We start from the raw sequence: 111,204 nt of genomic DNA on the forward strand, positions 1-111,204 counted from the left end.
TTTCACTGAGTGAATAAATCTGAAAAAAAAGTTCATCCAATGAAAAACCTGCTTGTCCGGCATCCTAGGTCGCCCTTACCTTCAGGTCCATAGGGCGATACTCACAATCACCGGACGCCGCCATTCGAGCGAGCGCCAACGTCCCAGATCCAGGCTGTCTTTCGCCCTGCCCACACCTTGCCCACCGTCCCCGTGGGCGCGACCGGAGGAGCATTGCGGCCATGGCTTTCCTGACTCTCGACAACCTCAGCAAGCGCTACGGCGACAGCTACGCGGTGGCCGGTTCGACCCTGGCCATCGAGCGCGGCGAATTCGTCTCCCTGCTCGGCCCCTCCGGCTGCGGCAAGACCACCACCCTGCAAATGATCGCCGGCTTCGTCGACGTCAGCAGCGGGCGCATCCTGCTCGACGGCCAGGACATCACCCAGGCCAAGCCGGCCAGTCGCGGCCTCGGGGTGGTCTTCCAGAGCTATGCGCTGTTTCCCCACATGACGGTGCGCGACAACGTCGCCTTCGGCCTGCGCATGCGCAAGGTCGCGGGCGCCGAACTGGCGCGCCGTGTCGAGGAGGCCCTCGGCCTGGTGCATCTGGGTCAGCATGCCGAGCGCTATCCCCGCGAACTTTCCGGTGGCCAGCGCCAGCGGGTGGCCCTGGCCCGAGCGCTGGTGATAGCACCCCCGGTGTTGCTGCTGGACGAGCCGCTGTCCAACCTGGACGCCCATCTGCGCGAGGAAATGCAGTTCGAGATCCGCCGCATCCAGCGCGAGGTGGGCATCACCACCCTGATGGTGACCCACGACCAGTCCGAGGCGCTGTCCATCAGCGACCGGGTGGTGGTGATGGAGGCCGGGCGCATCACCCAGGTGGATGCGCCCTATCGCCTCTACGAACATCCGCGCAACAGATTCATCTCCGATTTCGTCGGCAAGGCCAACTTGCTGCCCGGCAGCCTGGATGCCCAGGGTCGGCCGCAGATCGCCGCCGGCGGCGCCCTGGCGATCTCGCTGCGGCCGGAAAAGATCGGGTTGCGCCCCGCCGGTGAGGGACGTCTGCAAGGGCGGGTGCTGACCCGTTTCTTCCTCGGCAGCCAGTGGCTGTATCGGCTGGAGACGGCGCTGGGCGAGGTGTCGGTGCTGCGCAGCAACGATGGGCTGCCGCCGCTGGACGAGGGCCAGCGCGTCGGGCTGCACTGGGACGACGGTCTGCTGCGCCGACTGGAAGCCGCGGAGGCCGCCGCATGAGCACCCTGCTGCGCGGCACCGGTCGCGCCTATCTGCTCAGCGCCCCGGCCCTGATGCTGTTCGCCGGACTGCTGCTGGCGCCCCTGGCGCTGACCCTGGCGCTATCCTTCAACGTCTTCGACTACGAAACCGGGATCAAGGAAGGCAGCTACACCCTGGCCCACTACCTGAGCCTGCTGGGCGATCCCTACTTCTACGAGATCTTCCTGCGCACCTTCTGGATCAGCGCCCTGGTCACACTGCTCTGCGTGTTGATCGGGGTACCGGAGGCCATCGTCCTCAGTCGCATGGGCGCGCCCTGGCGCTCGATCTTCCTGATCCTGGTGCTGACGCCGCTGTTGATCTCGGTGGTGGTGCGCGCCTTTGGCTGGAGTCTGCTGCTGGGCGCCGATGGACTGGTCAACCAGGCCATCGTGGCCCTGGGCGGGCGGCCGCTGAAGCTGCTCTACACCCCCTTCGCGGTGATCGTCGGCCTGGTCCACGTGATGCTGCCGTTCATGATCATCCCGGTGTGGACCTCGCTGCAGAAACTCGATCCCGCCGCCGAACAGGCCGCGCTGTCGCTGGGCGCCAGTCACCTGACGGTGCTGCGGCGCATCGTGCTGCCTCAGGTGATGCCCGGGGTGTTGTCGGGAACGCTGATCGTCTTCGGCCTGGCCGCCAGCTCCTTCGCCATCCCCGGCCTGCTGGGCGGACGCCGGCTGAAGATGGTCGCCACCCTGATCTACGACCAGTACCTGGCCGAGCTGAACTGGCCGATGGGCGCCACCCTGGCGGTGGCCCTGCTGCTGCTCAACCTGCTGGTGATGCTGGGCTGGAATCGCCTGGTGGAACGCCGCTACAAACGTGCCCTGGGAGTCTGACCGCATGACCCGCAACGGCCCGCTCGGGCTCGCCTTCCATACCCTGGTGATGGTCTTCATGCTGGCGCCGCTGGTGGTGGTCTGCCTGGTGGCCTTCACCCCGGAGAACACCCTCAGCCTGCCCACCGCCGGCTTCTCGCTGCGCTGGTTCGCCGCCGTGTTCGAGCGGGCGGACTTCCTCACCGCCTTCTACAACAGCCTGCAGCTGGCGGCGCTGTCGGCCACCCTGGCGACGCTGATCGCGGTGCCGGCGGGGCTGGCCATCACCCGCTATCGCTTTCCTGGCCAGGGCTTTCTCAACGGCCTGTTCCTCTCGCCGATCATCATCCCGCACCTAGTGCTGGGCGTGGCCATGTTGCGGCTGTTCGCCCTGCTGGGAGTGAACGGCAGTTTCAGCTGGCTGGTGCTGGCCCATGTGGTGGTGATCACTCCCTATGTGCTGCGCCTGGTGATCGCCGCCGCCATCGGCATCGACCGCAGCGCCGAGCAGGCCGCCGAGAGCCTGGGCGCCAGTCGCACCACGCTGTTCTGCCGCATCACCCTGCCGATGATCCTGCCCGGGGTGGCCGGCGGCTGGCTGCTGGCCTTCATCAACAGCTTCGACGAGGTGACCCTGTCGATCTTCGTCACCTCTCCGGCGACCCAGACCCTGCCGGTGCGGATGTACGTCTACGCCACCGAATCCATCGACCCGATGATGGCGGCGGTGTCGGCCCTGGTGATCGCTCTCACCGCGGCCACCATGATACTGCTCGACCGCATCTACGGCCTGGATCGCGTGCTGGTGGGCAAACAATGAACAGCCGGGACCCGTCCATGGCACTGCTCAAGCGGGTGGCCGAAGGCGACCGCCCAACCCTGGCCTTCACCCTCGACGGCCAGCCGGCCGAGGGCCTGCAGGGCGACACCCTGCTCACCGCCATCCTCACCCAGAGCGATCACCTGCGCGGCAGCGATTTCGGCGGCGAACCCCGCGCCGGCTTCTGCCTGATGGGCGCCTGCCAGGACTGCTGGGTGCGCCTGGCCGACGGCCGCCGGGTACGCGCCTGCGCCACCTTTCTCGAAGCGGGCCAGCAGGTCAGCCGCGATCCAGGGCGGCCGCTGTGAGCGCCGTCGTGGTGGTGGGCGCCGGACCGGCGGGTATTCGCGCGGCCCAGACCCTGGTCGCCCATGGCCTGAGACCGGTGCTGCTGGATGAGAGCGCCCGCGGCGGTGGCCAGATCTATCGCCAGCAACCGGGCAATTTCCGGCGCCCGAGCAAGGCGCTCTATGGCTTCGAAGCGGGCAAGGCCCAGGCGCTGCACGGTGCTTTGACCGAGATGCAGAAGGCGCTGGACTATCGCCCCGACACCCTGGTGTGGAATGCCGAGCAAAGCGCCCTGGATACCCTGAGCCAGGGCCGCTACGTCGATCGCCTGGCCTTCGAGCAGGTCATCGTTGCCACCGGTGCCACCGACCGTATCCTGCCGGTGCCGGGTTGGACCCTGCCGGGCGTCTACAGCCTGGGCGCATCCCAGGTGGCGCTCAAGTTCCAGGGCTGCGCCATCGGCAGCCGACCGGTGCTGGCCGGTACCGGCCCGTTGCTCTATCTGGTTGCCTATCAATACGCCAAGGCCGGGGCCAAGCCGCTGGCGGTGCTGGACAGCGCGCCGTTCCGCGACCAGGCCGCGGCTACCCCGGCGCTGCTCGGTCAACCGGCCACCTTCGCCAAGGGCCTCTACTACCGCAGCTGGCTGGCGCTGCACGGCGTGCCCGTGCACCAGGGCGCTGAACTCCTTGCCGTCGAAGGCGAACGCCGTGTGGAGGCCGTTCGCTGGCGCGCTGCCGATGGCGAAGCGCATCGACTGGAATGTGATGCTCTCGGCTTCGGCCAGACACTGCGCAGCGAAACCCAGCTGGCCGATCTGCTGGGCTGCGAGTTCGCCTGGAATCCGCTCAATCGCGCCTGGCTGCCGGTGCGGGACAACGGCGGCCGCAGTAGCCAGGCCGGGGTCTACCTGGCCGGCGACGGCGCCGGTATCCAGGGCGCCGATGCCGCCGAACTGGCCGGGGAGCTGGCCGCCCTGAGCCTGCTGGCCGATCGCGGCCTGGCGGTGGACGCAACGCGGGTCGACGCCTTGCAAGCACGCCTGACCCGCTTCGAGGTCTTTCGCCAGGGCCTGGAGCGCGCCTTCCCCTTCCCCGCGGACTGGGCCGCCAAGGCGCCGGATGAGCTGATGGTGTGCCGCTGCGAGCAGGTCAGCGCCGGCGAGATCCGCGCTGCGGTGGATCAGGGGCACTGGGAGATCAACAGGGTCAAGGCCACCTGCCGGGTCGGCATGGGCCGCTGCCAGGGCCGCCTCTGTGGCGCGGCGGCGGCCGAGCTGATCGCCTGCGCCAGTGGCCGGCCGCTGGACCAGATCGGCCGGTTGCGCGCCCAGGCGCCAATCAAGCCGCTGCCCTTCGGCGTGGAGCTGGCGCCATGAGCCGGCTGGACGTGGATGTCCTGATCATCGGCGGCGGCATCGTCGGCAGCAGCGCGGCGCTGTTCCTGGCCCAGGGCGGCCAGCGCGTCGCCCTGCTGGAACGCAATTTCTGCGGCGCCCAGGCCAGTGGCGTCAACTATGGCGGGGTGCGCCGCCAGGGGCGGCCGCTGGTGCAGTTGCCGCTGTCCAGTCGCGCCCATGAGATCTGGGGTGGTCTGCAGGACCTGCTGGGCACCGATGGCGAATACCTGAGGTCCGGCCACCTCAAGCTGGCCCGCAGCGAGACCGACTTCGCCTCCCTGCAGGCCTATGCCCAGGCCAGCCAGGGCTTCGACCTCGATCTGCAACTGCTCGACCGCGGCGAATTGCGTCGCCGCTTTCCCTGGGTCGGCGACATCGCCGTGGGTGCATCCTTCTGCCCGGAGGACGGCCACGCCAATCCACGGCTGGTCTCCCCGGCCTTCGCCCAGGCGGCTGCCCGGGCGGGCGCCCGAATCCTCGAACGGACCGCCGTGACCGCGGTCGAGCACGACGGCCAGCGCTTCCAGCTCCGTACCGACAGCGGCCAGACCCTCACCGCGCCCTGGCTGCTGAATTGCGCGGGCGCCTGGGCAGCGGAGCTGGCCGCCCGCTTCGGCGAGCCGGTGCCCCTCACCGCGGCCCATCCGGCCATGCTGGTGACCGAACCGCTGCCGCCCTTCATGACCGCCAGCACCGGCGTGGAAGGCGGTGGCATCTATGCCCGCCAGGTAGCACGGGGCAATTGTGTGCTGGGCGGTGGGCGTGGCTTCGCCCTCGACGCCGATCGCGCCCGCCCCGGCCAGCTGGCCATCCTCGATATCCTGAGAAACGCCGCCGAACTCTATCCGGCGCTCACCGGTGCCCAGGCGATCCGCACCTGGAGCGGCGTCGAGGGTTATCTGCCGGATCACCAGCCGGTGCTCGGCCCCAGTCTCACCACCCCCGGCCTGCTGTACGGCTTCGGCTTTGCCGGCGCGGGCTTCCAGATCGGGCCGGCGGCTGGCGAAGCCCTGGCCGAGTGCATCCTGCAGGGCGCGCCCCGGCACAGCCTGCAGGCCTTTTCCATCGCCCGTTTCCCTTCCCAGCCCAGGAGTTCCCAATCATGCGCCTGACCCCTGCCCTGCTCGTGGCCCTCGCCGGCCTGCCCCTGGCCGCCCTGGCCGAACCGACGCTCTATCTCGGCATGAACGGCGGCACCATGGAGCGCCTCTATGCCGACAGCGTGCTGCCCGCCTTCGAGAAGGCGCACAACGTCAAGGTGGTGATCGTGCCCGGCACCTCGGCGGACATCCTCGCCAAGGTCCAGGCCAGTCCGCAGAAGCCGCCGATCCACGTGATGTTCCTCGACGACGGCATCATGTACCGCGCCATCGGCATGAATCTGTGCAGTCCGCTCAAGCCCAGCGCGAGCCTGGCGCAGATCCCCGACAAGGCCAAGATCAAGGACCAGGCGGCTGCCGTCAGCCTGGGCGTGACAGGGCTTGCCTACAACAGCCGGCTGTTCAAGGAAAAGGGCTGGGCGGCGCCGACCTCCTGGGCCGATCTGGCCGATCCCAAGTACAAGGGCAAGGTGGTGTTCCAATCGCTGTCCTCGTCCACCTTCGGCCTGCACGGCTTCCTGATGTTCAACCGTCTCAAGGGTGGCACCGAGCAGGACGTCGATCCCGGCTTCAAGGCCTGGCCCACCACCGTCGGCCCCAACGTGCTGGAGTACATCCCCAGCTCGGCCAAACTTTCGGAGATGGTGCAGACCGACGAGGCGGCGTTGTTCCCGCTGACGCCCACCCAGGTCACCGCGCTCAAGCTCAAGGGCATCCCGGTGGAATACGCGCCGCCCAAGGAAGGCGCCGTGGTGCTCAACGTCGCCGAATGCGTGACCGCCAACAACGACCAGCCGGAGCTGGCCCAGCAGCTGGCGGAATACCTGCTGACGCCCGAAGCCCAGGCCCCGGCGCTGGAACTGGGCGACCAGATCCCGTCCAACCCCAATACCCCCACCACCGACAAGACCCGTGGCCAGGTGGAGGCCATGCAGAACTACCTGAAGAGCGCCGTGACCATCGACTGGGACGAGGTCAACAAGGTAAGGCCGCAGTGGAACGCCCGCTGGAATCGGCAGGTGGAGCGCTAGTCGGCCGAATAGCGCAAATACGCTGGTCGGTGTCGACCCTGGACAACCCCGGTTCGGGGCGACCCCTCACCCTTGGCGGCTTCCATCACCAGGAGAGCCGCCATGGCCAACCCGCCCATCACCGTTCTGCGCGACACCCGACCCCTGCCCGTGGTCGATGCCTGCAAGTGGGAGCGCATCGAGGGTGAGCCCCATACCGTCAACCTCAATGCCTACACCTCCGATGACGGCAGCAAGATCATGGGCACCTGGATCTGCACCCCCGGCAAGTGGCGCGTCGACTACGTGAAATGGGAGTACTGCCACTTCCAGGAGGGCTACTGCATCATCACCCCCGATGGCCAGGAACCCATCCACCTCAAGGCCGGCGACATCTTCGTCGTCGAACCCGGCATGAAGGGCACCTGGGAAGTGGTCGAGACGGTGCGCAAGTATTTCGTCTTCGCCTGACGTGCGAGCGGCGCCTGCCGGCGCTGCCCGGCGGGCTGCTCAGGGCGTGGCATCACTGGCATAGCAGGCCCAGGCCGGTCGCGTGGCCAGGCGCGCGAGATAGGCCTCGATGGCTGGTGCCGCGATCCGCTCCATGGGGGTGCTGCGCCAGCGGTGCAGCGACAGCCCCAGGGCGATGTCGGCCAGGCTGAAGCGCTCGCCGGCCACATAGGGGCCGTGCTGCGCCAGGTGCGCTTCCAGAATGGCGATACGCCCGTTCCAGGTGGCGATGCCCTGCGCCAGGCGCTGCCGATCGGGCTGCGGCGGCTGTTGCTTCACCAGGGCCAGATAGGCGTAGCTCCAGGCCGGATTGAGTTCGCTGGCCTGCCAGTCCAGCCACTGATCGACCCGCGCCCGTGCCCGCGGTGCGGCGGGATACAACGCCTCGCCGCCCCGGGCGTTGGCCAGGTAGCGCAGGATGCTGTTGGATTCCCAGAGCACGAAGTCGCCGTCCAGCAAGACCGGGATCTGGCCATTGGGATTCCACTGCAGGTAGTCGGCGGACTGCGCCGAGCGAAAACCGGCGCCCCAGTCTTCACGCTCATAGCCCAGGCCCAGTTCGTCGAGGCACCAGAGCACCTTGCGCACGTTGATCGAAGAGACGCGGCCAAGGACCTTCAGCATGCGCAGGCGACCTCCAGGGGTTCATGGTCGAGATAGGGCTCGATGTTGCAGAGCGCACGCGCCACATAGTCCTCCTTCTCACCCACCGGGGCTACATAGTGCAGCGCCTCGGCAGCTGCCTCGCGGCCCAGCAGCCGGGCGATGACCCAGGCCGCCAGGTAGCTGGAGGCCAGGCAGCCACCGGCGGTGGCCAGATTGCCGCGAGCGAAGAAGGGCTGTGCCAGTACCTCGATGCCGGCCTCCTGCACCCAGGGCTTGGTGGTGAGATCGGTGCAGCCGGGTGCGCCGTCGAGCAGGCCGAGACGCGCCAGCAACAGGGTGCCGGAGCACTGGGCGCCGATCAGCTGACGCGCGGGATCGAGCACGGCAAGCTGCTCCAGCAGGTCAGCATCCCGGGCGAGTTCACGCGTCCGGCTGCCGCTGCCCACCAGTACGGCGGTGCAGTCGGCCAGTTCGTCGAAGCCGGCCTGCCGCTCCAGACGGACGCCATTCATGGAGGTCACCCAGGGCGTGGGCGCCAGCAGCGACACCCACCAGTCCGGACGCTTGATGCGATTGAGGATGCCCAGGGCGATCAGGGAGTCCAGTTCGTTGAAGCCGTCGAAGGTCAGGATGGCGAGGTGCATGGGGCTACCAGGTGCGCGGGGGGAGCCGAGAGTCTCGGTCTCATCCAGGCGAGTTGGCCAGATACAGTGCCGCGCCAGGCCAACCATACAGTCAGGCCATTCGCCGGAAACCCTTCTAAACCGCGCCATAGCACCGCCGAGCCACTGGAAGAGATAGCACTTAGCCATTACAGTGGCGCACCCCTTGGCCGAAACGCCTGCCGATTTGCCATCGCCCATCGGCCTTACCCCGTTCCGAGATGTCGATGGACGACGATATTCGTTATGAACAGCATGTCCGGCGAGTGTTGCGCACCCCCCTGCAGGTATTGCAGCCTCTGATGCTGGCGCTGTGGCCGCTGAGTCTGTGGAGCAATCCGCTGATCGGCAGCCCCTACAAGCCGCGCTACTTCGCCGTGATGCTGCTGTTGCTGGCGATCAGCGCCCTGCTCAGCGTTGCACGCAGCGCGCGCATGATGAGTCTTACCTTTACCGGCAACATCTGGGCGCTCGCCCTCGCCTTTCGCATCCAGATCCAGGATGGCGGCGCCGTGGGCCACTACTGGAATCTGCCCATCGCCGTGATCATCGTCCTGGGCACCTGCGGCATGACCTATCGTCTCTCCCACTACCTGATCACCCTCGCCGGCGCCGCCTTCATCCTGTTCATCGGTCAGACCCAGCTGGTTCCCACCGCCATGCCAATACACCTGGTCTGGTTGCTGGCCAGTGCCACCCTGGCCATCGGCATCGCCTACAACCACGCCAACAGCCAATGGATGCGACGGACCTTCATTCTCAAGGAGCGCTATCGGATCCTGGCGGAAACCGACGAACTGACCGGGATCGCCAATCGCCGCAAGCTCCTGCAGCAGCTGGACGAGGCTCGCGGCGAAAGCGGGCAGACGCCTGCGCATTTCGTCATGCTCGATATCGACAACTTCAAGGAGATCAACGACCGGCACGGTCATCAGGTTGGCGATCAGGTACTGGTCGCCACGGCGCGGGAAATCGATCACCTCGATCCGAGGCTGCAGGTCGGTCGCCTGGGTGGCGAGGAATTCGGCCTGCTGATCCGCGGCCTGGACGATGCGCGGGTGAGCCACCTGCTGGAAGTCCTGCGTAACCGCCTGGCCGCCGCCGCCCCCTTGGGCATCAGCTTCAGTGCCGGGGCGCTTCGGCTCGACCCGGAAGTTTCTCTCAACGAGCTGCTGCGGCGGGCGGACGAAGGTCTCTATCAGGCCAAACGCCAGGGCAAAGACCAGATGGTCTGGTCACACTGAGTGGTGTTAATCCAGCTTTTCCACCTTTACCGCGGTGGTGCCGTCGTCGACCATGTCCACCCGCCGCGCAGCGGCCCGTGAGAGGTCGATGATGCGACCCCGGATATAGGGTCCGCGGTCATTGATGCGTACCACCACGGCGCGATCGTTTTCCAGGTTGGTCACCTTGACCCGGGTGCCGAGCGGCAGGGTCTTGTGGGCGGCGACCAGCTCGTTGTTGTTGAAGGTCTCGCCACTGGCGGTTTCCCTGCCGTGGAACTTGCGCGCATAGAAGGACGCCTTGCCGCGCTGTTCGAAGCTGGCGTCCTTCTTGATCGGCGCCGCGACGGTCTTGGCGTCCTTTTCCTGGCAGGCGGTGCAGGCAAGCATCAGGAGCAGTACGAGGGATCTGGGACGGCTGAACACGTTTCACCTTCCTCTTCTTCTTCGTTTTGGGAAAGCAACGCACTGGGGAGTGGATTCAGCTATCTCTGAACCGATCCGCGACCCAAGGGTTCGCGAAGTATGGCCATAGGCCGCCATATCTGTGACGAACTCCTCAAGACCGCCCTAGGGCACCGGCAGCACATACCTGAGGATGGCGACGAAGTGCAGGGCGCTGCCGGCCATGACGAAGCCGTGCCAGATGCCATGCCAATGACGAAAGCGGTCGTCGAAGACGAAGAACAGGATGCCGACGGTGTAGAGCACCCCCCCGGCCACCAGCCAGGCGAAGCCTTCACCGCCCAGGCGATCCAGCAGCGGCCCCACCGCCACCAGCACGATCCAGCCCATGACGGCGTAGATCACCAGCGACAGGATGCGCGCTTCCGAACGCGGCTTGAGTTCCTGCGCCATGCCGATCAGCGCCAGGCCCCAGACGATGCCGAACAGCGTCCAGCCCCAGGGCCCGCGCAGGGTCACCAGGCAGAACGGCGTGTAGCTGCCGGCGATGAGCAGATAGATCGACAGGTGATCGAGCTTCTGCAGCAGGCGTTTCGCCCGCCCCTTCACGCTGTGGTAGAGGGTCGAGACGCTGTAGAGGATCACCAGCGCCACCCCATAGATGGCCACGCTGACGATGCGCCAGGGATCCCCCTGCAGGCTGGCCAGCACCACCAGGGTGACGGCACCGGCCAGGGCCAGCAGGGCGCCGACCAGATGGGTCCAGGCATTGAGACGTTCGCCGTGATACATGCGTCCTCCGGTATGGGTCGCAAACGGGCTCAGGGTCTCGCCGAGCCCTCGCGACGGGCAGTGAGGCGCTCGTAGCGGTCGAGCAGCGGCTGGATGGAAATCCCGTGGACCGCGATGCTCAAGGCCACCACCGACAGGGTCAGGTCGACGATGGTCCCGGCCCAGTCGGCCGTGACGTGATGCGTGAGCGCGTAGCACAGATAATACAGGCTACCGATACCGCGGATGCCGAACCAGCCGATCAGCGCCCCCTGCTGGCGATCGATGCGGGTGAAGGGCAGCATGGTCGCCACCCCCAGCGGGCGAATCACCACGAACAGCAAGGCGCCCAGCAGTAGCGCGCGGCTGTCCCAGTGGGTGATGAGCACCACGCCGAGCAGGGTCACCAGGAGCACCTCGAAGGAGCGTTCCACCAGGCTGCCGAAGGCCAGCATGTCGCCCATCATCACCCCGGCGGCCATGCGCGGCTCCTCGATGTCCTCCGCCTTGGCGACCGTGGCGTGCTCCGGTGCGCCGGTGAGATGCCCGATCACCGGCTGCGCCAGGTGCTCGGAAGGCGTTTCCGCATGCCCCGACGTCTGGACTTCCGCCTGGCGCAAGCCCAGGCCGGCGGCGAACACCGCGAGAAAGCCGAAGGCGCCGATCTCGTCGGCCAGCACATAGGACAGGGCGATCAGTGCCAGGGCGAGGAAGTCGTTGGGCGAGATGGTGCTGTCGCCATGCCGGGTGCGTAGATAGATCATCAGCCGACCCACGCCCTTGCCCATGAAGTAGCCCAGCAGCAGCCCAGCCGGTACACCCCAGACCACGCTCTTGAGAAACCACTCCAGGATCCAGTCCCATTGCAACTGACCATGTTGCAGTAACAACAGGCCGAGCAGGACGAAGGGAAAGGCGGTGCCGTCGTTGAGGCCTGCCTCGCCGGAGAGACCGAAGCGCACCCGGTCGAAATCCTGGGCGTGGTTGACCTGCACCAGCCCGGCCAGCACCGGATCGGTGGGCGCGAGGATGGCGCCGATCAGCAAGGCCACGCCCCAGGGCAGGCCGAGCAGGTAGTGAGCGACCAGGCAGACGCCGGCGATGCTGAGAATCATCACCGGCCCGGCCAGCAGATAGGCGCCGTGCCAGGAGGAACGATGGAAGGACAGCCGCAGCTTGAGGCCGCTGACGAACAGCGAAAAGAGCACCGCCACCTCGGTCAGGTGGCCGATCCAGGTCGCCGATTGCTGGAAGTTGACCTCGGCCAGCCCCAGGCCGATGGGACTGATGAGTATGCCAAAGGCCAGACAGACCACCGAGGTGGTGACCGGTAGCCAGCGCAAATAGGCGGAGGTCAGGGCGAGGATCATCAACAACGATCCCAATACCCCGACCCAGACGAGAAAAGTCATGTGGGTGGCGTGATCCAGAACAGGAGAGGAAGAGTGGGTGACGGACGCCACCCTCTTGATGGAGACTGCGCCAAGGCCTTGGCGGTGCCCCCTATCTGCCGAATGGCGCACCACGCGGTGACCCCGTGGCTCCGGCCAGGGTCCCATGTCCTAATAGTCCCCCTGGAAAGCCTCTTCTCGCATGAGCGATCACCGCCTCCGCAAGCAACGCCGCCTCGAACGCCTGCAACGCTTCCTCGACTGGGCCGGCCGCACCCATCCCGACTTCGTCGCCAGGCAACAGCATCAGGAACTCTGGTTCAAACCCTACTCGGGTTATCCCCTGCCGCACCTGGGCCGTATCGCCAAGGCCTTCTGGCTGGGTCTCGACGAGGCCGCGGCGGTGGCCGCCGGCAGTGCGCCCGATCCCGACCGTCTGCTGGGCCAGGCGCTGCTCAGTGCCAGCAAGACCTTTGCCCATCCGGTGGACGTCTTCGGCAGCGAAACGCTCTTCACCGGCGGCGCGGCGAGCGAGCTGCTCGAACCGCACTGGGCACTGAACCTGGCCGACAGTGACTCCGCCGAGACCTTTGCCGCGGCGGTCGGCCAGCGCCTGGGCGATGCCGTGCGCGAGCGGCTGAGCATCCTGGCGGCACCCTTCGCCGAGATGGCCGAGGAAGATCGTCAGCGCGTACTGGAGCGGGTACCCCAGGCGCTGATCCGCCTGGACGACTTCCTGCCGCGCGCGGTGGAGGTGCTCAACGAGACGCGCCACGAGTTGAGATTCAATGTGGTGCTGACCCACGAGGACATCCGCCTGGAGATCCCCCGACGGCTGGCGGCCAACCAGGGGCGTCTGCTTGGCGACGCCGATGTGGCCGCGCTCAAGGCCGCCGCGGAGGGGGAATTGCGCGAGCGTTTCGCCGTGCTGGTGGGCGAAGCCGATGCTCTGGACTTCGACCTGCACCAGCTCGGCACCCCGCGCCTGCAGGAGCTGATGCGCCTGGAGAGCGACAAGCTGCGTCGCGCCCTGCGCCACGCCGTGGGCCAGCAGCGCGAGAAGATGGCCTTCGCCGTGCTGCTGGAAAACAATCCGCGCTTCGGCCAGTACCACCAGAACTATCCGGCCCGGCGCCTGACCCGCACCTGGACCGCGCTGCTCGGCCCCACCAACAGCGGCAAGACCCACAGGTCCATCGAAGCCATGGCGGCGGTGACCCACGCCATCTACCTGTCACCGTTGCGGCTGATGGCGCTGGAGAACCAGGAGCGCCTGGAATCCCTCGGTGTGCCCTGCTCCCTGGTCACCGGCGAGGAAGAGATCATCCGCCCGGGTGCCACCCATTTCTGCTGCACCGTGGAGGAATTCGCCCGCTTCCGCCGCCAGCAGTGGGAGGTAGTGGTGGTCGACGAGGTGCAGATGCTGGCCGATCCGCAGCGCGGCTGGGCCTGGGTCGATGCCCTGGTCAGCGCCCACACCAAGCGCCTGCTGATGACCGGCCCGGCGCTGATCGAACCCTCGCTGCGCACCCTCTGCGAGCTGTGCGAGGACCGCCTGGAGATCAAGCCCACCAAACGCCTGTCGCCGGTCACGGTGGCGCGCCACGCCACCACCCTGGAGCGCCTGGAACCGGGTTCGCTGCTGGTGGCCTTCAGCCGCCGGGTGGTGCTGGAACTCAAGGGCCTGCTGGAGATGGCCGGCCGCCGGGTGTCGGTGGTCTATGGCGCCCTCTCGCCGGAAGTGCGGCGGGAACAGGCGCGGCGCTTCCGCGAAGGCGAGACCGAGATCATGGTCGCCACCGATGCCGTGGGCATGGGCCTCAACCTGCCGGCCCATACCCTGTGCTTCTACACCGACGAGAAGTTCGACGGGGTGCAGAATCGCCCGCTACGGGTGCAGGAGGTCAAGCAGATCGGCGGTCGCGCCGGACGGTTCGGTCATCATGCCGAAGGGGAAATCACCGCGCTGGAGCCCCATGTACTGCGCAACATCAAGCGGCTGTTCCACAGCCCGGACGATCCGGTGGACCTGCACCAGTTCCAGGTGCGGCCGAGCCTGGAGCACCTGCGCGCCCTGTCCGACTTCATGGAAGAGCCCAGCCTGCTGCGCACCTGGCTGACCTTCAACCGCAACATCAACTATGGCGATGCCTTCGTCTCGGTGCTGCCCGAGGAACTGGCCGAGTGGGTCAAGCTGATCGACCTGCCGGGCATCGATTTCCAGCTGCGCTGGATCTTCGCCTGCACGCCGATCCGCGGCGGCCTGGAAGGCCCGGCCAGCGGCCAGGCCCAGCGCTGGCTGCGCCTGGTGGCCCGGGGCGAGCCGGTGGACCTGCCGCGCATCCCCCTGGGAACCGATCTCGCCGGCCTGGAAAGCGCCCTGCACGTGGTGGAGACCTATCTGCACCTGGCGCGCAGCCTGCCCGAATTGTTTCCCGCTCTGGAACGCGGCCAGGAGCATCGTGACCTGCTCAACGACGCCATCACCCGCGAGTTGTCGCGCCGCCGTCGGCCGCGGGGCCAGGAGAAGGGTCAGGGCAAGGGCGGCCGGCGCCAGGGGCGTGGGGAGCGCCGGGGTGGGCGCTTCGGGCGTTAGTTTCGTAGGTTGGCGCTGAGCGCAGCGAAGCCCAACAACGTGGACACCCCTACCCGCGATCGCCTCTCCCCCTTTCCCGCCGGGAGAGGGGGCGGTTGGCCGCGGAGGGTGGATAACGGCGCGGCCTTCCACCGTCTTGCGTTGGGCTTGCCCGTGGAAAACGCTACGCGATTTTCACGCTACCGGCCGGCCGCTCTTACCGAGACGTCGCCACCGGCAGCCGCGCCTTGAAGCTCCAGGTGAAGAAGAATTCCGCCACCTGCTCGCCACTCTCGTCGGTGCCGACGCTGCGCAGTTGCAGCACCTGGGGCTCGCCCGTGTCCCGGGCCAGCCGCAGCACCTCGGCGATGGCCTCGCCCTGGTCGCAGCGAAAGACGAGGGTGCCCACGGCCTTCTTGGTGAAGCGGGCGCTCATGGCCACCACCAGCATGGCGTAACGGCTGCCGGAACGGCGAATGTGCCGGTCGGCGAGGATGCCGGTGGAAAATTCCGCCGCCATGCCCTCCACCGCCCAGAACATGCTCTTGAAGGGATTCTGGTTCAGCCAGCCATGGGTGACCTGTATCTGGCAGCCGGCATCGTCCAGCTGGCGCAGGCGCAGGCCGGCGATCTTGGCGATGGGCACCTTGGTCCAGACGAAGAGATTGAACAGCAGTCGATTCATGGCGAGCGCATCCGGCAGCCTGGCCAAGGCGCCAGGAGCCCGCAGCTTAGCGCTTCGTCCCGGGCCGCTCCACGACTGACGGGCGCGGCCCGGTAGACAGTTCGCGACCTCTGGGTCGCCTAGCCGGGGCGCCTCGTCGAGGAGGCGCCCGCAAGCCTTACAGCGGATTGGCGTTGAGTTGCTCGGCGTAGCGGCGGGTCATGAAGACCGCGAACAGCAAGCCGGCCACCGCCAGGCTGCCGCCGACCAGGCCGACGTAGGGCATGCCGACATGGGTCCCTACCACGCTGCCCAGCAGGGCGCCGCCGCCGATGCCGACGTTGTAGATCCCGGAGAACAGCGCCATGGCGACGTCCGTGGCGTCCTTGGCCAGGGCCAGCACCTTGGCTTGCAGCGCCAGGCCGAAACTCATGATGGCGATGCCCCAGACCACGCTCAGGCCCTCCAGCATGAAGCTCTTCCAGGCGAAGGGCAGCAGCAACAGCAGCGACAGGGCGATGCCGGCGATGGCCGCGACCAGAAAGCCATTGGGGAATCTCAGACTGTAGCGGCTGAACAGCAGCGAACCTATGACCCCGGAACCGCCGAACAGCAGCAGCAAGGCGGTGATCTGCATGCCGCCCATGCCCGCCACTTCCACGGCGAAGGGCTCGATATAGCTGTAGCCGGTGAAATGGGCGGTCACCACCAGGGTGGTGAGCAGGTAGATGCACAGCAGCGCGGGGCGCTTGAACAATACCGGCAGGCTGGCCAGGGAACCGGAATTCTCGCTGGGCAGCAGCGGCAGGTTGCGCGCCAGCCAGAGCACCGTGCCCACCGCCAGCGCCGCGATGGCGACGAAGGTGTAGCGCCAGCCCAACAATTCGCCCAGCACCCGGCCCAACGGGATGCCCAGCACCATGGCCAGGCAGGTACCGGTAGCCAGCAGGCCGAGCGCCTGGGTCTGCTTGCCGGCCGGGGCGATGCGCACCGCCAGCGAGGCGGTGATCGACCAGAACACCGCATGGGAGAAGGCGATGCCGATGCGACTGGCCACCAGCACCTCGAAGCTCCAGGCCACCCCGGAGAGGCCGTGGCAGGCGACGAACACCGCGAAGACGAACATCAGTAGCCGCCGTCGCTCGATGGAGCGCGTGGCGAGCATCATCGGCAGCGACATCAGGGCGACCACCCAGGCGTAGATGGTCAGCATCAGCCCGACCTGCGAGGGACGCATGTCGAAGCTGCGACCGATGTCGCTGAGCAGCGCCACCGGGACGAATTCCGTGGTGTTGAAGATGAAGGCGGCCAGGGCCAGGGCGATGACACCGGACCAGCTGGGCTTCCGGGCTTCGGCGGTAGCATCCATGGGGGGTCTTCTACTCCAGAGCGAAGGGGTGGATAGCGACTTCCGGTCAGAAAGCCGACGACGAAAACCCACGAGCAAAGGCTTGGCCCGCCTGCGACGCCAGGTCGCGAGCGAGAAGTCTGCTGTAGGTAGGGATTGGAATTGGATGTAGTAAAAATTCTACGCTGCTGCGTCGGACCATCACAACCTCTCGCAGTTGCGCCCAGTGATGGCGATCGCCTGGTCGAAGCGGCCAACTGCCTGATCGGCGTCGCTTTTTCGCCCAGGGTTCAGCGCGCCGACCGCCTGGCGCTGCGACAAAACATCGCGAAACCTTTTATCCAGCTCTGGCTACCAGCGAAACGCGCCGGATGATTTGACCTTACCCCAGGGGCAAGCTCTAGCCTCGGCGTCATCAGCCCAGTCAGGAGTCCGAACATGCGTATTGTCCTTTCCTCCACCCTGCTCGCCCTCACCCTGCTGGCGGGCGGCGTCGCCCAGGCCGCCGAAACCCAGCACCAGAACCACCAGGACATGCAGAAGAGCATGGAGGCAATGCACCAGGGCATGGAAGAAGGCCTCAAGGCCAAGGATCCGGATCTGGCCTTCGCCAAGGGCATGCTGGCCCACCACGAGGGCGCCGTCGACATGGCCCGCTACCAGCTCCAGCACGGCAAGGACCCGGAGATGCGCACGCTGGCCGAGGACATCATCCAGGCCCAGCAGAAGGAGATCGATCAGCTCAATCGCTGGATCAAGGCCCACGCCAAGTGATGGTGCGCCGCGCCCGGGACTGGCACAGTGAAAGACCAGTCCGGTCGCGGAGACCGCCATGCTGATCGATCATCTGGATCATCTGGTCCTGACCACCACGGACCTCGCCGCCTGCGAGGATTTCTACACCCGGGTGCTGGGCATGCGCCTGGAGGTATTCGGTGCGGGGCGCAAGGCGCTGCGCTATGGCAACCAGAAGATCAATCTGCATGAGCGGGGGCACGAATTCGAACCCAAGGCGCACCTGCCGGTGCCGGGCGCCCTCGACCTCTGCTTTATCGCCCACCAGTCGCTGGACGCCGTGATCGCCCATCTCCAACGCGAAGGCTGGCCGATCCTGGAAGGCCCAGTGGCACGCACCGGCGCCACCGGACCGATCCGCTCGGTCTATGTCCGCGATCCCGATCTCAACCTCATCGAGATCGCCGAGTACCCGACCTAGCGCGGCCGGCCGAACACCTGGGTCCAGTAGAGACTGTGGGTGCTGCGCGGATTCAAGGCGTAGGCCGCCCCCATCTCGGTGAACTCCGGATTCATCAGGTTGGCGCAATGCCCCGGGCTGGCCAACCAGCCCTGCATGGCCTGAGCGACCGAACCGGCACCGGCAGCGATGTTCTCGCCGATCCGAGTCCAGCCGTAGCCCTGCTTGGCCACCCGCTCGGCAACGGTGCCGCCGCCGGGCGCCGTGTGGGAGAAGTAGTCGCGGCCGGCCATGTCCTGACTGTGGGCCAGGGCGGCATTGGCCAGGGCCGGATTCCAGCGCAGCGGCGCGGTGGCGGCGAAGCGCCGGGTACCGCAGGTGCGGGCCTGGGCCCGGGCGCGATTGACCTCGGCCAGGACGGCCTTGCCGGCCGTCTGCCAGTCGCCCAGTCCGGCGCTCACCACCGGGCGCGCCAGCACCAGCTGCCAGCGCGGTCCCTGCTGACTCACCCCGATCTGGGCATAGTCGTTGCTGGCCAGCGGCCGGCAGTACTGCTGGCGCAGCCCGGCCATGGCCGCCTGGGCGGTGGGCGCGCCCGCCAGCATGATCACCTGCACCGCCGACGCCTGGTAGCCCGCGGCGCGCAGATCGCTCTGCAGGCGATCCCGGCCGCTCAGCCGGACGGCGGCCAGGCGACTGTCGGCGGCAAGGGGCGCGGCGGCGCGCACGCCGGGGCAGCCCTGGGGCGCGGCGCGATAGGCGTTGATCAGACTGACCAGCCGTGCCTCCTCGGGCGTCGCCGCCAGGGCGACATCGGCCAGCAGGCCTGTGGTCAGCAGCAGGGAAAAGGCAAGAAGGCGAGGCATGGGCGGGCCGATCCGGAAAACAGGGAAGCGCTATTTACCCGCCCTGCATCTGGGGCGCAACCCAAACGGCTCGCCAGCCGAGGAACGGATGGCAGTTTGCTTGCAGGGGTGATTGGAGTAGGCTCGCCCGCTCATTCAACAGGAGTTTCTCCCATGGCCAAAGCCTCTGCCCGCCACATCCTGGTTTCCAGCGAAGACAAGTGCAACGAACTCAAAGCCGCCATCGAAGGGGGCGCCGACTTCGCCCAGGTGGCCAAGGACAACTCCAGCTGCCCCTCCAGCCGTCAGGGCGGCGACCTGGGCACCTTCCGCCCGGGCCAGATGGTCAAGGAATTCGACACCGTGGTGTTCAGCGCCCCACTGCACCAGGTCCAGGGTCCGGTAAAGACCCAGTTCGGCTATCACCTGGTGGAAGTCACCAGCCGCGAGGATTGATCGCGCCGGTGCTCCTGCTCGCGGCGGGGGCACCTCCCTTCCCTGCGCCCAACCGGCTATCCTGCAGACTTCCTGCCTCCCGAGGATAGCGCCATGTCCCTTCCCCTCGAACGTCACGGCCAGTGCCTGTGCGGCGCCGTCCAGCTGGATTGCCGTCTCGACAACGCCCACGTATCCGCCTGCCATTGCCGGACCTGTCGTCGCTGGAGCGGTGGCCCGCTGCTGGCGGTGGAATGCACCCAGCCTCCCGTGATCGGCGGTAGCGACGCCCTGATGGTGCATGCCTCGTCCGACTGGGCGGAGCGTGGCTTTTGTAGCCACTGTGGCACCCATCTGTTCTATCGCCTCAAGGCCGAGCCGCACTACGCCATTCCGGTAGGCCTGCTCGAGGGCGAGGACTGGGTGCTGGACAGCGAGATCTTCATCGAGGAACAGCCAGCCTGGTACTGCTTCGGGCACTCGCGTCGTCGGCTGACCGGCGCCGAGGCCTTCGCCGAGCACGGCGAACAGGACTAGTCCAGCCGCGCTCCGTTCTCCGCGTCCGTCATGACCGCCGGTCGCCTGGGTCAGACTGTCCTCAAGGCGTCCGCCGCGATCCTTATCGCGCCAAGGCTCGTGCCAGAGCCTCGGCCTCCTTTCGCCCTCTGATGCCGTTGCCCGCTTGCCTGCGGCCTGGGCGCACACCCCTATCAAGCCGCCGCCAACGGCGCCGATGCCTGGGTGAGCTCCCTTTCCCAGCCTGCCCACAAGAGGAACAATCATGGGGTTTCTGCAACGCTTCGGCGCGCGCGCCCGCCTGGGCGGTAGTGGCGTGTTCAGCCTGACCTGCTCCGCCCGCGAACTAGGCGACCGCCTTGGCGGCGTCGCCCTCCAGCCCACCTTCATCACCGGCTTCGTCTCGCCGCACCTGGACCTGGACGTCATCGCCCGGCAACTGGTGGCCCGCTTTCCCGAAGCCTCCATCAGCCTGTGTACCACCTCCGGCGAACTCTGCGGCAGCGAACAGCGCCTGTACTGCGCCGCCGATGGCGCCTGGGACCGGCTGGTGCTGCAATTCTTCGACGCCTCGGTGATCGCCTCGGCCGAGGTGGTGCACGTGCCGCTCGACAGCGAGGACATCCGCCGTGGCGGACCGCGGCGCAGCATGAAGAAACGCCTCGCCCGCCTGACCGAGTCGCTCAAGCGCCTGCAGGTGCGCACGCCCATCGATCACCGCGATACCCTGGCCTTCGTGCTGTTCGATGGCCTGTCCGCCTCGGAATCCTTTTTCATGGAGGCGCTGTACGAGTCCGGCCGCTTCCCCTGCCTGTTCGTCGGCGGCTCCGCCGGCGGCAAGGGCGATTTCCGCCAGACGCTGCTGCACGATGGCCGCAAAGCCTATGAAAATCATGCCCAGCTGGTCTTTCTGAAGATGGCCAGGAACACCCGCTTCGGGGTGTTCAAGAGCCAGAATTTCAGCGCCACGCCGCTCAGCCTCAGTGTCCTCACCGCCTCCCTGGAAGAACGCTACATCAGCCAGGTGGTCGACAGCCGCGGCCAGATCAAGAGCATGGTGGCCGCCCTCTGCGAGGCCCTGAGTTGCCGCGCGGACCAGCTGGAACAGCGCCTGGCGGACTACTCCTTCGCCATCCGCGTCGGCGAGGAGCTGTTCGTTCGCTCCATCGCCCGCATCGACTACGAGCGCGAGCGCATCCACCTGTTCTGCGACGTGGCGCCCGGTGAGGAGCTGGTGATGGTCAAGCGCACCTCCCTGGTGGACACCACCCGCCAGGACTTCGCCCGCTTCCTGCAGGGCAAGAGCGGCACCCCGCTGGTGGGGGTGCTCAACGACTGCATCCTGCGCCGCGCCAACAACGGCGCCGAACTGCCGCGCATGGGCGAGGTGTTCGGCCAGACGCCGGTGGTGGGCTTTTCCACCTTTGGCGAGATCCTTGGCCTCAATCTCAACCAGACCCTCACCGCGGTGTTCTTTTTTCGCACCCCCGAAGGTGCGCCCTTCCGCGACGACTACGTCGACAACTTTGCCGCTCACTATGGCGAATTCAAGGCCTTCTTCCTGCGCCGACAGATCAAGAAGCTGGCGGGCCTGAGCCAGGTGGTGGTCAACCAGATCGACGAATTCAAGCGGCAGAACTTCACCGGCATCGTGGATGCCCAGGGCCTCGACGACTCCATCCAGGCGGTGTTCGGCGGCCTCGCCGATCTGGGCCAGGTCCTGCGCCAGGCGCACCAAAGTCGCCAGGAGATCGGTGAGCAGCTGCGGCACTACTCCGGCGAACTGCACAGCAGCATGGACGATCTGGCCGGCAACATCCTGCAGCAGGGCGAAGTCACCCGCCAGGCCGACGGCACCGTGCAGAACCTCACCGACCAGGCCGAGGAGGTGGTGCGCAGCGCCAACGAGCTGAGCCAGTCGAGCCTGCGCATCCAGTCCATCGTCCAGGTGATCCAGCAGATCGCCGGCCAGACCAACCTGCTGGCGCTCAACGCGGCCATCGAAGCGGCGCGCGCCGGCGAAAGCGGCCGGGGCTTCGCGGTGGTGGCCGACGAGGTACGCAACCTCGCGGCCATCACCCACAAGAACGCCGCCGAGATCGGAGCCGATATCGACCAGCTGTCCCGCGCCATCAGCGAGGTCGGCGCCCATATCGCCGGCCAGGCCAAGGACGTGGGCTCGCTGCAGGATCTGCTCGCCGCCCTGCGCGAGTCCGGCCGCCTCACGGCCCAGACCTCCCACCGCACCAAGGATATCGCCGACACCCTGACCGGCCTCACCGCCGCCACGGCACCTTGAGCCCAAGGGACTTACCGTTCGTCGGTACTGACCGGTAAGTCCCGCCGCCTTTGCCTGCCTCTGCCTCTCGCCAGAGGCAGATACCGGAACCCCTCGAATCACCTTCCGAGTGACCGCAAGGTCACGGCCAGTGCCGTGGCTTGCGGTCCTGTTTTGCTCAATCCGGCGACCAATGGGTCAGCAATAGACGCCCCAAACCCGCTCCTGGCCGCCTCTACGACTTTTGTAGTGCTTATACGAAAGCACTACAAAACACGATTGACGACGTGCCTATCTCCTGCAAATCTCTAGCTGCACCGGACGCGAACCCCCTATCCATGCGGGTCGCGCCTGGGCTCCGGGTGACCCTCGGGCCGTCCTGCGTAGTGATGCTCAAGAGGCACTACAAGAGAAGACGACTGAAATGCCGCGCTGCTCGAGGCAGCGTCGCCAGAGGTGACGTCCGGATCCATGCAGGTACGTACGGCGACATGACTCGACAGCTGGGCTGACCTTTCGCCTTCGCGACCGGTATCCGGGTGGCAACCGCCACCCCGCTGCCGGACGTTGGGAAAAGACTGGTACCCAAGCCAACCTCATCGAGAAGGATCGACTCATGTCCGCTTACGAGAACGACGTTCAGGCCATCGCCGCCCTCAAGACCACTGCCGGCAATCACTGGAGCGCCATCAACCCGGAATACGCCGCGCGGATGCGTCTGCAGAATCGCTTCAAGACCGGTCTCGACATCGCCCGCCACTGCGCGGCCATCATGCGCCGGGACATGGCCGCCTACGACGCCGACAGCAGCGCCTACACCCAGTCGCTGGGGTGCTGGCACGGCTTCATCGGGCAGCAGAAGCTGATCGCCATCAAGAAGCACCTGGGCAGCACGAAAGGCCGCTACCTCTATCTGTCGGGCTGGATGATCGCCGCGCTGCGCTCGGAATTCGGCCCGTTGCCCGATCAGTCCATGCACGAGAAAACCAGCGTGCCGGCGCTGATCGAAGAGCTCTACACCTTCCTGCGTCAGGCCGACGCCCGCGAGCTGGCCATGCTGTTCCGCGAGCTGGATGCCGCCCGCGCCGCCGACGAGAACGCCAAGGCCGCCGCCATCCAGGCCAAGATCGACAACTACGAGACCCACGTGGTGCCGATCATCGCCGACATCGACGCCGGTTTCGGCAATGCCGAGGCCACCTACCTGCTGGCCAAGAAGATGATCGAAGCCGGGGCCTGCTGCATCCAGCTGGAAAACCAGGTCTCCGACGAGAAACAGTGCGGCCACCAGGACGGCAAGGTCACGGTGCCCCACGAGGACTTCCTGGCCAAGATCAACGCGGTGCGCTACGCCTTCCTCGAACTGGGCGTGGACGAGGGCGTCATCGTCGCCCGCACCGACTCCCTGGGCGCCGGCCTGACCAAGCAGATCGCCGTGAGCAAGCAGCCGGGCGACCTGGGCGACCAGTACAACGGCTTCCTCGACTGCGACGAGGTGGACGCCAGCCAACTGGGCAACGGCGACGTCCTCATCAGCCGCGACGGCAAGCTGCTCAAGCCCAAGCGCCTGGCCAGCGGCCTGTTCCAGTTCCGTGCCGGCAGCGGCGTGGACCGGGTGGTGCTGGACTGCATCACCTCGCTGCAGAACGGCGCCGACCTGCTGTGGATCGAGACCGAGAAGCCCCACGTCGGCCAGATCAAGGCCATGGTCGACCGCATCCGCGAAGTCGTGCCCAACGCCAAGCTGGTCTACAACAACAGCCCCTCCTTCAACTGGACCCTGAGTTTCCGTCAGCAGGTGTTCGACGCCCTGCAGGCCGAAGGCAAGGACGTGTCCGCCTACGACCGCGCCAAGCTGATGAGCGTGGACTACGACGACACCGAACTGGGGCGTCTGGCCGATGCGCGGATCCAGAGCTTCCAGCGCGATGCAGCGCGGGAAGCGGGCATCTTCCACCACCTGATCACCCTGCCCACCTACCACACCGCGGCCCTGTCCACCGACAACCTGGCCAAGGGCTACTTCGCCGAGGAAGGCATGCTGGCCTACGTCAAGGGCGTGCAGCGCCAGGAGATCCGCCAGGGCATCGCCTGCGTCAAGCACCAGAACATGGCCGGCTCGGACATGGGCGACGACCACAAGGAATACTTTGCCGGGGAAGCCGCGCTCAAGGCGGCGGGCAAGGACAACACCATGAACCAATTCCATTGATCACGGCCACTGTGGAGGACACGCTCATGAACCTGAACGACAACCCCAGCCTGGACGATCTCAAGCAACTCTTCGCCGGGCTCAAGGACAAGAATCACAACCATATCCTCTGGGTCTGCGAGAGCGGCGCGGTGCATGTCGACCGCCTGCCCGGCGGCGAGACGCCCGAGCAGTTCGAGCAGCGCCATCCCAGCCTGCGCATCCGCTTCAAGACCTACAACAGAGGCGGCGGCTACGTCGGCAAATCGGCGGCAGCGGACGAGCACTTCATCAGGAGCGTCCACGCTGCCCTGCAGGAACACTGGCGCCTGGCCGGTCGGCAGCAACGCCCGGCCTATGTGGACCGTTACTACTAAAAGAAAAGGGCGCGACGGGTAGTTGACCACCCGCCATGCCCTGCCCCACCTTCGAGGCGACTCGCCTGATCCTGCATGGCCCTGCAGGCTCGATCGAGTCGCCTCCTCTATTCAAAGAACGAACAGATCCACGAAGCGGTGCACGGGGGTGGCTTCCAGTCCCGCCTGGTCCTTGCACAGCTCGAAGATCTGGGCGCAGCGAGCGGCCGTGAAGCGCGTCGCCAGGTTGCTCTGGAATTTGCGCTCCAGCAGCGGAATGCCCTCTTCACGACGACGGCGATGACCTACCGGGTACTCGATGGCGATCTTCTCGGTGCTGCTGCCATCGGTGAAGAACACCTGCAGGGCGTTGGCGATGGAACGCTTGTCGGCTTCCAGGTATTCGCGGCTGTAGCGCTCGTCCTCGACGATCTCCATCTTCTCGCGCAACTGGTCGATCCGTGGATGGGCCTGGTGGAAGGCGTCCTCATAGTGCTCGGCGACCAGATCGCCGAACAGCAGCGGCACGGCGATCATGTACTGCAGGCAGTGGTCACGGTCGGCGGCGTTGGCCATGGGGCCCTGCTTGGAGATGATGCGGATGGCCGATTCGTGGGTGGTCACCACGATCTTCTCGATCTGGTCCACCCGGTCGCGGACCTGGGGATGCAGGATCACCGCGGCCTCGGCGGCGGTCTGGGCGTGGAATTCCGCCGGGAAGCTGATCTTGAACAGCACGTTTTCCATCACGTAGCTGCCGAAGCCCTGGGGGAAGCGGAACTGGCGCTGGTCGACGGGCTTGGTGGCCAGGTCCTTGTTGGTGTGGCTGAACAGCACGTCATAGAAGCCCCACTGGGGCGCGCTGAGTACGCCAGGGATGCCCATCTCGCCACGCAGGGCGATGTCGGCCAGGCGCACACCGCGGCTGGAGGCGTCGCCGGCGGCCCAGGACTTGCGGCTGCCGGCGTTGGGCGCATGGCGGTAGGTGCGCAGCGCCTGGCCATCGACGAAGGCATGGGACAGGGCTGACAGCAGCTGCTCGCGGTTGGCCCCCATCAGCTTGGCGCTGACCGCGGTGGACGCCAGCTTGACCAGGAAGACGTGGTCCAAGCCGACGCGGTTGAAGGAGTTCTCCAGGGCGAACACCCCCTGGATCTCGTGGGCCATGATCATGGCCTCCAGCGCCTGGCGCATGGTCAGGGGCGCTTCGCCCTGGGCCACGCGGCGCTGGGAGAGGTGGTCGGCCACCGCCAGGATGGCGCCGAGGTTGTCGGAAGGGTGGCCCCATTCGGCCGCCAGCCAGGTGTCGTTGTAGTCCAGCCAGCGAATGATGCAGCCGATGTCCCAGGCCGCCTTGACCGGATCCAGGCGATAGCTGGTGCCCGGCACCCGCGCACCCTGGGGCACCACGGTGCCTTCCACCTGGGGGCCGAGCAGCTTGGTGCACTCGGGGAAGCGCAGGGATAGCAGGCCGCAGCCCAGAGTGTCCATCAGGCAGTTGCGGGCGGTGTCCAGGGCTTCCTGGGATTCCACCTGATAGTTCAGCACGTAGTCGGCCAGGTCCTGGATGACCTGGTCGTAGTCGGGCCGGTTGTTGAGATCGACGTTGGCGCTCATGGGGTTTTGGTTCCTTACATCGTGGTCATGGCGGTCCGCCGATGCGGCCGCTCCTACAAGTTTGGTCATGGAACGCTCCCGTAGGAGCGGCCCATGGCCGCGATCAGAGATGTTCAGCGATTGGCGATGGGCGTGAAGGCCCGCTGCTCGACACCGATGTAGTCCGCGCTGGGGCGGATGATGCGGTTGTCGGCGCGCTGCTCGAAGACATGGGCACACCAGCCGGCCGTGCGCGAGCAGACGAAGATCGGGGTGAATAGCGGCGTCGGGATGCCGAGGAAGTGATAGGCCGAGGCGTGATAAAAGTCGGCGTTGGGAAACAACCCCTTCTCTTCCTTCATGGTGCGGTCGATGGCTTCCGAGACCGGGAACAGCACCCTGTCGCCCACCTCCGCCGCCAGTTGCCGGGCGTAGTCCTTGATCACCTCGTTGCGCGGATCGCTGTCGCGGTAGATGGCGTGACCGAAGCCCATCACCTTTTCCTTGCGTTCGAGCATCTGCTTGAGGCCAGTGACCGCTTCCTCGGGCGAGGCGAAGCGCTCGATCAGCGCCATGGCTGCCTCGTTGGCCCCACCGTGCAGCGGCCCGCGCAGGGAGCCGATGGCACCGGTGACGCAGGAATAGAGGTCGGACAGCGTCGAGGCGCAGACCCGGGCGGTAAAGGTGGAAGCGTTGAATTCGTGCTCGGCATAGAGGATCAGCGAGACGTTCATCACCCGGGCATGCAGGTCGCTGGGTGCCTTGCCGTGCAACAGGGTGAGGAAGTGGCTGGCGATGTCCGGGGCGTCACTGATGCAGTCGATACGGGTGCCGCTCTGGCTGAAGTGATGCCAGTAGAGCAGGATCGCCGGGAAGGCGCCGAGCAGGCGGTCGGCGACCTGCTGCTGGTCGGAGAAGCTGTGCTCCGGCTCCAGGGTACCCAGCAGCGAGGCACCGGTGCGCATCACATCCATGGGGTGGGCACTGGCGGGAATGCGCTCCAGGCCTTCCTTGAGCGGCTGCGGCAGGTCGCGCAGAGCAGCCAGGCGCTGGCGATAGGCGTCCAGTTGCGCCTGGGTGGGCAGCTCGCCATAGAGCAACAGGTGAGCCACCTCCTCGAAGTCGGCCCCAGCAGCCAACTCACGGATGTCATAGCCCCGGTAGGTGAGTCCGGCGCCGGTCTTGCCGACGGTGCATAGCGCGGTGCGGCCGGCGACCTGGCCACGCAGGCCGGCGCCGCCGAGGGTTTTGCTGTCTGCCATCGTCTCGCTCCTCTTGGAGTTGTTGTGCGAAAAAGCGGGCGTTCAGGGTGGAGCGTCAGGATTTGCCTTGCTGGAACAGGCGATCCAGCTGGTCCTCATAACGGTGGTAATCGATGCGGTCGTAGAGTTCGGCGCGGGTCTGCATGGTGTCGACCACCGCCTGCTGGCTACCGTCGCGACGGATCGCGGTGTAGACGTTTTCGGCGGCGCGGTTGGCGGCACGAAAGGCCGACAGCGGATAGAGCACCAGGCCGACGTCGGCGCCGGCCAGCTCCTCGGTGGTGAACAGCGGCGTGGCGCCGAACTCGGTGATGTTGGCCAGGATCGGCACCCCTACCGCCTGGGCGAACTGGCGGTACATGGGCAGTTCGGTCATGGCCTCGGGAAAGATCATGTCGGCGCCGGCCTCGACACAGGCGCAGGCGCGGTCGATGGCGGCCTGCAGGCCTTCCACGGCCAGGGCATCGGTGCGCGCCATGATGACGAAGTCCGGGTCGGTGCGGGCATCCACCGCCGCCTTGATGCGATCGACCATCTCCTGCTGGCTGACGATTTCCTTGCCGGGTCGATGACCGCAGCGCTTGGCGCCCACCTGATCCTCGATATGCATGGCCGCCGCGCCCGCCTTGATCAAGGCGCGGGTGGTGCGGGCGACGTTGAAGGCCGAGGCACCAAAGCCGGTATCGACGTCCACCAGCAGCGGCAGGTCGCAGACATCGGTGATGCGACGCACGTCGATCAGCACATCTTCCAGGCCGCTGATGCCCAGGTCCGGCAACCCCAGGGAGCCGGCCGCGACCCCGCCGCCGGAGAGGTAGACGGCCTGGAAGCCGGCGCGCTTGGCCAGCAGCGCATGATTGGCGTTGAGGGTGCCGACCACCTGCAGCGGGCGTTCGGCGGCGACGGCGGCGCGGAATTTCTGGCCGGGACTGACGGCAGGCATGGCGTTACCTCGACTGATCGGTGACTAGGGGATGGTGCTGCAGGTTGCGCTTGGAGGCGGCGATGTGGCGGCGCATCAGCAGTTCGGCCAGTTCGCCATCGCCTTCGGCCAGGGCATCGAGGATGCGATGGTGCTCGGCGAAGGCCTGGCGCGGCCGATTGGGGGTGGCGGAGACCTTGAGCCGGTACATGCGCACCAGGTGATAGAGCTCGCCGCAGAGCAGCCGCACCAGCATGCCGTTGCCGCTGGCCTGAATGATGCGGTAGTGGAAGTCGTGGTCGCCTTCCTGCAGGTAGTAACCGGTGCCGGCCTGGAACGCCGGATCGCGCTCGTGGGTATCCAGCAGCTGGCGCAGTTCGTCGATGCCCTGGGGCGTGAGGCGTTCGGCCGCCAGGCGGCAGGCCATGCCTTCGAGGGATTCGCGGATCTCGTAGAGCTCGACCAGCTCAGCCAGACTCAGGGCGGCGACCCGCGCGCCGGCATGGGGCACCCGCACCACCAGGCGCTGGCCTTCCAGCCGGTGGATGGCCTCGCGCAGCGGCCCGCGGCTGATGCCGTAGGTGCGCGCCAACTCGGGCTCGGAAATCTTGCTGCCCGGCGCCACGTCGCCACGGACGATGGCCTCGCGGATCCGGCGGAAGACCTGCTCGGAGAGGGTCCCACTGTCGGTCTCGGGCGCTTCGACCTGGAGGGGGCTATCGATCATTGTCGACACCTTTTGTGTTTATGGGTCAGATAACTACGCCTGAACGCCATTACAGTCAATCTTTGTCGACAATCCAGCTGTGACACCCTGTATCTCGCTCTCGCCCCAGGCGGTTCGCTACACTAGCGCGCCGCCCACCCCAGCCGACCTCGCCATGCCCCTCTGCCAGTTGCATCCCCTGCCCTACCACGCCGATCCCACGGTGCGGTTCGCCCTGTTGCAGGGCGAGCCCGGCGCGGTGCTGCTGGACTCCGGGCGGCCGGTAGCCGAGCGCGGTCGCTACGACCTGATGGCGGCCTGGCCGCGCGAAGTGCTGCAACCCGACTTCGGCGAGTCGGGGCGAGCCTTTTTCGCCCGGACACGCACCGCCCTGGCCAGCCTGGGCCAAGCGGACCTGCCGGAGGGCGTGGACCTGCCCTTCGCCGGTGGCCTGCTGGGTTATCTCGGCTATGACTTCGGTCGCCGCCTGGAGCGCCTACCGGACGGCGCCCGCGCTGACCTGCAGCTGCCCGATGCCCGCCTGGGCCTCTATGCCTGGGCGCTGATCAGCGATCATCAGGCGCGGACCAGCCAACTGGTCTTTCATCCCAGGCTGGACGAGACGGAAAGGCAACGCCTGATCGCGCTGTTCGCTGCCGATGCACGCCCCGAAGCCGACGGCTTCCGCCTGACCGCGCCCTTCGCCGCCGACATCGACCGCGCCACCTATCGCCAGCGCATCGAGGCCATCCAGGCCTATATCGCCGCCGGCGACTGCTACCAGGTCAACTTCGCCCAGCGCTTCCGTGCGTCCTTCCAGGGTTCGCCCTGGCGCGCCTACCAGGCCCTACGCGCGGCCTGCCCGACGCCTTTCTCCGGCTACCTGGCACTGGACAGGGGCGCCCTGCTCAGCCATTCGCCCGAGCGCTTCCTCCGAGTGAGTCGCGGCCAGGTGGAGACCCGGCCGATCAAGGGCACCCGGCCACGCCGTACCGATCCCACCGCCGATGCCGCCGAAGCCCGCGCCCTGCTGGCCAGCCCCAAGGATCGCGCCGAGAATCTGATGATCGTCGACCTGCTGCGCAACGACCTGGGGCGCAGTTGCCGGATCGGCTCGGTACGGGTGCCCGAGCTGTTCGCCCTGGAGAGCTATCCCAACGTCCATCACCTGGTCAGCGCCGTCACCGGTGAACTGGCCGCTGGGCTGGACGCCCTAGACCTCTTGGCTGGCAGTTTCCCTGGTGGCTCCATCACCGGCGCGCCGAAGATCCGCGCCATGCAGATCATCGACGAGCTGGAAGAGACCCGCCGCGGCCCCTACTGCGGTTCGCTGCTCTATCTGGACGTGCGCGGCGAAAGCGACAGCTCCATCCTGATCCGCAGCCTGCTGGCAGAAGACGGGGTACTCAGCTGCTGGGGCGGCGGCGGCATCGTCATGGATTCCCACTGGGAAGACGAATACGCCGAATCCCTGGCCAAGGTGCGGGTGCTGCTGGAGACGCTGGAAGCCCACAGCTGATCCGGCTTTGCTACCATGGCGTCATCTCTTCCCCGGCTGGAGCCCGCCATGTCCCTCGATCTCGCCCGCCTCAACGCCGACCTCGGCCGCGATCCCGAAAAGCTCGTCGCCTGGGCCCTGGGCCTGGGTAAGAGCGCCATCGTCACCACCAACTTCCGCCCCTTCGAGGCGGTGATCCTGCATATGGTCAGCCAGGTCAAGCCGGACATCCCGGTGGTCTGGATGGACAGCGGCTACAACACCCCCGCCACCTACCGTTGCGCCGACGAGATCGTGCGCAAGCTGAACCTCAACCTGGTGACCTACCTGCCCAAGCGCTCCCGCGCCCACCGCGAGGCCATCGACGGCCCGGTGCCGGGGCTGGACGATCCGCGCCACGCCGCCTTCACCGAAGAGGTCAAGCTGGAGCCCTTCGCCCGCGCCCTGCGCGAGACGGCGCCCGAGGTCTGGTTCACCGCCCTGCGCGCCACCGACACCGCAGTGCGTGCCCAGATGGATCCGGTCAGCATGAATCCGGACGGCCTGATCAAGGTCGCCCCCCTGCTGCACTGGACCTCCAAGGACCTCTACCAGTACCTGACCGCCCACGACCTGCCCAACGAATTCGACTATTTCGACCCCACCAAGGGTGACGAAAACCGCGAGTGCGGCCTGCACCTCGCCCACTGAGTCGACACCTCCCGCGCGCTCGGTTCCGGGCGCGTGCCCTGTTCCTGCTGAAACATCGCCCATGACCGCTTCCCGCCCTATCCACTCCCGCAAGGGCGTTTTCGCCGTGGTGCTTGGCAACGCCGTGGAGTTTTTCGACTTCGGCGTCTACGCCACCTTCGCCGTGCTCATCGGCCAGGTGTTCTTTCCCTCGCAGAACGCCTTCGCCAGCCTGATGGCCAGCGTCATCACCTTTGGCGTCGGCTTCGTCGTCCGGCCACTGGGCGCCATCCTCATCGGCGCCTGGGCCGACCGCGTCGGGCGCAAACCGGCGATGCTGCTGACCATGGTGCTCATGGCCCTGGGCACCGGTGGCATCGCCGTGCTGCCCGGCTACGAGCAGATCGGCATCGCCGCGCCCATCCTGCTGGTGCTCACTCGGCTGTTGCAGGGCCTGGCCTGGGGTGGCGAAGCCGGCCCGGCCACCACCTACATCCTGGAAGCGGCGCCGCTGCATAAGAGGGGCACCTACGCCTGCTGGCAGGTAGTGGCCCAGGGGCTGGCCGCGGTGGCGGCCGGGCTGATCGGCTACGGCCTGACCCTCTGGCTGACGCCCGAACAACTGCTGGCCTGGGGCTGGCGTCTGCCTTTCCTGCTGGGCCTGGCGATCCTGCCCATCGGTCTCTATATCCGGCGCGGCCTGGTGGATACCCATGTAGGGGAAACACGAGGTACCGGGGCGGTGCTCGGCGAGGTACTGGCCACCCAGCGGCGACCGCTGCTGCTGGGCCTGCTGATCCTCTCCGGCAGTACTATCACCCAGTACTTCCTCAACTACATGACCACCTTCGCCCTGGTGGAACTGAAGCTGCCGGCCGGGATCGCCATGCTCGCCACCCTGGTGATGGGCGCGGCCATGGCGGTGTGCTCGATCCTGGGCGGCGTGCTCAGTGATCGCTATGGCCGGCGCATCGTGCTGATCCTGCCGCGATTACTGCTGCTGGTGCTGCTCTATCCGGCCCTGGAACTCATCACCCAGGCGCCTGGCTCCGGCACCTTCCTGTTGACCTTGGCGGTGCTCTCCGGCCTGCACGGCATGAGCGGCGCGGCGCTGATCGTGCTGCTCGTGGAAAGCTTTCCCCAGCGGGTGCGGGCCACCGGTTTCTCCCTGGTGTACGCGGTAGGCGTGGCGGCCTTCGGCGGTACGGCCCAGATCGTGGTGACCTGGCTGATCGGCGCCACGGGGGATCGCATGGCGCCAGCCGGCTACCTGCTGGTGGCCAATCTGGTCTGTCTCGGCGCCGCCTGGTTCGCCGCCGAGACCTGCCCGGGGCGTCAGCCGGCGGAACGCTCCGCGGCATAACCCTCTTCCCGACGGTTCTTGCGCTCCAGGCGGGTATAGACGATGCCGGTCAGCAGCAGGCCGAATACCAGCACCGCGGCCAGCAGATAGAGCCCCGAAGCCAAGGTACCGGTCGCGGCCTTGAGCGCGCCGATGCCATAGGGGCCGAGATAGCCGCCGAGGTTGCCCACCGAATTGATCAGGGCGATACCGGCGGCGGCGCTGGCCCCGGCGAAGAAGCGACCCGGCAGGGTCCAGAACAGCGCGGTGAGGGAAAACAGACAGAAGGCCACCACCGACAGCGCCGCCAGCTGCAGCACCGCGGTACCGAACCAGGCACTGCCGGCCATGGCCAGGGCGCCCACGGCATAGAGCACCGCCAGGTGCCCATAGCGATCGCCCAGACGATCGGAACTGCGCGGCACGATGAGCAGGCCGAGGATGCCGAAAGCATAGGGGATGGCGGAGATGAAGCCGGTGGTGAGATCGCTGCCACCGAACTGGTGGATCAGCGTCGGCAGCCACAATCCGAGACCGTAGATGCTCAGGGTCACCGGCAGGTAATACAGCGCTAGCAGCAGTACCCGACGATCCTTGAGCGCATGCAGGGGATTGCCATGGCGGGTCTGGTCGAAGAGGTGCAGGTCCTTTTCCAGCTCCGTGGCCAGCCAACGCTTTTCCTCGGCGTCCAGCCAGGTGACCTGCTGCGGGCCGTCCGGCAGCCGGGTCAGGGTCGGCCAGGCCAGCAGCACCGCCGGGGCGCCGATGCAGAGGAACAGCCACTGCCAACCGTGCAGACCAAGGGCGCCATCCAGCTGCAACAGCATGCCCGACAGCGGTCCCGTCACCAGCATGGCGATGGGCTGGGAGAGGATGAACAGCCCCATGATCTTGCCGCGGTGGCGCACCGGGAACCACTGGGTGAGGTAGTAGAGCACCCCGGGAAAGAAGCCGGCCTCGGCGACCCCTAGCAAGAAGCGCATGACATAGAAACTGTTGGGCCCCTGGACGAAGGCCATGCCCATGGTGATGGCACCCCAGGTGATCAGGATGCGGGCGAACCAACGACGCGCACCGAAGCGTTCCAGCAGGAGGTTGCTGGGCACCTCGAAGAGGAAGTAACCGATGAAGAACAGGCCGGCACCGAGGCCATAGGCGGCATCGCCGATGCCGACGTCGGCGCCCATGTGCAGCTTGGCGAAGCCCACGGCAGAGCGGTCGATGTAGGCGACCAGATAGAGCAATACGAGAAAGGGGATCAGCTTACGCGTGATCCGGCGGATGAGGACGGATTCGGGGTGCATGGCGTTCTCCGACTTGTTGTTGTTGTGCGGTTGAAGCGCAGATTGCTCAAAATTCTAACGTACTATCATTGAATCGTTAAACACCCAATTTAGGCCATTAATCGACTCTTAAGGTAATTTTGATAATACTAAAATATTGTTACGAAGTAGGAAATCTTACCTCTTGATTTCCGCTGATCCCCGTTACAGAGCCGCTTGGCCCGCGATAACATCGGTTATCGCGCTGATGGTGTTATAGTGATGGCACGACGACTTCGGATGCCTTTCGATGAATTACAAGACACCGCTGCCGCGCAAAAGCAGACACGCTCGCATCGTCCACGAACTCGGTACTCAGATCGTGTCTGGCCAGTTTTTGCCAGAACAACGCCTGCCTCCCGAGTCGCAACTGTGCGAAGACTACGAGGTGAGCCGGCCCGTCCTGCGGGAAGCCACCAGAGTGCTGGTCGCCAAGGGCTTGGTCAGATCCAAGCCCAAGGTCGGAACCGTTGTGAAGCCACGCAACGAGTGGCATCTGCTCGACCCCGACGTCCTGCATTGGCTGTTGCAGAGTGATTCCCGGCACTCCTTTTTTGAAACCCTGGTCAAGGTGCGTAACATCATCGAGCCGGAGGTCGCTGCCATGGCGGCGGCCAATGCCCAGCCCGAAGACCTGACGGCGATCGAAGAAGCCTATGAGCGCATGGAGCAGGCCGAGGATCTGACCGCCATGGCCGAGCCGGACATGGCCTTTCATCTGTCCATCGCCAATGCCACGCACAACGAGTTGCTCATTCACCTCTACAGCATCATGCTGATCCCGGTACGGGATTACCTGGAACGCTCTGCGGCGCTGTTCAAGGATGAAAGCCTCGGTCTGCTGGTACCGCGACACAAGGCCATCCTGACCGCCATTCAGCATCGCGATCCGATCTGCGCCCGCCATGCCGCCATCGCGCAGCTGGCCGGGGTCGATGACCTGGTCACCGAGACCTTCCGGACGGATCCCTTGTCTGCCAAGGAAGTTTCGTATGATCATTAAGGGCAATAACCCACTCGCGGTATGCCCTCATGTCCAGCAGCTACCACGCTTCCACCGTCGAACAGCTCGGCCAGCGTCTGGCGGCCGGGCAATTCCCACCCGGTAGCTCGCTCAAGGTAGAGGCGGACCTCTGCCAGGAACTCGGCGTCAGCCGTACCATCCTGCGCGAGGCGATCAAGACCCTGGCGGCCAAAGGCATGCTGGAAGTCGGCCCCAAGGTCGGTACCCGGGTCCTGCCGCTCAGCCGCTGGAACCTGTTCGACACCCAGGTGGTGGGCTGGCTGGCCACGGGCGGCCTGCCCGCGCATTTCGTCAAGGACCTGCTGGACCTGCGCCACGCCATCGAGCCGGCCGCAGTGCGCTGGGCCTGCGAAAGAGCCACCCCCGAGCAGGTCCAGGCGATTCAGGTCGCCTACCAGCATCTGGAAGCCTCCCTCGACGGTGGCGACTACAACACCGCCGACCAGCGCTTCCACGAATGTGTCCTGGCGGCCAGTCACAATCAGTTCATCGAGCAGATGGTGCCCGCGCTGGGCGCGCTGCTGGCAGCCTCCTTCACCCTGTCGTCGGCCGACCCTGACGAGCTGCGACGCACCCTCCCCCTGCACAAGACCCTTGCCGATGGCATCGCGTCCCGCGATGCCGCGCGCGCCGTCTGGGCCTGCATGATGCTGATCGACAGCGCAGCGGTGACCCTGGCCCGCTATACCGACTGATGTCCCGGTCGGCAACCTCGGCGTCTCTCCAGGTTCCTATGCTTGTATTTTCCGTCCTGCCACAACAAGAGAGGTGAACGATGGATTGGCAGCCGCTGCTTCCCCAGCGCTTCAAACTGGCCGAGGGCCCCTTCTGGGACCAGGAGACCCAGGCGCTCTACTGGGTGGACATCGCCGGCTTCAAGGCCTGCCGCCTGCGCGGCGAGCACTACCAGGAATGGCAATTGGATAGGCCCTGCTCCGCCTTCGTGCCTACAATCCGTGGCGACGCCCTGGTGACCTTGCCGGATGGCGTCTTCCGCCTGGATCTCGATTCCCCGCCAGAGCGTCCCGCCCTGGAGCTGTTCTGCGTCGCCGATCCCGATCCAGGCAATCGCGGCAACGAAGCGCGCTGCGATGCCCAGGGCCGGCTCTGGCTCGGCACCATGCAGAACAATCTCGATGCCCAGGGTGGCGATGTGGCCATCGATCGCCATTCGGGCGGGCTGTTCCGCATCGACCCTGATGGCAGCGTCAGTCGTCACGCCAGCGATCTCGGCATCGCCAATACCCTGGTGTGGAGCGCAGTCGACAACCACGTCATCAGTGCCGACACCCTGAAGGACACCCTCTATCGCTATCCACTGGATGCCAGCGGCAACCTGGGCGAACCCACCGTTTGGGCCGGTCCTCACGAGCGCGGCTCGCCGGATGGCTCGGCCATCGACAGCGAAGGCTGTGTGTGGAACGCGCGCTGGGACGGCAACTGCCTGCTGCGTTTCTCGCCCGAGGGCGAGTTGCTGGAGATCGTCGAGCTGCCGGTCCAGCGCCCCACCAGTTGCGTCTTCGGCGGAGCGGATCTGCGCACCCTCTACGTTACCAGCGCCGCCGCCGATGGCGCCCTCGACGGCGCCCTGCTCACGGCGACCGCGCCGGTAGCCGGCATGCCCTGCCACCGTTTCGCCGGCTGATTCATCCTACCGACCCTGGCGCCCTCTGCGGCGCCTTTCAGCGCCAGACCCTATGTAACAGCCTGGTGACAGAGGTGACGAAAAATCCCGTCACCTTTTCCTTGCGCCCGCATTCATCCAATCATACTATCAATAAAGAGCGGCGTCGTCTGACCTCCACGACGGCAGCCCGCCGCCTTGCATTGCCTGGCCACACCAATAAAAACAAGGAGTTCCAGCTATGTTCCGTGTTCCGGGAGTTCGTTCTCTGCTGCGTGCCGCCCTCGCCGCCGGTGCCGTCAGCCTGTCTCTCTCCGCCTTCGCCGCCGATCCGGTCAAGATCGGCTTCCTGGTCAAGCAACCCGAGGAACCCTGGTTCCAGACCGAGTGGGCCTTCGCCGAGAAAGCCGCCAAGGACAAGGGCTTCACCCTGCTCAAGATCGCCGTGCCGGATGGCGAGAAGACCCTCGCCGCCATCGACAGCCTGGCTGCCAACGGCGCCAAGGGCTTCGTGATCTGCCCGCCCGACGTCTCCCTCGGCCCGGCCATCGTGGCCAAGGCCAAGCTCAACGACCTCAAGGTGATGGCGGTGGACGACCGCTTCGTCGACGCCAAGGGCAAGTTCATGGAAGACGTGCCCTACCTGGGCATGGCCGCCTTCGAGGTCGGTCAGCAGCAGGGCGCGGCCATGGCCGCCGAAGCCGAGAAGCGTGGCTGGAAGTGGGATGACACCTATGCGGTGATCAACACCTACAACGAGCTGGATACCGGCAAGAAGCGCACCGACGGTTCGGTGGAAGCCCTGAAGAAGGCCGGCCTGCCCGCCGACCACATCATCTTCGCCCCGCAGAAGACCCTCGACGTGCCTGGCAGCATGGACTCCACCACCTCGGCCCTGGTCAAGCTGCCCTCGGGCGCCAAGCACCTGATCATCGGCGGTATGAACGACAACACCGTGCTGGGCGGCGTCCGCGCCACCGAAAGCGCCGGCTTCAAGGCCGAGCAGGTGATCGGCATCGGCATCAACGGCACCGACGCCATCGGCGAACTGAAGAAACCCAACAGCGGCTTCTTCGGCTCCATGCTGCCCAGCCCCCACGAAGAGGGCTACCAGACCGCCAGCATGATGTACGAGTGGGTCACTACCGGTAAGGAACCGCCCAAGTACACCGCGATGGACAAGGTCACCCTCATCACCCGCGCCAATTTCCAGCAAGAGCTGGAAAAGATCGGCCTCTGGAAGTGATGACCCCGGCGGCGCCGGTCCTGGCGCCGCCCCCTTTCATATTGGAGCCTTTATTACGATTTAGCGAGCTAGCGACAAACAAGGCGAAAAGGCTTTAGGAAACGCAGTTTACGATTAGTAAATGAGCATTCCGACGGGGCTGGCCCTCCAGAGGCTTTTCAACACAGTTTGGCCGACGCGCAGCAGATCGTAAAAAGGTTGTGACAGGAGTGCCTCATGGCAGCCTTGGAACACACCACCGCCCAGAGCGCCGACAGCCTCGGCTTCGTTGGCATCGGCAAGACCTTTCCCGGCGTCAAGGCGCTCGCCGACATCTCCTTCAGCGTGCGTCCCGGCTCGGTGCACGCCCTCATGGGCGAGAACGGCGCCGGCAAGTCGACCCTGCTGAAGATCCTCAGCGGCTACCACGCTCCCACCACCGGTCACCTCAACATCGACGGCCAGGAGCTGGTGTTCAAGAGCACCGCCGAAGCCATCCGCGCCGGCGTCGCGGTGATCCAGCAGGAACTGCAGCTGGTGCCGGAGATGACCGTCGCCGAGAACCTCTTTCTCGGTCACCTGCCGGCGCGCTACGGCATCGTCAATCGTGGCCACCTGCGCCGCCAGGCCTTGGACCTGCTCAAGGGCCTGGCCGAAGAGATCGACCCCAATACCAAGGTCGGGCGCCTGTCGCTCGGTCAGCGTCAGCTGGTGGAGATCGCCAAGGCGCTCTCCCGCGGCGCCCGCGTCATCGCCTTCGACGAACCCACCAGCTCGCTGTCCGCCCGCGAGACCGATCGGCTGATGACCATCATCGCCCGGCTGCGCGACGAAGGCCGGGTGGTGCTCTATGTCTCCCACCGCATGGAAGAGGTCTTCCGCATCTGCGACGCGGTGACGGTGTTCAAGGACGGTCGCCACGTGCGCACCATCGAGCGCTTGGCCGACATCACCCCCGACCAGCTCATCACCCTGATGGTCGGCCGGGATCTCGCCGACATCTACGACTACCGGCCGCGCGAGATCGGCGGCGGCTGCCTCAAGGTCGAGGGTCTGCTCGGCCAGGGCCTGCAGCAGCCGGTGGGCTTCGAGGTCTGCCAGGGCGAGATCCTCGGCCTGTTCGGCCTGGTCGGCGCCGGCCGCACCGAGCTGCTGCGCCTGCTGGCGGGCCTGGAAAAGCACAAGGCTGGCAGCCTGAGCCTCAAGGGCGCCCCGGTCAGCCTCAGGTCCCCACGCGACGCCATCGCCGCCGGCATCCTGCTGTGCCCGGAAGATCGCAAGAAGGAAGGCATCGTGCCCCTGGCCAGTGTGGCCGAGAACATCAACATCAGCGCCCGCGCCCATCACGCCAGCCTCGGCTGCCTGATCCAGGGCCGCTGGGAAAAGGCCAACGCCGAAAAGCAGATTCGCGCGCTCAACGTGAAGACGCCCCATGCCGGGCAGAAGATCAAGAATCTCTCCGGCGGCAACCAGCAGAAGGCCATTCTCGGTCGCTGGCTGTCGATGCCCATGCAGGTGCTGCTGCTCGACGAACCCACCCGCGGCATCGACGTGGGTGCCAAGTCGGAGATCTACGCCATCATCCATGACCTCGCCGCCCGCGGCATCGCCGTGGTGGTGGTCTCCAGCGACCTGATGGAGGTCATGGGCGTGGCCGACCGCATCCTGGTGATGAGCGAAGGCGCCATCACCGGCGAGGTGGCCCGCGCCGAGTTCAACGACGAGCGGCTGCTGCAGCTCGCCCTGCCCCGTACCCGCGCCTGAGGGCGCGCCTTGCTGGTCGAGATAACAATAAAGAGGTCCTATCCATGTCCGCCCAACCCCACAGCCTGACCCCGCCGCGCCGCGGCTTCGACATGCGTCGCTTCCTCGACGACTGGGCCATGATGCTAGCCGCGCTGGTCATCTTCGCCCTCTGCGCGCTGTTCGTGCAGAACTTCCTCTCGCCGCTGAACATGCGTGGCCTGGGCCTGGCGATTTCCACCGTGGGCATCGCTGCCTGCACCATGCTGTTCTGCCTGGCCTCCGGCCACTTCGACCTCTCGGTGGGCTCGGTCATCGCCTTTGCCGGCGTGGTCGCGGCGGTGGTGATGCGCGACTTCGACAGCGTCTTTCTCGGCGTCGCCGCCGCCCTGGCCATGGGCCTGGTGGTGGGCCTGATCAACGGGCTGGTGATCGCCAAGCTCAAGATCAACGCCTTGATCACGACCTTGGCGACCATGCAGATCGTGCGCGGCCTGGGCTACATCTTCTCCGACGGCAAGGCCGTGGGCGTCTCCCAGGAGCAAATCTTCGTGTTCGGCAACGGCCAGCTGTTCGGCTTGCCGGTGCCCATCGTCATCACCCTACTGTGCATCCTGTTCTTTGGCTGGCTGCTCAACTACACCACCTTCGGCCGCAACACCATGGCCATCGGTGGCAACGAGGAGGCCGCGCTGCTGGCCGGTGTCCACGTCGACCGCACCAAGATCATCATCTTCGCCATGCATGGGGTGATCGGCGCCCTGGCCGGCGTGGTACTGGCCTCGCGCATGACCTCGGGCCAGCCGATGATCGGCCAGGGCTTCGAACTCACGGTGATTTCCGCCTGCGTGCTGGGCGGGGTCTCCCTGGCCGGCGGCATCGGCATGATCCGCCACGTGATCGCCGGCGTGCTGATCCTGGCGATCATCGAGAACGCCATGAACCTGAAGAACATCGACACCTTCTACCAGTACGTCATCCGCGGAACCATCCTGCTGCTGGCGGTGGTGATCGACCGCTTCAAGCAGCGCTAAACCCAGACTCTGCCCTCCCCCGCGGCGCCAGGTGCGCCGTGCCGGGGACCGCTTTGCCCGTGAAATGCCCGAGGACAAGACAATGACCACGCCCAAACGCCCGCTCCGCTCCGCCCAGTGGTTCGGCAGCAACGACAAGAACGGCTTCATGTACCGCAGCTGGATGAAGAATCAGGGCATCCCGGACCATGAATTCCAGGGCAAGCCCGTCATCGGCATCTGCAACACCTGGTCCGAGCTGACCCCCTGCAACGCCCACTTCCGCAAGATCGCCGAACACGTCAAGCGCGGTATCTATGAAGCTGGCGGCTTTCCGGTGGAATTCCCGGTGTTCTCCAATGGCGAATCCAACCTCAGACCCACCGCCATGCTGACCCGCAACCTGGCCAGCATGGACGTGGAAGAAGCCATCCGCGGCAATCCGGTGGACGCCGTGGTGCTGCTCACCGGCTGCGACAAGACCACGCCGGCGCTGCTGATGGGCGCCGCCAGCTGTGACGTGCCGGCCATCGTCGTCACCGGTGGCCCCATGCTCAACGGCAAGCACCACGGTCGCGACATCGGCGCTGGCACCATCGTCTGGCAGATGCACGAGGCCTACAAGGCGGGCGCCATCGACCTCAACGAATTCCTCTCCGCCGAAGCCGGGATGTCACGCTCGGCCGGCACTTGCAACACCATGGGCACCGCCTCCACCATGGCCTGCATGGCCGAAGCCCTGGGTACCTCGCTGCCGCACAACGCCGCCATCCCGGCGGTGGATTCGCGTCGCTACGTACTGGCGCACCTGTCCGGCATGCGCATCGTCGAGATGGTGGAAGAAGACCTGCGGCTATCGAAGATCCTCACCAAGGAAGCCTTCGAGAACGCCATCCGCGTCAATGCCGCCATTGGCGGTTCCACCAACGCGGTGATCCACCTCAAGGCCATCGCCGGCCGCATCGGCGTGGACCTGGAGCTGGACGACTGGACCCGCGTCGGCCGCGGCACCCCCACCATCGTCGACCTGCAGCCCTCCGGCCGCTTCCTGATGGAGGAGTTCTACTATGCCGGCGGCCTGCCGGCAGTGATCCGCCGCATGGGCGAAGCCAAGCTGCTGCCCCACCCCGAGGCCCTGACCGCCAACGGCAAGAGCCTCTGGGCCAACTGCGCCGAGGCGCCCATCTACGGCAACGACGAGGTCATCCGCGCCCTGGACAACCCGCTACGCGCCGACGGCGGCATCTGCGTGCTGCGCGGCAACCTGGCACCCAAGGGCGCGGTGCTCAAGCCCTCGGCCGCGACCCCGGCGCTCATGCAGCATCGCGGTCGCGCCGTGGTGTTCGAGAACCTGGAAGACTACAAGGCGCGCATCGTCGACCCGGACCTGGATATCGACGAGACCTGCGTGATGGTGCTGAAGAACTGCGGACCCAAAGGGTATCCGGGCATGGCCGAGGTGGGCAACATGGGCCTGCCAGCCAAGCTCCTGGCCAAGGGCATCACCGACATGGTGCGCATCTCCGACGCCCGCATGAGCGGCACCGCCTACGGCACCGTGGTCCTGCACGTGGCGCCCGAGGCCTCGGCCGGCGGTCCGCTGGCGGTGGTGCGCGAAGGCGACATGATCGAGCTGGACTGCGCTTCCGGCCGCCTGCACCTGGACATTCCCGACGAAGAACTGGCTGCGCGCCTGGCCGACTGGCAACCGCCGGCGGATCAGCTGCTGGCCGGCGGCTACCGGCGCCTCTACGTCAACCACGTGCTGCAGGCCGACGAAGGCTGCGACTTCGACTTCCTGGTCGGCTGCCGCGGTTCCGAAGTGCCACGCCACTCCCATTGACCGGCTCTACCCCCTCTCCCACCGGGAGAGGGTCGGGGTGAGGGGCTGGCGCAGCCTCTCTTTCCGGAACTCGGGGCCCTCTGCCCCACTCTTGCACAACAACAAACCGAAAAGGTGGTCGAGATGAAACGCACGTTAGCCCTCACCGGACTTGGACTGTCACTCATGATCAGCACCCTTACCGCCCAGGCGGCCGGCCTCACCAGCCAGCAGTCGAGCTTTGGCAAGCTGCCCGATGGCACTCCCATCGAGAAGTTCGTCCTGACCAACAGCCACGGCATGCAGGCCACGGTCATCACCTACGGTGGCGTGCTGCAGGCGCTTAAGGTGCCCGACCGCAAGGGCCATGGCGAAGACGTGGTCCTGGGCTTCGATGACGTCCAGGGCTATCTCGACAACCCCAACGTATTCTTTGGCGCCACCATCGGCCGCTTCGGCAACCGCATCGCCGAGGGCCGCTTCAGTCTCGACGGCAAGAGCTACCAGATCCCCCAGAACGACAAGACCAACGCCCTGCACGGCGGCCCCCAAGGCTTCAACACCAAGGTGTGGAAGGCCGAGCCGGCCAAGGGCGACGGCTGGGTCGGCGTGACCCTGAGCTATGTCTCCCCCGATGGTGAGATGGGCTTTCCCGGCACCCTGACCACCCAGGTGACCTACCAGCTGGACGAGCACAACCAGCTAACCCTCAAGTACCGCGCCACCACCGACAAGCCGACGGTACTCAACCTGACCAACCACAGCTACTTCAACCTGGCGGGCGCTGGCAGTGGCACCGTGCTCAAGCAGGTGGCGATGCTCAATGCCGACAAATACACGCCAGTGACCGCCAAGCTGATCCCCACCGGCGAATTGCCACCGGTGGCCGGCACGCCCATGGACTTCCGCAAGCCGACCGCCATCGGCAAGCACATCGCCGACGACAACCAGCAGCTGAAGTACGCCGAACCCAAGCAGGGTGGCTATGACTTCAACTGGGTGCTCAACACCGCTGGCGATCTGCAGAAAGCCGCTGCCGTGGTGACCGACCCGGGCTCCGGCCGCACCCTGACCCTCTACACCACCGAACCAGGCGTGCAGTTCTATACCGGCAACTTCCTGGAGGGGAACATCAAGGGCAAGGCCGGCAAGACCTATGGCCACTGGGGTGCCTTCACCCTGGAAACCCAGCACTACCCGGATGCCCCCAACCAGCCCAACTTCCCCACCACCCGCCTGGATCCCGGCCAGACCTACACCCAGACGACCATCTTCAAGTTCGCCAGCAAGTAAGGCTGCTCCTGATGCAAGAAAGGCCGCTCTCAGGAGCGGCCTTTTCTGTTGGGCTCGTGCCGGGCGCTTCCCTCACCCCAACCCTCTCCCAGAGGGAGAGAGGGTTGCTCCGACGCGGCCCGTAGCCTGGTGCCTGGTAGCGTGGAAAGCAGCGAGCCTTTTCCACCACCCAATAAAAAACCCGGCGTCTCGCGACACCGGGTCTTACTTCACTCAAGACAGCGCGATCAGATCGCGGCCTTGGTGTTCTCGCCGTTCACCAGGCGCTGGATACCCAGCGGGTTGGCGTTCTGCAGGGCTTCCGGCAGGAAAGCATCCGGGTAGTTCTGGTAGCACACCGGGCGCAGGAAGCGATCGATGGCCAGAGTGCCGACCGAAGTGCCGCGGGCATCGGAGGTCGCCGGATAGGGACCGCCATGGACCATGGCATCGCAGACTTCCACGCCGGTGGGATAGCCGTTGAGCAGCAGGCGACCGGCTTTCTGCTCCAGCAGGCCGATGATGGCCTCGAAGCGCTGCAGATCGGCCGGTTCGGCCAGCAGGGTGGCGGTCAGCTGACCGTGCAGGCCTTGCAGCGCCTGCTGCAGCTGGGCTTCGTCGGCTACCTCGACCACCACCGTGGTGGGGCCGAAGACTTCTTCCTGCAGCAGCTCGTCGCTTTCCAGCAGCAGACTCACGTCAGCTTTGAACAGCTGCGGACGGGCCTGGTTGCCTTCCTGGTTGGCGCCGGCCAGGTGTTGTACACCCGAATGAGCCAGCAGCGCCGCGACGCCCTTCTCGTAGCTCTTCAGGGTGCCCGGATTGAGCATGGTCTGGGGTGCCTGCTCGTTCATGGCACCGGCCAGGCGCTCCAGGAAGCTGCTGAATTCTGGCGAACGCACGCCGATGACCAGGCCAGGATTGGTGCAGAACTGGCCACAGCCCAGCACCACGGAGGCCGCGAGTTCACCGCTGATGGCGTCGCCACGGGCCTTGAGCGCCTCGGGCAGCACGACTACCGGGTTGATGCTGGACATCTCGGCGAAGACCGGGATGGGTTGCGGACGAGCCGCGGCCATGTCGCACAGGGCACGACCACCACGCAGGGAGCCAGTGAAGCCCACGGCCTGGATGGCCGGATGCTTGACCAGTTGCTCGCCCACGCCACCGCCGTAGATCATGTTGAACACGCCCTTGGGCATGCCGGTCTTCTCGGCGGCGCGGATCACCGCGTCGGCCACGTATTCGGCGGTGACCATATGGCCACTGTGGGCCTTGAACACCACCGGGCAACCGGCGGCCAGGGCCGCGGCGGTATCGCCACCGGCGGTGGAAAAGGCCAGCGGGAAGTTGCTGGCGCCAAAGACGGCTACCGGACCCAGGCCGATGCGGTACTGACGCAGGTCAGGACGCGGCAGCGGCTTGCGATCGGGCAGCGCGGTGTCGATACGGGCACCGTGGAAGTCACCGCGGCGCAGCACCTTGGCGAACAGGCGCATCTGGCCGCTGGTACGGCCACGCTCGCCCTGAATACGGCCAGCCGGCAGCGCGGTTTCCTGGCAAACCAGCTGGACGAAATCATCGCCTAGGGCATCCAGTTCGTCGGCGATGGCATCAAGGAAGGCCGCGCGCTTTTCGGCGCTCAGCTTGCGGTACAGGGGCGCGGCCTGCTCGGCGGCACGGGCGGCGGCATCGACTTCGGCCGCGGACGCCTGGAAGAATTCGTAGGGCAGCTTTTCGCCGGTGCTGGCGTCGATGCTATAGACCCGCACCTCGCCCTCGCCGCTGCGAGCGCCACCGATGTAGTTCTTGCCTTGAATCTGCATTGTTCTCGACTCCTTATACCTAGGGGTTCAGGGAAGACCACCCGCCTCGGGGCGGTCTTCGAAAGGGTGGCACGCTCAGCGTCTGAGCGGCCGGACCAGCCTGTGCGATACCCACTCTAGCATTCGCATAGTCAGCAGTCATCATACAACTATCAGAGTTGGCGGACCTGCCCTGGCTGGAAGGCTGCCGTGCCGGTCTTGACGCCATTGCTCAGCGGCTCGCCGAATTCCGGCACCGCGATCTCGAATCTGTCGCCCGGCTCGACGCGGACGCCATCGGCGAAGGACAGGGTCGCCGTGCCGAAGAAATGCACATGGACATCGCCCGGCCGCAGGAACTGCGCATACTTGAAGTGGTGATATTCCAGGTTCTCCAGGCTGTGGCACATGTTGTCCTCGCCCGAAAGAAACTCCTTCTCCCAGACCACTTGCTCGCCGCGACGGATGCGGCTGGTACCCACCAGATGGCGTGGCAATTCCCCAGTACGCAACGCCGGACCAAAGCTGCAATAGCGTAGTTTGGAATGGGCCAGATAGAGATAGTTCTTGCGCTCCAGCACGTGGTCGGAGAATTCGTTGCCCACCGCATAACCCAGGCGATAGGGCTTGCCGTCGTCGCCGATCACATAGAGACCGGTCAACTCGGGCTCTTCCCCCGCGTCCTCGGCGAACTCCGGCAGCGGGATGTCGGCACCTGGGCGCACCAGGATGCCGCCGTCGCCCTTGTAGAACCATTCCGGTTGGGCACCGGCGGTGCCGGTCGCGGGCCGACCGCCCTCCACGCCCCATTTGAACATGCGCATGGAGTCGGTCAGCTTGGCCTCTTCCTGGCTGTTCTGCTGGTGCATCTTGTCGCGGGTAGCGGCGCTGCCCAGGTGGGTCAGGCCGGTTCCGGTGACCAGGCAGTGCGCCGGATCTTCATGGTCCAGCGGCGGCAGCAGACGGCCGCCGTCGAGCAGCTCGGCATAGGCTGGTCCGGGCTCCAGGCCCAGGGTCTGCACCTGAGACTCTAGCGAAACGCCGGCACGGATGGCCTGCAGCGCCAGGGTCCGGGTGCTGGTGGCACCGCGGACCTGCTGGACTTCGCCGCGCTCGACCACGCCGACGCGACGCTGGCCCTGTTGGTCTTCGAACTGAATCAGGTGCATGGCATTCTCCTTGTTGGTTATCGCCTGAGGAAGACTTTACTCGGCGCTACAGGGCCTGCCTAATGAGAACTCCCTATCCCGTGATAACCAACGGTTATTCCCATGCTGCCATCCCTGGGCTCCATCGCCTCTCGCCTACGCCTGCGTCAACTACGGTTGCTGATCGCCCTCGACGAAGAAGGCTCGCTGCACAAGGCCGCCGAACGCATCGCCATTTCCCAGCCCGGGGCCACCAAGGCCCTGCACGAAATCGAAAGCACCCTGGGCGCCACCCTCTTCCTGCGCACCCACCAGGGCCTACAGCCCAATGACCTGGGCCGCTGCGTGATCCGCTATGCACGACTGATCGAGAGCGACCTGGCCCATCTGCGCGAAGAGATGCTCGGCATCCTCCAGGGGGAAGGCGGCCGTCTGGCAGTGGGGGTGATCATGGGCGCCGTGCCGCGATTGATCGCCGCGGTGTCCCGCCTGGGCGCGGCGCAACCCCAGCTCGGCATCGAGATCATCGAGGACACCAGTGTGCGCCTGCTCGATTTGCTCGACGCCGGCCGCATCGAACTGGCCATCTGCCGCAGCAGCGTCAGCCGTCGTCCGGATGCCTATGACTGCCTGGAGGTGCGCGAAGAGCGGCTGGAGATCGTCTGCCATCCCCGCCATCCCCTGGCCGAGGCGCCAGCGCTGAGCCTGGCCGACCTGGTCGACAGTCGCTGGATCGTCTATCCGGCCAATCTGCCGATGCGCCTGACCCTGGAACGGGAATTCCGCGCGGCGGAGCTGGAGTTTCCTCGCTATCCGGTGGAAACCGCCTCCACCTTCACCCTGCTCGGCTTGCTGCAGGAAGACCCCAACCAGGTGGCCATGCTGCCCAGCGACATCGCCCAGTTCGGCGCAAGACACGGCCTGCTGCGTCGCCTGCCGGTCGTCCAGCGCACCCGCAACGAACCCTATTCGATCCTGGTGCGCCAGGGCGCGGGGTTGTCGGCCGCGGCGCAGCTGCTGCTGGAGCAGTGGCGGTTGGAGGGGTGAGGTAGGTGGGCAAACGCATCGCGGCCATGGGCCGCTCCTACATTAGCGTCCGTGCTTGTAGGAGCGGCCCATGGCCGCGATTGGTCTGACTTGCTGCAGCGGCCGCATCGGCGGACCGCCGTGGCCGCGATAACGCCGCTAAGAAGCCCTCTTAATACGTCGGCAGCGTCACCCCATGGAACAGCGTCTCCAGCTCCTGGCGGGTCGGCGTCTGCATGGCCTCGGTCAACACATCGCGGGTCAGGTGTGGCGCGAAGCGGCCGATGAAGTCGCACATGAAGCCGCGCAGGAAGGTGCCGCGGCGCAGGCCAATCTTGGTCACGCTGGCTTCGAAGAGGTGGCTGGCGTCCAGGCAGACCAGGTCGGCATCGGCTTTGTGATCCACCGCCATGTCGGCGACGATGCCCACGCCCAGGCCCAGGCGCACATAGGTCTTGATCACGTCGGCGTCCGCGGCGGTCAGCACCACGTTGGGTTCCAGCCCGTGACGGGCAAAGGCCTCGTCGAGCTTGGAGCGCCCGGTGAAGCCGAAGACGTAGGTCACCAGCGGCTGTTCCGCCAGTTGTTCCAGGGTCAGATTCTCGACCTTGGCCAACGGATGGTTCTGCGGAACGATGACGCAACGGTTCCAGCGATAGCAGGGCATCATCACCAGATCATTGAAGCGCTCAAGGCCTTCGGTAGCGATGGCGAAGTCGACGGTGCCGTCGGCGGCCATCTCGGCGATCTGGGTCGGCGAGCCCTGATGCATGTGCAGGGCCACGTCCGGATACTGCTTGATGAACTCGCTGATCACGTCCGGCAGCGCATAGCGCGCCTGGGTGTGGGTGGTGGCGATGGACAGGGTGCCCTTGCGCTCGTTGGAGAATTCCTGGGCGATCTGCTTGATGCTCTCGCACTTGCGCAGGATCTCGCCCGCGGTCTGGATGATGCGCTCGCCGGCCGGCGTTACCCGGGTCAGGTGCTTGCCGCTGCGGGCGAAGACCTCGACCCCCAGCTCGTCCTCGAGCAGGCGGATCTGCTTGCTGATGCCGGGCTGCGAGGTATAGAGGCTCTGGGCCGTGGCGGAGACGTTCAGATCGTGGTGGGCGACTTCCCAGATATATCGCAACTGTTGCAGCTTCATGCCGGCTCCTCGCTGACCCATGCGCAAGCATATAACAGTAAAGCAGGCCTCAAGCTTTTTCTAGACCGAAATCGAATTAAGTCGCTGGAGGACAAGGGCTGACGCTGGCGGATCACCCCTGGCGCAGTGGCACCAGGTACACAGGGATGCGCGCGGTCTGCAGCAGGCGGCTGGCGGTACGGCCCAACGGCGCGACCTGGGCATCGCCCTGGCTGCGACTGCCGATCACCAGCAAATCCGCGGCGAACTCCTGAGCCTGCTTGAGGATGACCGCTGGCGGATCGCCCTGCACCACCCGTACGGCCCTCACCAGGCCTACGGTGGCGGGGGTTTCCTGCAGGTCCTCGCGCAGGGACTCGAACACCTGCTGCTCGATGGTCTCCAGGACGAGGTCCAGACCGCCATTGCGCAGGCGATCCAGAGATTCGCCATCCAGATACTGCTGCAGCAGGGTGGAGGCCAGGAGGCCGAGCGGCTCCACCACATGGACGACATACAGCCGGGCCTGATGGATGCGAGCGAGATTCAAGGCGTGCTGAAAGACATAGGACGAACACAGGCCCAGGTCCGTGGCATAGAGCAGCGAGCGGATCACGATTCCTCCTGGCCAGATCAGCCGATCGGGCCGGTACGACGCGGGATAGCCTTCTCCAGCGTAGCAGGGGATTGCCGTTTGCGCTGCGAACCGCACGTTAGAGCCCTTTCAGGGCAGCTCCTCGGGCTCGCGCTCCGCGGCGGTCAGGATCGCCGCCACCAGCGCCGGCTCCCGCAGCGGCGCCTGCACCGGGCCGAGGAAATCGCCATCCCGGACCAGGAACAACGCCGGCAGATGAAAGACGCCATAGCGCTGCACCAGTCCCCCGCTGCGCTCGGCATCCACCCAGTACAGTCGCTCGACCGGCAACGTCGCCACAGGCAGCACCTGGCGTGCCAGGCGGCAGGTGGCGCAGCCAGCGCTGGTAAAGATCAGCAGCGAGCGCCCAGGCGCCGCCAGCAGGGCGGCATCCGCCGTGCCATCGTCCAATTCCATCGCTTCCTCGTCGCGATCATCGCCAAAGCCCGCCCTCGGGCGCGCCAATAGCGTCGTAACCATTGTGAGCAGGCGGGACACGCGTTAAGGTGCCCCACCCTCTCCACCGTATTTTGCCTGCACGGGCCCCGTCCTGTCGCAGCGCCGTGACCGACGAGTAGCACCATGGCCGCACAGCCCCGCCTTAACGACCTCAACATCGAAGCCAACGAGCCGCTCATCACGCCCGAGCAGCTCAAACAGGAGATCCCGCTGAGCGATCTCGCCGCCGACACCGTCGCCCAGGGCCGCCAGGTCATCCGCGACATCCTCGACGGCAAGGACCATCGCCTGTTCGTGGTGATCGGCCCCTGCTCGATCCATGACATCAAGGCCGCCCACGAATACGCCGAGCGGCTCAAGACCCTGGCCGCCCAGGTCAGCGACAGCCTCTATCTGGTCATGCGCGTCTACTTCGAGAAACCCCGGACCACGGTGGGCTGGAAGGGTCTGATCAACGATCCCTATCTGGACGACTCCTTCAAGATCCAGGACGGCCTGCACATCGGCCGCCAGCTGCTGCTGGACCTGGCGGAAAAGGGCCTGCCCACCGCCACCGAGGCCCTGGATCCCATCTCCCCCCAGTACCTGCAGGACCTGATCAGCTGGTCGGCGATCGGCGCCCGCACCACCGAATCCCAGACCCACCGGGAAATGGCCTCGGGCCTCTCCTCCGCGGTCGGATTCAAGAACGGCACCGACGGCAGCCTGACCGTGGCCATCAATGCCCTGCAGTCGGTCTCCAGCCCGCACCGCTTCCTGGGTATCGACCAGCGCGGCCAGGTCTCGGTGGTGATGACCAAGGGCAATCCCTACGGCCACGTGGTGCTGCGCGGCGGCAACGGCAAGCCCAACTACGATTCGGTCAGCGTCACCCTGTGCGAGCAGGCGCTGGTCAAGGCCAAGGTCAAGCCGAACATCATGGTCGACTGCAGCCACGCCAACTCCAATAAGGATGCGGCCCTGCAGCCGCTGGTGATGGACAACGTCGCCAACCAGATCGTCGAGGGCAACAATTCCATCGTCGGCCTGATGGTGGAAAGTCACCTGGGCTTCGGCAGCCAGCCGATTCCGGCGGATCTGTCGCAGCTGGAGTACGGCGTCTCGGTGACCGACGCCTGCATCGACTGGGCCATGACCGAGAAGAGCATTCTCGACATGCACCGCAAGCTCAAGGATGTGCTGCCGCGCCGCGCGCGCAGCTGATCCAGCAGCGGATACGAAAACGCCGGGCTCAGCCCGGCGTTTTTCATGGCGCGGCCATTCAGGCCAGCGGCGTCACCTGGCCACGCCGCTCCAGGTAGTGCTCCACATAGGAGCAGGAGGGAATGACGCTGTAGCCGCGACTCTCGGCGTAGTTCAGCGCATGCTCGGTCAGCCGCGCTGCCAGGCCGCGCCCACGCAGGGCATCGGGTACGAAGGTGCGATAGAAATCCATCGTCTGCTTGCCCAGATCCATATAGGCGAGATAGGCGCGCTGGCCGTCGACGGAAAGCTGGAACTGATGATTGGCTTCATCGTGTTCCACGTGCAGGGACTCGTTCATGACTACTCCTTGGCGGTTTGGCTCCGCCTTATCCATTGTTATCAGTGTACCCGAAGACGAGAACGCACCCTTCCTGTGCGGGACTGAGCCACAGCGCGTCAGACCCCTCCGGAAGAAGCAGGTTCTGACCAGCCGTCGCACCGAGAAATCACACTATATCAGGCGGCCTGCGCGGGAGCAGGCGCGGCTTTGAACTTGACAACTTCCGGTCATCCTCTAACGTTTTGTTTTGAAACGTTCGTGGCTTTCAGCCATCCAAGCAGTTGCTGATACCGGCTGCACGCATTCGGGGACGAACTCGGGGGAGCGAAGGAGGATTTCCGCAAAAAATCTTTCTTCAACGGGTTTAGCTCAGTTTACTTACGACCGGTAATGAGTAGTATGTAGCCGCAATTTTCCACCTGGAAAATTGATCTTAAAACAGGATGTCTACCTCAAGGGGTTTACGATGAACAATGCTCTGAAATTCGCCGCCCTGGCTCTGGCCGCTGCTCTGGCCACTGGTTGCAGCACCGCTAACAAGGAAAGCGAAGCTCGCCTGACCGCTACCGAAGACGCCGCTGCCCGCGCCCAGGCTCGTGCTGACGAAGCCTACCGTCACGCTGACGAGGCTCTGGCCGCCGCTCAGAAAGCTCAGCAGACCGCTGACGAAGCCAACGAGCGCGCCCTGCGTATGCTGGAAAAAGCCAGCCGCAAGTAAGCGCCTCGGCTGGAAAGGCGAGTGGCAACAGTCGCCTTTCCCGGAGCAAACAAAAAGCCCGCCATCTCAGATGGCGGGCTTTTTGTTTGCCTGGCCGGCTGAGCGCGCTCAGCCAGTCCAGCTCACAGCGACTTGGCGGGCGCCTTGGCCACCGTACCGGTAACCATGCCGGCAGGCAGGTCGGCGATTTCCACCGGCAGGCCGTCCTGGCCCTGGACCACGTCACGCACCGTGTTCCAATTCACCGCGCTGTTGGCCTGCAGCAGGTCGTCACGCTTGATCAACGCATTGACCACCGCGGCCTGACGGTCGATCTCGGTCGGATCGCCCTTCACCGTCACCGGCTGGTGAGCTTCCAGGTAGAGCTTGCCCTGGCTCACGCCGAACTTGTAGGGCTCATCGATGATGCGCACCGGGGTACCCACGGGCAGCATGCTGACCAGTTCGGTCACATTGAAGTTGTACATGCGGAAGCAGCCATGGCTGACCTGCATGCCGATGCCGAATTTCTTGTCCGAGCCGTGGATCAGATAGCCCGGCAGGGTCAGACGGATCTTGTAGGGACCCAGGGGATTGTCCGGACCAGGCGGCACCACCTTGGGCAGCGGATCGCCTTCGGCGGCATGCTCGGCACGCACCGACTCCGGCGGATACCAGGCCGGATCCTTGATCTTGTCCACCACCTTGGTCACGCCGATGGGCGAGCCCCAGCCTTCGCGGCCGATGCCCAGCGGATAGGTGAACACCGAGTGACCACCCTTGGGGTAGTAGTACATACGGTACTCGGCGATGTTGATGACGATGCCTTCGCGCGGGCCGGGCGGCAGGATGAAGCGCGTCGGCAGCACGATCTCGGTACCGGCGCCCGGCAGCCAGGCATCCACGCCCGGGTTGGCGGCCACCATCTCGGTGTAGCCCAGGTCGTACTTCTGGCCGAGGTCGGCAAAGGTGTCTTCGTAGGCGGCCTTGATGACCTGAACCTCGCCGACCACGTCTTCACCGGGCGGCGGCAGCGGCAACTCCAGTGCCTGCGCCGTACCCGCGCTCAACAGACCAAACAGCGAGAGGGAACCGACCAGGGTCGAAACGCGCGCGGGCATGGGATGAATCCTTGCAAGGAGCAAAAAGGTGACGGCGCGAATTGTACACGCCTCGATCCGCGTCCGGCAGGGCCTCAAAAAGCCTGTAACGGATTGGGCAGCCCCCGTTTGGCGCCTTGCAACCGCTGCAGGCAGGCCGGGCACAGGGTCTTGAGCGCCAGTCCGCGGCGATCCAGCGGGTGCAGCCGCGGCCGCGCCGGCAGCAGGGTGCCGCACAGGGTCCGGTCGGTAGGCGAGCCCAGCTCCAGCTGCCGGGCGACGATATGGACCCGACCCTCGCGGCAGGCGAACAGGTCGAGCTGGGCATCGGGCTGGATCAGCTGATAGCCGTGCATGGACCGGGAAAGGCGGGACATCGGGATACTCCAGGGGCGGTTCCGCCGGGCGGTCGATTGGCCGGACCGGCGGGGCGCGCAACCTTAGCGGAAAGCCCCGTCGGGGAAAAGTCCGACGTTCAGTCGCGCAGCAGCGGCTGCAGCTGCGGCCAGGCGTTGTCCAGCAGCCGTTGCTGGGCATTGGCTTGGGGATGAATGCCGTCCGGCTGCATGAAGGCGGGATTGCCCCCTACCCCTTCGAGCAGGAAGGGCACCAGGGCCACCTGCTGGGCCTTGGCCACGTCCGTGTAGACCTGGGCGAAGCCGTCGGTATAGCGCGACCCGTAGTTGGGTGGCAGGCGCATGCCCAGCAGCAGGACATGGGCACCCTGGGCCTTGGCCTGCGCCACCAGGGCGGTGAGGTTGCGCTCGATCTGGGCCAGGGGCTGACCGCGCAGGCCGTCGTTGCCGCCCAGCTCGATGGCCACCACCTCGGGCTGGTGATCGGCCAGCAGTCTGGGCAGTCGCGCCAGGCCACCGGTGGTGGTGTCGCCGCTGATGGAGGCATTCACCACCTGATAGTCGAGCTGTTGCTCCTGCAGGCGCCGCTCCAGCAGCCGCACCCAGCCCTGACCCTCGGCCAGGCCGTAGCCAGCGCTGATGCTGTCGCCCACCACCAGCAGGGTGCGCGCCATGGCCAGCGGTGTCAGGGTCAGACAGAGCAGGGCCAGCAGCCAGGCAATGCCTTGGCGCAAAGGTGCGCTGGACTTCGTCCGGCTTTTTGACTCTAACTCGCCACAGCCGCCCGCGTGCGGGCCTCTCGAATACGGCATCGGATACCTCATGAGCGAAGTCATTTTGCTGGCACGCGACCTTAGCAAGGTCGTCACGGGCGCGGAAGGCGCGCTGCCAATCCTCCAGGCGCTGGATCTGCAACTGGAAGCCGGCGACAGTTTGGCCATCGTCGGCAGCTCGGGTTCCGGCAAGTCCACCCTGCTGGGGCTGCTGGCCGGTCTCGACCTGCCCAGCAGCGGCGAGGTGCATCTCGCCGGCCAGCGCCTGGACACCCTCGACGAAGACGCCCGCGCCCGCCTGCGTGCGGAACGGGTGGGCTTCGTCTTCCAGTCCTTCCAGTTGCTGGACAGCCTCACCGCGCTGGAAAACGTCATGCTGCCGCTGGAGCTGGAGGGTGCGCGCCAGGCCCGCGAGCAGGCGGTGGCCCTGCTCGAACGGGTCGGCCTGGGCGAGCGACTGCGGCACTACCCGCGCCAGCTCTCCGGGGGCGAGCAGCAGCGGGTGGCCCTGGCCCGCGCCTTCGCCCCGCGCCCCAGTATCCTCTTCGCCGACGAGCCCACCGGCAATCTCGACAGCCGCACCGGCGCCCACATCAGCGATCTGCTGTTCGAGCTCAATCGCGAGCGGGGCACGACCCTGGTGCTGGTGACCCATGACGAGCGCCTGGCCGCGCGCTGCGCCCGCCAACTGCGCCTGGAAGGCGGCCGGCAGGTCGCGGCATGAGGCGCACCGGTCTACCGCTGAAGCGGCTGTTCGGACTGGCCTGGCGCCAGAGTCTGCGCGAGCTCCGCGCCGGCGAGATCCGCATGCTCTGCCTGGCGCTGGTGGTGGCGGTCGCCGCCAGCGTCGCCATCGGCTACTTCACCGCCCGCCTCGGCGCGGGCATGGAAAATCGCGCCAGCGAATTCCTCGCGGCCGACCTGGTGCTGCTGGGCAGCGAACCGGCGCGACCGGAGCAGGTGGACGCCGGTCTGCGGCTCGGCCTCGACCACAGCCGCTCGCTCAACTTCAGCACCATGGCGGCGGGTGCCGAGGCCCTGCAGCTGGCCAGCGTCAAGGCGGTCCAGGCCAACTTTCCGCTTCGCGGCGAGGTGCGCAGCGCCGTGGCGCTAGAGGCGCCCGACCAGCCGGGTGGCGCCCCGGCGCCCGGGGAGGCCTGGGTCGAGCCGCGCCTGCTGCTGGCCTTGGACGCCAAGGTCGGGGATCGCCTGGACATTGGGCGCAAGACCCTCACCATCACCCGGGTGCTCACCTATGAACCGGATCGCGCCGGTGACTTCTACAGCCTGACGCCGCGGGTGCTGATCAATCTCGACGACGTGGCCGCCACCGGGGTCATCCAGCCCGGCAGCCGGGTGCGCTATCGCGAACTCTGGCGCGGCGAAGCCCAGGCCCTGGCCGCCTATCGCCAGGCGCTCACGCCGGCTCTCGCCGCCAACCAGCGCTTCGAGGGACCGGGCGACGGCAATCGGCAGCTGGGTAACGCTCTGGAGCGCGCCCAGCGCTATCTCGGCCTGGCCAGTCTGGTGGCGGTGGTGCTGGCGGGCGTGGCCGTGGCGCTGTCAGCCAATCGCTTCGCCACGCGGCGCTTCGACGCCAGCGCCCTGCTGCGTTGCCTGGGCCTGACCCGCCGTGATGCCCTGCTGCTCTATGGCCTGCAACTGGGCCTGCTGGGGCTGGCGGCTAGTCTGCTCGGCGCCCTGCTCGGCTGGCTGGCACAGCTGGTGTTGTTCGAACTGCTGCACGGACTCCTGCCAGCGCGCCTGCCAGCGGCCGGAATCGGTCCGGCGCTGGCCGGCATGGGTACCGGGCTGGTGGCCCTGGTCGGCTTCGCCCTACCGCCCCTGGCCGCCCTGGGCCGGGTACCGCCGCTGCGGGTGTTGCGCAGCGATCTGCAACCCGTGCCCCTGCGGACCTGGCTGGTCTACGGCTGCGCCCTGCTCGCCCTGGGGCTGATCATGTGGCGACTGTCGCTGGATCTGCGCCTGACCCTGGCGCTGCTGGTGGGCGGCCTGGTCGCCGGCCTGCTGTTCGGCAGCCTGCTGTACCTGGCCCTGCGCGGCCTGCGTCGGGCCATGCAGGGTGCGCCCCTGGCCTGGCGGCTGGGTCTGGGCCAGTTGCTGCGTCATCCGCTGGCGGCGGTGGGCCAGACCCTGGCCTTCGGCCTGATCCTGCTGGCCATGAGCCTGGTGGTGCTGCTGCGGGGCGAGCTGTTGGAACGCTGGCAGGCGCAACTGCCGGCCGAAGCGCCCAATCACTTCGCCCTCAATGTGCTGCCGGACGAGCGCCAGGCCTTCGCCACGGCAGTGGCTGGCCTTTCACCCCACGCCAGCCCGCTCTATCCCATCGTCCAGGGCCGTCTGGTCAGCGTGAAGGGCCATCCAGCCCAGGAAGGCCTGGAGGACGACTCCCGCGGCGGTCGCGCCACTCGACGCGACCTCAACCTAACCTGGTCGGCTGGGTTGCCGGACGGCAACCGCCTGGAAGCCGGTCAATGGTGGGATGCGCTGCCCGCCGGCGATCTGCCCGGCGTCTCGCTGGAAAGCGAGCTGGCGCGCAGCCTCGGCGTTGGGCTGGGCGACACCCTGGGCTTCGTCATCGGCGACCGTCAGATCGAGGCGCGGGTCACCAGCCTGCGCCAGGTCGGCTGGGACAACTTCCAGCCCAACTTCTTCGTCATCTTCGCCCCGGGCGCCCTGGAGGACGTGCCTTTCACCTACCTGGGCAGCTTCTACCTGCCGCCGGGTCATGACCGCGAGTTGCTGGCCCTGGCCCGGCAATTCCCGGCGGTGACCCTGCTGCCCATCGACGCCCTGCTCGATCAGCTGCGCAGCATCCTGCGCCAGGTCAGCGTGGCGGTGGAATTCGTGCTCCTGTTCGTGCTGGCCGCCGGTATTGCCGTGCTGCTGGCCGGCTTGCAGGCGACCCTCGACGAGCGCATTCGCCAGGGTGCCCTCCTGCGTGCGCTGGGCGCCCGGCGCGAGTTGCTGCAACGAGCGCGGCGGACCGAATTCATCCTGCTCGGCGGCGCCAGCGGCTTGCTCGCGGCGCTCGGTTGCGAGATCGTCAGCGCCCTGCTCTACCGGCTGGCCTTCGACCTGGACTGGCAACCCCATCCCTGGCTGCTGCTCTTGCCGGTGCTGGGCGCCCTGCTGGTCGGCGCGGCCGGTCTGCTGGGCACGCGGCGGGCCATTACCGCCAGTCCGTTACTCATCCTGAGAGAAAGCTGATCCATGAGTCGTTATCGTCCGCCGCGCACCGCCGGCACGCCGCTGATCACCGCCGCCGGCGAAGCACGCCTGCGCGCCGAACTCCACGAGCTGTGGAACGTGCGCCGGCCCCAGGTCACCCAGGCGGTGAGCGAGGCGGCCGCCCTGGGCGATCGCTCGGAGAACGCCGAGTACATTTACGGCAAGAAGATGCTGCGCGAGATCGACAGCCGGGTACGCTTCCTGCGCAAACGCCTGGAAAATCTCAAGGTGATCGACGCGCGGCCCGCCGATCCGACTAAGGTCTACTTCGGCGCCTGGGTCACCTTGGAAGACGAAGCGGGCGCCGAAAAGCGCTACCGCATCGTCGGCCCGGACGAACTGGACCTCAGGCAGAATCTCATCAGCATCGACTCGCCCCTGGCGCGCGCCCTGGTGGGCAAGGCACTGGACGCGGAAGTCCGCCTGCAGACGCCGGCCGGCGAACAGTGCTGGTATATCGTCGAGATCGAGTACCTCGATAACTGATCGCTTCGGCAGGCGCTTCCGTCTGAAAAAATGTGATTCAAGTCACATAAATAGGGCAACATCTAGGGCGCAACCGGCGGAGGACCGCCACCTTCTCAAGCAAGGATTCGCTGCATGAGAGCGCCGACGCTTTACGCTTTGCCCAATCAACGCCTACTGCGCTGGCTCGTGACCAGCCGGGACCCGCTCGACGAAAATCTGCTGCGGCAGCTGCTGGCCGGCCCGTTTTCCTCGCGGGGCTCTATGTTCGTCGGGGCCCTGAACAGTCTGTTGATCAGTTGGACCTGCGCCCTCCTGCATCCCACGCCCTTGTTCATCGGCTGGATGATTCTCGATACCCTGATCTGGATCACCCGCCTGTTGCTGCTGCACTGCATCCAGCTGATGGAAGGGCTCGCGCCGCCGCGGCTCAGCGAAGTCTCCCTGCTACTCGGGCTGCTGTGGACGGCCACCCTGGGCCTGGGCACGGCCGCCTGCGTCCTCAGCGGCGATGTGGTGCTGCAGGTGCTGGGCTGTACCTCGGCGGTGGCCATGAACGGTGCCATCACCATGCGCAACCAGGGCATCCCGCGCTATGCCTTCTTGCAGATCCTGCTGACCGACATCCCGATGAAACTGGCCACCCTGTTCCAGCCCGAGCCCATGCTGCGACTGTTCCTGTTGCAGGCACCGCTCTATCTGACGGCCAACTGGATGCTGCTGGACAGGCTCAACCGCACCCTGGTGCGCGCCCTGACGGCCGAAGTCGATAGCCGTTGGCATGCCACTCACGACAGCCTGACCGGACTCTACAATCGCGCTGGCATTCTCGCGCTGCTCGAAGGCGCCCTGTACCGGCCTCGCTCGGAGTCCGGGCGCGTGGCGGTCTTCTATATCGATCTGGACGACTTCAAGGGCGTGAACGACTCCCAGGGCCATGCTGCCGGCGATCGTCTGCTGCAAGCCTGCGGCGAGGTGTTGACCCTGAGCGTGCGGCAGAGCGATTTCGCCGGACGCCTGGGCGGCGACGAGTTTCTGCTGGTGATGCAGGACGCCACCGAAGACGGGGCTCGGGACCTGGCCCGGCGTATCCTCGGACGCCTGGTGTCACAGGGCACGAGCGTGAGCATCGGCATCGCCCTGCAGCGGGCCATGGAGGACAACCCGACCCTGCTGGCGCGGGCGGACCAGGCGCTCTACACCACCAAGCTCGGCGGCAAGGGCGGCTTCAGGCTGGCGGATACCTGTGCTAGCGCCGTCGGGTAATCACGCCCTGGCGCGCCACCCGAGTCAATTCCCGCACCAGGGCTGCGAGACCGGCTTGGCCCGGCGACTGCACCACGGCGAAGTCGAAGCTGTCGTCGCCGAAGCCGCGCAACTGCTCGGCGCGGTCGGCGAAACGGATCTGCAGGGTACGGCTGTGGGGCCAGCGCTTGGGCCAGCCTTCGAGATAGCGCAGCAGGGTGGGCTGATCGGGACCGCCGAGCAGGATGGCCGGATGACAGGCGAGCTTGCCCTGGGTGAGCGGGGTAAGGCGTAGCGGGAGCGGTAGCATGGACGAAATTCCGCCTCGTGGATCCAGCTGGGCGGTAGTACGAGGCCTGTTCCGTCCAGCGCTTTAGCGGTATTTGGGAGCGCCCCGCAAGTTGCTGTTTAAATCGGCGCAGGATCATCCTAGGGAGGGCTCGACCGCCCTGTCAAGCGACCCTCAACCGTCTTCGTGCCTGGCACCTTTGGCGTTCGTCGTGGCCACTGCCGGCGCCTCGAGACGTGCTCGTTCGCGACTGAAGGCCACCCGATACTTGTTGACGCTGGCCACGTAGTTGACCACCCCGATGCCCACCTCCTCGGCGGCGATGCGTTCGACCTGGAAGAACCAGCGATCACCGTCCAGCCCCTGTTTGCGGGCCTTGGCCCTGAGCGCCTGGACACGCTCCGGGCCCAGGTTGTAGGCCGCCAGGGTAAAGGCACGGCGCTCGCGCTCGGTCAGGCGTGGGCTGGAAAAGAATTCACGGCGCAGGCGAGCCAGATAACGGGTGGCGGCCTTGACGTTGTCTTCGGCGGAATGCAGGTTGCGCACCCCGACACTGCGCGCCGCCCGGGGGGTGATCTGCAGCAATCCTGCGGCGCGTCCGGCGCCGCGGGCGTGGGGATCCAGGCCGGACTCCTTGTAGGCCATGGCGGCCAGGGTCAGCCAGTCGAAGTCGTAAGCCTTGGCGTAGCGTTGCAGCAGCGGTCGCACCTGGGCCAGGCGCTTGCGGTCGTGGGCTTGCAGCGGATCGCGCACCTGGTAGCGGCGCGCAGAGGCCTGGCGAAAGGCCTTGTCGTCGTCATGCGCCTGGGGTTGCCGGGCGAAGGCCCGTATCCGTTCGGCGAGCTGGTGCGCTGGGGCGCGCAGATACCAGAGCTGTGCCTGGTCATGGGCCACCACCACCCGATCGGCCACCCGCAGACGCGACAGCACCCGCGCCCAGCGATGGGCCAGCCCGGACTCGACGACGGTGAGCGGATAGATGCCGGCCTGGGTCAGTTCCAGGACGTCTTCCACCGCCAGGGTCGGATCGGCCCACTCGACCTGTACCGGCCGCAGCCGGCGCCTTTCCAACTGGGCGTTGAGCCGTGCCAGGGCCGGGCCGGCGGCGCTGCCCTGGGGCAGCACCACCCGGCGCCCGGCCAGTTGCTCCAGCTGACGCGGCAGGCGCTGGCCGCGCCCACCCACCACCACCAGGCTGGTGGGCGCCGCCACCGACGCGGCGATCAGCGCCGAATGCGGCGGTGGCAGCAGGGTTTCGCCCGGCGCCACCAGATCGCCCTCGCCTCTCTGCAGCGCCGCCAGCAGATCGTCCTTGGCCTTGGGGACAAGGACCAGGCGCAACGTCCGGCCCCCCGGTTGATGCCGCAGGTAGCGGGCGAAGGCCTCCAGGCGCCGATACTCGATGCCCAGGGCCTGACCGTTCCATTCGCCGGAGCTGTGACGACTCTGGTTGACCAGGACGCGCAATTCTCCGGCACGCTCGATGGCGACCAGGTCGCGGGCCGCGACATGGCGCGGCGCCTCGGGTGGCAGGGCGCCGAGCCGCGCCTGGGCGGAACCGGCGAGCAGGCAGCCGAGGATGGCAAGGGTGAATCGAAACGGCATCCAGGACTCCTGACCTGGCCGGGACAGCGCCGATAGCACCCGGACTACGGATAGAATGAGCGAACAAAGTCTGTAGAAGGTCCGCACCATGCAATTGATCGACATCGGCGTCAACCTCACCCACCCCAGTCTGCTCAAGGAAGTGGACGCGGTGATCGAGCGGGCCCAGGCCGCCGGTGTGATGCAACTGGTGCTGACCGGTACCACCCTGGAAGACAGTGAGAACGCCCTCAATCTCTGCCTGCGCCTGGACGCGGGCGAAGCGCTGTTCAGCACCGCCGGCGTCCATCCCCACGAAGCCTCGACCTGGAACGCGGCCGCTGCCAGGACCCTGCGTGACCTGGTCAGCCAACCCAAGGTGCGGGCCCTGGGCGAATGCGGCCTGGATTTCAATCGCGACTTCACCCCGCGACCGCAGCAGGAGCGCTGCTTCGAGGAACAGCTGGCGCTGGCCGCCGAACTACACCGCCCGGTGTTTCTCCATGAGCGCGACGCCAGCGAGCGAATGCTGGCGATCCTGCGCGACTATCGCGACCATCTGCCGGCGGCGGTGGTGCACTGTTTCACCGGCGAGCGCAAGGCGCTCTATGGCTATCTGGATCTCGACCTGCACCTGGGCATCACCGGCTGGATCTGCGACGAGCGCCGTGGCCTGCACCTGCACGAGCTGATCGGGCAGATCCCGGTCGGGCGGCTGATGCTGGAAACCGATGCCCCCTACCTGCTGCCACGCACCCTCAGACCCAAGCCGCGCCATGGCCACAACGAACCGGCCTTCCTCCCCGAGATCCTGCGCACCGTGGCGCGCCTGCGCGACGAAACACCCGAGCAGACCGCCCTGCACACCACCGCCACCGCCCGCGCCTTCTTTGCGTTGCCGGAGATCGCCGTGCCAGAGCGGGTCGAGGAATTCGACTAGGCGCAGGACGCCGCTGCGCTAAAGTCGAGGCCGCGCGGGCCGTTAAACTCAGGGCTTGTTCCACGGCGTTGCGCCCCTTTTCGCGGGACGTTGACGCCAGTCAAGATCCGGGGCGCGCCGGCCTGCCAGGCTGTGCGGCCCCGCCGACTGGAGGCCCCCTATGTTTGCCTGGCTGCGCGATATCTCTCTCAAGTACAAGTTCTGGGCGGTCAATGCCGTCGCCTTCGTCACCAGCCTGCTGCTGGTGCTGTTCGCCATGCAGCTGGAAGTCTCCGGTCGCGCCGAACAGCTCAAGGCGGTCAAGGCCGCCGTGGGCGACGCGGCGGCCAAGCTGAGCGCCCCGACCTTCGGCGACATCTTCCTGGCCCGAGCGCCGGAATACGCCCTGGCCGTGGGTGTGCTGATGCTGGTGCTGCTGGTGGCCTCGCAGCTCCTGATCCGCTTCATCCTTGGCAATCTGCAACGCCTCAAGGACACCATGCTGCGGGTGGAGCGCGACGGCGATCTCACCGCCAGGGTCGAGGTGCGCGGGCGTGACGAGGTCGGGCAGATGACCCAGGCCTTCAACGCCATGCAGGACAGCTACACCCGCGTCGTCGGTACCGTGGCTGCCAGCGCCTCGCGCCTGGACGAAGGCGCCGGGCGCCTGGCCAGCGGTATGCAGGGCGTCCGCGGCGGCATGCAGGATCAACAGCACGAGACCGATCAGGCCGCCACCGCCATCAACGAGATGAGCGCCACCGTGCAGCAGATCGCCGAGCACGCCGCCGGCACCCGCGACCAGTCCCAGGAAGCCGACCGCCTGGCCGGCGCCGGCCAGCAGGCGGTGGAGCGCGTCAGCCATTCCATCGCCGATCTCTCCCAGGGCGTGCAGCAGACCGCGGTGATGATCCAGGAGCTGGCCGAGAACAGCGAGCGCATCACCAGCGTGGTCAACGTCATCCACGGCATCGCCGAGCAGACCAACCTCCTGGCGCTCAACGCCGCCATCGAAGCCGCCCGCGCTGGCGAGGCCGGCCGTGGCTTCGCCGTGGTGGCCGACGAGGTGCGCAACCTGGCCAAGCGCGTCCAGGGTTCCACCGACGAGATCACCCGCATGGTCGACGGTCTCCAGGCGGGCACCCGCGATGCCGTGGAATTCATGCGCGAGAGTTCGCTCAAGGCCGACGACTGCGTGGTCCAGGCCGGCGCCGCCGGGCAGGCCCTGGCCGACATCACCGCCGCCGTGACCCTGATGCGCGACAGCAACACCCAGATCGCCGTGGCCGCGGAACAGCAAGCCCAGGTGGCGGAAGAGATGAGCAGGTCGGTTGTAGGCATCCGCAATGTCACGGAAAGGACCATGCTGCTGACGCAGGACTCGGCCAGCACCAGCACCGAACTGGCCGCCCTTGCAGGAACCCTGAATCAGGCGATTCGCCAGTTGCGCCTATAGCCTCCATAGCGAGAGCGCATTCGCGCGGTTGCCCGACAGGCGGCAAGATGCCCGCACGTTTTTCGGAGAACCGTCATGCGCTCGGTCACCACTCTCACTTCCGCCGTGCTGTTGCTGCTGGGCCTGGGCTGCATCGCCCAGGCGCTCGGCACCCCCCATCCGCAACCACTGATCCTGGCGGCCATCGTCTGCCTGGTGGCCTTCGCCCTGCAAGAGCCTGACGCCCTCCCCGTGCCTCAGTCGCTGCGCGCCTGACGGCCACGCAGCTGACGTTTCAATAGCTTCAGTGCCCTGGTCAAAGCCGCAGGATCCTGCGGCCGACCGGCATAGCGCTGCGCCTGGAATTCCTGGGAAAAGGCCGCAATCGCTGCGCGCGCCGCCGGCAGCTCGGCCATGGCGCGTCCGGCGAAGCTGCCCGCCGCCTCGCCGCTTCGACGCCTGACGCCTTGCCGCGCCAGCAGCCGCTCGAACTGGTCGAAACGCGTCAACAGGAGATCCCGCGTCCGCTGCCAGGGCTTGAGCACCAGCAGCGCCATCACCCCGAGCACGCCCAACACCACCAGCGCCAGCAGCAGCCCCAGGCGTTGCAGCGAACCCTCGCCGAGCAGCCGCTTGAAGAGTTCGCCCTGGGTATCCTCCTGGTAGTTGAGCACCCAGCGCTGCCAGCCGTAGTTGAGGCGGTCCCAGCCCAGACGCAGGTCATTGAGCCAGGCCAGGTTGCGATAGCGATTGGCGGCGAAGGGATTGTCGGCGAGGAATTCGTTGGCCGCGCCCTGGGCCGCCAGGGCCTCCTGCAGACCCCGCTCGATCCGCTCGGGCGCCACCTGGGCGGTAGGGTCGACGCTGACCCAGCCGCGCCCCGGCAACCAGTATTCCACCCAGGCATGGGCATCGAATTGCTGCACCAGCAGATAGCCGCCCGCGGCATTGAATTCACCGCCCTGGTAGCCCGCCACCACCCGCGCCGGAATGCCCGCCACCCGCAAGGCGAAGGTCATGGCGCCGGCATAGTGGGCGCAGAAGCCGCGGTGGTTGTCGAAGAGAAAGGCGTCGATGGCATCGACGCCTGCCGTGGGCGGTTGCAGGGTGTAGACGAAGGGTTGCTGGCGGAAATAGGCCAGGATCGCCTGGGCCAGGGCCTCGGGCGTTGGCGCGCGGGTCTTGAGCCCGGCTACCCAGGCACGGGTGCGGGGCTCGCCGCCACTGGGCAGCTGCAGCGCGCGACGCTGGCTGGAGGCGGATAGCCGCTCCGCCTCGCGGGTCGCCTGCGGCCAGCTGGATACCCGATAGAGCAGCGCCTGGTCCACGGGGCGGCGGCGCTGCAGATGGAAGTCGCTGGCCAGGCGCACGTCGCGCTGATCGCTGCGCGCCACGTCCAGGCCATAGAGCCAGGGCCGACCGCTCGGTTCCATGACCACCTGGTAGTCCAGTTGGGGTCCGCCAGGCGTCCAGGCCGGTTCCGGACTCCAGGCCGTGTCGGGATCCACCGACCAGCGCGCGCCATCGAAGCGCTCGTAGGTGGTGGCGCGCCAGTAGAGGTCGCGCTGCGCCGGCCGGTCACCGGCGAAGCTGACCCGGAACACCCGCTCGGCGGATTGCGAGAGCTGGGCGATCTCCCCGGGCGCCATGCTGTCGCCCAGTCCGGTGCGCGCCTGGTCGCCCGGTTGCGGCAGCGACCACAGCGGACCGATACGGGGAAACACCAGGAACAGCAGCAGCATCAGCGGCACCGCCTGCAGCAGCAGGGTACCGGCGACTTTCAGCGTCGCCAGCGGCCGACTGGCCAGGGCACTCTGCTGCAGACCGATCAGCGCCGCCACCAGGGCAGTTACCGGCAGCAGGCTGTAGAGCGCCGCGAGCAGGCCGTCCTCGAACAGATAGGCAATCACCACCGCGAAGAACCCCAGGTAGATCACCACCAGGGCATCGCGGCGACTGTGCATCTCGATCAGCTTGAGGGCGAAGGTCACCAGCAGCAGCACGGCACCGGCGTCCAGGCCGATGAAGGAGCCGCGCGACAACCAGATGCCGCCCATGGTCAGCAGCAGCAGGCCGCCCTTCTCGATCCGCGTCGGTGCCCGCACCCGCATGCGAAACAGCAGCACCCGCCAGCCGGCGCAAAAGGCCCAGAGCAGGCCGACCCAGGGCGGCAGATGGGTGAGGTGCGGCAGGATCACCAGGGCCTGGGCCACCAGCAGCCAGATCAGGGCGATGCGCGGAATGGCTTGCGGCACGGCGGTGCTCATGATGGCCGCCCGAACAGAGCCAGCGCCTGCAGCGCCGCGTCACGCTGGCTTTCGCCGCTGGCCGGCGCCAGCTCCACCCCGGGCACCCTGAGGCCGAAGCGCAGCTGGCGGGCGCTGCAATCCAGCACCGCCTGGCACAACCAGGACAGCCGCGTCTCGGTGTCGCCATCGAGCACGCTGAAATCCAGCCAGAGTTCGTTGCCGGCCAGGGCGGTGAAATCCTTGACCAGCAGGCCCTGCCCGCGGGAAAAGGCCTTCCAGTCCAGCCGCCGGCGCGAGTCGCCGGGCTGATAGGACCGCAACCCCTGGAAGTCGTCGGCGCCCTGCCCCGTCTGGCGCTGGCCTTCCTCGCTACCGGCATCCTCGCCGCTGCGCAGCGGCGTCGTGGTCGCCAGGGGCTGCGGATAGACCAGGGCGCGCACGTCCAGGTCCAGCCAGCTCCAGGCGACGAACAGGCCGAGGGGAAAACGGCTCTCCACCCGCAGTCGCCCGGGTCTGAGCCAGCCGCGACTCGGCGCCGGGTGGAAGATCTGCAGGGCGACGCTCTCCCCCGCCGGCACGTCGCTGAGCACCAGCGGCTCGTTGCGCCAGCCCAGGGCGATGCCCTGGTGCGCGCGACGCTCGCTCTCCAGGCGCAGGCGAAAGCCGGCGGCTTCGCCGGCGAACACCGGACTGGCGCCGCCGCCGACCAGTTGCAGACCGGCCAGGTTGCGATAGGTGTGCAGCATGGCCACCAGCGCCAGGGAAAACAGCAGGAAGGTCAGGCCATAGGCCAGACTGTTCTGGTAGTTGATGCCGGCCAGCAGCATCAGCAGCAGGGCGATGGCGAAGGCGCCGCCCTGGCGGGTGGGCAGGATGAAGATGCGCCGCTGATCGAGGGTGATGCGATTGGCCGGGGGAATCCGCCGCGCCAGCCAGCCGTCTCGATAGCGCTGCCAGGCGCCAACGGTCACAGCGCCGGGACTTCGCGTAGCAGCCATTGCACCAGGGCGCCGCCGCCATGCCCGGCGGGATCGGCGATGTCGCGCAGGCGATGCCCGGCCACCGCTGGCAGCACCGTCTGGACATCCTCGGGCAGTACATGGTCGCGCCCCGCCAGCAACGCCCAGGCTCGCGCCGCGGCCAGCAGCGCCAGGCTGCCGCGCGGCGACAGGCCGAGGGCGAAGGACGTCTGGGTGCGGGTGGCCTCCACCAGGCGCAGCACATAGTCCACCACCGCCTCGCTGGCATGGATGCGCGGCACCTCGGCCTGGATCAGCCGCAACTGGGCGTGATCCAGCAGGGGCTCGAGGCGCGGTAGTTGCTCGCGCCCGGAACCGCCGAGCAGCAGCGCCCGCTCGGCGGCGCGTCCGGGATAGCCGAGCGACAGGCGCATCAGGAAGCGGTCGAGTTGGGATTCCGGCAGGGCGAAGGTGCCGCCCTGGGAGATGGGATTCTGGGTGGCGATGACGAAGAAGGGATCGGGCAAGGGCCGGGTGGCGCCCTCAATGGTCACCTGTCCCTCTTCCATGGCTTCCAGCAGCGCGCTCTGGCTCTTGGGTGTGGCGCGATTGATCTCGTCGGCCAGCAGCAACTCGGCGAACACCGGCCCGGGATGGAAGACGAACTGGCCGCTGTCGCGATCGAACACCGAGGTGCCGAGGATATCGCCGGGCAAGAGATCCGAGGTGAACTGGATACGCTGGAAGGACAGCCCCAACACCTTGGCCAGGGCATGGCTGAGGGTGGTCTTGCCCATGCCGGGCAGGTCTTCGATCAGCAGGTGCCCCCGTGCCAGCAGGCAGGCCAGCGCCAGCCTGACCTGGGTTTCCTTGCCCAACAAAACGCCGTCTACCGCCTTGAGACAGGCGTTCAACCTATCGTGCATACCCTGAGGTCTCTCGCCTTGCGCCGACGCGAGAAGGCGTCGGCCTGCAGAACGAGAATAGCAGCACCTTTTGCTGGCGACCGCCGCCCTGGAGGTTTACCGCTTATTTCAGGGTGGCGAGGATGTCTTCAACGGCGCGCGCCGGATCGGCGGCACGGGCGATGGGTCGACCGATCACCAGGTAGTCGGAGCCGGCGTCCAGCGCCTCGCGTGGAGTCAGGATGCGGCGCTGGTCGTCCAGGGCGCTGCCGGCCGGGCGGATGCCGGGAGTGACCAGTTGCAGCGCCGGTTGCGCGGCCTTGAGCGCCGAGGCCTCCTGGGCCGAGCACACCAGGCCGTCCATTCCCGCGCGGGCGGCGAGGCCGGCCAGGCGCAAGACCTGCTCCTGGGGATCCACGTCCAGGCCGATGTCGGCCAGGTCCTCACGCTCCATGCTGGTCAGCACGGTGACACCGATCAGCAGCGGCTTGGGGCCCTGGAAGGCCTCCAGGGTCTCGCGACAGGCGGTCATCATGCGCAGGCCACCCGAGCAGTGGACATTGACCATCCAGACGCCCATTTCCGCCGCGGCCTTGACCGCCATGGCGGTGGTATTGGGGATGTCGTGGAATTTCAGGTCGAGGAAGACTTCGAAGCCGCGCGTGCGCAGCGCCTCCACCACCCCGGCGGCGCTGGCGGTGAACAGCTCCTTGCCGACCTTGACCCGGCAGCTGGCGGGGTCGAGGCGGTCGGCCAGCGCCAGGGCGGCGGACGACGAAGGGAAATCCAGGGCGACGATGATGGGAGACGGGCAGGCGGACATGGGAGCTCTCGGCAAAACGGCAAAGGCCGGCATTTTCGCAGAAAAGCGCCGCGCCGGCACTTGGCCGCTGTCTGCCTGCGCTCCCCTCCTTCAACTCGGCTTGAGCAATCGCTCGCGCAGCCAGTTGCCCGCCGGACCCAGCGGCCGCCGCCGCGACCAGACCACATCCACCGCCACCCGTTGCGGCCAGCCCGGCACGGCCAGCTCCACCAGGCGGCCCTGGCCGAAGGTCGTCACCAGCCACAGCGGCAACTCGGCCCAGCCGAAGCCCTGCACCGCCATGTCCAGTAGCAGCAGATAGTCCGGGGCCGACCAGCAGCGGCCACGGGTATCCGGCAGACGGCTGACCTGCTGGGAGGCCTCGGTCACGGTGCTCAGACGGAGCAACCGGTAGGGTGCCAGGTCAGCCGGTGTGACCCGCTCCAGCGCGGCCAGCGGATGATCGGCAGCGACATAGAGGCCAAAGGTCACCAGGCCATCCAGGGTCGCCGCTTCGATATCCGCCGGATAGGGTGGCTGACCCGCCAGCAGGCCCAGGTCCGCCCGCCCCTGTACCAGGTTGAGCACATCGGCGTCCTCGGCGATCAGGCATTCGAATTCGAGATCCGGATAGCGCTGGTCAAGCTCCGTCAGCAGCGCCTCATACCGGGTGGGCTGATAGGTATCAGAGATCACCAGGGTCAGGCGTGGCTCCACCCCGGCCGCCAGCTGGGTGGCGCGATTGGCCAGGCGATCGTGAGCCGATAGCACGGCGCGGGCCTGGTCGAGCAGTTGCTCGCCGGCCGCCGTGAGCAGGGGATAGCGGCCTTGGCGATCGAACAGCAGCACACCCAGTTCGTCTTCCAGCCGGGCAATGCTCTCGCTGATACTGGACTGGCGCTTGCCCAGCACCCGCGCTGCCGCACTGAAGGAGCCTGCTGCAGCGGCCTCGACGAAGGCCTCCAGGGCTTCGGCATTGGGATACATATCGGCTCAGCCTATGGATACCATTTTGATCTCCCTAGCTTAACCGATGAGACTGAAGACCTGTCCATCGTGGAGGCATCTCATGTCCAGCCCGCTCACCCAGCGTCCCGCCAGCGCCCGCATCCTGCACGCCCTGCTGTTCGAGGGAATCGCGGTACTGCTTGCCACCCCAACCCTGGCCTGGCTGCTGGATCGGTCTCTGGGGCACATGGGCCTGCTCACCGCAGCCTTTTCCGCCATCGCCATGCTTTGGAACCTGGTGTTCAATCTGGGCTTCGATCGGCTGCAACAGCGCCTGGGCTTCACCCGTGGCCTGGGTGTACGGCTGCTGCACGCCCTCGGCTTCGAAGGTGGCTTGATCCTGGTGCTGGTGCCACTGGCCGCCTGGTGGCTGTCCATCAGCCTGTGGCAGGCCCTGCTGCTGGACCTGGGACTGATCCTGTTCTTCCTGCCCTATACCTTGGCGTTCAACTGGCTCTACGACCTGGGTTATGCCGCCTGGCTGAAGCGTACGAACACGACTTGCCGGGCGCACTGATAAGCTCTCCCGTGGTCGAAGCCTTACAGCCACTCAAGGAGAAGAAAGATGCCCTGGTATGCCTGGTTGATCCTGCTGGTCGCCATCGGCTCGGTGGTCGGCAGCCTGCTCATGCTCAAGGACACGGCCCGCAAGGTGCCCTTGACCGACGAACAGAAATCCAAGATTCGGCAGCGCAATGCCGAGATGGACGCCAAGGAGGCCCAGGACCGCTAAGCGCACCCTGGCTCCCAGACAAGGCCCTGCCGCACCAGCGTGCCGCAGGGCCTTGCTTCGTCAGGACTCCAACGGCGCCTTGGTATTGACGTACTCTGGCACCTGCGCCAGCGGCAGGCTGCGTACCTGCTCACGGGTCGGTCCCTGGCGTTTGGGTAGCGGGTCCAGGCGTTGCGGCTGACTGCTTTCCAGGGCGCGCTCGATGGCCGCCAGCACGCGCACGTCGCGCCAGCCCTCCTCCCCATCCATTTCCGGCTGCCGATCCTGCAGGATGCAATCGGAGAAATAGGCCGTCTCGCCGCCGAAGTGATCCACCACCGGCGCCTTGTGCTCCTGGGTTTCGCCCTCCACGGTCAGGCGGTAGCCAATGGCGACGCCCTCCCCGAATCCAAAGCACGGCGAGGCCTCGATCTCGCCCTTGCGGCCCACCAGCTGGAAACGCTCGGTATTGGGACCACTGAAGCTGACGGTAAAGCTCGCCAGCCGCTCTTCGGGGAAGCGCAGGGTCACGGCCACGGCATCCCAGGTCGTGACATCGCGCCCGGGTGTTTGCACGCCCACCGCACTGACTTCGATGGGTTCGTCGGCAAAGAGCGCCCGCACGGCATTGAGCGGATAGGGCCCCATGTCGGTGACCGGGCCGGCCCAGAAGCCGCTCTGCGCGCGGTGGTTGGCCGTATCGACCGGCTGGGTGAAGGTCGCGGTGAACAGGCGCGGATCGCCGATCTCGCCCTTGCGCACGCGCTCGATCATCTCCACCGTGCCCGGCTCACAGTGCAGGCGGTAGGCGATCATCAGCTTGGCTCCGGAGCGTTCTGCCGCGGCATTGATCGCCTTGCATTCTTCCTCGCTGATCGCCATGGGCTTTTCCAGCAGGACGTGAATGCCGGCGTCCAGCGCCGGTACGGCGAATTCCAGATGGCGGAAATTGGGCGTGGCCAAGTAAATGGCATCGATCTCGCCGGATGACAGCAGCGCCGGGAATTCTTCGTAGCTGTAGCTCTTGAGGCCGTACTTGGCGGCCAGGTCCCGCGCCTTGATGGGATCGCCGGTGACCAGGGCGGTCATCTCGGAATTGCCGGTCTGGCCGACCCCAGGCATGAAGGCGCCCTGGGAAATCCAGCCACCGCCTACTACCGCATAACGAATCTTGCCTGTCGCACTGGGCATGGAACGCTCCCGAATCCAGGCGGACGTTGTGTCCGCCACCTGAACTGTCGGCAAGCGTCGTGGCGAGTAAGTTCCGGACCGCTGTTCAACAACGGCAGGCCGCCCTCATCGGATTAACGGCGAAAGCGCAACTCGACTTCCGCGCCTTCGAAATCGTCGCTGCGATCCCGGCTGATCACTCGACCGCCCAGTTCGAAACGACCAGGGTCGTCCTCCTTGCGAAACAGCTGCGGCAGCAGACCTGCTTCGGCCACGCTGTTTTCAACCCGCTTGGCAGCCCCGGGATGCGATCTCAAGGCCTGAGGCGTATCGGCCTCACTGGGTACGCTGAGGTCGAGCGGATGGGCCGGCGTCGGCGTGGCCTTGGGCACGGCAGGTTTCTTGAGTTGACTGTTCTTGGCCAGGTCCCGCTTTTTCGGCGGCGGCGCAGGCAGCACCAAGGCCTTGGCCGGGAGCGGATCCAGCCGATACGCGCGCAGATCGGCGGCAGTGGCGGGTGGCGCTTTGCTCACCGGCGACTGGGCCATCGGCGCAGGCGTTGGCGCGGAAGAGGTCTTGGCCGTCGTTGGCGGCGAATCATTGTCGCAACCCACCAGCAGCAGGGGCACTGCCAGCGCCATCATCGCCAGGTATTCACGCATGGGCCCACCACTCAAGGCATCGCGCCTGGACCGGAGCGGCAGACGCGACAGGAGTCAGTCACTACAACCGACCCTCCTGCCCGGCGGCGGGTTCCAAGGGCGCCGCTAGGCGGCCAGGGTTTCCTGGCAGAGCTGACGGGCGAGCAGGCCCAGGGTCATCAGCGCCCGCTGGGCATCACGCGCCCAGGGCAGCCCGCAATTGAGGCGGATGCAGTGGTTGAATTGGTCGGTGTTGCTGAAGATCATGCCCGGGGCGATGCTCACCCCCTGATCCAGCGCCCGCTGGTGCAGCAGGCGGGTATCCACCCGCATCGGCAGGCTGACCCAAAGGATGAAGCCACCCTTGGGCCGACTCATCTGGGTACCCTCCGGGAAGTGCTCCTGGATCGCCAGCTGGAAGGCGGTCATGTTGCGCCGGTATTCCTGGCGAATGGCGCGTAGGTGGCGATCATAGCCACCGTTCTCCAGATAGGCCGAGACGCCCATTTGGGTCACGCTGCAAGCTGAATGGGTGGTAAAGGTCTGCAGCCGGCAGATGTCTTCCTGATAGGGTCCGGCCACCACCCAACCGATGCGCACCCCGGGTGAGAGGGTCTTGGAAAAGCTCGAGCAGTAGATGACGCGCCCCTGCTTGTCGAGAGCCTTGAGCGCCTTGGAGCCGCTCTCATAGGTCAGTTCGCCGTAGATGTCGTCCTCGACGATGGCAATGTTGCGCTCGGCCGCCAGCCTGAGCAGCTGCTTCTGCCGTGCCTCGGGCATGCTGCCACCCAGGGGATTGCTCAGGCGCGCGGTGACTACCAGGGCCTTGACCGGCCATTGGCTGGCCGCCAGTTGCAGCGCCTCGACGCTGAGCCCGGTCTCGGGGTCGCAGGGGATCTCGATCACCTTGAGACCGAGCACCTCGGCCAGTTGCAACAGGCCATAGTAGGACGGTGACTCGGTGGCGATCAGATCGCCCGGCTTGGTCAGCACCCGCAGCGACATCTGCAGGGCATCCACGCAGCCATGGGTGATCACCACCTCCTCCGGCCCCACCACCACCCCGGCGTCGCGCAGACGGATCGCCACCTGACGGCGCAGGGGCTCGAAGCCCGGACTGTGCAGATAGGAGAAAGCCGCACGGGCCTGGAAGCGGGTGACCTTGGACAGTTGCTGGTGCAGCGCCCGCAGCGGCAGGTAATCGGTCTGGGGCACGGCCATGCCCAGGGGCACCACCCCTTCGCGCCGGGATTCGGCGAGGACCTGGCTGATGATGCCGGCGCGGGTCACCAGGCTCGGTCGCTCCACCGTGGCGATATCCGGCGTCGGCGCGGTCAGCGCCGGAGTCTGGTGCACATAGAATCCCGACTGCGGTCGGGCACGGATCAGGCCCTGGTCTTCCAGGGTGGCATAGGCCTGCAGGACACTGGCATGGCTCACGCCCAGCTGCTGACTCAGCTTGCGCACCGACGGCACCCGCTCGCCGGGCTTGTAGACCCCCGTGCGGATATCGTTCGCCAATTGCTGGGCGATGCGCTGATAGAGCAACAGGTTGGTCATGGCGTCTTCCTGGACGAGAGCGGAACAGTAGCAGGCTATTCTGGAGGTATACCGGTACAGCTAGCCTCGACCTTACCGCTTCCCTTCCCGGGGCGGCAATGTCCAAAAACGACAAGGAACCGGCGCACCCCTCTTTGACGCCAAGGGCTCTGCCGAGAGGCTTGCCGCGCCCATGAAAAAGCCCGCCAAAGGGCGGGCTCTTGGCTGGCGAAAAACCTTAGATGGCCTTTTCCAGCTCCGGGATCAGTTCGAACAGATCGCCTACCAGGCCATAGTCGGCCACCTGGAAGATCGGCGCCTCCTCGTCCTTGTTGATGGCGACGATCACCTTGGAATCCTTCATGCCCGCCAGGTGCTGGATGGCACCGGAGATGCCGACGGCGATGTACAGCTGGGGCGCGACGATCTTGCCGGTCTGGCCGACCTGCATGTCGTTGGGCACGAAGCCGGCGTCCACCGCGGCGCGCGAGGCACCTACCGCAGCGCCCAACTTGTCGGCCAGGGCGTAGAGGATCTTGAAGTTGTCGCCGTTCTGCAGCCCACGACCACCGGAGACCACCACCTTGGCGGCGCCCAGCTCGGGACGATCGGACTTGGCCAGCTCTTCGCCGACGAAGCTGGAAACCCCAGCGTCCTTGACCAGGCTCACGGCTTCGATGGCGGCGGAACCACCCTCGGCGGCGACCGGATCGAAACCGGTGGCGCGCACGGTGATCACCTTGACCGGCGCCGTGGAGCGCACGGTGGCGATGGCGTTGCCGGCATAGATCGGCCGCTTGAAGGTGTCGGCGGATTCGACGGCGATGATCTCGGAGATCTGGTCGACGTCCAGCAGCGCGGCCACGCGCGGCAGGAAGTTCTTGCCATTGGTGCTGGCGGCGGCCAGGACATGGCTGTAGTTGGCGGCCAGCTCGACCACCAGCGGCGCGACGTTTTCCGGCAACTGGTGGGCATAGGCGGCGTTGTCGGCCAGAAGCACCTTGCTGACGCCAGCGATCTTGGCGGCGGCCTCGGCGACCGGCTGGGCATTCTGGCCGGCGACCAGCACATGGATGTCGCCGCCGATGGCCTGGGCCGCGGCCACGGTATTCAGGGTGGCGCCAAAGAGGTTGGCGTTGTCATGGTCGGCAATGACGAGAATGGCCATCAGATCACCTTCGCTTCGTTCTTGAGTTTTTCGACCAGTTCGGCCACGGACTTGACCTTGATGCCCGCCTGACGGCCTGCCGGGGCTTCTACCTTGACCACCTCGTAGGAGGCGTTCACCGCCACGCCCAGGGCGTCCGGGGTCAGGGTTTCCAACGGCTTCTTCTTGGCCTTCATGATGTTGGGCAGCGAGGCGTAGCGCGGCTCATTGAGACGCAGGTCGGTGGTGACCACCGCCGGCAGCTTGAGCGATACCGTCTGCAGACCGCCATCGATCTCGCGGGTCACGTTGAGGCCGTCACCCGCCTGCTCCACCTTGGAGGCGAAGGTACCCTGGGCGAAGCCGGTCAGGGCGGCCAGCATCTGGCCGGTCTGGTTGTTGTCGCTGTCGATGGCCTGCTTGCCGAGGATCACCAGCTGCGGCTGTTCCTTGTCCACCACCGCCTTGAGTAGCTTGGCGGTGGTCAGCGACGACAGCTCGGCAGTGCCGGTGTCGATCAGCACGGCGCGATCGGCGCCCAGTGCCAGGGCGGTACGCAGTTGCTCCTGCGCCTGGGCCGGACCCGCGGTCACGACCACGATCTCGCTGGCGATACCCTTTTCCTTCAGACGCACCGCTTCTTCCACGGCGATCTCGCAGAAGGGGTTCATGGACATCTTGACGTTGGCCAGGTCGACACCGCTCTGGTCGGCCTTGACGCGGACCTTGACGTTGTAGTCCACCACGCGTTTGACAGCTACGAGAACCTTCATGAATCCCTCGATTTATTCTGGTGAATAAACAGGACGCCAAGGCGGCCTTGCGTTGGACACGACCCCTGCCGATCCAACCTTGTTGCAAATCTTTCCTATGTTGACCTCCACGGCAGCAGGGGTCAACGCGACAGTCCGTCAGGGGCCAGTAACTCCCGAGTCTAACAGGCTTGCAGAAAATTTAAACAAACGTTTGAATGGGTGCTAGGGAGCACGCCGGATATAATGAAGTCTTTTGTTGCACCCCTACATAAATAACCAGATCGTGAGTTTTGCCTGAGGAGAGTGAGCCGTGGAACGCGAATACATGGAATTCGACGTGGTGATCGTCGGGGCCGGCCCCGCGGGCCTGTCCGCGGCCTGTCGCCTCAAGCAGCAGGCCGCCGAAAACGGCCAGGAAATCAGTGTGTGCGTGGTCGAGAAAGGCTCCGAGGTCGGTGCCCACATTCTCTCCGGCGCCGTCTTCGAACCCCGCGCCCTGGACGAGCTCTTTCCCAACTGGAAGGAACTGGGTGCGCCGCTTAACACTCCGGTCAAGCGCGACGACATCTACCTGCTCAAGGACGATCGCCAGGCCACCAAGGTTCCCAACTTCTTCGTGCCCAAGCCCATGCACAACGAGGGCAACTACATCATCTCCCTGGGCAATTTCTGCCGCTGGCTGGGTCAGCAGGCCGAGGCCCTGGGCGTGGAGATCTATCCGGGCTTCGCCGCCCAGGAACCGCTGATCGATGATCAGGGTGTGGTGCGCGGCATCATCACCGGCGATCTGGGCGTGGATCGCGAAGGCCAGCCCAAGGACGGCGTCTACACCCCCGGCATGGAGCTGCGCGGCAAGTACACCCTGTTCGCCGAAGGCTGCCGTGGCCATCTGGGCAAGCAGCTCGGCCAGAGATTCAAACTTGGCGAAGGCGCCGATCCGCAGCACTACGGCATCGGCATCAAGGAGCTGTGGGAGATCGATCCGGCCAAGCACGAGCAGGGCCTGGTGATCCATACCTCCGGCTGGCCGCTGGACAAGGAGAATCCGGGTGGCTCCTTCCTCTATCACCTGGAAGACAACCAGGTAGTGGTAGGTCTGATCGTCGACCTGGCCTACAGCAACCCGCACCTCTCACCCTACGACGAATTCCAGCGCTACAAGCACCACCCGGTGGTGGCCCAGTACCTGGAAGGCGGCAAGCGCGTCTCCTATGGCGCCCGCGCCCTGGTCAAGGGCGGCCTGAATTCCCTGCCGAAGATGGTCTTCCCGGGCGGCGCCCTGATCGGCTGCGACCTTGGCACCCTGAACCCGGCCAAGATCAAGGGCAGCCATACCGCCATGAAGTCCGGCATGCTCGCTGCCGACGCCATCGTCGCCGCCCTGGCTGCCGGCCGTGAGGGTGACGAACTCCAGGGTTACGTGGATGGCTTCAAGGGCAGCTGGGTGCAAGAAGAACTCCATGCCAGCCGCAACTTTGGTCCGGCCATGCACAAGTTCGGCCCGCTGCTGGGCCCGGCCTTCGCCTTCGTCGAGCACAACCTGCTGGGCGGCGCCCTGCCCTTCACCCTGCACGACCGCCGCATGGACCATACCTGCCTGAAGAAGGCCGACGAGGCGCCGCGCATCAGCTATCCCAAGCCGGACGGCAAGCTGAGCTTCGACAAGCTGTCCTCGGTGTTCCTCTCCAACACCAACCACGAAGAAGACCAGCCGGTCCATTTGAAGCTCAAGGACCCGTCGATCCCCATCTCGCAGAACCTGCCGCTATATGACGAGCCGGCGCAGCGCTACTGCCCCGCCGGGGTCTACGAAGTGGTTCGCGATGGCGGCGAGCCGCGCTTCCAGATCAACGCCCAGAACTGCGTCCACTGCAAGACGTGCGACATCAAGGACCCCGCGCAGAACATCACCTGGGTGGCTCCGGAAGGCAGTGGCGGCCCCAACTACCCCAACATGTAAGCTATGCAAAAGGGCCCCTCGGGGCCCTTTTGCTATCTGGCAGCCGCAACGGGAAAGAACACCCCGCGGCTCCAGAGCCCAAGCCAGGCCTTACCCTCGTGGGTGCCCTCCTCGACCCTGTCCATCAGTCGGTAGAAGACCGCCCGATTGAGCCGTGCCTCCAGCCCGCCGCGCACCCGTACATAGGGTGCCGGCTGGTCATCCTGCTCGGCGAAGCACAGCGGATGCTCGGCGCCAGCGGCGACTCGATCCCCGACGTTGGTGAGGAAATCCAGGACCTGCTCCCGGCCGCTGCCGCTCCACTCGACATCCACGGCCAGAAAGGGCACATCCTCGACCTGGATGCCCACGCACTCCACCGGCGTGACCAGCACATAGCGTTCGGGATCGCGCCTCAGGATGGTGGAGAACAGGCGCACCATCGCTGGTCGGGTGATGGGCGTACCCTGGTGGTACCAGGTCCCATCGCGGGCGATGCGCATGTCGATATCGCCACAGAAGGGTGGATGCCAGAGGTCCACGGGCGGCAGCTTGCCGTCCTCGGCGACTGGCAGCTGCGCCAGCAGATTCCGCGTCACGTCAACCTGGGTCACGCCCTTCTCCTCTATCGGGAGCCCAAGCCAAGTAGACGTTGGGCATATTCATTGAGCGCCGGACCGAGCAGGTCTTCCGGACGCTCATCATAGAACGTCAAGAACCCGCCACGACTGCGGATCCGCGCCGTGTCCACCAGGCGGAAGGTAGCGGTCTCCACCAGCATCATCTGGACGACGCTGCGGTCGCGGCCTACTCGCCCGATATCATCCTGATCTTCCCATTCCTCCCAGGTACCGATGCGATCGTCTGCGCCGGCGAAGCGGGTATAGAGCACATAGTGGGCGCCCAGTTGCCGGGCCTTGGCCATGGCTTCATCGAAGCCCTCGGGCTTGTCCGCGCGCCTTACCCGCGGGAAAAACTCCACGAAGCCCTTGAAGGCCTCTTCGGCTACCACATTGGGTCGAGCATAAGGATGGCCGATGGGTACGAAGGCGCCCTGGGCTATGTAGATATAGGAGTCGGCCTGCAAGCGAAAGTTGTTCAGCCGCTGGGTCTTGCTGTAGTCGAGCAGCCCCGCGTCGCGCAGGTGGTACTCGACACCGGACGCCATGTCGCTGACGTTCATGCAGCCACCCAGGCAGGCCAGCAGCACGGAAATGAAGAGAAAACGCAGTTTGACCATGAAAAGCAGACCCCTGTCCGGCGCCAAGTTGTCGTCGATACAGGGGCCTTAGCAGCTTTCGCGCCAGCTCCAGGCGCAACGGGTGAATCAGCCGCCGATGATCTTCATGACGGTCACGCCGCCCGAGAAGGCCACATCCTGCTTGTCGCCCAAGGCCTTGACCAGCAACCGCTGCAACGCCGGCAGGGCCAGATGACGCGGCTTGTCCAGCAGATCGCCGACATAGTGGCGGTTGCTTGACGACAGGCAGCCATGCAGCCAGCCGGTGGACGACAGGCGCAGCCGCGAGCAGGTCCGGCAGAAGGGCACGCTTTCGTTGGCGATAACGCCGAAGTGGCCGCCCGACTCGACGCGATAGCGCAGCGCCGTGGAATCCACCGGGGCATCGGCCTGCACATAGGCATGGCGCGAACCTATGATCTCCAGCAATTCGGCCAGGGGTACCAGCTGGTTGTTGAAGGTCGCGGGATTCTTGGCCAGGTGCCCCATGCGCATCAGCTCGATGAATCTCAGCTCGAAACCCCGCTCCAGGCAGTAGTCCAGCAGCGGCAGCACCTGGTCGAGATTCTGGCCGCGCAGGGGCACCATGTTGAGCTTGATCTTGAGACCGGCGGCCCGCGCCGCTTCCAGTCCGGCCAGCACCGTGGCCAGGTCACCACCGCGCGCCAGACGAGGAAAGGCCTCGGCGTCGAGGGTATCGAGCGAGACGTTGAGGCGCCGGATGCCGTGATCGATGAGGAAATCCAGCTTGCGTGGCAGCAGCTGACCATTGGTGGTCAGGCTTATGTCCTTGAGACCGAGCTGGGAGACACGGGCGAGAAAGGGCTCCAGCCGCGGCGTGACCAGGGGTTCCCCCCCGGTGATGCGCAGCCGTTCGATGCCGGCGGCATCGATGAGGTATTCCACGCCCCGGGCCATGGTCTCGGCACTGAGTTCGTCCTGCGCCGCCACGAGCCGCTTGCCATTGGGCACGCAGTACGTACAGGCATAGTTGCAGGCCGCCGTGAGGCTGATCCGCAAGTTGCGAAACGCCCTACCCTGGCGGTCGACGATCATCTTGGGGGTACTCCACTAGAACAAGAGAAAAGGGATGACGCGGCATCCCTTGCCTCTATCGGACCCTAGGATCGGACAGGCGTTTCGACGTCGCGCTTGCGCCGGTTGCCCATGCGCACGCCGATCTCCATGAGGAACTGGAAGAAACCTTCCTGATCCTCCAGCACGTCGCGCCAGAACGGCGAATGGTAAAGGGCCACGGCCCCGTGCACCAGCGCCCAGGCGGCGCAGTAATGGAAATAGGGCGGGACGTCCTCGAGCTTGCCTTCGTCGATCCGACCTTCGATCAGGCTGGTCAGCCGCTGGAAATTGGAGGTGCGGATGCTGTGCAGCTGCTCGACCAGTTCGGGCACCTGACGCGTCTTGACCACCTTTTCCTCGAGTCGATCGAACAGGCGATAGCGCTGCGGATCGCTCATGCGGAATTCGAAATAGGCGCGGGAGAGCGCTTCGCGATCCCGGGCGACGTTGTCCGACTGGAACAGCTCGGCCAGGTCCCGCTCGTAATCCAGCATCAGGCGCAGATAGATCTCGGCCTTGGAATTGAAGTGCTTGTAGATGGTGCCTTTGCCGATACCGACCGCCTCGGCGATCATCTCGACGGTAACGCTGTCTTCTCCTTCGGAGAGAAACAATTGCAGAGCGGTATCGAGGATTTCCTGTTCGCGGCGACGGAACTCGCGGACTTTGCGGGATTCTTTCTGCATGGCAGCCCACTTGTTGTTTTGAAAAGGGATAGGGCCTTCGAATCGCCAGTTGCCCCTCGGCATACCGGCACTTCGTCACACCTTGGGCGAGCTCCACCGAAAGCATCGGTGAACCGCGCGGGCGCGCCCCTTATTATGCCCCATCACACCCAGATTGTACGGATCGAGTCAATGTCTTCCTGGAAGCACGAATTCCCTCAGGCCTACGCCATGAGATACCTCAACCACGCGGCCGTGGCCCCGTGGCCCAAGCGCGCCGCGCAGGCCGTCACCGAATTCGCCGCCGAGAACTGCCAGTATGGTGCGCGCAACTATCCGACCTGGCTGGTCCTGGAGCAGCGCCTGCGCGATCGCCTGACCCGCCTGCTCAATGCGCCGTCCACCAGCGACATCGCCCTGGTGAAGAACACCTCCGAGGCCCTCTCTTTCGTGGCCTTTGGCCTGGACTGGCAGAGTGGCGACCAGGTGGTGATCAGCGACGAGGAGTTCCCCTCCAATCGGGTGGTCTGGGAAGCCCTGGCGCGCTTTGGCGTCGAGGTGGTGGAAGTCAACCTGGGTGACACCCCCGAAGCCAATCTGCTGGCCGCCTGCGGTCCGCGCACCCGACTCATGGCCATCAGCGCCGTGCAGTACGCCAGCGGCCTGCGCCTGGACCTGCCCCAGCTGGGCCAGGGCTGCGAGGCCAAGGGCGTGCTGCTGTGCGTCGATGCCATCCAGCAACTGGGCGCCCTGCCCTTCGATGCCCAGGCCTGCAACTGCGCCTTCGCCATGGCCGACGGCCACAAGTGGATGCTCGGCCCGGAAGGCCTGGGGGTGTTCTACTGCCGCGCCGATCTGCGCGAGCAATTGAAACTGCACGAGTACGGCTGGCACATGCTGGACAACGCCGGCGACTACAGCCAGCGCGAATGGCAACCGGCCAAGACGGCGATGCGCTTCGAGTGCGGCAGCCCCAACATGCTGGGTGCCGTAGCCCTGGAGGCGAGTCTGTCACTGCTGGAAGATGCCGGCATGGAGCAGGTCGGCAAGGACTTGCTGGCGCGGATCGAGCTGCTCGACAGCCATATCCGTCGCCTGCCCGGCGCGATCCTGCATTCGCCGGTCAATGCCGAGCGCCGCTCAGGCATCCTCACCTTCTCGCTCGAAGGCTGGGACAACCGCCAACTGTTCGAACGCCTCAAGACCGCCGACGTGGTCTGCGCCCAGCGAGGTCCGGGCATTCGCCTATCGCCGCACTTCTATACCAGCGAGCACGTGCTGGAGCAGACCCTGGATCTGGTGGGGGCGCTGGCGCGCTTCTAATGGTCGAAAGGCACGGGATAGCCAGTGTTGGGGCAGCGCTATTCCAAAACTGTTTAAAAAACGTCAAATCCCGACTGGACCTTTCCCCGAGCTGGCCAATACTCAAGTGACTGGCCGCGTCGACCCCCGCGGCGCGGGCCAGGGAGGCGGTTCTCTGTCTTGGCGATCCGCTGGTCCGGCCCGGGTATCCCAGGATACCCGGGCCATTTTTTTGCCTAGAGGGCAGCGCGGGGAAACAGCCGGCGGAAGTTGGCGGTGGTCTGCTCGGCAAGGGTTGCCAAGCTCACCCCTCGCACGTCGGCCAAGCATTGGGCGACCTCGACCACGAATTGCGGCAGATTGGCCTTGCCGCGGTGGGGTACCGGGGCCAGATAGGGCGAATCGGTTTCCACCAGCAGGCGATCGGCCGGCACCTGGCGAGCGACGTCGCGCAGCTCGGCGGCATTGCGAAAGGTCAGGATGCCGGAAAAGGAGATGTAGAAGCCCAGGTCCAGAGCGGCCTTGGCCGTTGCCCAGTCCTCGGTGAAGCAGTGCAGCACCCCGGCGCCCGGCAGGTCGGCGGCGCCCAGCATCGCCAGGGTGTCGGCGCGCGCTTCCCGGGTATGGATCACCAGGGGCAGCGCCGTGCGCCGGGCCGCTTCGAGGTGCAGGGCGAAGGACTGCTGCTGGATCTCGGCGGTGTCGGGCTGGTAGTGATAGTCGAGGCCGGTCTCGCCGATGGCGGCGACGCGCGGATGGGCCAGCCGCTCCAGCAGCCAGTCGAGATCGATGGCGCTGCCCTGGGCGGCATCCAGCGGGTGAATGCCCACCGCGCAGTGGACATCGGCATAGCGTTCGGCCAGGGCCTGCACCGTGGGCGCGTTGCCGGCATCGACGCCGATGCAGAGGAACTGGCTGACGCCCCGAGCGCGCGCAGCATCCAGCGCTGCATCCAGGGAGCCGTCATGAAGGGAAAGATCGAGTCGATCCAGGTGACAGTGGGAGTCGACGAAGTGCACGAGAAATAGCCTTGAATCAGGAGAGGCCCCGCCCCGAGCGGGACGGCGACAGTCTCACATGGTATGGGTGGGACGGTCCGACTTCAGCGAGCCGGCCAGATAGGTTTCGATCTTGTTGCGCGCGGTATTGTCGCCTTCGTTGAACTGCACGCCGACTCCGGCGGCTCTATTGCCCTGGGCGCCCTTGGGGGTGATCCAAACCACCTTGCCGGCAACCGGAATCTTGTCCGGCTCGTCCATCAGGTTGAGCAGCATGAAGACCTCGTCGCCGAGCTTGTAGGTCTTGCCCGTGGGAATGAACAGGCCACCGTTGCGGATGAAGGGCATGTAGGCGGCATAGAGCACCGACTTGTCCTTGATGGTGAGGGACAGGATGCCATTACGGGGGCCCAGGTTCTGCGGCAAACTCATGAGATTCTCTCGAGACAGGCAAGACGAACGCGCGGATCGCTAGCGTCCGGGCACCAGGCCGGCCCAGCGGATCAACAGCGATTCCAGCAACAATACGCGGTTGAGGTTGGCTTTGCCCAGCACCTTCTGCCGCTCGGCATGCAGCCATTCCTGCAGGGCCAGCACCTCGTGCGGCACGCTCTTCTCAGCCAGGTAACCCAGCACCTTGGCCATGTCCGGCGCGGCTTCGGCATCGGCGCCACCCCACTGCTGACGCAGCACGCCATGGGTCCATTCGCAGAACCAGTCGAGCAGTAGCGGCAGGGGTACGGCGTTCCAGCTCTCGGCCAGTTGACTGGGCGCTGCCTGGCGCTTGAGCAGGCGCTTCACCCCTTCCACCACCAGGGCCCGGCGGGCGAGCACGTCCTCACCGTGCAGGCGCAGGGCCGCCAGCGGCGAGCCGCCGGCCAGCACCAGCAACTGGGTGCGGATTTCCGCGTCCAGGTCAGGCAAGCGTTCGCCCAGCCAGGTGAGACTCTCGGCGCGCGAGGGCACCGGACAGGCCTGCTGCACACAGCGGCTGCGCACGGTGGGCAGCAGACGACTCGGCTGGTGGCTCACCAGCAGCAGCACGGTAGCGCCCGAGGGCTCTTCCAGACTTTTGAGCAGGGCATTGGCGGCATTGAGGTTCATCGCCTCGACCGGCTCCAGCAGGATCAGCTTACGCCCACCTAGCTGGGCGGTCTGGGAGACGAAGTCCACCAGGCCGCGGATCTGATCGACACGGATAGGCTTCTCGGCCTCTTCCGGCTGGATCACACAATAATCGGGATGCGTACCTGCCCTCAGGAGCGAGCACGCCTTGCACTGGCCGCAGGCGGCATCGCCCTGGGGCGCCTGGCAGAGCAGTAACGCGGCCAGGCGCTCGGCCAGGTCGCGCTTGCCGATGCCACGGGGACCATGCAGCAGATAGGCATGAGCATGCTGCCGCCGGGACGATATCCGCGCCCAGAGCACCTGCTGCCAGGGATAAACGTCAGCCACCTGGCGTCGACTCCAGGGTGGCGACCAGGGCGCGCAGCTCCGCCTGTACCTCGGCCAGGCTGCGCGAAGCATCGATCAGGCGATAACGCGCCGGCACGGCCTGGGCGCGGTCCAGATAGGTCTGGCGCACCGCTTCGAAAAAGGCGCGCTGCTCCTGCTCGAATCTGTCCAGGACACCACGGCGGGCCGCCCGGGCCAGGCCGATCTCCACCGGCAGATCGAACACTAGGGTCAGGTCGGGTTGCAGATCGCCCAGCACGAAGGCTTCCAGGGTGGCGATGCGCTCCACCGGTACGCCGCGGCCGCCGCCCTGGTAGGCATAGGTCGCATCGACGAAGCGATCGCAGAGCACCAGGGCACCCCGCGCCAGGGCGGGCCGGATGACCTGGGCCAGATGCTGGGCACGGGCGGCGAACATCAGCAGCAATTCGGTATCCACGGCCATGGGCTCGGCGGCCGGCGCCAGCAGGATCTCGCGGATGCGCTCGGCCAGCGGCGTGCCACCCGGCTCGCGGGTCAGCACCACTTCACGCCCACTGGCGCCGAGGAGTTCGGCGAGATAGTCGCGGTTGGTGCTCTTGCCCGCGCCCTCGGGGCCTTCGAGGGTGATGAACAGGCCGTTTGCCGTCATGGGGTTTCCTTGGTTTCGGGCGTTTGCGGAGCAGGACTGGAGCGATAGTCGGAGCGCCGCTTGAGCTGGAAGTCGCGGACCGCCTGATTGTGCGCCTCCAGGTCCTTGGAAAAGACATGGCTGCCATCCCCACGGGCGACGAAATACAGGCTGTCGCCATCCTTGGGATGCAGCGCCGCATGGATGGCCTCGCGTCCCGGCATGGCGATCGGCGTCGGCGGCAATCCCGCGTTGAGATAGGTGTTGTAGGGCGAGGGCTCGCGCAGATCGGCGCGGGTGATCCGGCCGTTGTAGCGCTCGCCCATGCCGTAGATCACCGTGGGATCGGTCTGCAGCAGCATGCCGGCCGCCAGGCGCCGGACGAAGACGCCGGCGATCTCGTCGCGCTCTTCGGGCACGCCGGTCTCTTTCTCCACCAGCGACGCCATGATCAGTGCCTGGTAGGCGTCCTTGTAGGGCACCGCGGGATCGCGCTCCTGCCATTCCTGGTCGAGTACGGCCTGCAGGCGCTGATTGGCCTGGCGCAACAGATCCGACTCGCGCTGGCCCTTCACATAGCGATAGGTATCGGGAAAGAAGCGCCCCTCGGGATGCTGGCCCTCCAGCCCCAGGCGTTTCATCAGGGCGGCATCGTCCAGCTCGGCGGTATCGTGTTCGAGCTTGAGCTGCCGCGCCAGGGCAGCGCGCACCTGGCGGAAATTCCAGCCTTCCACCAGGGTGAGGCCGTATTGCACCACCTCGCCCTTGCGCCAGAGGCCGAACAGCTGCTCCACGGTCATGCCCGGGGTCAGGCGGTATTCACCGCTATGCAGCGTCTGCCCGGCCAGATTGAAGCGCCAGTACAGGCGTAGCCAGAAGGCGCCGTCGAGCACGCCCTGCTCTTCCAGGCGCAGCAGACTGCCGCCTGGGGTCGCCCCCTTGGGGATCTCGATCAGTTGCTCGCCGTCGACCTTCAGCGGCTGAATCAGCGCCTGGTGCTGGCGCCAACCGGCCAGGACCAGCAGCAGGCCGCCAGTGGCCAGCAGCGCCGTAAGCAGAGCTCTCGCCTTGCGCATCGGCTATTCCAGAATCTCGTTTATCGAACCTTGCAGTTTACGGGTCACCGGTCCCACGGACCAGTTCGCGGCTGCGTACCGGCGCACGGGCCAGATACCATATTGGCTGTTGCAGAGGAAAACTTCGTCGGCACCGAGCAGGTCATCCAGCGACAGCGATAGCACCTCGGTCGGGATGCCCTCCGCGGCGGCGATGTCGAGCAGCAGGCCACGCATCACGCCGGCCACGCCACAATCATCGAGCGCGGGGGTCAGCAGCCGCCCCGCGCGAACCAGGAACAGATTGCTGAATACCCCTTCGATCGGCCTGCCGTCCTGAGCCAGCATCAGGCCTTCGGCATACTCGGTGCTACTCCACTCCCCACGCGCCAGCACCTGTTCGAGTCGATTCAGGTGCTTGAGTCCGGCCAGCAGCGGCTGGTGCGCCAGGCGTGTGGTGCATGGATAGAGGGCGATGCCCTCGGTGGCATGGACTGCCGGATAGGCCGGTGCCGGGGAGCCCAGCAACAGCCGTCGCACCTCGGGCTCGGCCGGCGGGGCATAACCGCGCAGGCCATCACCACGGGTGAGCAGCAGCTTGGCGACGCCCTCTCCCAGCAGCGTCGCATAGGCGCGGATCTCGGCGTCCAGCTGCGCGATGTCGCCGGGAATACGCAGCCGCTGGCAACCCGTGGCCAGCCGCTGCAGGTGACGGTCCAACAGACGTGGCTGGCCCCGGCGTACCGCGATGGTCTCGAACAGCCCATCGCCATAGGCCAGACCCCGATCGCGTTGCAGGCCGGGATCCAGCGGTTGGCCATTGAGCCAGTCCTGGATCAAGCGTCGAAGCGCCGGAACACCAGACTACCGTTGGTGCCACCAAAGCCGAACGAATTGGACAGGGCCACTTCGATGGGCCGCTGCCGCGCCTCGTGGGGCACGAAGTCCAGATCGCAGCCGTCGCTGGGATGGTCCAGGTTGATGGTGGGCGGCGCCACCTGATCGCGCAGGGCGAGTACCGTGAAGATGGCCTCCACCGCACCCGCGGCACCCAGCAGGTGACCGGTCATGGACTTGGTGGAACTCACGCTCAGACGCTTGGCCTGCTCACCGAACACCTGCTTCAAGGCAGCCACCTCAGCCAGGTCGCCGGCTGGCGTGGAGGTGCCATGGGCGTTGACGTAGTCGACCGCTTCCGGCGCGATGCCGGCGTCCTTGAGGGTCGCTCTCATGCAGCGCGCGGCACCCGCGCCGTCTTCCGGCGGTGCGGTCATGTGGAAGGCGTCCGCGCTCATGCCGAAACCAATCAGCTCGGCATAGATGCGGGCGCCCCGCGCCTTGGCGTGCTCGTACTCTTCCAGCACCAGGGCGCCGGCGCCATCGGACAGCACGAAGCCATCACGGTCGCGATCCCAGGGCCGGCTGGCGCGGGGCGGATCGTCGTTGCGGGTCGACAGGGCACGCGCCGCGCCGAAGCCACCCAGCCCCAGACCCGAGGTCGCCATCTCCGAACCACCGGCGACCATGACATCGGCCTCGTCGTAGGCGATGTTGCGCGCCGCCATGCCGATGCAATGCGTCGCCGTGGTGCAGGCGGTGGCGATGGCATAGTTGGGACCCTGCAGACCCAGATGGATCGACAGGAAACCGGACACCATGTTGATGATGGAGCCCGGGACGAAAAAGGGGGAAATACGGCGTGGACCCTGGGCGAGCAGCGACTGGCAATTCGCCTCGATATTGGTCAGTCCGCCGATGCCGGAACCCATGGCGACACCCATGCGCTCGCGATTGCCATCGTTGACCTCGATACCGCTGTCACGCATGGCCTGGAAGCTGGCAGCGAGACCGTATTGGATGAACAGATCCAGCTTGCGGGCTTCCTTCGCGGACAGGTACTGCTCCACGTCGAATCCCTTGACCGATCCGCCGATCCGCGTGCTGAAGGCAGAGACGTCCATATGCTCGATCGGCGCGATACCGCTGCGACCGGCCAGGATGCCTTCCCAGCTGCTCGCCACATCGGCGCCAAGCGGCGATACCATGCCCATACCCGTGATCACGACACGTCTACGCGACACACCCAACTCCTCTTGTCCTTCCGGGGCGGCCACCCCTCTTAAAAAAAGCCGATTCCAGCGATCTTGACCTTGGACCTAAAGAAAAGCCGCACGCCCTACAGGACGTGCGGCTTCTTGTGTCCGAAACTGGCGACTACTTATTGCTGGTGAGCAACGATGTAGTCGATAGCTTCCTGGACGGTGGTGATCTTCTCAGCCTGCTCGTCCGGGATTTCGGTCTCGAATTCCTCTTCCAGAGCCATCACCAGTTCGACGGTGTCAAGGGAGTCGGCGCCCAGATCCTCGACGAAGGAAGCGCTGTTGGTAACTTCCTCTTCCTTCACGCCGAGCTGCTCAGCGACGATCTTCTTAACGCGTTCTTCGATGGTGCTCATACCGTGTTCTCACTCCTAAAGGAAAAATCCGCACAACGGATTGCGCGTAAGTGTATAGAAAGGGATTTCCGTATTTCAAGCTGACGCGACATCAAGACGTATGCACGGCCATTGCTGGTCCGACAGTTTACCAGCTTAGCGCAATAGCCGCGCGGGGGTAACGCCGGTCAGCTCATGTACATTCCGCCGTTCACGGGGATCGTGGCGCCGGTCACATAGGCCGCGCCCTCGCCGGCCAGGAAGCCGACCACCTTGGCGATCTCGTCGGCCTGGCCGAGGCGGCCGGCCGGGATCTGGGTCAGCAGCGCGGTGCGCTGGGCTTCCGGCAGTTCACGGGTCATGTCGGTGTCGATGAAGCCAGGCGCAACGGCGTTGACGGTGATGTTGCGCGAACCCACCTCGCGAGCCAGCGCCCGGGTGAAGCCCTCGAGACCGGCCTTGGCGGCGGCGTAGTTGGCCTGGCCGGCATTGCCCATGGCTCCCACCACCGAGCCGATGCTGACGATGCGACCCCAGCGCCCCTTGGTCATGCCCTTGAGCACAACCTTGGACAGGCGGAACAGGCTGTTGAGGTTGGTATCGATCACGTCGAACCACTCGTCGTCCTTCATCCGCAGCATCAGGTTGTCGCGGGTGATGCCGGCGTTGTTGACCAGGATCGACGGGGCGCCGAATTGTGCCTGGACCTGCTCGAGGGCAGCCGCGACGGAGGCGTTGTCGGAGACGTTGAGCACCAGACCGGTGCCTTCGATACCGTTGGCCTTGAGCGACTCGGCGATGCGCTGGGCGCCCGCCTCACTGGTCGCGGTGCCGATCACAGTGGCGCCCAGGCGGCCCAGTTCCAGGGCGATGGCTTGACCGATACCACGGGTGGCGCCCGTGACCAGGGCGACCTTACCTTGCAGACTCATCTCGTTTCCTCGATTCAAAAAGCCGCGCGCGCGGCGGCGAAGGCGTCGGGGGTGTCCAGGGCCAGCGTTTCCACGCCCTTGACGCATCTCTTGTTCAGACCGGCCAGCACCTTGCCGGGGCCGCACTCCACCAGGTGGGTGACGCCCTGGGCAGCCAGGTACTGCACGGATTCGACCCAGCGCACCGGACTGTAGAGCTGGGCCAGCAGATCCTGCTGGAGGCTGTCCAGGTCGGTGTTGACGCCGGCATTGACGTTTTGCACCACCGGAATCTCCGGCTGGCTCCAGGTGCAGCCGCGTACGTCCTCGGCGAACCGCTCGGCCGCCGGGCGCATCAGCTCGCAGTGGGACGGCACGCTGACCGGCAGGGCCACGGCGCGCTTGGCACCCAGCGCCTTGCAAGCCTCGATGGCGCGCGCTACCGCGGCGGCGGCACCGGCGATCACCACCTGACCCGGGGCATTGAAATTGACGGCGCTCACGACCTCGCCCTGGGCGGCTTCGGCACAGGCGGCCAGCACCTGGGCATCTTCCAGACCCAGGATGGCGGCCATGCCACCCTGCCCGGCCGGCACGGCCTGCTGCATCAACTCACCGCGACGCGCCACCAGGCGTACCGCCTCGGCGAACGGCAGGCTGCCCGCGGCAACCAGCGCCGAGTACTCGCCCAGGCTGTGACCGGCGACATAGGCCGGCTTGGTGCCGCCTTCGGCCAGCCACAGACGCCACAACGCGATGGAGGCGGTCAGGATGGCGGGCTGGGTACGGTCGGTCTGGTTAAGCGACTCCTGGGGGCCCTGCTGGGTCAGCGCCCAGAGGTCGTAGCCGAGGACGGCGGAGGCTTCGGCGAAGGTTTCGCCGATCAGCGCATGGTGCGTGGCCAACTCACCCAGCATGCCCAGGGCCTGGGAACCCTGACCGGGAAAGACGAAAGCGAGAGAGGCGGACATAGGCAGGTCTCTTGTAGGTCCATTGCTGGCGAAACCGCGATTCCGCCACTGACAGACTGAGATGTCGGTGTCGACCGGTCGGTCACACCGCTTTCAGAGCCGCCAAGTTTAACCGGATACGGCCAGGCAGATCAGTCTCCACGTCGCGCAGAGCGCGCTCGATGGCCTGAACGAGACCGACTTCGCCTGCCGCGCCATGGCTCTTCACCACCACCGCGTTCAAGCCGAGAAAGCTCGCGCCATTGTGCAGCTCCGGATTCCAATGACGGAAACGGCGGGCCAGCCAGGGTTGCAGCAACCGACGTTCGAGCCAGGAGGCCGTGCCACTGCGCTCGACCAACAGGCGCAGCAGCGCCTCGCCGGACTTGAGCACGGCGTTGCCGGTGAAGCCATCGCAGACCACCACGTCGGCTGCGGCGGCATAGAGATCGCTGCCTTCGACGAAGCCGATGAAATCGAAGGCCTGACTCTGAGCGAGGCGCCGGGCGGCGTCCTGGATCACCGGCGTGCCCTTGCCCGGTTCGCGCCCGACGTTCAGTAGCGCGACCCTTGGCCGCACCAGACCCCGCGCCTGGGCCGCCCCCGCGCCCAGATAGGCGAACTGCACCAGCTGTTCGGCCGAGGTGTCGAGGTTGGCGCCGAGATCCAGCAGCAGCGTCTGATGCCTGTCCCGCCCGGGCAGCGCCGATACCATGGCGGGTCGATCGATGTCCGGCAGCGTCCCGAGCAGCTGTCGCGCGAGCGCCATCCAGGCCCCGGTATTGCCGGCACTCAGGCAGCCCTGGGCACGCCCCTGCTGGACCGCTTCGAGGGCGGCATGCATGGAGGTCCGGGTGCGACTTCGTACCACAGCAGCGGGTCGCTCATCGGGCCCGACGAGGGCATCGACGTATTCGAACTGCAGGCGGTTGGCGAGGGAGGCAGGCGGTGACCAGGCCGACAGGGCGTCGCGCTGACCACAGAGGAGAAGCTGTAAGGCGGGGAAACGCTCGAGAGCGTCGAGTGCAGCAGGAACAATGCAGCGGGGACCGAAGTCCCCGCCCATTGCATCGATCGCGATGACGATTTCGATCGAGGATTACTCGTCGGAACCCTTGTCAATCACTTTGCGACCGCGGTAGAAACCGTCGGGCGACACGTGGTGGCGCAGGTGAACTTCACCGGTGCTCTTTTCCACGGACAGAGCGTTCGCTTCGAGGGCGTCGTGCGAACGACGCATGTCGCGAGCGGAACGGGATTTTTTGTTCTGCTGAACAGCCATGATTTAACTCCTAAACGTTTGGGTCACGCTTCAACTGCGCAAGTACACTGAACGGGTTGGGTCGCTTTTCCTCGTCCGCCGGCTCTTCGGGCGCCTCGAAACCTTCCGGATGTTGGCAAGCACCTTCCGGATGCACAGGGATGATTGGCAGAGCGAGCAACAGCTCTTCTTCGATCAGGCTATGCAGATCCAGGGGTTCTTCACCAACCTCCAGGGCATCGTAACCCTGTGGCAAGGCATCGGCCGACTTCCCTTCCCAGAGCACGGCGAAATCGAATTCGCTGCTAATGGGAAGCACTGCCGGCTCCAGACAACGCTGGCAAATCATCTCGACCGCGGTATCCAGGACACCATGGATGACGAATTGCTTTTGCTGATCACGCCCGAAGTCGAGGACGACGGCTACCGCGCCTTCGGACTTCACGAGCTGCTCGCCGACACGCCGCATGTTCGCGAGAGGCAGCTCACCCTTAAGGGTTACGCCGCGATCCGCCAATTTGCGAGGATCGACCTGAGGTGGAATTGGCCCATTCAACATAAGCGCGCCATTATAGGGACGGCCTTACGGCTGTCAAAGGAAATTAACCCCGAAGCGATTCCGACCGACCTCTGGTCGACCGCGCCCGAGAACAAACCGATGCCTCTCATTCTACTCGCTTCCAGCTCACCTTACCGCCGCCAATTGCTGGAAAGGTTGCACCTGCCCTTCGCCCACCAGTCGCCGGACATCGACGAGACGCCGCTACCCGGCGAAAGCCCCCGGGCGCTGGTGGAGCGACTGGCGCGGGCCAAGGCTGCCGCCCTGGCCGACCAGCCCGCGCCCACGCTCATCATCGGCTCGGATCAGGCAACCGCCATTGATGGCGAGATTCTCGGCAAGCCCTTGACGCATGAACGGGCCCACCAGCAACTGGCCCGCGCCAGTGGCCAGACGCTGGTATTCCATACCGGACTCGCCCTGCTGGACAGTCGCACCGGCGAGTGCCGTAGCGAGGTGGTGGATTTCCAGGTGCGCTTTCGCCCGCTCGACGCGGCGACGATCGACCGCTACCTGTTGGCGGAACAGCCCTATGACTGCGCCGGCAGCTTCAAGGCCGAGGGCCTCGGCATCGCGCTCTTCGACGCCATGCAGGGAGAGGATCCGACCAGTCTGATCGGCCTCCCCCTCATTCGGCTCGCCGCGCTGCTGCGCGAGGCAGGACTGCAGGTCCCCTGAGACCTGCTGGACGCTGCCCTAGCGCAGCGTCGGACCCTGCCAGCCCATATAGAGGGCCAGACGCTCGGCGACGCTGGCGCCCAGGCGCTTGGCGAAGCGATCAAAGGGCGAATCTTCCTGGGTATAGTCCACCAGCCGCTCTTGCTTGATCACATCCCGCGCCACGTAGCTGGCACTGCCCAGGCCATCGATGAGTCCCAGGGTCAGGGCTTGCTCGCCGGACCAGACCAATCCGGAGAACAACTCGGGATGACCCTCGACCTTGAGCCGGTCGCCACGCCCTTTCTTGACGCTGTCGATGAACTGCTGATGGGTGGTATCCAGCACCTGCTGCCAGAAGCGGGTTTCCTCGGGCTTCTGCGGCTGGAAGGGATCGAGGAAAGCCTTGTGCTCGCCAGAGGTGTAGACGCGCCGCTCCACACCCAGCTTTTCCATGGTGCCGACGAAGCCGAAGGAAGCCGCGGTCACGCCGATGGAGCCGACCAGGCTGGCCTTGTCGGCATAGATGGCATCGGCCGCACTGGCCACATAGTAGGCGCCCGAGGCACCCAGGTCGGTGATCACCGCGTACAGCTTGATGTCCGGATGCAGGCCGCGCAGGCGCTTGATCTCGTCATAGATGTAGCCGGATTGCACCGGACTGCCGCCTGGGCTGTTGATGCGCAGTACCACGCCACGGGTGTTGCTGTCGTCGAAGGCCTTGCGCAGGGCCGTAACTACATTGTCGGCACTGGCCTTCTCGTCGTCGGCGATCACGCCCTTGAGCTCGATGAGCGCGGTATGGGCACCGGACTCGGTCACCCCACCCTTCTTGCCCAACGACAGCAGCGGCGTGAACAGCACCAGCATGACGATCAGGTAGGCGAAGGTCAGCAGCTTGAAAAAGATGCCCCAGCGCCGCGCCCGCCGCTGCTCGCGCACACTGGCGAGCATGGTCTTCTCGATCAGGGCCCAGGTCTTGTCGTCCGCCGGACGCGCACGCCCATTGTCTTCCTTCCACTCGTCAGCCATGCCCTACCTCACTCCTGCCCACAATGTTGTCACCCAGCCACAGCGCCAGGTCCGCGAAAGCTTCGATCACCAGGCGCGGTCCGAAATCCCTCAGCACCTCGGCCGGCTGGGCACCATAGGCGACCCCGACCGCAGCGACCCCGGCACGCCGGGCCATTTCCAGGTCGAACACCGCATCTCCCACAAGCAGGGCACGCTCCGGGGCGACACCGCAATGGGCGAGGATCTCCTGCACCATCTGCGGATCGGGCTTGCCAGCTGTCTCGTCGGCGCAACGGGTGATATCGAAGAACTCGCTCAGGCCATGCTGCTGCAGCGAGCGGGCCAGCCCACGCCGGCTCTTTCCGGTCGCCACGGCCAGTTGGTAACCCTGGGCGCGAAAGCGCTGCAGCCCACTCATCACCTCCGGAAACAGCGGCGATGCCTCCTGCTCGCGGCGGACGAACTCGGCGCTGTAGGCATCGCGAAAGCCCTCGATCTGCGCCGGAGTCACCAGCTGCGGATAGAGGGTCTGGATGGCCGCGACCAGCTCCAGGCCGATGATGCCCTTGATGGCCACGTCGCTACGCGGCGGCAGCCCCAGCTGTTCGGCCGCCACGTGCATCACCTCGACGATCCGGCCGATGGAATCTGCCAGGGTGCCGTCCCAGTCGAAGATCAGCAGCTGGTAGTCAGGCATCCAGCCGCTCCAGCGTCTGGCTCCAGGTGCCGTCGACCGGCGCTTCCAGGCGCAGCTCACCACCTTCGGGCAAGGGGATCACCAGACTCGCCGAGTGCAGGAACAGCCGCTTGCCGCCCAGCTCGCGAATCTCCTGGGAGAAGTCTTCATCACCGTATTTGGGATCACCGGCGATGGCGTGCCCGGCGTGACGGGCATGGACGCGGATCTGATGGGTACGACCGGTCACCGGCCGCGCCTCGACCAGGGTGGCGAATTCCCCATAGCGCCGCAGCACGCGGAATTCGGTGAGCGCTTCCTTGCCTTCGTCGTTGACCTCGACCATGCGCTCGCCGGATCTGAGGGTGTTCTTCAGCAGCGGCGCATTGATTTTCTTCTTGGCCGCCGGCCAATGGCCGCGCACCAGGGCGTGATAGCGCTTGTCGACGCCATCGCCACGCAAGGCCTCGTGCAGGAAACGCAGCATGCTGCGTTTCTTGGCGATCATCAGCAGGCCCGAGGTATCCCGGTCGAGGCGATGGACCAGCTCGATGTCGCGGGCCTCGGGACGCAGCTGGCGAAAGACCTCGATGACCCCGCCGGTCAGGCCACTGCCGCCGTGTACGGCGATCCCGGCCGGCTTGTTGATGACGATGAGGGCCTTGTCCTCGTGGACGATGGACTCTTCCAGCCGCTCGAGCAGCCCCTTGGCCAGGGGTGCCGGCTCGCCGGGCTCGGACAGCCGCAGCGGCGGTACGCGAATCTGGTCGCCGGCCTGTAGACGATAGTCGGGCTTGATGCGCCCCTTGTTCACCCGCACTTCGCCCTTGCGCAGGATGCGATAGATGAGGGTCTTGGGCGCGCCCTTGAGTTGGGTACGCAGGAAGTTGTCGATACGCTGGCCGGCATAGTCGGCGGGCACATCGAGCAGTTGAACGCCGGTGCTGGGAGAAGGAGGCTTAGTCATCGGCAGATGATAGCAATTTTCCCTTATTTGAAGCACTTAAAGCTTGCTGCTATAGTCCGGAGGCGGTTATCAGTCCTGTCTGGATGGCACCGCTCGCGAGGCCGTCGATTCCGCCCGCGAATAATAGGCTGCAAATGCAATAGTCACTGGACGTCTGGCCGTCCAGCAGACCGCCGACTCTGCCCAAGGGGGTGAGTGGCGAGCTGCGATCCGCCTGGTAACCAAGGCAGCGGCACCCAGGGTGCCAGCTGTAAAACGACAACCGCTCCGGACCTTGCGGGCGGCACCAGATTCCTGAAGATTGTGTGCAGGATGGAGATGCACAACCAGCGTATCGCGTAGCCTGACAGTACGCCTGCAGCCCGCTTCGCGCCCAGCTTCGGCCAAGGTGACGATCGCAGGTGGAAGCCTCAAGGCCAACGGCCGATGCTCCAACCGCGACACCTGACACGAATCCCGCGACGACCCGGCTGCCCGAGCCTTTCGGCTGTCACGCCCGCACCATGCCTGGTTGATTCCTCCTTCTGCGGAGCTGCAAAGGCAGTCGCTCAAGCGCCTGCAGGAGACGTAGTCGCGGCACGCCCCCGGGCCTGCTGCTGGACACGAAGACCGGAGCTACTCCGGTTTCGATACGACCCCGTGCACCCTTCTCCTGAATCCTGTTGCCACCACGCGGGCCGAGAGCCTGGAACGTAGTGGTATTACATGAAGAGAATGCTCATCAACGCGACCCAGCCCGAGGAATTGCGGGTTGCCTTGGTCGACGGTCAACGCCTGTTCGATCTGGACATCGAGTCCGGAGCCCGCGAACAGAAAAAGGCCAACATTTACAAAGGCCGCATCACCCGCATCGAACCCAGCCTGGAAGCCGCCTTCGTCGACTTCGGGGCCGATCGCCACGGCTTCCTGCCGCTGAAGGAAATCTCCCGGGAATACTTCAAGAAGAACCCGGAAGGCCGCGTCAACATCAAGGAAGTGCTCTCCGAAGGCCAGGAAGTAGTCGTCCAGGTCGAAAAGGAAGAGCGCGGCAACAAGGGCGCCGCCCTGACCACCTTCATCAGCCTTGCCGGTCGCTACCTGGTGCTGATGCCCAACAATCCCCGCGCGGGCGGCATCTCCCGTCGCATCGAGGGTGAAGAGCGCAACGAACTGCGCGAAGCCCTGAACGGCCTGAACGCTCCGGGCGACATGGGCCTGATCGTGCGCACCGCAGGCCTGGGCCGCAGCACCGAAGAGCTGCAGTGGGACCTCGATTACCTGCTGCAACTCTGGTCCGCCATCAACGAAGCCTCGGGCGAGCGCAAGGGTCCCTTCCTGATCTATCAGGAAAGCAACGTCATCATTCGCGCCATCCGCGACTACCTGCGCCAGGACATCGGCGAGGTCCTGGTCGACAGCGTCGAAGCCCAGGAAGAGGCCCTGAGCTTCATCCGCCAGGTGATGCCGCAGTACGCCAGCAAGATCAAGCTGTACCAGGACAGCGTCCCGCTGTTCAATCGCTTCCAGATCGAAAGCCAGATCGAGACCGCCTTCCAGCGCGAAGTGAAGCTGCCGTCGGGTGGCTCCATCGTCATCGACCCCACCGAAGCCCTGGTGTCCATCGACATCAACTCGGCGCGCGCCACCAAGGGTGGCGACATCGAAGAAACCGCCCTGCAGACCAACCTGGAAGCGGCTGAGGAAATCGCCCGCCAGCTGCGCCTGCGCGACATCGGCGGCCTGATCGTCATCGACTTCATCGACATGACCCCGGTCAAGAACCAGCGCGCCGTGGAAGATCGTGTCCGCGAAGCCCTGGAAGCCGACCGCGCCCGCGTGCAGATCGGTCGCATCTCCCGCTTCGGCCTGCTGGAAATGTCCCGTCAGCGCCTGCGCCCTTCCCTGCGCGAAACCAGCGGCATCGTCTGCCCCCGTTGCAACGGCCAGGGCATCATCCGCGACGTGGAATCCCTGTCGCTGGCCATCCTGCGCCTGATCGAGGAAGAAGCCCTCAAGGATCGCACCGCCGAGGTCCGTGCCCACGTACCCATCCAGGTCGCGTCCTTCCTGCTCAACGAGAAGCGCAACAGCATCACCAAGATCGAGTTGCGCACCCGCGTGCGCATCATCATCCTGCCGGACGACCATATCGAGACCCCGCACTTCGAAGTGCAGCGTCTACGTGACGACAATCCCGAGCTGCTGAACAGCCAGTCCAGCTACGAGATGGCCAATACCGAAGCCGAAGAGGTGCAACCGGTCAGCTCCACCCGCACCCTGGTGCGCCAGGAAGCGGCGGTGAAGGTCGCGCCCGAGCGCGCGCCGGCCCCTACTCCGGTCACCGCCGAAGTGGTGGCGCCCGCCGCCCCCGCAGCCAAGGCCACTGCCGAGCCGAACCTGTTCAAGGGCCTGGTGAAGTCCCTGGTCAGCCTGTTCGCCGGCAAGACCGAAGAGCAGCCGATGGCCGACAAGGCCGTTGCCGCGCCGGTCGCCGCCAAGAGCAGCGACGAGCAGCGCAGCCAGGACGAGCGCCGCAACGGTCGCCAGCAGAATCGCCGCCGCGAAGGCCGTCGTGACGACGAGCGCAAGCCGCGTGAAGAGCGTCAGCCCCGCGCCGACCGTGGCGAGCGTAGCGAGCGCCCGGCCCGCGAAGAGCGCAAGCCGCGTGAAGAGCGTCAGCCCCGCGAAGAGCGTCAGGCCCGTGAAGATCGTCCGGCTCGCGAGGAGCGTCAGCCCCGTGAAGAGCGCGCCAACCGCGAAGAGCGTCAACCGCGTGAAGAACGCCAGCCCCGCGAGGAGCGTCAGCCGCGCGAAGAGCGTCAGCCCCGTGAGGAGCGCGCCAATCGCGAAGAGCGCCAGCCGCGTGAAGAGCGCGCCAATCGCGAAGAGCGCCAGCCGCGTGAAGAGCGTCAGTCCCGCGAAGAGCGCCAACCTCGTGAGGAGCGTCAGCCGCGCGAAGAGCGCGTGAGTGCCGAAGAGCGTCCGGCTCGCGAAGAGCGCAAGCCGCGTGAAGAGCGTCAACCGCGCGAAGAACGCAAGGTGCGCGAAGAGCGTCAGGAAGCGGCCAGTGCCGAAGAGCTGAACGAAGAAGAGGTACTGGACGGCAACGAGGAGCTGGAAGAAGGCGAAGAGCGTCCGCGTCGCCGTTCCCGCGGTCAGCGTCGTCGCAGCAACCGTCGCGAGCGTCAGCGTGATGCCAACGGCAACTTCATCGAAGACGAAGAGCAGAGTACTGCAGCCACCGATGCCCCTGTCGCGCCGGCCGCGGTCGCCCTGGGTACCGCCGTCGTGGTCAGCGAAAGCGTGACCGCCATTGCTACCCAGGAAGAGGTTCGTGACGTTCGCCAGCAGGAACCGACATTCGCTGCCGACACCACTCCTGCCGCCGCCGAAGCGACTCAGGATGCTGCGCTGGAGCAGCCTGCCGCCGACGCCCCTGCCCAGCCGGAGATCCTCACCCCCCAGGTGAGCCAGCTGCAGGACGAGCGTGCACCGCATCAGGAAGTGGAAATCGCCGCACCGGTCGCCGAGCAGGTCGCTCCGGTAACTCCAACCGCGCCCATCCCCACAGCACCGGTCGAGACCGACGCGGCAGAATCGGCTGCAGGTCGCGCCTCCAATGATCCGCGCGAGCGTCGTCGCCGTGAGCGCCTGGCCCGTGAAGCTGAGGCTGCCCGTGCCAAGCAGGCCGAGCAGGCCGAGCAGGATGCGCAAGCCCCTGCCCTGGGCGCCATCGCGGAAACCGAGGAAACCTTCGCTACCGCAGCGGTAGGGACCGTAGAGCCGCAGCAGGCACCCGAGGCTCAGCCCGTCCAGGCCGCCGAAGAGCTGCCCGCCGCTGAAGCCGAGTCCGCGCCAATCGTGGTGGAAGAGCCCGTCGAAGTCGTGCCTAGCCCTGCCCAGGAAGAAGCGGCCAACGTCGCCCTGACCGGTGAGCACGATAGCTCCGCCGAAGCCCCCAAGGCCGACACGGTGCAGGCAGATGAAGCCGCTCAGGCCGACACGGTGCAGGCAGATGAAGCCGCTCAGGCCGAGATCGACCGCAAGCGTAACGAGTCGCGGGAAAACCACACCCGCTGATTCTGGCGGTAGATGAAAAAGGGCGCCTTGGCGCCCTTTTTCATGCCCGGAATTCAAGGAGGTGCCAGGGCCTGCGGTAGCTGGTAAGCCCCACCCACGCCGCCCGGATACATCCCCGCGGGTTGGCGCTGAGCGTAGCAAAGCCCAATGCCAGCAGGGATGCATTGCCTGTTGGGCTTCGACGATAGAGCCGTATCAGCCCAACCTACGTTGCCTGGGTAACCCCCCGTAGGTTGGCGCTGAGCGTAGCAAAGCCCAATGCCAGCAGGGATGCATTGCTTGCTTGCTGGGCTTCGACGATAGAGCCGTCTCAGCCCAACCTACGTTGCCCAGGCATACTCCCGTAGGTTGGCGCTGAGCGTAGCGAAGCCCAACGCCTCAAGGTACGGTCGCTGCCGGACTTCGGCGGTGGAGCTGCCTCAGCCCAACCTACGACATCCCTGCTGGAAAAATGCCGGGCATAAAAAAACCCAGCCGCTTGGCTGGGTTTTTCGAGCGTATCCCGAAGGATTAACGCTTGGAGTACTGCGGACGCTTACGCGCTTTGCGCAGACCGACTTTCTTACGCTCGACTTCACGGGCGTCACGAGTGACGTAACCGGCTTTGCGCAGGGAGCTGCGGTAGCCTTCGTCATACTCGATCAGAGCGCGGGTGATGCCGTGACGGATAGCACCGGCCTGACCGCTCACACCACCGCCAGCGACGGTAACGTAGATGTCGAACTTCTCCAGGGTCTCGGTCAGCTCGAGGGGCTGACGCACGACCATGCGCGCGGTTTCGCGGCCGAAGAAGGTGTCCAGAGCGCGATCGTTGATGGAGATCTTGCCAGTGCCCGGACGGAGGAAGACACGAGCGGTGGCAGTCTTACGACGGCCGGTACCGTAATTTTGAGTTGCCGACATGTTGTACTATCCCGATTAAAACTTGAGTTCTTGGGGCTGCTGAGCGGTGTGCGGATGGTTCGCACCCTTGTACACCTTGAGCTTGCGATACATGTCGCGGCCCAGCGGGTTCTTCGGCAGCATACCCTTGACGGCGGTCTCGATGACGCGCTCGGGAGCACGGGCGATCAGCTTTTCGAAGTTGATCGACTTGATGCCACCCGGGAAACCGGAGTGATGGTAGTACATCTTGTCGGTAGTCTTGGCACCGGTCACACGAACCTGCTCGGCGTTGATGACGACGATGTAGTCGCCGGTGTCAACGTGAGGAGTGTATTCGGGCTTGTGCTTGCCACGCAGGCGAGTGGCGATTTCAGTAGCCAGACGACCCAGAGTCTGGCCAGCAGCGTCGACGACGTACCAGTCGCGCTTAACGGTTTCCGGTTTTGCGGTGAAAGTTTTCATTCTCTATGGCCTCAGAGGCCGCCCTGGTAAAAAGACGGCAAATTCTACACAACAGTGCAACCCCAGACAAGTCAGGGGCAGCCGGAAACAGACGCTCTTCGGGGGCTCGGGTCGGCGTCCGCTACGGCGATCTCGGCAGGCTTAGGCATCCCCCGCCAAGAAAGCTGCGGCATGATACCCGCTCAGGGTAAAAAAGCAAGCAGAGAATCAGAAGGAAAAGAGCGCCTGGGTAGCCGCCGAGCCCTGACGGCGTGAGGCCAGGTGGTCTGCCAGCCGTGTGGGTTCCGGCAGGCGGTGGCGTCTGACGCAGGCCATGACCAGCGCGGGCGCGGTGGCCAGACTGACCCGGTGGCCGGGCGAGACGATCAGCGGCTTGACCCGATCCTTGCTGCGCAGCACCGTACCTATCACCCCACCCTCGCGATTCAGCAAGTCGACCTGGCTGCCGCGCGTCTCGGCGAGTTCGCCGTGGTGGCCAGTGAGGATTTTCTTGGCCACGCCAATCGTCGGCAGACCGGTGACCACGCCCAGATGGGCGGCGATACCCAATCGGCGTGGATGGGCGATGCCGTGGCCATCGCAGAACACCAGCTCGGGGGTCTCTGGCAATTCCGCCAAGGCCTGGAGCAATGCCGGCAGTTCGCGAAAGGACAGCAAGCCTGGCACATAGGGCATCACGGTGGGGATGCGGGCGACGGCATGGGCCAGCGGCTGCAAGGTCTCGGCATCCAGCAGGACGGCGACCGCGCGGGTGATCTCGCCGCCCTCCTCGAAGCCTACATCGACACCGGCATAACGCCGCGGCGAGCCGAAGTCGTCGTGCAACAGGACCTGCTTGGCCAGTTGCTTTTGCAGGATGCGCGCCTGGGTAGGCGAGCCATCCCAATCGGCGAAGGGGTCAGAATTCACACGTACCTCCCGAAAACCTGGGTCAAAGGATTGATCCTTCAACCCAGCCAGGGTTCAGGGCTTGTGCGGTCGAGCGAGGTACTCGTGGGACTGCATTTCCAGCAGACGGCTGAGGGTGCGCTGGAATTCGAACTCCAGGCGGCCACCCGAATAGAGGTCCTTGAGTTCGACCTCGGCGGACAGGATCAGCTTGACCTGGCGATCGTAGAATTCGTCGACCAGGTTGATGAAGCGCCGCGCCATGTCGTCCTTGAGCGCATCCATCTGCTCGACGTTGCTGACCAGCACCGTCTGGAAGATCTTGCCCAGCTCGATGTAGTCGTTCTGGCTGCGCGGACCGTCGCAGAGGGCGCGGAAATCGAACCAGGCGACGTCTTCGCAGGTGCGGCGGGCGCGAATCTCGCGATTCTCGATCATCAGCGGCACGTCTTCGCAGAGGTCGTTGCACTCGACGGTGAGCGAACGGAAGCTCTTGGCCATCGCGGCCTCGACCTCCTCACTCAGCGGATAGTGAAAGAGCTGGGCCTGCTCCAGGGCGCGCAGGCGATAGTCCACGCCGCTGTCGACGTTGACGATCTCGGTGTGCTCCTTGAGCAAGGCGATGGCCGGCAGGAAGCGCGCGCGCTGCAGACCGTCCTTGTAGAGGCCGTCGGGCACGATGTTCGAGGTAGCGACCAGACTCACGCCGTTCTTGAACAGCTCTTCGAGCAGCGTCGCCAGGATCATGGCATCGGTGATGTCGGAGACGAAGAATTCGTCGAAGCAGATCACCCGCGCCTCGTCGGCGAAGCGCCGGGCGATGATGGTCAGGGGATTCTTCTCGCCCTTGAGGGTGCGCAACTCTTCATGCACGCGCTTCATGAAGCGATGGAAGTGAGTGCGCATCTTCTGCTTGAACGGCAGGGCGTCATAGAAGGTATCGACCAGATAGGTCTTGCCGCGCCCTACCCCACCCCAGAAATACAGCCCCTTGACCGGCGTGACCGTCTTGCGCCCGAGCAGCTTGCCGAACAGGCCGCCCTTGGCCGCGGGCTCGGCGAGCAATTCATCATAGAGGCGCTGCAGATGGCGGACGGCCTCTTCCTGGGCAGCATCGTAGAAAAACTCCGGGCGCTTGAGGTCGGCCTGGTAACGCTCGAGGGGGGTCATGGCGGCTTCTGGTCGGGTGGGAAAAAAGGGTGGTCACTGTAATGGCGGTCCCTGGCGTTGACAACGCCGGGGACCGCGGGTGCCCTTTAGGCTTCGGCCAATTGCGCCAGGGCGGCGCGGGTGCGCTCGACAAGGGCGTCACGGGTGGCGGGGGAATCGCTGGCGACGCCTTCGGCCACCACCTGATCGTCCAGCAGCAGCTGGAAGCCATTGCCGTCTCCCGCCACGACACTGGCCGGCGTCGCGACCAGCTGCTTGCTGGTGATGCCGGCGGTCTTGGCTTCGGCGAAGGGGATCGACAGCGCCAGTTCGGTGCCGTCGGCGTCGAGCAGGCGGAAGCGGAAGCTATCACCCTCACGGAAGCTGACGAAGCGGGCGGTCTTGCTGGTCTTCTTTTTGGTGCTGCCGACGGCGACCTGGGTCTTGAGCGAGCGCAGGCCCACGGCTTCGCGCAGTTCGCCGAGGAAGGGCGTGGCATCGCGGCGGGCCTTGGCGGCGCCGGCCAACAGGATATCTTCCAGATCGTCGGGACGGGCGATCAGCGCCGCATAGCGCTCACGGGCCACGCCCAGCTCGGCATCCAGTACCTCGAACAGCTGACCCTTGGCTTCGCCCCAGGCCAAACCGTCCTGCAGGGCCGCGCGGAAGGCCGCGCTCTGCTCGGGGGTGGCGAAGGCTTGGTAGAGAGTAAAGAGATGGGCGCTGTCCGGGTCCTTGGGCTCGCCGGGCAGGCGCGAATCGGTGACGATCCGGGCGATGGCGTCCTTGAGCTGCTTGGCGCTGCCGAACAACGGGATGGTGTTGTCGTAGCTCTTGGACATCTTGCGGCCGTCGAGACCGGGCAAGGTGGAGACGCTTTCCTCGATGACCGCCTCGGGCAGCGCGAAGTAGTCGCGCCCGTTGCCGAACAGGTGGTTGAAGCGCTGACCGATGTCGCGGGCCATTTCCACGTGCTGGATCTGGTCACGCCCGACCGGTACGCGCCGGGCGTTGAACATCAGGATGTCCGCGGCCATCAGCACCGGGTAGCTGTAGAGGCCCATGGTCACGCCCGCGTCGGGATCCTCGCCCTGCTCCAGGTTGCGGTCTACCGCGGCCTTGTAGGCATGGGCGCGATTGAGCAGGCCCTTACCGGCGACGCAGGTGAGCAGCCAGGTCAGTTCAGGGATCTCGGGGATGTCGGACTGGCGATAGAAGGTCACGCGCTCCGGATCCAGGCCGCTGGCCAGCCAGGTGGCGGCGATCTCCAGGCGCGAACGCTGGATGCGCGCGGGATCGTCGCACTTGATCAGGGCATGGTAGTCGGCGAGGAAATAGAAGGAGTCGGCATCGGCGGCCAGGCTGGCGCGGATGGCGGGACGGATGGCCCCGGCGTAGTTGCCCAGGTGCGGGGTACCGGTGGTGGTGATGCCAGTGAGAATACGAGTGGTCATGGAGGCGCTGGGAATCCGAGAGACTAACGAGGGTCAGGCCTGCAGGCGCGGCAGGACCAGATCTTTGAGTTCGACGAGTTTGCCATGGAAGAAATGGCTGCACTCGGCGACGCGGAGCAATTCGTGCGGCTGTTCGAGCGCGGCGGACCAGGCATAGACCCGCTCAGGGGTCACCACCTCGTCGGCTTCGGGCTGGATCACCGTGAGGCGCGCCCGCTGTGGCAGGCGACCGTCGACCGCGAAGCGCTCCACCGGCGGCGCCAGCATGAACAGCCGTTCCACCGCGACGCCCTCGCCTTCCAGGCGGCCGCCGAGGCAGGCGGCGACGCAGGAGCCGAAGGAGAAGCCGCAGAGGGTCAGGGGCAGGTCGGGATGGCGCTCGCGCAACCAGGCCAGGGCGGCCGCGGCATCGTCGATCTCGCCTTCGCCACCGGCATGCACGCCGGTGCTGGCGCCGACGCCGCGAAAGTTGAATCTGAGGGTGGCCTGGCCGGCATCCCGGGCGATGCGCTGCAGGGTGGCGACCACCTTGTTCTGCATGGCGCCGCCATGGAGCGGATGGGGATGACAGAGCAGGACCGCGCCGGTGGGGGCTTCAGGGCTCTGGTACAGCGCTTCCAGAGTGCCCGCGGGGCCCTCCAGCAGCAGGGGTTGTTCACGGGCTGACACGCTTGACTCCGTGATCCCGGACGAACAGTGCTCATCCAAGGAGTTGATTTTGATAGGGTCGATCCTGCGCGATGCCTGAGTGCGGGGTATGATGACGCCCAGCGAATGGCAGATGACGCAACCCAGTGTACAGGCTCGCCGGTCTGCCGTTACCGTAAAGCAAAGCCGCTCATAGAGGAAGTTTCGTGGAACAGTCGCTCACTACCTGGTTGTTGCCCCTGATCGCGCTGCTGATCGGGGTCGGGATAGGTTTTCTGCTGGCGCGCCTGGTGCCGGGTGCCGCGCCGAGCCGCGTGCAGCGCCAGCTGGATGACCTGCAGAAGAAGTTCGACGACTACCAGCACGAGGTCACCAGCCACTTCAGCACCACCGCCGGCCTGGTGCGCAAGCTCACCCAGACCTACCAAGACATGCAGTCGCACCTGTCCGAAGGCGCCGAGCGTCTGGCCCAGGACGAGCTGACCCGTCAGCACCTGCTGGCCTCGCTGCACAGCGCCGAGCAGCGTTACCCATCCAGTCGCGAGCGCATCGACGGTCCGACCGAAGCGCCGCGGGACTACGCGCCCAAGGGTGACGGCACCCCCGGCACCCTCGATGAAACCTACGGCGTGAAAAGCCGCGGTTGATCGCCAAGGCCGGGGACTCCCCGGCCTTCTGCTTTCCGGCCTCCACCCTCTTCACTCAGGGCGCGACGCCCGGCCCTTTTCCGGCCCGTCATGGCATAATCTGCGGTTGCAGTCTTTCGCAGGAGAACGCCATGCCCGCAGCGGCCAGTGGCCTGAGCCTCTACGGCATCAAGGCCTGTGACACCATGAAGAAGGCCCGCCAATGGCTCGACGAGCACGGCCAGGCCTATCACTTCCATGACTACAAGCAGAGCGGCATCGACCGCGAGCGGCTGGCGGCCTGGTGCGCGGAACATGGCTGGGACAAGGTGCTCAATCGCGCCGGCACCACCTTCCGCAAACTCGACGACGCCCAGAAGGCCGACCTCGACACCGCCAGGGCCATCGATCTGATGCTGGCGCAGCCTTCGATGATCAAGCGACCCGTGCTCGATCTCGGCGACCGTACCCTGCTGGGCTTCAAGCCCGAGTTCTATGCCGCGGCCCTGAACTGAACCCCGCGGCCACCGCCCCTACTACCGAACATCTCGCACCGACCGGATCGGTGCCTCTGCAAAGGAACAGTCTCATGTCGAATGCCCTCTTCAGTATCGCCTTCGGTGTCGGCACCCAGAATCGCCAGGACGCCTGGCTGGAAGTCTTCTATGCACAGCCCCTGCTGAATCCCCCGGCGGCGCTGGTCGAGGCGGTCGCGCCGCTGCTGGACTACCAGGGCGGCAACCAGGCTATCGCCTTCGCCCCGGCCCAGGCGCGCGGTCTGGCCGAAGCCCTCAAGGGCATCGATGCCGTGCAATCGGCGCTGCTGACCCGTCTGGCGGAAAGCACCAAGCCGCTGGTGGCCACCCTGCTGGCCGAAGACGCCGCGCCCGCCTCCACTCCCGAGGCCTACCTGAAGCTGCACCTGCTGTCCCATCGCCTGGTCAAACCCCATGGCCTGAACCTCAGCGGCATCTTCGCCCTGCTGCCCAACGTGGCCTGGACCAACCAGGGCGCCGTGGACCTGGCCGAGCTGCCGGCCGAGCAGTTGGAAGCGCGTTTGCGCGGCAAGTTGCTGGAAGTCTTCTCGGTGGACAAGTTCCCCAAGATGACCGACTACGTGGTGCCGGCCGGCGTGCGCATCGCCGATACCGCCCGCGTGCGTCTGGGTGCCTATGTAGGTGAAGGCACCACCGTGATGCACGAAGGCTTCGTCAACTTCAACGCCGGTACCGCCGGCCCCGGCATGATCGAAGGCCGCGTTTCCGCGGGCGTCTTCGTCGGCAAGGGCTCGGACCTGGGTGGTGGCTGCTCCACCATGGGCACCCTGTCGGGTGGTGGCAACATCATCATCAGCGTCGGCGAAGGCTGCCTGATCGGCGCCAACGCCGGCATCGGCATCCCACTGGGCGATCGCTGCACCGTGGAATCCGGTCTCTATGTCACCGCCGGGACCAAGGTGGCGGTGCTGGACGACCAGAACCAGCTGGTGCGGGTGGTCAAGGCCCGCGAATTGGCCGGTCAGAGCGATCTGCTGCTGCGCCGCAATTCGGAAACCGGCGCGGTCGAATGCAAGACCAACAAGACCGCCATCGAACTCAACGAAGCGCTGCACGCGCACAACTGAGTCCACAACCGGGCAGCCCGCGCCATGCGGGCTACCCCGGAGCTGTCGCCATGTCGCTACCCTCCCCTTGGAGAGCCGAATTTCCGGCTTTCACCGCGTTCGCCGCCGATGGCATCACCTATCTCGACAGCGCCGCCACGGCGCAGAAGCCCCAGGTGGTGCTGGATGCCCTGCTGGCCAGCTACCGCTTGGGCGCGGCCAATGTGCACCGGGCCCAGCACTGGGCGGCCGAGCGTACCACCGCTGCCTACGAAGGCGCCCGGGGGCGGATCGCCGCCTGGCTGGGCGCCGCCTCGCCGCACGAGGTGGTGCTGACCCGCGGTGCCACCGAGGCGCTCAACCTGCTGGCCTATGGTCTGGAAGACGCCCTTGCCGCCGGGGATGAGATCCTCATCAGTGCCCTGGAACATCACGCCAACCTGCTGCCCTGGCAGCAGTTGGCCCGGCGCAAGGGACTGCAGCTCAGGGTTATCCCCCTGACCCCGAGCGGTCATCTGGATCTGGAAGCCGCCGAGCGGTTGCTGGGGCCGAGAACGCGCGTGGTCGCAGTCAGCCAGCTGTCCAATGTCCTTGGCACCTGGCAGCCGCTGGCGGAGCTCGCCGTCCTGGTACGGGCATGCTCGCCGGCCTGGCTGGTGGTGGACGGCGCCCAGGGCGCGGTCCACGGACGTCATCGCCCAGGCGACTTCGACGCCGATTTCTATGTCTTTTCCGGCCACAAGCTCTATGCGCCCGAGGCCATCGGCGTGCTCTGGGGCAAGGCCGACTGCCTGGCGCAGCTCAAGCCCTGGCAATTCGGTGGCGAGATGGTGCAGCACACCTCCTTCACCGACGCCCGCTTTCACGCTGCCCCCACGGGCTTCGAGGCGGGGACGCCGCCCATAGGGGCGGCCATCGCCCTGGGCGCGGCGGTCGACTGGCTTCAGGGCCAGGATGAGACGCTGATCCGCGGTCACGAGCAGGCCCTGAGTCTGAAGCTGCTGGCCGGGCTGGCCGCCCGCGAGGGCGTCCGGGTGCTGGGCGAGCCGCAGATCGCCCTGGCCAGTTTCCAGGTAGCTGGCGTCGATGTCGGCGATCTTTCCCACCTGCTGGGTGAACAGGGCATCGCGGTGCGTGCCGGTCAGCACTGCGCCATGCCGCTGTTCCAGACCATGCAGACGCCGGGTGCATTGCGGGTGTCCCTGGGCCTGTACAACGATGCCGAAGACCTGCAGCGCTTTTTCACTGCCCTGGACAACGCCCTGGAGCTGCTGCGATGAATCTGCTTCCCGATGCCGCGGAAGCCCGCCGCGCCTTCGTCATCGCCAAGGGCTGGGAAGCGCGCTCGCGACTGCTGCTGCAGTGGGCCGAGCGCCTGCCGGCGGTGCTCGAGGAGCGCGACGAGGATCTGGTACAGGGCTGCGAGAGCCGAGTACGACTGACCCATGAAGCCCAGGGCGATCGCCACTTCTTTCGCGCCAGCAGCGAATCTCGAGTACTCAAGGGGCTGCTCGCGGTGGTGCTGGTGCGGGCCAATGGCCTGACCCGCGACGAGTTGGGCCGTCTCGATATCCATGGCTGGCTGACCGAGCTGGGCCTGGAACGGCAGCTGTCGCAATCGCGCAGCAATGGCCTGAATGCGGTGCTCACGCGGATGCGCGAACTGGCGGCCTAACCCTCGCCAGCCACCGGATGGCGTCGCGCGCGAAAGAACTCGGTCAGCATCTGGCCGCAGGCCTCGGCCAGCACCCCGCCTTCCACTAGCACCCGATGGTTGAGAAAGTCCTGCTCGAAGAAGCGACCGCGACTCTGGGCCATGCCGGCGCGCGGCTCGCTGGCGCCATAGACCAGCCGCTGGATACGACTGTGGACGATCAGGCCGGCACACATGCTGCAGGGTTCGAGCGTCACATAGAGGGTCGCCCCCGGCAGCCGGTAGTTGGCCAGGCGCGCGGCGGCATCGCGGATGGCCTGCATCTCGGCGTGGGCGCTGGGATCATGGGCCCCGATGGGCCGATTGAACCCCCGGCCTATGACCTCTCCATCCAGCACCACCACCGCGCCGACTGGCACCTCGCCCTGCCCCGCGCCCTGCTCCGCCAGGGCCAGGGCCTCACGCATGAACAGGTCATCCCGGCTGCGGTCGATGATGGGCAAGGGACGGAAGCGGGCCATGTTGGGACTCTGGGCAAAAGCCCATGATACCGCCGTCAGGCAGGGAGGCCAGCCAGGACATCTCAGGTCAGTCCAAGAACCCTTCGTCCGAAAGAGAAGCGCAATAATCGTTATCGGCCACTGCGAATGCGAAACTAGTGCAACGGATGCTGAAACTGCGTGACCGGCATCACATTCACAGCCATTCGGTGCTAAAGCTTTAACAGGATCGCCCTGGAGCGGTCCTATTCAAGAGTTCATTTGAGACAGTCGCATGATTGCTGCACCTTCCGGTCAGTCGCTGCAAAGCTGCGAAAGCGAGCCGATCCGCATTCCAGGCGCTATCCAGGCACATGGCTATCTCATCGCTTTCGAGGAGGTGGAGGGGCTGGTCAAGCATGTCAGTCACAACCTGCCCGAGTTGCTGGGCAAGCCGCAGGTGGAATTGCTGGGTCGGCCGCTGCAGCAGGTCCTGCCCGTCGACCTGTTGGAACAGGTGCGACAGGCGCTGACGCTGGAACATCTGGAAGAAGCCAATCCGTTGAGCTGGACGCGCCCGATTCGCGACATGGACGTGATCCTGCATCGCAATCATGGGCTGGTGTTCCTGGAATTCGAGCCGGATGACCACGGCGGTGTCGAGCCGGCGGGCCTGGCCCGCGCCCTGGCGCGTCTGCAACAGGCGCGTACCCTGCCCGAGCTGTGCGAAGGCGCGGTACGGGAAGTGCGGGCGCTGACCGGCTTCGACCGGGTGGTAGTCTATCGTTTCGACGACGGTGGCGATGGTCAGGTGGTGGCCGAGGACCGCGTCGAGGATATCGACAGCTATCTGGGCATGCACTTCCCAGCAGCCGACATTCCTGCCCAGGCGCGGGCGCTCTATCATGAGAACTGGATCCGCAACATTCCCGACGCCCAGTACCAGGCAGTGCCCCTGGTGCCGGCCTTTCTACACGGCAGCGAGCGGGATCCGATCGACCTGACCCACGCCGTGCTGCGCAGCGTGTCGCCCATCCATTGCCAGTACGTGCGCAACCAGGGTCTGCGTGCCTCCATGAGCGTTTCGCTGATCAGCGACGACAAGCTCTGGGGGCTGATCAGCTGTGGCCATCGCGAGCCGCTGTACCTGCCCTATCGCACCCGGATGGCCTGCCGCTCGGTCGGGGTGCTGGTGTCCCTGATGATCCGCGCGCTGGAGAATCGCCAGGTCCAGCGCGAGATTGATGCCCGCGAGGCGCAATTGGCCGCGCTGATCCAGGGGATGTGCGACAGCCGCGGCGAGGTGCTCAGCGGCCTGTGCGAGCGGGCCACGGATCTGCTGGAGCTGGTGGATGCCACCGGTGTCGCGGTGCTGGTGGAGGACGAGCTCTGCAGCCTGGGCGAATGCCCCAGCGCGGAAGACATCCGTATCCTCGCCGCCTGGGTCACCGCCGAGATGGACGCCTCGGGCATCTATGCGACGCGCTGCCTGGCCGACGAACTGCCCGATGCCCGTCGCTACAGCGACCGGGCCAGCGGCGTCCTGGCGCTGGCGCTCCCCAAACCGGTACGTAACCTGGTGCTCTGGTTCCGCCCGGAGATCGTGACCACCGTGGTCTGGAGCGGTAATCCGGCCAAGCTGGAGCCCACGGCGCCCGTCTCGGGTCCTGGCCTCAACTATCCCCATCCACGGCGCTCCTTCGACGCCTGGAAGGAACTGGTACAGCTGCGCTCCCAGCGCTGGCGGCCATCCGACCTGTTCGCCGCCAAGGACCTGCGCCGTTCGGCCATCGAGCTGGACCTGGCGCGTCAGGTCGAGCGTGAGCGCCAGGCGGTACGCCTGCGCGACGAGATCGTCGCGGCGGTCTCCCACGACCTGCGCAGCCCCATCACCATTATCCTGATGAAGGTCGGGATGCTGCAGCGCCAGCTGGAAAAGCTGGCGCTGGGCGATGACCGCCTGCCCAGTTCGCTGGAGGTGATAGAGACCGCGGCCAACCGCATGAATGCCTTGATCAGCGACCTGCTGGACCTGTCGAAGATCGAATCCGATCGCCTGGCGCTGGATCTGAAGCAGGCGCGTCTGGCCGA

At 66.0% G+C, this 111,204-nt stretch carries 111 protein-coding genes (1 of these 111 only partly in view); 50 read left to right on the plus strand and 61 right to left on the minus strand.

Annotation, left to right across the window (positions count from 1 at the left end):
* Positions 1-221 precede the first annotated feature (221 nt).
* The 8 genes from FEZ61_RS15485 to FEZ61_RS15520 all read left to right on the plus strand — a co-directional run bounded on the left by FEZ61_RS15485 (position 222) and on the right by FEZ61_RS15520 (position 7,171).
* Positions 222-1,241: an ABC transporter ATP-binding protein gene (locus tag FEZ61_RS15485; protein ID WP_173149357.1), complete on the plus strand. Its 1,020-nt coding sequence runs from the start codon at positions 222-224 to the stop codon at positions 1,239-1,241.
* Positions 1,238-2,104 carry an ABC transporter permease gene (locus FEZ61_RS15490; RefSeq protein WP_017641960.1) on the plus strand — a complete coding sequence of 289 codons (867 nt, stop codon included), beginning with the start codon at positions 1,238-1,240 and terminating at the stop codon, positions 2,102-2,104. The genes FEZ61_RS15485 and FEZ61_RS15490 overlap by 4 nt, the downstream gene beginning before the upstream one ends.
* A gap of 4 nt (positions 2,105-2,108) precedes the next feature.
* Positions 2,109-2,903, plus strand: coding sequence for an ABC transporter permease (locus FEZ61_RS15495; RefSeq protein WP_027598975.1), 795 nt, complete (start codon positions 2,109-2,111; stop codon positions 2,901-2,903).
* Positions 2,904-2,920: 17 nt separating this feature from the next.
* Positions 2,921-3,211, plus strand: a complete 291-nt coding sequence (locus FEZ61_RS15500; RefSeq protein WP_026083946.1) for a (2Fe-2S)-binding protein — start codon at positions 2,921-2,923, stop codon at positions 3,209-3,211.
* A complete protein-coding gene (locus tag FEZ61_RS15505; RefSeq protein ID WP_173149359.1) occupies positions 3,208-4,569 on the plus strand; it encodes an FAD-dependent oxidoreductase in 1,362 nt (453 codons plus the stop codon). Before FEZ61_RS15500 ends, FEZ61_RS15505 begins: the two co-directional genes overlap by 4 nt.
* The gene (locus FEZ61_RS15510) at positions 4,566-5,702 is read left to right on the plus strand and encodes an FAD-binding oxidoreductase (protein WP_173149361.1); all 1,137 of its coding nucleotides are present in this window, start codon (positions 4,566-4,568) and stop codon (positions 5,700-5,702) included. Before FEZ61_RS15505 ends, FEZ61_RS15510 begins: the two co-directional genes overlap by 4 nt.
* Entirely contained in the window at positions 5,693-6,721 is a 1,029-nt protein-coding gene (locus tag FEZ61_RS15515) for an ABC transporter substrate-binding protein (protein ID WP_017641955.1), read from the plus strand. Before FEZ61_RS15510 ends, FEZ61_RS15515 begins: the two co-directional genes overlap by 10 nt.
* Before the next feature lie 102 nt (positions 6,722-6,823).
* Positions 6,824-7,171 (plus strand): cupin domain-containing protein, encoded by a 348-nt coding sequence (locus FEZ61_RS15520; RefSeq protein ID WP_173149363.1) that lies wholly within the window; start codon positions 6,824-6,826, stop codon positions 7,169-7,171.
* A gap of 39 nt (positions 7,172-7,210) precedes the next feature.
* Here the strand turns inward: FEZ61_RS15520 and FEZ61_RS15525 are convergent, their stop codons facing one another.
* Both FEZ61_RS15525 and FEZ61_RS15530 read right to left on the minus strand, forming a co-directional pair.
* Positions 7,211-7,834: a glutathione S-transferase family protein gene (locus FEZ61_RS15525; protein ID WP_173149365.1), complete on the minus strand. Its 624-nt coding sequence runs from the start codon at positions 7,832-7,834 to the stop codon at positions 7,211-7,213.
* The gene (locus FEZ61_RS15530; protein WP_173149367.1) at positions 7,828-8,460 is read right to left on the minus strand and encodes a DJ-1/PfpI family protein; all 633 of its coding nucleotides are present in this window, start codon (positions 8,458-8,460) and stop codon (positions 7,828-7,830) included. The genes FEZ61_RS15525 and FEZ61_RS15530 overlap by 7 nt, the downstream gene beginning before the upstream one ends.
* A 245-nt stretch (positions 8,461-8,705) precedes the next feature.
* Between FEZ61_RS15530 and FEZ61_RS15535 the strand changes: the two genes are divergently transcribed.
* Positions 8,706-9,722, plus strand: a complete 1,017-nt coding sequence (locus FEZ61_RS15535) for a GGDEF domain-containing protein (protein WP_160923392.1) — start codon at positions 8,706-8,708, stop codon at positions 9,720-9,722.
* A 6-nt stretch (positions 9,723-9,728) separates the two neighbouring features.
* On the opposite strand, the gene FEZ61_RS15540 is transcribed toward FEZ61_RS15535, so the two are convergent.
* The 3 genes from FEZ61_RS15540 to FEZ61_RS15550 all read right to left on the minus strand — a co-directional run bounded on the left by FEZ61_RS15540 (position 9,729) and on the right by FEZ61_RS15550 (position 12,289).
* A complete protein-coding gene (locus tag FEZ61_RS15540) occupies positions 9,729-10,127 on the minus strand; it encodes a septal ring lytic transglycosylase RlpA family protein (protein ID WP_017641951.1) in 399 nt (132 codons plus the stop codon).
* A 144-nt stretch (positions 10,128-10,271) separates the two neighbouring features.
* A complete protein-coding gene (locus tag FEZ61_RS15545; RefSeq protein WP_064309224.1) occupies positions 10,272-10,898 on the minus strand; it encodes a hemolysin III family protein in 627 nt (208 codons plus the stop codon).
* Positions 10,899-10,927: 29 nt separating this feature from the next.
* Entirely contained in the window at positions 10,928-12,289 is a 1,362-nt protein-coding gene (locus FEZ61_RS15550) for a cation:proton antiporter (protein WP_173149369.1), read from the minus strand.
* A gap of 181 nt (positions 12,290-12,470) precedes the next feature.
* On the opposite strand from FEZ61_RS15550, the gene FEZ61_RS15555 reads away from it, so the two are divergent.
* Positions 12,471-14,864 carry a DEAD/DEAH box helicase gene (locus FEZ61_RS15555; RefSeq protein ID WP_173149371.1) on the plus strand — a complete coding sequence of 798 codons (2,394 nt, stop codon included), beginning with the start codon at positions 12,471-12,473 and terminating at the stop codon, positions 14,862-14,864.
* A gap of 196 nt (positions 14,865-15,060) precedes the next feature.
* Here FEZ61_RS15555 and FEZ61_RS15560 read toward each other — a convergent pair whose 3' ends face one another.
* Entirely contained in the window at positions 15,061-15,528 is a 468-nt protein-coding gene (locus tag FEZ61_RS15560; RefSeq protein ID WP_173149373.1) for a DUF4442 domain-containing protein, read from the minus strand.
* 157 nt (positions 15,529-15,685) lie between these two features.
* The gene (locus FEZ61_RS15565; protein ID WP_064307474.1) at positions 15,686-16,876 is read right to left on the minus strand and encodes a sugar transporter; all 1,191 of its coding nucleotides are present in this window, start codon (positions 16,874-16,876) and stop codon (positions 15,686-15,688) included.
* 417 nt (positions 16,877-17,293) lie between these two features.
* Here FEZ61_RS15565 and FEZ61_RS15570 point away from each other — a divergent pair, with 417 nt between their 5' ends.
* Both FEZ61_RS15570 and FEZ61_RS15575 read left to right on the plus strand, forming a co-directional pair.
* On the plus strand, positions 17,294-17,629 hold the full coding sequence (locus FEZ61_RS15570; protein WP_017641945.1) for a DUF305 domain-containing protein: 336 nt from the start codon (positions 17,294-17,296) through the stop codon (positions 17,627-17,629).
* Positions 17,630-17,690: 61 nt separating this feature from the next.
* The gene (locus FEZ61_RS15575) at positions 17,691-18,071 is read left to right on the plus strand and encodes a VOC family protein (RefSeq protein ID WP_026083944.1); all 381 of its coding nucleotides are present in this window, start codon (positions 17,691-17,693) and stop codon (positions 18,069-18,071) included.
* Here the strand turns inward: FEZ61_RS15575 and FEZ61_RS15580 are convergent.
* Positions 18,068-18,916: a CAP domain-containing protein gene (locus FEZ61_RS15580; protein WP_064307473.1), complete on the minus strand. Its 849-nt coding sequence runs from the start codon at positions 18,914-18,916 to the stop codon at positions 18,068-18,070. The two genes, FEZ61_RS15575 and FEZ61_RS15580, sit on opposite strands and share 4 nt — an antisense overlap.
* A 153-nt stretch (positions 18,917-19,069) precedes the next feature.
* Here FEZ61_RS15580 and FEZ61_RS15585 point away from each other — a divergent pair, with 153 nt between their 5' ends.
* The 5 genes from FEZ61_RS15585 to FEZ61_RS15605 all read left to right on the plus strand — a co-directional run bounded on the left by FEZ61_RS15585 (position 19,070) and on the right by FEZ61_RS15605 (position 24,692).
* Positions 19,070-19,351, plus strand: a complete 282-nt coding sequence (locus tag FEZ61_RS15585) for a peptidylprolyl isomerase (RefSeq protein WP_064307472.1) — start codon at positions 19,070-19,072, stop codon at positions 19,349-19,351.
* 93 nt (positions 19,352-19,444) lie between these two features.
* A complete protein-coding gene (locus FEZ61_RS15590; RefSeq protein WP_064307471.1) occupies positions 19,445-19,867 on the plus strand; it encodes a GFA family protein in 423 nt (140 codons plus the stop codon).
* 244 nt (positions 19,868-20,111) lie between these two features.
* Entirely contained in the window at positions 20,112-22,145 is a 2,034-nt protein-coding gene (locus FEZ61_RS15595; RefSeq protein WP_173149375.1) for a methyl-accepting chemotaxis protein, read from the plus strand.
* A 595-nt stretch (positions 22,146-22,740) separates the two neighbouring features.
* Entirely contained in the window at positions 22,741-24,336 is a 1,596-nt protein-coding gene (locus tag FEZ61_RS15600; RefSeq protein ID WP_173149377.1) for an isocitrate lyase, read from the plus strand.
* Between the two features lie 26 nt (positions 24,337-24,362).
* Positions 24,363-24,692 carry a hypothetical protein gene (locus FEZ61_RS15605; protein WP_064307468.1) on the plus strand — a complete coding sequence of 110 codons (330 nt, stop codon included), beginning with the start codon at positions 24,363-24,365 and terminating at the stop codon, positions 24,690-24,692.
* A gap of 111 nt (positions 24,693-24,803) precedes the next feature.
* Here FEZ61_RS15605 and prpD read toward each other — a convergent pair whose 3' ends face one another.
* From prpD to FEZ61_RS15625, 4 genes are all read right to left on the minus strand, one after another.
* Positions 24,804-26,288: a 2-methylcitrate dehydratase gene (prpD, locus tag FEZ61_RS15610; RefSeq protein WP_173149379.1), complete on the minus strand. Its 1,485-nt coding sequence runs from the start codon at positions 26,286-26,288 to the stop codon at positions 24,804-24,806.
* Between the two features lie 113 nt (positions 26,289-26,401).
* Complete coding sequence (prpC, locus tag FEZ61_RS15615; protein WP_173149381.1) at positions 26,402-27,529, minus strand: 2-methylcitrate synthase; 1,128 nt, start codon at positions 27,527-27,529, stop codon at positions 26,402-26,404.
* Between the two features lie 55 nt (positions 27,530-27,584).
* On the minus strand, positions 27,585-28,472 hold the full coding sequence (gene prpB, locus FEZ61_RS15620; protein ID WP_173149383.1) for a methylisocitrate lyase: 888 nt from the start codon (positions 28,470-28,472) through the stop codon (positions 27,585-27,587).
* 4 nt (positions 28,473-28,476) lie between these two features.
* On the minus strand, positions 28,477-29,178 hold the full coding sequence (locus tag FEZ61_RS15625; protein ID WP_068383852.1) for a GntR family transcriptional regulator: 702 nt from the start codon (positions 29,176-29,178) through the stop codon (positions 28,477-28,479).
* A 154-nt stretch (positions 29,179-29,332) separates the two neighbouring features.
* Between FEZ61_RS15625 and pabB the strand changes: the two genes are divergently transcribed.
* The 3 genes from pabB to FEZ61_RS15640 all read left to right on the plus strand — a co-directional run bounded on the left by pabB (position 29,333) and on the right by FEZ61_RS15640 (position 32,687).
* Positions 29,333-30,676, plus strand: a complete 1,344-nt coding sequence (gene pabB, locus FEZ61_RS15630) for an aminodeoxychorismate synthase component I (protein ID WP_173149385.1) — start codon at positions 29,333-29,335, stop codon at positions 30,674-30,676.
* 48 nt (positions 30,677-30,724) lie between these two features.
* On the plus strand, positions 30,725-31,345 hold the full coding sequence (locus tag FEZ61_RS15635; protein WP_173149387.1) for a phosphoadenosine phosphosulfate reductase family protein: 621 nt from the start codon (positions 30,725-30,727) through the stop codon (positions 31,343-31,345).
* 61 nt (positions 31,346-31,406) lie between these two features.
* Complete coding sequence (locus FEZ61_RS15640) at positions 31,407-32,687, plus strand: MFS transporter (RefSeq protein ID WP_173149389.1); 1,281 nt, start codon at positions 31,407-31,409, stop codon at positions 32,685-32,687.
* Here the strand turns inward: FEZ61_RS15640 and FEZ61_RS15645 are convergent.
* Complete coding sequence (locus FEZ61_RS15645; protein WP_017641931.1) at positions 32,660-33,970, minus strand: MFS transporter; 1,311 nt, start codon at positions 33,968-33,970, stop codon at positions 32,660-32,662. The genes FEZ61_RS15640 and FEZ61_RS15645 overlap by 28 nt on opposite strands.
* Before the next feature lie 268 nt (positions 33,971-34,238).
* Between FEZ61_RS15645 and FEZ61_RS15650 the strand changes: the two genes are divergently transcribed.
* The 8 genes from FEZ61_RS15650 (at position 34,239) to FEZ61_RS15685 (ending at position 43,732) form a co-directional block, all read left to right on the plus strand.
* Positions 34,239-34,991, plus strand: coding sequence for a FadR/GntR family transcriptional regulator (locus FEZ61_RS15650; protein ID WP_017641930.1), 753 nt, complete (start codon positions 34,239-34,241; stop codon positions 34,989-34,991).
* 29 nt (positions 34,992-35,020) lie between these two features.
* The gene (locus FEZ61_RS15655) at positions 35,021-35,707 is read left to right on the plus strand and encodes a FadR/GntR family transcriptional regulator (protein ID WP_017641929.1); all 687 of its coding nucleotides are present in this window, start codon (positions 35,021-35,023) and stop codon (positions 35,705-35,707) included.
* Between the two features lie 80 nt (positions 35,708-35,787).
* A complete protein-coding gene (locus FEZ61_RS15660) occupies positions 35,788-36,657 on the plus strand; it encodes an SMP-30/gluconolactonase/LRE family protein (protein WP_173149391.1) in 870 nt (289 codons plus the stop codon).
* Between the two features lie 220 nt (positions 36,658-36,877).
* Positions 36,878-37,882: a substrate-binding domain-containing protein gene (locus FEZ61_RS15665; RefSeq protein WP_007160547.1), complete on the plus strand. Its 1,005-nt coding sequence runs from the start codon at positions 36,878-36,880 to the stop codon at positions 37,880-37,882.
* 216 nt (positions 37,883-38,098) lie between these two features.
* Positions 38,099-39,625: an L-arabinose ABC transporter ATP-binding protein AraG gene (gene araG / locus FEZ61_RS15670; protein WP_017641927.1), complete on the plus strand. Its 1,527-nt coding sequence runs from the start codon at positions 38,099-38,101 to the stop codon at positions 39,623-39,625.
* A 44-nt stretch (positions 39,626-39,669) separates the two neighbouring features.
* A complete protein-coding gene (gene araH, locus FEZ61_RS15675; protein ID WP_173149393.1) occupies positions 39,670-40,638 on the plus strand; it encodes an L-arabinose ABC transporter permease AraH in 969 nt (322 codons plus the stop codon).
* Positions 40,639-40,720: 82 nt separating this feature from the next.
* On the plus strand, positions 40,721-42,460 hold the full coding sequence (locus FEZ61_RS15680) for an IlvD/Edd family dehydratase (protein WP_064307460.1): 1,740 nt from the start codon (positions 40,721-40,723) through the stop codon (positions 42,458-42,460).
* A 123-nt stretch (positions 42,461-42,583) separates the two neighbouring features.
* A complete protein-coding gene (locus tag FEZ61_RS15685) occupies positions 42,584-43,732 on the plus strand; it encodes an aldose epimerase family protein (protein ID WP_068383845.1) in 1,149 nt (382 codons plus the stop codon).
* A 227-nt stretch (positions 43,733-43,959) separates the two neighbouring features.
* On the opposite strand, the gene FEZ61_RS15690 is transcribed toward FEZ61_RS15685, so the two are convergent.
* Both FEZ61_RS15690 and araD1 read right to left on the minus strand, forming a co-directional pair.
* Positions 43,960-45,537 carry an aldehyde dehydrogenase (NADP(+)) gene (locus tag FEZ61_RS15690; RefSeq protein WP_173149395.1) on the minus strand — a complete coding sequence of 526 codons (1,578 nt, stop codon included), beginning with the start codon at positions 45,535-45,537 and terminating at the stop codon, positions 43,960-43,962.
* Positions 45,538-45,689: 152 nt separating this feature from the next.
* The gene (araD1, locus tag FEZ61_RS15695) at positions 45,690-46,685 is read right to left on the minus strand and encodes an AraD1 family protein (protein WP_017641923.1); all 996 of its coding nucleotides are present in this window, start codon (positions 46,683-46,685) and stop codon (positions 45,690-45,692) included.
* Positions 46,686-46,787: 102 nt separating this feature from the next.
* Here araD1 and FEZ61_RS15700 point away from each other — a divergent pair, with 102 nt between their 5' ends.
* On the plus strand, positions 46,788-47,711 hold the full coding sequence (locus tag FEZ61_RS15700) for a LysR family transcriptional regulator (RefSeq protein WP_173149397.1): 924 nt from the start codon (positions 46,788-46,790) through the stop codon (positions 47,709-47,711).
* A 151-nt stretch (positions 47,712-47,862) separates the two neighbouring features.
* Here FEZ61_RS15700 and cysB read toward each other — a convergent pair whose 3' ends face one another.
* From cysB to FEZ61_RS15715, 3 genes are all read right to left on the minus strand, one after another.
* On the minus strand, positions 47,863-48,837 hold the full coding sequence (gene cysB, locus FEZ61_RS15705; protein WP_017641921.1) for an HTH-type transcriptional regulator CysB: 975 nt from the start codon (positions 48,835-48,837) through the stop codon (positions 47,863-47,865).
* A 112-nt stretch (positions 48,838-48,949) separates the two neighbouring features.
* Positions 48,950-49,432, minus strand: a complete 483-nt coding sequence (locus FEZ61_RS15710; RefSeq protein ID WP_173149399.1) for a universal stress protein — start codon at positions 49,430-49,432, stop codon at positions 48,950-48,952.
* 108 nt (positions 49,433-49,540) lie between these two features.
* Complete coding sequence (locus FEZ61_RS15715; RefSeq protein ID WP_173149401.1) at positions 49,541-49,867, minus strand: thioredoxin family protein; 327 nt, start codon at positions 49,865-49,867, stop codon at positions 49,541-49,543.
* Positions 49,868-50,032: 165 nt separating this feature from the next.
* On the opposite strand from FEZ61_RS15715, the gene FEZ61_RS15720 reads away from it, so the two are divergent.
* Positions 50,033-51,112, plus strand: coding sequence for a 3-deoxy-7-phosphoheptulonate synthase (locus tag FEZ61_RS15720; protein ID WP_017641918.1), 1,080 nt, complete (start codon positions 50,033-50,035; stop codon positions 51,110-51,112).
* Between the two features lie 58 nt (positions 51,113-51,170).
* Here the strand turns inward: FEZ61_RS15720 and FEZ61_RS15725 are convergent, their stop codons facing one another.
* Complete coding sequence (locus FEZ61_RS15725; protein ID WP_017641917.1) at positions 51,171-51,452, minus strand: GNAT family N-acetyltransferase; 282 nt, start codon at positions 51,450-51,452, stop codon at positions 51,171-51,173.
* Positions 51,453-51,900: 448 nt separating this feature from the next.
* Between FEZ61_RS15725 and FEZ61_RS15730 the strand changes: the two genes are divergently transcribed.
* On the plus strand, positions 51,901-52,152 hold the full coding sequence (locus FEZ61_RS15730) for an Lpp/OprI family alanine-zipper lipoprotein (protein WP_007160560.1): 252 nt from the start codon (positions 51,901-51,903) through the stop codon (positions 52,150-52,152).
* 122 nt (positions 52,153-52,274) lie between these two features.
* Here the strand turns inward: FEZ61_RS15730 and FEZ61_RS15735 are convergent, their stop codons facing one another.
* The 3 genes from FEZ61_RS15735 to FEZ61_RS15745 all read right to left on the minus strand — a co-directional run bounded on the left by FEZ61_RS15735 (position 52,275) and on the right by FEZ61_RS15745 (position 54,261).
* Positions 52,275-53,252, minus strand: coding sequence for a L,D-transpeptidase family protein (locus FEZ61_RS15735; protein ID WP_017641916.1), 978 nt, complete (start codon positions 53,250-53,252; stop codon positions 52,275-52,277).
* A gap of 74 nt (positions 53,253-53,326) precedes the next feature.
* The gene (locus FEZ61_RS15740) at positions 53,327-53,608 is read right to left on the minus strand and encodes a hypothetical protein (protein ID WP_017641915.1); all 282 of its coding nucleotides are present in this window, start codon (positions 53,606-53,608) and stop codon (positions 53,327-53,329) included.
* A 98-nt stretch (positions 53,609-53,706) separates the two neighbouring features.
* Positions 53,707-54,261 carry an arylesterase gene (locus tag FEZ61_RS15745; protein ID WP_242455183.1) on the minus strand — a complete coding sequence of 185 codons (555 nt, stop codon included), beginning with the start codon at positions 54,259-54,261 and terminating at the stop codon, positions 53,707-53,709.
* Positions 54,262-54,409: 148 nt separating this feature from the next.
* On the opposite strand from FEZ61_RS15745, the gene FEZ61_RS15750 reads away from it, so the two are divergent.
* The 4 genes from FEZ61_RS15750 (at position 54,410) to FEZ61_RS15765 (ending at position 59,343) form a co-directional block, all read left to right on the plus strand.
* Entirely contained in the window at positions 54,410-55,084 is a 675-nt protein-coding gene (locus tag FEZ61_RS15750) for an ABC transporter ATP-binding protein (RefSeq protein WP_017641913.1), read from the plus strand.
* On the plus strand, positions 55,081-57,591 hold the full coding sequence (locus FEZ61_RS15755) for an FtsX-like permease family protein (RefSeq protein ID WP_173149405.1): 2,511 nt from the start codon (positions 55,081-55,083) through the stop codon (positions 57,589-57,591). The genes FEZ61_RS15750 and FEZ61_RS15755 overlap by 4 nt, the downstream gene beginning before the upstream one ends.
* A 3-nt stretch (positions 57,592-57,594) precedes the next feature.
* Entirely contained in the window at positions 57,595-58,098 is a 504-nt protein-coding gene (gene greB / locus FEZ61_RS15760; protein ID WP_173149407.1) for a transcription elongation factor GreB, read from the plus strand.
* 114 nt (positions 58,099-58,212) lie between these two features.
* Positions 58,213-59,343 (plus strand): GGDEF domain-containing protein, encoded by a 1,131-nt coding sequence (locus FEZ61_RS15765; protein WP_173149409.1) that lies wholly within the window; start codon positions 58,213-58,215, stop codon positions 59,341-59,343.
* Here FEZ61_RS15765 and FEZ61_RS15770 read toward each other — a convergent pair.
* Together FEZ61_RS15770 and FEZ61_RS15775 are read right to left on the minus strand one after the other, a co-directional pair.
* Entirely contained in the window at positions 59,327-59,632 is a 306-nt protein-coding gene (locus FEZ61_RS15770; protein ID WP_064307449.1) for a hypothetical protein, read from the minus strand. The genes FEZ61_RS15765 and FEZ61_RS15770 overlap by 17 nt on opposite strands.
* Positions 59,633-59,785: 153 nt before the next feature.
* Positions 59,786-61,216 carry a transglycosylase SLT domain-containing protein gene (locus tag FEZ61_RS15775; RefSeq protein ID WP_064307448.1) on the minus strand — a complete coding sequence of 477 codons (1,431 nt, stop codon included), beginning with the start codon at positions 61,214-61,216 and terminating at the stop codon, positions 59,786-59,788.
* An 88-nt stretch (positions 61,217-61,304) separates the two neighbouring features.
* Here FEZ61_RS15775 and FEZ61_RS15780 point away from each other — a divergent pair, with 88 nt between their 5' ends.
* The 3 genes from FEZ61_RS15780 (at position 61,305) to FEZ61_RS15790 (ending at position 63,825) form a co-directional block, all read left to right on the plus strand.
* Entirely contained in the window at positions 61,305-62,135 is an 831-nt protein-coding gene (locus FEZ61_RS15780; RefSeq protein WP_064307447.1) for a TatD family hydrolase, read from the plus strand.
* Positions 62,136-62,295: 160 nt separating this feature from the next.
* Positions 62,296-63,570, plus strand: a complete 1,275-nt coding sequence (locus tag FEZ61_RS15785) for a methyl-accepting chemotaxis protein (RefSeq protein ID WP_173149411.1) — start codon at positions 62,296-62,298, stop codon at positions 63,568-63,570.
* A gap of 75 nt (positions 63,571-63,645) precedes the next feature.
* Positions 63,646-63,825: a hypothetical protein gene (locus FEZ61_RS15790; protein WP_173149413.1), complete on the plus strand. Its 180-nt coding sequence runs from the start codon at positions 63,646-63,648 to the stop codon at positions 63,823-63,825.
* Here FEZ61_RS15790 and FEZ61_RS15795 read toward each other — a convergent pair.
* From FEZ61_RS15795 to FEZ61_RS15815, 5 genes are all read right to left on the minus strand, one after another.
* A complete protein-coding gene (locus FEZ61_RS15795) occupies positions 63,807-65,816 on the minus strand; it encodes a DUF3488 and transglutaminase-like domain-containing protein (RefSeq protein ID WP_173149415.1) in 2,010 nt (669 codons plus the stop codon). The genes FEZ61_RS15790 and FEZ61_RS15795 overlap by 19 nt on opposite strands.
* On the minus strand, positions 65,813-66,769 hold the full coding sequence (locus FEZ61_RS15800; protein WP_173149651.1) for a DUF58 domain-containing protein: 957 nt from the start codon (positions 66,767-66,769) through the stop codon (positions 65,813-65,815). Before FEZ61_RS15800 ends, FEZ61_RS15795 begins: the two co-directional genes overlap by 4 nt.
* Entirely contained in the window at positions 66,766-67,683 is a 918-nt protein-coding gene (locus FEZ61_RS15805; RefSeq protein WP_007160574.1) for an AAA family ATPase, read from the minus strand. Before FEZ61_RS15805 ends, FEZ61_RS15800 begins: the two co-directional genes overlap by 4 nt.
* 103 nt (positions 67,684-67,786) lie before the next feature.
* A complete protein-coding gene (gene pyrF / locus FEZ61_RS15810) occupies positions 67,787-68,485 on the minus strand; it encodes an orotidine-5'-phosphate decarboxylase (RefSeq protein ID WP_064307442.1) in 699 nt (232 codons plus the stop codon).
* Positions 68,486-68,575: 90 nt separating this feature from the next.
* Positions 68,576-69,451: a LysR family transcriptional regulator gene (locus tag FEZ61_RS15815; protein ID WP_017641900.1), complete on the minus strand. Its 876-nt coding sequence runs from the start codon at positions 69,449-69,451 to the stop codon at positions 68,576-68,578.
* A gap of 82 nt (positions 69,452-69,533) precedes the next feature.
* Here FEZ61_RS15815 and FEZ61_RS15820 point away from each other — a divergent pair, with 82 nt between their 5' ends.
* Both FEZ61_RS15820 and FEZ61_RS15825 read left to right on the plus strand, forming a co-directional pair.
* Complete coding sequence (locus FEZ61_RS15820) at positions 69,534-69,989, plus strand: multidrug/biocide efflux PACE transporter (protein ID WP_017641899.1); 456 nt, start codon at positions 69,534-69,536, stop codon at positions 69,987-69,989.
* 48 nt (positions 69,990-70,037) lie between these two features.
* Positions 70,038-70,205, plus strand: coding sequence for a DUF2897 family protein (locus FEZ61_RS15825; RefSeq protein WP_017641898.1), 168 nt, complete (start codon positions 70,038-70,040; stop codon positions 70,203-70,205).
* Between the two features lie 60 nt (positions 70,206-70,265).
* On the opposite strand, the gene FEZ61_RS15830 is transcribed toward FEZ61_RS15825, so the two are convergent.
* The 5 genes from FEZ61_RS15830 to FEZ61_RS15850 form a co-directional block, all read right to left on the minus strand.
* Positions 70,266-71,375 carry a Gfo/Idh/MocA family oxidoreductase gene (locus FEZ61_RS15830; protein WP_173149417.1) on the minus strand — a complete coding sequence of 370 codons (1,110 nt, stop codon included), beginning with the start codon at positions 71,373-71,375 and terminating at the stop codon, positions 70,266-70,268.
* 113 nt (positions 71,376-71,488) lie between these two features.
* On the minus strand, positions 71,489-72,016 hold the full coding sequence (locus FEZ61_RS15835) for a hypothetical protein (RefSeq protein ID WP_017641896.1): 528 nt from the start codon (positions 72,014-72,016) through the stop codon (positions 71,489-71,491).
* 105 nt (positions 72,017-72,121) lie between these two features.
* On the minus strand, positions 72,122-73,555 hold the full coding sequence (locus FEZ61_RS15840) for a PLP-dependent aminotransferase family protein (protein WP_173149419.1): 1,434 nt from the start codon (positions 73,553-73,555) through the stop codon (positions 72,122-72,124).
* 217 nt (positions 73,556-73,772) lie between these two features.
* Positions 73,773-74,702: an FAD-binding protein gene (locus FEZ61_RS15845; protein WP_173149421.1), complete on the minus strand. Its 930-nt coding sequence runs from the start codon at positions 74,700-74,702 to the stop codon at positions 73,773-73,775.
* A complete protein-coding gene (locus FEZ61_RS15850; RefSeq protein ID WP_059315725.1) occupies positions 74,702-75,454 on the minus strand; it encodes an electron transfer flavoprotein subunit beta/FixA family protein in 753 nt (250 codons plus the stop codon). Before FEZ61_RS15850 ends, FEZ61_RS15845 begins: the two co-directional genes overlap by 1 nt.
* Positions 75,455-75,746: 292 nt before the next feature.
* Between FEZ61_RS15850 and FEZ61_RS15855 the strand changes: the two genes are divergently transcribed.
* Entirely contained in the window at positions 75,747-77,396 is a 1,650-nt protein-coding gene (locus FEZ61_RS15855) for a 4Fe-4S dicluster domain-containing protein (protein ID WP_173149423.1), read from the plus strand.
* Positions 77,397-77,428: 32 nt separating this feature from the next.
* On the opposite strand, the gene FEZ61_RS15860 is transcribed toward FEZ61_RS15855, so the two are convergent.
* The 4 genes from FEZ61_RS15860 to FEZ61_RS15875 all read right to left on the minus strand — a co-directional run bounded on the left by FEZ61_RS15860 (position 77,429) and on the right by FEZ61_RS15875 (position 80,378).
* Entirely contained in the window at positions 77,429-77,974 is a 546-nt protein-coding gene (locus FEZ61_RS15860; RefSeq protein WP_346342867.1) for a DUF1285 domain-containing protein, read from the minus strand.
* A 26-nt stretch (positions 77,975-78,000) separates the two neighbouring features.
* Positions 78,001-78,615, minus strand: a complete 615-nt coding sequence (locus FEZ61_RS15865) for a DUF4823 domain-containing protein (RefSeq protein ID WP_173149427.1) — start codon at positions 78,613-78,615, stop codon at positions 78,001-78,003.
* An 87-nt stretch (positions 78,616-78,702) separates the two neighbouring features.
* Complete coding sequence (locus FEZ61_RS15870; protein ID WP_064307437.1) at positions 78,703-79,671, minus strand: radical SAM protein; 969 nt, start codon at positions 79,669-79,671, stop codon at positions 78,703-78,705.
* Between the two features lie 65 nt (positions 79,672-79,736).
* The gene (locus FEZ61_RS15875) at positions 79,737-80,378 is read right to left on the minus strand and encodes a TetR/AcrR family transcriptional regulator (protein WP_007160588.1); all 642 of its coding nucleotides are present in this window, start codon (positions 80,376-80,378) and stop codon (positions 79,737-79,739) included.
* A 171-nt stretch (positions 80,379-80,549) separates the two neighbouring features.
* Between FEZ61_RS15875 and FEZ61_RS15880 the strand changes: the two genes are divergently transcribed.
* On the plus strand, positions 80,550-81,680 hold the full coding sequence (locus FEZ61_RS15880) for an aminotransferase class V-fold PLP-dependent enzyme (RefSeq protein ID WP_173149429.1): 1,131 nt from the start codon (positions 80,550-80,552) through the stop codon (positions 81,678-81,680).
* 215 nt (positions 81,681-81,895) lie between these two features.
* Here the strand turns inward: FEZ61_RS15880 and FEZ61_RS15885 are convergent, their stop codons facing one another.
* The 13 genes from FEZ61_RS15885 to FEZ61_RS15945 all read right to left on the minus strand — a co-directional run bounded on the left by FEZ61_RS15885 (position 81,896) and on the right by FEZ61_RS15945 (position 91,892).
* Positions 81,896-82,678 (minus strand): TatD family hydrolase, encoded by a 783-nt coding sequence (locus FEZ61_RS15885; RefSeq protein WP_017641887.1) that lies wholly within the window; start codon positions 82,676-82,678, stop codon positions 81,896-81,898.
* 54 nt (positions 82,679-82,732) lie between these two features.
* Positions 82,733-83,089: a PilZ domain-containing protein gene (locus FEZ61_RS15890; RefSeq protein WP_017641886.1), complete on the minus strand. Its 357-nt coding sequence runs from the start codon at positions 83,087-83,089 to the stop codon at positions 82,733-82,735.
* Positions 83,090-83,128: 39 nt separating this feature from the next.
* Entirely contained in the window at positions 83,129-84,112 is a 984-nt protein-coding gene (locus FEZ61_RS15895; protein WP_173149431.1) for a DNA polymerase III subunit delta', read from the minus strand.
* Positions 84,105-84,743, minus strand: a complete 639-nt coding sequence (tmk, locus tag FEZ61_RS15900; protein ID WP_173149433.1) for a dTMP kinase — start codon at positions 84,741-84,743, stop codon at positions 84,105-84,107. The genes FEZ61_RS15895 and tmk overlap by 8 nt, the downstream gene beginning before the upstream one ends.
* Positions 84,740-85,798, minus strand: a complete 1,059-nt coding sequence (mltG, locus tag FEZ61_RS15905) for an endolytic transglycosylase MltG (protein ID WP_173149435.1) — start codon at positions 85,796-85,798, stop codon at positions 84,740-84,742. Before mltG ends, tmk begins: the two co-directional genes overlap by 4 nt.
* A gap of 3 nt (positions 85,799-85,801) precedes the next feature.
* Positions 85,802-86,614 (minus strand): aminodeoxychorismate lyase, encoded by an 813-nt coding sequence (pabC, locus tag FEZ61_RS15910; RefSeq protein ID WP_173149653.1) that lies wholly within the window; start codon positions 86,612-86,614, stop codon positions 85,802-85,804.
* Positions 86,614-87,858, minus strand: coding sequence for a beta-ketoacyl-ACP synthase II (gene fabF / locus FEZ61_RS15915; protein WP_173149437.1), 1,245 nt, complete (start codon positions 87,856-87,858; stop codon positions 86,614-86,616). The genes pabC and fabF overlap by 1 nt, the downstream gene beginning before the upstream one ends.
* 137 nt (positions 87,859-87,995) lie before the next feature.
* Positions 87,996-88,232, minus strand: coding sequence for an acyl carrier protein (gene acpP, locus FEZ61_RS15920; protein WP_007160597.1), 237 nt, complete (start codon positions 88,230-88,232; stop codon positions 87,996-87,998).
* A gap of 167 nt (positions 88,233-88,399) precedes the next feature.
* The gene (gene fabG, locus FEZ61_RS15925; protein ID WP_173149439.1) at positions 88,400-89,143 is read right to left on the minus strand and encodes a 3-oxoacyl-ACP reductase FabG; all 744 of its coding nucleotides are present in this window, start codon (positions 89,141-89,143) and stop codon (positions 88,400-88,402) included.
* A gap of 14 nt (positions 89,144-89,157) precedes the next feature.
* Positions 89,158-90,093 (minus strand): ACP S-malonyltransferase, encoded by a 936-nt coding sequence (gene fabD, locus FEZ61_RS15930; RefSeq protein ID WP_017641879.1) that lies wholly within the window; start codon positions 90,091-90,093, stop codon positions 89,158-89,160.
* Positions 90,094-90,175: 82 nt separating this feature from the next.
* A complete protein-coding gene (plsX, locus tag FEZ61_RS15935; RefSeq protein ID WP_346342868.1) occupies positions 90,176-91,165 on the minus strand; it encodes a phosphate acyltransferase PlsX in 990 nt (329 codons plus the stop codon).
* Positions 91,166-91,171: 6 nt separating this feature from the next.
* Positions 91,172-91,354, minus strand: coding sequence for a 50S ribosomal protein L32 (gene rpmF / locus FEZ61_RS15940; protein WP_007160601.1), 183 nt, complete (start codon positions 91,352-91,354; stop codon positions 91,172-91,174).
* Positions 91,355-91,364: 10 nt separating this feature from the next.
* Positions 91,365-91,892, minus strand: coding sequence for a YceD family protein (locus FEZ61_RS15945; protein WP_081594602.1), 528 nt, complete (start codon positions 91,890-91,892; stop codon positions 91,365-91,367).
* 99 nt (positions 91,893-91,991) lie between these two features.
* Between FEZ61_RS15945 and FEZ61_RS15950 the strand changes: the two genes are divergently transcribed.
* Entirely contained in the window at positions 91,992-92,570 is a 579-nt protein-coding gene (locus tag FEZ61_RS15950; RefSeq protein ID WP_026083935.1) for a Maf family nucleotide pyrophosphatase, read from the plus strand.
* 18 nt (positions 92,571-92,588) lie between these two features.
* Here FEZ61_RS15950 and sppA read toward each other — a convergent pair whose 3' ends face one another.
* The 3 genes from sppA to rluC are packed head-to-tail and all read right to left on the minus strand — an operon-like array spanning position 92,589 to position 95,206.
* A complete protein-coding gene (sppA, locus tag FEZ61_RS15955) occupies positions 92,589-93,581 on the minus strand; it encodes a signal peptide peptidase SppA (protein WP_068383800.1) in 993 nt (330 codons plus the stop codon).
* A complete protein-coding gene (locus tag FEZ61_RS15960; protein ID WP_173149441.1) occupies positions 93,574-94,260 on the minus strand; it encodes an HAD-IIIA family hydrolase in 687 nt (228 codons plus the stop codon). The genes sppA and FEZ61_RS15960 overlap by 8 nt, the downstream gene beginning before the upstream one ends.
* The gene (rluC, locus tag FEZ61_RS15965) at positions 94,253-95,206 is read right to left on the minus strand and encodes a 23S rRNA pseudouridine(955/2504/2580) synthase RluC (protein ID WP_017641874.1); all 954 of its coding nucleotides are present in this window, start codon (positions 95,204-95,206) and stop codon (positions 94,253-94,255) included. The genes FEZ61_RS15960 and rluC overlap by 8 nt, the downstream gene beginning before the upstream one ends.
* A 705-nt stretch (positions 95,207-95,911) precedes the next feature.
* On the opposite strand from rluC, the gene rne reads away from it, so the two are divergent.
* Complete coding sequence (gene rne / locus FEZ61_RS15970; protein ID WP_173149443.1) at positions 95,912-99,265, plus strand: ribonuclease E; 3,354 nt, start codon at positions 95,912-95,914, stop codon at positions 99,263-99,265.
* Positions 99,266-99,775: 510 nt separating this feature from the next.
* Here the strand turns inward: rne and rpsI are convergent.
* The 6 genes from rpsI to FEZ61_RS16000 all read right to left on the minus strand — a co-directional run bounded on the left by rpsI (position 99,776) and on the right by FEZ61_RS16000 (position 104,772).
* Entirely contained in the window at positions 99,776-100,168 is a 393-nt protein-coding gene (gene rpsI / locus FEZ61_RS15975; RefSeq protein WP_017640910.1) for a 30S ribosomal protein S9, read from the minus strand.
* A 15-nt stretch (positions 100,169-100,183) separates the two neighbouring features.
* Positions 100,184-100,612, minus strand: a complete 429-nt coding sequence (gene rplM / locus FEZ61_RS15980) for a 50S ribosomal protein L13 (protein WP_007160609.1) — start codon at positions 100,610-100,612, stop codon at positions 100,184-100,186.
* 207 nt (positions 100,613-100,819) lie between these two features.
* Entirely contained in the window at positions 100,820-101,521 is a 702-nt protein-coding gene (nfi, locus tag FEZ61_RS15985; protein ID WP_017640911.1) for a deoxyribonuclease V, read from the minus strand.
* A 54-nt stretch (positions 101,522-101,575) separates the two neighbouring features.
* Complete coding sequence (gene zapE, locus FEZ61_RS15990; protein WP_017640912.1) at positions 101,576-102,670, minus strand: cell division protein ZapE; 1,095 nt, start codon at positions 102,668-102,670, stop codon at positions 101,576-101,578.
* 86 nt (positions 102,671-102,756) lie between these two features.
* Positions 102,757-104,103: a tryptophan--tRNA ligase gene (locus tag FEZ61_RS15995; protein ID WP_173149445.1), complete on the minus strand. Its 1,347-nt coding sequence runs from the start codon at positions 104,101-104,103 to the stop codon at positions 102,757-102,759.
* A gap of 33 nt (positions 104,104-104,136) precedes the next feature.
* Entirely contained in the window at positions 104,137-104,772 is a 636-nt protein-coding gene (locus tag FEZ61_RS16000) for an alpha/beta fold hydrolase (RefSeq protein WP_173149447.1), read from the minus strand.
* A gap of 185 nt (positions 104,773-104,957) precedes the next feature.
* On the opposite strand from FEZ61_RS16000, the gene FEZ61_RS16005 reads away from it, so the two are divergent.
* From FEZ61_RS16005 to FEZ61_RS16025, 5 genes are all read left to right on the plus strand, one after another.
* Positions 104,958-105,398 (plus strand): DUF1043 family protein, encoded by a 441-nt coding sequence (locus FEZ61_RS16005; protein WP_064307427.1) that lies wholly within the window; start codon positions 104,958-104,960, stop codon positions 105,396-105,398.
* A gap of 131 nt (positions 105,399-105,529) precedes the next feature.
* Complete coding sequence (locus FEZ61_RS16010) at positions 105,530-105,892, plus strand: ArsC family reductase (protein ID WP_017640000.1); 363 nt, start codon at positions 105,530-105,532, stop codon at positions 105,890-105,892.
* A gap of 74 nt (positions 105,893-105,966) precedes the next feature.
* Positions 105,967-107,001 carry a 2,3,4,5-tetrahydropyridine-2,6-dicarboxylate N-succinyltransferase gene (gene dapD, locus FEZ61_RS16015; protein WP_042137936.1) on the plus strand — a complete coding sequence of 345 codons (1,035 nt, stop codon included), beginning with the start codon at positions 105,967-105,969 and terminating at the stop codon, positions 106,999-107,001.
* 50 nt (positions 107,002-107,051) lie between these two features.
* Positions 107,052-108,260, plus strand: a complete 1,209-nt coding sequence (locus FEZ61_RS16020) for a cysteine desulfurase (RefSeq protein WP_173149449.1) — start codon at positions 107,052-107,054, stop codon at positions 108,258-108,260.
* On the plus strand, positions 108,257-108,655 hold the full coding sequence (locus FEZ61_RS16025) for a SufE family protein (RefSeq protein ID WP_173149451.1): 399 nt from the start codon (positions 108,257-108,259) through the stop codon (positions 108,653-108,655). Before FEZ61_RS16020 ends, FEZ61_RS16025 begins: the two co-directional genes overlap by 4 nt.
* Here the strand turns inward: FEZ61_RS16025 and tadA are convergent.
* Positions 108,652-109,155, minus strand: a complete 504-nt coding sequence (tadA, locus tag FEZ61_RS16030; protein ID WP_093254555.1) for a tRNA adenosine(34) deaminase TadA — start codon at positions 109,153-109,155, stop codon at positions 108,652-108,654. The two genes, FEZ61_RS16025 and tadA, sit on opposite strands and share 4 nt — an antisense overlap.
* Before the next feature lie 253 nt (positions 109,156-109,408).
* On the opposite strand from tadA, the gene FEZ61_RS16035 reads away from it, so the two are divergent.
* Positions 109,409-111,204, plus strand: partial view of an ATP-binding protein gene (locus FEZ61_RS16035; RefSeq protein WP_068383792.1) — the 5' portion only. It continues 427 nt past the right edge of the window; only the first 1,796 of its 2,223 coding nucleotides appear in the window; its start codon is at positions 109,409-109,411; its stop codon lies off the right edge, out of view.

The sequence above is a fragment of the Pseudomonas sp. MS15a(2019) genome (assembly GCF_013277805.1).
Classification (GTDB): domain Bacteria; phylum Pseudomonadota; class Gammaproteobacteria; order Pseudomonadales; family Pseudomonadaceae; genus Chryseomonas; species Chryseomonas benzopyrenica.

Bases quoted from the DNA above. Each gene is read 5' to 3' on its own strand.
- FEZ61_RS15880 (WP_173149429.1), top strand. From the start codon at position 80,550: ATGTCTTCCTGGAAGCACGAATTCCCTCAGGCCTACGCCATGAGATAC.
- FEZ61_RS15485 (WP_173149357.1), top strand. From the start codon at position 222: ATGGCTTTCCTGACTCTCGACAACCTCAGCAAGCGCTACGGCGACAGC.
- sppA (WP_068383800.1), bottom strand. From the start codon at position 93,581: ATGGCTGACGAGTGGAAGGAAGACAATGGGCGTGCGCGTCCGGCGGAC.
- FEZ61_RS15875 (WP_007160588.1), bottom strand. From the start codon at position 80,378: ATGCAGAAAGAATCCCGCAAAGTCCGCGAGTTCCGTCGCCGCGAACAG.
- FEZ61_RS15745 (WP_242455183.1), bottom strand. From the start codon at position 54,261: ATGGCGCGCACCCTGCTGGTGGTGGGCGACAGCATCAGCGCTGGCTAC.
- FEZ61_RS15680 (WP_064307460.1), top strand. From the start codon at position 40,721: ATGACCACGCCCAAACGCCCGCTCCGCTCCGCCCAGTGGTTCGGCAGC.
- rluC (WP_017641874.1), bottom strand. From the start codon at position 95,206: ATGACTAAGCCTCCTTCTCCCAGCACCGGCGTTCAACTGCTCGATGTG.
- FEZ61_RS15890 (WP_017641886.1), bottom strand. From the start codon at position 83,089: ATGAGTTTGCCGCAGAACCTGGGCCCCCGTAATGGCATCCTGTCCCTC.
- FEZ61_RS15835 (WP_017641896.1), bottom strand. From the start codon at position 72,016: ATGCGTGAATACCTGGCGATGATGGCGCTGGCAGTGCCCCTGCTGCTG.
- FEZ61_RS15690 (WP_173149395.1), bottom strand. From the start codon at position 45,537: ATGCAGATTCAAGGCAAGAACTACATCGGTGGCGCTCGCAGCGGCGAG.
- pyrF (WP_064307442.1), bottom strand. From the start codon at position 68,485: ATGTCCGCCTGCCCGTCTCCCATCATCGTCGCCCTGGATTTCCCTTCG.
- cysB (WP_017641921.1), bottom strand. From the start codon at position 48,837: ATGAAGCTGCAACAGTTGCGATATATCTGGGAAGTCGCCCACCACGAT.
- FEZ61_RS15735 (WP_017641916.1), bottom strand. From the start codon at position 53,252: ATGCCCGCGCGCGTTTCGACCCTGGTCGGTTCCCTCTCGCTGTTTGGT.
- FEZ61_RS16025 (WP_173149451.1), top strand. From the start codon at position 108,257: ATGAATCTGCTTCCCGATGCCGCGGAAGCCCGCCGCGCCTTCGTCATC.
- FEZ61_RS15580 (WP_064307473.1), bottom strand. From the start codon at position 18,916: ATGCCTCGCCTTCTTGCCTTTTCCCTGCTGCTGACCACAGGCCTGCTG.
- FEZ61_RS15995 (WP_173149445.1), bottom strand. From the start codon at position 104,103: ATGACCACTCGTATTCTCACTGGCATCACCACCACCGGTACCCCGCAC.
- FEZ61_RS15565 (WP_064307474.1), bottom strand. From the start codon at position 16,876: ATGGATGCTACCGCCGAAGCCCGGAAGCCCAGCTGGTCCGGTGTCATC.
- FEZ61_RS15520 (WP_173149363.1), top strand. From the start codon at position 6,824: ATGGCCAACCCGCCCATCACCGTTCTGCGCGACACCCGACCCCTGCCC.
- FEZ61_RS15535 (WP_160923392.1), top strand. From the start codon at position 8,706: ATGGACGACGATATTCGTTATGAACAGCATGTCCGGCGAGTGTTGCGC.
- FEZ61_RS15850 (WP_059315725.1), bottom strand. From the start codon at position 75,454: ATGAAGGTTCTCGTAGCTGTCAAACGCGTGGTGGACTACAACGTCAAG.
- FEZ61_RS15840 (WP_173149419.1), bottom strand. From the start codon at position 73,555: ATGACCAACCTGTTGCTCTATCAGCGCATCGCCCAGCAATTGGCGAAC.
- FEZ61_RS15700 (WP_173149397.1), top strand. From the start codon at position 46,788: ATGCTGCCATCCCTGGGCTCCATCGCCTCTCGCCTACGCCTGCGTCAA.
- zapE (WP_017640912.1), bottom strand. From the start codon at position 102,670: ATGACCCCCCTCGAGCGTTACCAGGCCGACCTCAAGCGCCCGGAGTTT.
- FEZ61_RS15490 (WP_017641960.1), top strand. From the start codon at position 1,238: ATGAGCACCCTGCTGCGCGGCACCGGTCGCGCCTATCTGCTCAGCGCC.
- FEZ61_RS15945 (WP_081594602.1), bottom strand. From the start codon at position 91,892: ATGTTGAATGGGCCAATTCCACCTCAGGTCGATCCTCGCAAATTGGCG.
- FEZ61_RS15515 (WP_017641955.1), top strand. From the start codon at position 5,693: ATGCGCCTGACCCCTGCCCTGCTCGTGGCCCTCGCCGGCCTGCCCCTG.
- FEZ61_RS15785 (WP_173149411.1), top strand. From the start codon at position 62,296: ATGTTTGCCTGGCTGCGCGATATCTCTCTCAAGTACAAGTTCTGGGCG.
- FEZ61_RS15775 (WP_064307448.1), bottom strand. From the start codon at position 61,216: ATGCCGTTTCGATTCACCCTTGCCATCCTCGGCTGCCTGCTCGCCGGT.
- pabB (WP_173149385.1), top strand. From the start codon at position 29,333: ATGCCCCTCTGCCAGTTGCATCCCCTGCCCTACCACGCCGATCCCACG.
- araH (WP_173149393.1), top strand. From the start codon at position 39,670: ATGTCCGCCCAACCCCACAGCCTGACCCCGCCGCGCCGCGGCTTCGAC.
- FEZ61_RS15825 (WP_017641898.1), top strand. From the start codon at position 70,038: ATGCCCTGGTATGCCTGGTTGATCCTGCTGGTCGCCATCGGCTCGGTG.
- araG (WP_017641927.1), top strand. From the start codon at position 38,099: ATGGCAGCCTTGGAACACACCACCGCCCAGAGCGCCGACAGCCTCGGC.
- FEZ61_RS15750 (WP_017641913.1), top strand. From the start codon at position 54,410: ATGAGCGAAGTCATTTTGCTGGCACGCGACCTTAGCAAGGTCGTCACG.
- mltG (WP_173149435.1), bottom strand. From the start codon at position 85,798: ATGCGCAAGGCGAGAGCTCTGCTTACGGCGCTGCTGGCCACTGGCGGC.
- FEZ61_RS15740 (WP_017641915.1), bottom strand. From the start codon at position 53,608: ATGTCCCGCCTTTCCCGGTCCATGCACGGCTATCAGCTGATCCAGCCC.
- FEZ61_RS15725 (WP_017641917.1), bottom strand. From the start codon at position 51,452: ATGAACGAGTCCCTGCACGTGGAACACGATGAAGCCAATCATCAGTTC.
- FEZ61_RS15660 (WP_173149391.1), top strand. From the start codon at position 35,788: ATGGATTGGCAGCCGCTGCTTCCCCAGCGCTTCAAACTGGCCGAGGGC.
- tmk (WP_173149433.1), bottom strand. From the start codon at position 84,743: ATGACGGCAAACGGCCTGTTCATCACCCTCGAAGGCCCCGAGGGCGCG.
- FEZ61_RS15605 (WP_064307468.1), top strand. From the start codon at position 24,363: ATGAACCTGAACGACAACCCCAGCCTGGACGATCTCAAGCAACTCTTC.
- FEZ61_RS15865 (WP_173149427.1), bottom strand. From the start codon at position 78,615: ATGGTCAAACTGCGTTTTCTCTTCATTTCCGTGCTGCTGGCCTGCCTG.
- FEZ61_RS15585 (WP_064307472.1), top strand. From the start codon at position 19,070: ATGGCCAAAGCCTCTGCCCGCCACATCCTGGTTTCCAGCGAAGACAAG.
- FEZ61_RS15765 (WP_173149409.1), top strand. From the start codon at position 58,213: ATGAGAGCGCCGACGCTTTACGCTTTGCCCAATCAACGCCTACTGCGC.
- FEZ61_RS15960 (WP_173149441.1), bottom strand. From the start codon at position 94,260: ATGCCTGACTACCAGCTGCTGATCTTCGACTGGGACGGCACCCTGGCA.
- FEZ61_RS15685 (WP_068383845.1), top strand. From the start codon at position 42,584: ATGAAACGCACGTTAGCCCTCACCGGACTTGGACTGTCACTCATGATC.
- FEZ61_RS15805 (WP_007160574.1), bottom strand. From the start codon at position 67,683: ATGCACGATAGGTTGAACGCCTGTCTCAAGGCGGTAGACGGCGTTTTG.
- FEZ61_RS15755 (WP_173149405.1), top strand. From the start codon at position 55,081: ATGAGGCGCACCGGTCTACCGCTGAAGCGGCTGTTCGGACTGGCCTGG.
- FEZ61_RS15650 (WP_017641930.1), top strand. From the start codon at position 34,239: ATGAATTACAAGACACCGCTGCCGCGCAAAAGCAGACACGCTCGCATC.
- prpB (WP_173149383.1), bottom strand. From the start codon at position 28,472: ATGCCTGCCGTCAGTCCCGGCCAGAAATTCCGCGCCGCCGTCGCCGCC.
- prpD (WP_173149379.1), bottom strand. From the start codon at position 26,288: ATGAGCGCCAACGTCGATCTCAACAACCGGCCCGACTACGACCAGGTC.
- FEZ61_RS15815 (WP_017641900.1), bottom strand. From the start codon at position 69,451: ATGTATCCCAATGCCGAAGCCCTGGAGGCCTTCGTCGAGGCCGCTGCA.
- FEZ61_RS15525 (WP_173149365.1), bottom strand. From the start codon at position 7,834: ATGCTGAAGGTCCTTGGCCGCGTCTCTTCGATCAACGTGCGCAAGGTG.
- FEZ61_RS15720 (WP_017641918.1), top strand. From the start codon at position 50,033: ATGGCCGCACAGCCCCGCCTTAACGACCTCAACATCGAAGCCAACGAG.
- FEZ61_RS15510 (WP_173149361.1), top strand. From the start codon at position 4,566: ATGAGCCGGCTGGACGTGGATGTCCTGATCATCGGCGGCGGCATCGTC.
- FEZ61_RS15590 (WP_064307471.1), top strand. From the start codon at position 19,445: ATGTCCCTTCCCCTCGAACGTCACGGCCAGTGCCTGTGCGGCGCCGTC.
- dapD (WP_042137936.1), top strand. From the start codon at position 105,967: ATGTCGAATGCCCTCTTCAGTATCGCCTTCGGTGTCGGCACCCAGAAT.
- FEZ61_RS15625 (WP_068383852.1), bottom strand. From the start codon at position 29,178: ATGATCGATAGCCCCCTCCAGGTCGAAGCGCCCGAGACCGACAGTGGG.
- acpP (WP_007160597.1), bottom strand. From the start codon at position 88,232: ATGAGCACCATCGAAGAACGCGTTAAGAAGATCGTCGCTGAGCAGCTC.
- FEZ61_RS16010 (WP_017640000.1), top strand. From the start codon at position 105,530: ATGCCCGCAGCGGCCAGTGGCCTGAGCCTCTACGGCATCAAGGCCTGT.
- FEZ61_RS15560 (WP_173149373.1), bottom strand. From the start codon at position 15,528: ATGAATCGACTGCTGTTCAATCTCTTCGTCTGGACCAAGGTGCCCATC.
- FEZ61_RS15600 (WP_173149377.1), top strand. From the start codon at position 22,741: ATGTCCGCTTACGAGAACGACGTTCAGGCCATCGCCGCCCTCAAGACC.
- FEZ61_RS15715 (WP_173149401.1), bottom strand. From the start codon at position 49,867: ATGGAATTGGACGATGGCACGGCGGATGCCGCCCTGCTGGCGGCGCCT.
- rplM (WP_007160609.1), bottom strand. From the start codon at position 100,612: ATGAAAACTTTCACCGCAAAACCGGAAACCGTTAAGCGCGACTGGTAC.
- prpC (WP_173149381.1), bottom strand. From the start codon at position 27,529: ATGGCAGACAGCAAAACCCTCGGCGGCGCCGGCCTGCGTGGCCAGGTC.
- araD1 (WP_017641923.1), bottom strand. From the start codon at position 46,685: ATGCACCTGATTCAGTTCGAAGACCAACAGGGCCAGCGTCGCGTCGGC.
- fabG (WP_173149439.1), bottom strand. From the start codon at position 89,143: ATGAGTCTGCAAGGTAAGGTCGCCCTGGTCACGGGCGCCACCCGTGGT.
- FEZ61_RS15640 (WP_173149389.1), top strand. From the start codon at position 31,407: ATGACCGCTTCCCGCCCTATCCACTCCCGCAAGGGCGTTTTCGCCGTG.
- FEZ61_RS15500 (WP_026083946.1), top strand. From the start codon at position 2,921: ATGGCACTGCTCAAGCGGGTGGCCGAAGGCGACCGCCCAACCCTGGCC.
- FEZ61_RS15555 (WP_173149371.1), top strand. From the start codon at position 12,471: ATGAGCGATCACCGCCTCCGCAAGCAACGCCGCCTCGAACGCCTGCAA.
- FEZ61_RS15635 (WP_173149387.1), top strand. From the start codon at position 30,725: ATGTCCCTCGATCTCGCCCGCCTCAACGCCGACCTCGGCCGCGATCCC.
- FEZ61_RS15870 (WP_064307437.1), bottom strand. From the start codon at position 79,671: ATGATCGTCGACCGCCAGGGTAGGGCGTTTCGCAACTTGCGGATCAGC.
- FEZ61_RS16020 (WP_173149449.1), top strand. From the start codon at position 107,052: ATGTCGCTACCCTCCCCTTGGAGAGCCGAATTTCCGGCTTTCACCGCG.
- fabD (WP_017641879.1), bottom strand. From the start codon at position 90,093: ATGTCCGCCTCTCTCGCTTTCGTCTTTCCCGGTCAGGGTTCCCAGGCC.
- FEZ61_RS15570 (WP_017641945.1), top strand. From the start codon at position 17,294: ATGCGTATTGTCCTTTCCTCCACCCTGCTCGCCCTCACCCTGCTGGCG.
- FEZ61_RS15665 (WP_007160547.1), top strand. From the start codon at position 36,878: ATGTTCCGTGTTCCGGGAGTTCGTTCTCTGCTGCGTGCCGCCCTCGCC.
- FEZ61_RS15655 (WP_017641929.1), top strand. From the start codon at position 35,021: ATGTCCAGCAGCTACCACGCTTCCACCGTCGAACAGCTCGGCCAGCGT.
- FEZ61_RS15795 (WP_173149415.1), bottom strand. From the start codon at position 65,816: ATGAGCACCGCCGTGCCGCAAGCCATTCCGCGCATCGCCCTGATCTGG.
- rne (WP_173149443.1), top strand. From the start codon at position 95,912: ATGAAGAGAATGCTCATCAACGCGACCCAGCCCGAGGAATTGCGGGTT.
- FEZ61_RS15790 (WP_173149413.1), top strand. From the start codon at position 63,646: ATGCGCTCGGTCACCACTCTCACTTCCGCCGTGCTGTTGCTGCTGGGC.
- FEZ61_RS15730 (WP_007160560.1), top strand. From the start codon at position 51,901: ATGAACAATGCTCTGAAATTCGCCGCCCTGGCTCTGGCCGCTGCTCTG.
- greB (WP_173149407.1), top strand. From the start codon at position 57,595: ATGAGTCGTTATCGTCCGCCGCGCACCGCCGGCACGCCGCTGATCACC.
- FEZ61_RS15595 (WP_173149375.1), top strand. From the start codon at position 20,112: ATGGGGTTTCTGCAACGCTTCGGCGCGCGCGCCCGCCTGGGCGGTAGT.
- FEZ61_RS15770 (WP_064307449.1), bottom strand. From the start codon at position 59,632: ATGCTACCGCTCCCGCTACGCCTTACCCCGCTCACCCAGGGCAAGCTC.
- FEZ61_RS15950 (WP_026083935.1), top strand. From the start codon at position 91,992: ATGCCTCTCATTCTACTCGCTTCCAGCTCACCTTACCGCCGCCAATTG.
- rpmF (WP_007160601.1), bottom strand. From the start codon at position 91,354: ATGGCTGTTCAGCAGAACAAAAAATCCCGTTCCGCTCGCGACATGCGT.
- FEZ61_RS15495 (WP_027598975.1), top strand. From the start codon at position 2,109: ATGACCCGCAACGGCCCGCTCGGGCTCGCCTTCCATACCCTGGTGATG.
- FEZ61_RS15845 (WP_173149421.1), bottom strand. From the start codon at position 74,702: ATGGCCATTCTCGTCATTGCCGACCATGACAACGCCAACCTCTTTGGC.
- FEZ61_RS15830 (WP_173149417.1), bottom strand. From the start codon at position 71,375: ATGCCCAGTGCGACAGGCAAGATTCGTTATGCGGTAGTAGGCGGTGGC.
- FEZ61_RS15645 (WP_017641931.1), bottom strand. From the start codon at position 33,970: ATGCACCCCGAATCCGTCCTCATCCGCCGGATCACGCGTAAGCTGATC.
- FEZ61_RS15820 (WP_017641899.1), top strand. From the start codon at position 69,534: ATGTCCAGCCCGCTCACCCAGCGTCCCGCCAGCGCCCGCATCCTGCAC.
- FEZ61_RS15530 (WP_173149367.1), bottom strand. From the start codon at position 8,460: ATGCACCTCGCCATCCTGACCTTCGACGGCTTCAACGAACTGGACTCC.
- rpsI (WP_017640910.1), bottom strand. From the start codon at position 100,168: ATGTCGGCAACTCAAAATTACGGTACCGGCCGTCGTAAGACTGCCACC.
- FEZ61_RS15550 (WP_173149369.1), bottom strand. From the start codon at position 12,289: ATGACTTTTCTCGTCTGGGTCGGGGTATTGGGATCGTTGTTGATGATC.
- FEZ61_RS15780 (WP_064307447.1), top strand. From the start codon at position 61,305: ATGCAATTGATCGACATCGGCGTCAACCTCACCCACCCCAGTCTGCTC.
- tadA (WP_093254555.1), bottom strand. From the start codon at position 109,155: ATGGCCCGCTTCCGTCCCTTGCCCATCATCGACCGCAGCCGGGATGAC.
- FEZ61_RS15545 (WP_064309224.1), bottom strand. From the start codon at position 10,898: ATGTATCACGGCGAACGTCTCAATGCCTGGACCCATCTGGTCGGCGCC.